The organism is Streptomyces sp. NPDC097640, from assembly GCF_040302705.1.
Classification (GTDB): domain Bacteria; phylum Actinomycetota; class Actinomycetes; order Streptomycetales; family Streptomycetaceae; genus Streptomyces.
Window position 1 is genome coordinate 1 of sequence record NZ_JBEOSB010000037.1, and the last position, 110,416, is coordinate 110,416.

Here is a 110,416-nt window from a genome sequence, read left to right on the forward strand (position 1 = left end):
ACGACCGTGTCGGTGAGGACCGGCGCGTCGTCCCGTTCCACGGCCGTGGCCAGCAACTGCACGGAGGCGGAGGCTGAGGCTGAGTCTGGGTCTGACCCACGTAGACGCGACGCAACGCCACCCCCCAGCGCGCCCAACGACCGGAAGGACACCCGTGTTCGAGTTCAGCGTGATCGGCGGCAAAACGGCCCGCGAGATCATCGGCCGCAGCCGGCGGGACATCGTGCGGGAGGTGAAGGACACCTATCTGACCCACGACGACGGCGACTCCGTCAACCCGGACAGCTACTTCCTGCGCTTCCCCGACAAGCCGGACAGCCGCATCATCGCGCTCCCGGCCTACCTGGGCGGCAAGCACGACGTCGCCGGGATCAAATGGATCGGCAGCTTCCCCGGCAATATCGAGAGCGGCATCCCGCGCGCCTCCGCCGCCCTGTTGCTCAATGACTACGCCACTGGCTACCCCTTCGCCCTCCTGGAGGCCTCGCAGATCAGCGCGGCCCGCACCGCGGCCTCCGCCGTCCTCGCCGCCGAGCAGCTGACCGGCGGGCGCACCGCCCGCCGGCTGGCCGTGATCGGCGCGGGCATCATCGCCCGCAACATCCTGGAGTTCTTCGCCGCCCAGGAGTGGGACATCGAGACCGTGGTCGTCCACGACCAGCACCCCGAGTACGGCCAGGCCCTGGCCGACCATGTGACCGGATCGCTCGGCTACCGCGCCGAGACCACCGACGACCTGCACACCGCCCTGGACGTGGCCGATGTGATCGTCTTCGCGACCACCGCGGGCGAGCCCTACGTCCTCGACCCGCGGGCCTTCGCCCCGGGCCAGACCGTCCTCAACATCTCGCTGCGCGACATCGGCCCCGAGATCATCCACGCCTCCTACAACATCGTCGACGACATCGACCACTGCCTCAAGGCCAACACCTCCCCGCACCTGGCCGAGCAGAAGTACGGCAACCGCGACTTCGTCACCGGCACCCTCGCCCAGCACATCCGCGGCGAGGTCACCACCGGCCCCGACAAGCCCGTGATCTTCTCGCCCTTCGGCCTCGGCGTCCTCGACCTGGCGGTCGGGGCACTCGTCTACCGCGTCGCCACCGAGGCCGGAGAGGCCGTCGCGATCGACGACTTCTTCGGCGAGACCACCCGCTGGTAGCCCTCCTGCGTTCGGGACACCGGCCGCCCCGTCGGCTCACCGCCACCCAGGAACAGCGGTGCCCGGGGCGGCCGGTGTCGCCGTATTGCCGGTCGGTGGGCCGGCGACCTCGTGTCATCAGGCGTCGGGTACCTCAGGGCATTGGCGGCCTCAGCTTGCGCTGCCCCCTGGGCGCCGCTCGGCCGTGCCCTGAACGGGTGCCCAGAGCCGGTCTGCGTCACCGGCGGCCAGGCTGCCCCGGTAGACGTCGATCTTGCGGTCGATGATTTTCAGGTTCTCCTGCGTCTCCGCCAGCTTGGCCAGCACATCGGCACGGTGGGCCTCCAGGAGGGCGAGCCGTTCCGCCTCGTTGCCCGGTCCAGCGGCGACTAGTTCGGCGTACTGGCGGATGCCCCTGATGGGCATGCCGGTGGCGCGCAGCTTCGTGCAGATGACGATCCACTTGAGATCGAGTTCCCGGTACCGGCGGCGGCCGCCGCTCGTGCGGTCAACGGGACTGATGACCAGGCCGGCGCGCTCGTAGTACCGGAGCGTGTGCACGCTCACCCCGGTGCGGCGGGCCCCCTCGGCGATGGACACACCTTCCGCGGGTACAGCGCTGGGTCGCGCCTTCGGCTCGGCGGCGTCGGAAGCTGGCTGCGACTTGATTTCGAGCACGCTCTAAATCCTAGCGTCGTGGCCATGAGTTCACCGGTGTTGTCCCCCGTCGCGGTTGCCGAACTGAGCCCGCGCCGCAAGTCCCTGGTACTCGCGATCTGCTGCGCCAGCATCATCGTCGTGGTGATGGACATTTCCATCGTCAACGTCGCCCTTCCCACCATGGGCCGCGACCTGCATGCCTCAGAGTCCGGCCTGCAGTGGACGGTCGACGCCTACACCCTCGTGCTGGCGGGGTTCCTCGTGCTGGCCGGGTCCACCGCCGACCGGGTCGGCCGACGGCGCGTCTTCCAGGCCGGTCTCGTGACCTTCGGCCTCGGGTCGCTGCTGTGCGGACTGGCGCCGGGCATCGGCTGGCTGATCGCGGCGCGCATGCTGCAAGCCGTCGGCGGGACCATGCTCAACCCAGTGGCCATGGCGATCGTCGCGAACACGTTCACAGGTGCCGCCGAGCGGGCACGGGCCATCGGGGTCTTCGCCTCGATGTCCGGGTTGGCGCTGGCGCTCGGCCCGATCCTCGGCGGCGGGTTGGTCGACGTCCTGGGCTGGCGGTCGGTGTTCTGGATCAACGTCCCGATCGTGGTCGTGGCGATCGTGTGCGCCAAGTTGTTCGTGCCTGAGTCCCGTGCCGCCCGGGCACGCCGGTTCGACCCTGTCGGGCAGGTGCTGATGGTCCTGGTCCTGGGCAGTGTCGTGTACGCGATCATCGAGTCCGGGTCGCTGGGCTGGGCCTCGCCGGTCATCGTCGGGCTGCTCGTTGTGGCCGGGCTTGGTGTGGCGGGGATCCTCGGCTGCGAATCGCGCCGCGCCGACCCGCTCCTGGAACTGCGACTCTTCCGCAGCGTGCCGTTCAGTTCGGCGATCGTGATGGCGCTGTTCGCCCTGTGCGGCTTCGGCGCGTTCTTGTTCGTGACCACCCAGTACTTGCAGGAGGTGCGCGGCCTGCCGCCAGTGATGTCGGGGTTGTGCCTGCTCCCAGTCGGGCTGCCGGTTCTGGTGGTATCGCCGCTCACCGGGCGCACGGTCGGCGAGCGCGGGCCCCTGCTGCCACTGGTGGTGGCAGGGACCGCCCTGGCTCTCGGCGGCGGCGTGTCGCTCTGGCTCGGGCCGGATACTCCCCTCCCGGCCGTGCTGGCGGTCTATCTGCTGTTCGGCGTCTTCCTCGGCACGGTCAACCCGCCCATCACCAACTCGGCGATCTCCGGGATGCCCCGCTCGATGGCCGGGCTGGCCGGCTCGCTGGCCTCCACCGGCCGCCAGGCCGGCACCACACTGGGCGTCGCGATCTCCGGGACGATCATCGGCCCGGAGACCGCCCATGGCGGGACGGCGTTCACCGGCGCGGCGCATGGCGTGTGGTGGATGGTGGTAGCACTCGGCGCGGGCATCGTGGCGCTCGGACTGGTGAGCACAAGACACTGGGCTTCCCGCACCGCCGCACGAGCGGCCGCGCTGTTCGAGCGGATGGACACGCCGACAGCGACCAAGTGACCGGGAGCGGCCATGAAAGAAGCACCCCAGCGGTGAGCGAGGGGCCGCTGGACTCGACATAGGCAATGGTCACCCCGTTGGCTTTGGTGACCAGTGTCAGGCTGCCCCCGAGGCGCGTACGCGACTGGCGTTAGGCCCGTAACGGACCACCCGTGACGGACCACTCCTCTGAGCGAAGGTTCCACATCAGCTCTACGTCGTCACGCCAACGCGTTCAGTCAGCCTCGCTCAGTCGGAGTAGCTTGGACGCATGGCAACGGACTATCTGGGGGACCGTGTCAGGCGCCTTCGTCGGTTGGCGGCGCTGACCCAAGAGGGGCTGGCCGAGCGGTCCGGTATCTCGCTCGACACCATTCGACGGCTGGAGCAAAAGCCGCAGAGTTCCGTTCAACTACCCACGCTGCACGCCCTGGCATCGGGACTGGGCGTAGAGCTGGCAAGCCTCTTGGGCGACCCTCCCGGCGCGCCCTCGTCGGGCGAATCGGACTCCCCTCAGCTCGTCGCGGTGCGACGTGCGATCATGCCCCCGCTCTTCGCCCCGCCAGCGCCGCCACGTGACCTGTCGACGCTGTCTCTGGATCGGATCCGTCGAGATCTCGCGCAGGGGTGGACGCTCTACCACGCAGCGGAGTTCGACGACCTGCTGAACTCCCTCCCGGGGCTTATCACCGACACCCGATTCGCCGCTGCCGTCGGTGACGCCGACCAGCGGGCCGCCGGTCAGGCTGCGCTGAGCAAGGCGCTCCAACTTGGCGGGCACCTGGCAATTCGTATGGGCAAGACGGATCTTGCGCTGTCATCGCTGGAGCGCGCCATGACAGCGGCCGAGGCATCATCGGATCCTTTGCTCGCCCCAATGATCTCCAACTCCGTGGCCTGGGCGTATCAGCGGCAAGCACGGCTGGACGACGCACGGAACCTGGCCGTCCATGCCGCCGATAAGGTCGAGAGGGAACATACCGAGACCTCAGAGGGGCTTCGTGTATGGGGCGGCCTGTTGATGTCGGCTGCCACAAGCCACGCCCGGAGCGGCGATTACCAGCGCGCCAGCGACATGATGGTGACGGCCGAAAAGGCCGCGGAGCGGCTCGCCAAGATGCCGACACCACAAGACGGCAAGCTACTGAGCGTCTTCAGCAAGTCCTCCGTTCGCATCGAACGAGTCCGTCTGGCTGTCCAGCACGAGAGGCCGACCGAGGCGTTGTCCCTCGCTCGTGGAATGCGTCTGTCCAAAGACACTCCGCCGTCGTGGCGGACCTGGCTGCTGCTGGATGTCGCTCGCGCACACACTGACCTGGGCAACGGGGCGGGGGCTGTCAAGGCGCTGGAGTCGCTGAGGCGCCATGCTCCCGCGTGGATGCGGCACCACACCCTTGCCGTGGCCATCGTGCGTGACCTGTGGAACTGGCCGTCACGTCCTGCCGGAGTCAGACCACTCGCCCAGTTCCTGGGCATCGTCGATTAGCGTTCTGAGACTACGTAACGCGTTCCCTGTTGGTCCTGCTCAAGTCTCGCCAGGCTCGGGCTAACAGGACCCCCGCGACCGTGCAGCCGGTCCGGGGGCATGGTCAACGCTGAAGAGGAGCGTCAACATGGAACACATTACTGCCCGGATCGTGGAGGGTCTGCGCCGGTTACTGTCTCCGGCCTCAGCATGTCATCGGTCCGTCAACGTCCCGACCGCCGTGCGATCCGTCGATACTCCCACCCTGGCGCTTCCGCGGATCTTTGTCGTGCCGATCGTCGACTACGACCCTGCTCCACCGTATGTGGACGCGTACCTGCGGACGTGCGAGGAAACCCGATGAGCGCGGGCACGCCATCGCACGAGCCTCACGAGGGTTCCAGCCCGCCGCACGTACATGTCGTGGGGGCGGGGCGATGACCGCGACGAGCCGCTTGCGGCTGCTGCCGTGGTCGAGCCCGGACGGTCGGCCGTGCTACCTGGCGGCGGCCAGCGGCAGCAGCAGGTTGAGCCGACGGGCGGACGAGATCGAGGCCGTCCAGCTGACCATGGGGGCCGAACTCCTGGGCCACGCCCGGTCGTTGCTCGGCAACCGGAAGGCGGACATCGGTGAAGTGCGCTTCCTGGCAGAGCGGCTGTGCGAATCGCTGAGCGATGTGCTTCGGGTTGCCGAGAGCAGAGGAGCGCGTCTGCCTGTGGACGGCGACAGCCAGACCGATCCAGAAGGCGGCGCGGACGACGGCAGCGCGTCAAGCAGTGGAAGGGAGACATCGTGACCCACTGGGAGATCAGCCCCGTTCCAGGTCGGGGTCTGCACCGTGCCGACGGTGGCGCCCTCGCGCTGCCGCTCCGGATCAGCGGCGGCGGCCAGCCCCTCACTGTGGCCGAACTGCGGCTGACTCCCGCCTCGGCGGAACAGTTGCACGCGGCCCTGTGCTACGCGCTGGGTGGGCAGCTCCCGCCCGATGGCGCGCCGGAGTGCCGTCAGCCGGTTCACTACCCGGGCGGCCGACAGCGGTACTGAAGACAAGTCGCCTGCCCTTGCCGTGCCTGTCCCGAGGAGGCAGGGGCAGGCGACTTTCCCTCCGGCAGCGGGTGTCACACCGGCCGCCCCGTCAGCTCACCGCCACCCAGGAACAGCGGTGCCCGGGGCGGCCGGTGGCCGGTCAGCCCAGCACACGCAGCACCAGCCGCACCACTCCCCTGAACCCTCGCACGATCCACCCGAGGAGTCCCGCCTCCACGGCCAGCTCCGCGGCACCCGCCGCCACGTCCGGCCGCTGCGAGCCATAACTGCACCGGGAGCAGGAGCGGGGCCAACGGCGCTTTGACGCACCGCACTTCTTGCACATCGCCATGGCCCCATTCTCCCCTGCCACCACAGCCCGCCCCGTCAGCTCACCGCCACCCAGGAATAGCGGTGCTCGGGGCGGCCGGTGTCGCCGTATTTGAGGGTGAGGCTGATCCGGCCCGCGTGTTCCAGGTACTTGAGATAGCGCTGGGCGGTGGAGCGGCTGATGCCGGTGCGCTCGGCGACCTCATGCGCGGACAGAGGGTGTTCCGCCTGGTCCAGGGCGCGGCGGATGAGGTCGACGGTCGGCGCGGAGTGGCCCTTGGGCAGTACGGAGCGGGCGGTGGCGTCGGCGGTCCGGAACGCGCCGAAGATGCGGTCCACCCGCTCCTGGCCCGTCTCACCGCGCCCGCCGACCCCTTCGAGGGTGTGGCGCAGCGTCGTATAGCCGTCGAGCTTGGCCCGCAGCCCGGCGAAGTTGAACGGCTTGACCAGGTACTGGAGCGCGCCGTACCGCATGGCGGCCTGGACGGTGGCGACGTCGCAGGCCGCCGTCACCATGATCACGTCCGCGTGGTGGCCGAGCTGCCGCATCCGCCGGACCAGGGTCAGCCCGGTCTCGTCGGGCAGGTAGTGGTCGAGCAGGACGAGGTCGACGTGGGCGCGCTCCAGGGTCGCCAGGGCCTGGGCGGCGGTATGGGCGCGGGCGGCGACCCGGAAGCCGGGCACCTGGGCCACATACGCGGAGTTGATCTCGGCGACGTGGAAGTCGTCGTCCACGACAAGGACGTCGATCATCGTGACTCTCCCGCTGCGGTGAGCTGCTGGATGGGCGTGTTGTCGGCGTGGCCGCCGTCGGTCGGTGTGGGGGATGGATCGGGTTGCGGTGCCGGGTCCGGGGCTCCGTCCGGGTCGACCGCCTCGGGCAGGATGACGGTGAACACCGCGCCCCCGCCCGCGCGGGCGGTAACGCGGGCCATTCCGCCGTACCGCTCGGCGAGCCGCCGCACCAGGGCCAGCCCGATGCCCCGGCCGCGCGGCCGAGGCGCGGGCTGTTTGGTGGACCAGCCCTGGGCGAAGATCTGTTCCCGCATCTCGGGCGGCACCCCCGGGCCGTTGTCGCTGACGCGCAGTACGGCGGTGGTGCCCTCGGCGCGCAGCTCGACCTCGATGAAGGAGTCGGGGCGTGGATGCGCGGCCACGGCGTCCAGGGCGTTGTCGATCAGGTTGCCGAGCACGGTCACCAGGTCGCGCGGGTCGACCACCCGCTCGGACAGCAGCGTCTGGGGGGAGACGCGCAGGGACACCCCGCGCTCCGCCACGATGGCGGCCTTCCCGACGAGCAGCGCCGACAGCAGCGGGTCGCGGACCCGCTCGGAGATCTGCTCGGCGGAGGCGCGGTGGGTGTCGGTGAGCCCGGCGATGAACTCGGCCGCCCGCTGGTGCAGACCGAGTTCCAGCAGCCCGAGCAGGGTGTGCAGCCGGTTGGCGTGTTCGTGGTCCTGGGCGCGCAGCGCGTCCAGCAGCCCGCGGGTGGAGTCCAGCTCCCGGCCCAGCAGCTCCAGTTCGGTGCGGTCGCGCAGGGTCGCCACGGCGCCGCCGTCCTTGGTCGGCATGCGGTTGGCGATCAGGACCCGGCCGCCGCTCACCGTCAGCAGATCGGCCCCGTCGGCCCGTCCCGCCAGCACCTCCGTGGTACGGCCGGCGGGCAGCGTCTCCTCCAGGGTGTGGCCGGCGGCGTCCGCGCCGACGCCGAGCAGCCGCCGCGCCTCGTCGTTGATCAGGCGGATCCGGCCCTCCCGGTCGAAGGCCACCACGCCCTCGCGGATGCCGTGCAGCATCGCCTCGCGCTCGTCGAGCAGCGCCGAGATATCGGCGAACGCGACCCCGTGGGTACGGCGGTGCAGGCTGCGCGAGACGGCGATCGCGGCCAGTACGCCCACGGCGAGCGCCATCCCCGCGTACAGCAGCAGCCGGGGCAGGGTGGCCAGCAGCTGGTCGCGGACGCTGCCGTAGCCGATGCCGACCGAGACCGCGCCGACGATCTTCCCGTCGTCGTCGCGCAGCGGGACCTTGGCGCGGGCCGAGCGGCCCAGCGTGCCGACGTCGATCTGCATGACCTGCTGTCCGGAGAGCGCCGCCTTCGGATCGGTCGAGACATGGTCGCCGATCCGGTCGGCGTTGGTGTGCGACCAGCGCACCCCGCGCCGGTCCAGCACCACCACGTACAGCGCCCCGGTGGCCCGGCGGATCCGCTCGGCCGTCTCCTGCACCGGCCCGCCCGGGCTCGGCTCGGTGGTCTGCAGATCGCGGGCGAGGCCGGGGTCGGCGGCGGTGGCCTGGGCGATGGAGAGCGCCTTGTGCATGGCCTGGTTGTCGATCTCGGAGCTGAGCGGGGCGAGAAAGAGGCCGGTGGCGAGCACCATCACCCCGACGGTGATGGTCAGCTGCACGGCCAGCACCTGGGCGGACACGCGCCTGGGCCAGCGGATCCGCATCTGGGTCACTCCCGTCTCCTGGCCCTCCCCGTGAAGCGGTAGGGACTATTCCGTTTACGGCGCTGTAAACGCACGGTAAGGGCGGTCTGCGGCGGTTGCCCAGGGTCCGTAGCGGATTCGTTGCCGTAGCGCGAGCTAAACGAGCAGAACGGGGCTTGTGGGCACAAGAACGGGTTGTGCCCACAAGGCTGCCGGTGTGGCCCGCGCCACTCCTAGCCTCCCGGCCATGAGCAGACAAACGAGCCCTGCCATCGAGTTGCGGGGCGCGAGCAAGGTGTTCCGGACTCCGTCCGGGGGCCTCCACACCGCCGTCAGGGATCTGGACCTGACGGTCGGGCGGGGCGAGTTCGTCGCCGTGGTCGGCCCCACCGGATGCGGGAAGTCCACGACCCTGACCCTGGTCAGCGGGTTGGAGGAGCCCACGGAGGGCGATGTCCTGGTGACCGGCGAGCCGGTCCGCGGCATCGGGTCCAAGGTCGGCTTCGTCTTCCAGCAGGACGCGGTCTTCCCCTGGCGCAGCGTGCTGTCCAACGTGATGGCCGGGCCCCGCTTCCGCGGCGTACCGAAGGCGGAGGCCAGGGAGCGGGCGCGGGAGTGGCTCGCCCGGGTCGGGCTGACGTCCTTCGAGGACCGCTACCCGCACCAGCTGTCCGGCGGCCAGCGCAAGCGCGTCGCGCTCGCGGCCACCTTCGTCAACGACCCCGAGATCCTGCTCATGGACGAGCCGTTCTCGGCGCTCGACGTGCAGACCCGGGCGCTGATGTCTGACGAACTGCTCGAGCTGTGGGCCGGGACCGGCGCCTCCGTCGTCTTCGTCACCCATGACCTGGAGGAGTCCATCGCCCTCGCCGACAAGGTCGTGGTCATGACCGCCGGCCCGGCCACCGTCAAGGAAGTGTTCGAGATCGATCTGCCACGGCCCCGCAAGGTCGAGTCGGTCCGGCTGGAGCCCCGGTTCATCGAGATCTACCGCGAGATCTGGTCCTCGCTCGGCGAAGAGGTGCGGATCACCCGCGAGAGAGGAGCCTCGCATGCCTGAGGCCACCACTGCCGCGCCCACCCCCGTCAAGAACGGGATCACCAAGGGCCCCGGCACAACCCGTACGACGGCCAGAGCACGGGCCGCCCGCAAACGCGCGATCCTCGTCCAGTCCACCCGCGCGCTGGTGCTGGTCGCGGTCATCGGGCTGTGGGAATGGCTCGCCCGGACCTCCGTCATCGACCCGTTCAACTTCTCGATGCCCTCGAAGATCTGGGACCAGCTGAAGGACTGGATGCTGCACGGCACCGCGCAGGGCCCCCTGTGGGAGCAGGTCTGGACGACGCTCCAGGAGGCCCTCATCGGATGGGCCATCGGCGTGGCCGCCGGCGTCATCCTGGGCATCGGCCTCGGCCGCGCCCCCTTCCTCGCCGACGTACTGGGCCCCTACATCAAGGTGCTCAACGCGCTGCCCCGGATCGTCCTCGCCCCGATCTTCCTCATCTGGTTCGGCCTTGGCCCGGCCTCGAAGATCGCCTCGGCGGTCGTGCTGGTCTTCTTCCCCGTCTTCTTCAACGCCTTCCAGGGCGCGCGGGAGGTCGACCGCAACCTGGTGGCCAACTCCCGGATCCTCGGCGCGAGCAACCGCCAGGTCACCCTTCAGGTCGTGATCCCCGCGGCCACCTCATGGATCTTCACCAGCCTCCATGTCAGCTTCGGCTTCGCGCTGATCGGCGCGATCGTCGGCGAGTACATCGGCGCCACGAAGGGGATCGGGCTGCTGGTCGCCACCTCGCAGTCCACGTTCAACGCGGCCGGGGTGTACGCGGCGATGGTGATCCTCGCCGTGGTCGCCCTGCTGGCCGAGGGCCTGCTGACCTTCCTGGAACGGCGGCTGTTCCGCTGGAAGCCGGCCCAGCCGGGCGCGGACCACTGAGGCCGAGCCTCCTTTCCCTCTCCTCCCCCTCTCCTCTGTTTTCCTCATCTCACAAGGACGTGACATGCGCAGCTATGCCAAGTTCTCCGCGGTGGCGATCGCCGCGGCGCTGTCCCTGACCACCCTCACCGCATGCGGCAGCGACTCCGGCGGGGACGGCAAGGACGGCAAGGTCAAGATCATGGTGGGTGGCCTGGACAAGGTCATCTACCTGCCCGCGATGCTCACCCAGCGGCTCGGCTACTTCAAGGACGAGGGCCTCGACGTCGAGCTCCTCACCGAGCCCGCCGGCGTGCAGGCCGAGACCTCACTGGTCTCCGGCGAGGTGCAGGGCGCGGTCGGCTTCTACGACCACACCCTGGACCTCCAGGTCAAGGGCAAGGAGGTGGAGTCCGTGGTGCAGTTCTCCCACGCACCCGGCGAGGTGGAGATCGTCTCCAACAAGGCGGCGGGGGAGATCACCTCGCCCAAGGACTTCAAGGGTAAGAAGCTCGGCGTCACCGGCCTCGGCTCCTCCACCGACTTCCTCACCAAGTACCTGGCCGTGAACAGCGGCGTGAAGACCAGCGAGTTCACCCCGGTCGCGGTCGGCGCGGGCCAGACCTTCATCGCCGCCCTGAAGCAGGGCGCGATCCAGGGCGGCATGACCACCGACCCCACCGTCGCGCAGGTCCTGGACCAGAAGCTCGGCAAGATCCTCATCGACATGCGCACCCCCGAAGGCTCCAAGGCCGCCCTCGGCGGCCCGTACCCCTCCTCCAGCCTCTACATGAACACGTCCTGGGTGAACGGCCACAAGGACACCGTCCAGAAGCTGGCCAACGCCTTCGTGAAGACCCTCAAGTGGATGTCCACCCACACCCCCGAGGAAATCGCCGCCAAGATGCCCGCCGACTACGCCCAGGGCGGCAAGGAGCTCTACGCCCAGGCGATCAAGTCCACCCTCCCCATGTTCACCAAGGACGGCGTCATGCCGGCGGACGGCCCGGCGACGGTCGAGCGCGTCCTGAAGTCCTTCAACCCGAACCTGAAGAACGCGACGGTGGACCTGAACAAGACCTACACCACGGAGTTCGTGAAGAAGGCGAGCTGAGCCAAGGGCCCGGCCGGTCGGAGAGCCGACCGGTCGGGCTGATCCGCGGGGGCGCGTCAGCTGACGTAGGCCTTCAGGATGTCCGTGTCGAGCGTGATGCCAACCGGCTCGGGGATCACGACCTGCTCCCCGAAGGGCGCCCGATGGATGTCGAGGTAGCAGCCGCTCTTCGGGTCGGGGTTGGTGTGGACGATGAGCGCGCAGGTGTCACGGTCCACGAGGAGATAGACGGGGATGCCCGCGGCCGCATAGGCAATGGGCTTCTCGACGCGGTCGCGGCGGTCGGTGTCATAGTCGTACGACGTGACCTCGACGGTCATCAGGACCCCGTCTGGGTCGGCCCACTCGCCGTGCCCTGCGAAGTGCGCGATGGGCGCCAGCGAGCCATCCGGACGAGCCCGGCCCTTGCGGTACTCTCCGACCTTCAGTCCCTGCGACGTATGCAGATCGAGCTCCGGACGACTCTGCATGCACTGCCTGAGCAGCCACATGATGATCGTCTCGTGATCCCCGTCGGCCACGCACTTTTCCCCGATCCGTCCGTTGATGAACTCCAACCTGACGGATTCGCGCGCGGTAGAGGCGAGCTCCTCGAAGGCCTCAAGCAGCGTGTAAGACGAGCGCTCGGTCATAACCGTCATGTTGCACCCCTTTCATGGAGGAGGCCAGTCTTTCCGGACGCATGCACGACTGAGGTGTGTTCCGCGGTAGATCACTCCTGCGAGTGATTGTTCGATATCAGGCGGTGACGTCTCCCGCGGACCGGACCCTCTGGCGGTCCGCGGCATCGAACAACGCCAGGGAGCGTGCCCCGGGCCGGACGGCCTGGTCCAAGCAGCGAAGGAGCGAGTCCTCCAGTCCCCCCACCGCTTCGGCGATCTCCTCCGCGACGTCCCGCGTGATCTCTTCCGCCACGTCGTCCACGGAAGCGTGAGACCCGAGCTTGCTCACCGCGGCGGCCGCGCGGGCTGGGGTCAGGAGCGCCGAGGCATGGACCAGGAGCCAGGCGGGAACCCCGGCCGCTCCCTGTGGCGGTGCCAGATAGGGGCGTGAGCCGTCGAAGCGCTCGTCCTCGGCGAAGGCCTTCTGCTTCACCTTGGCCACCGGACGCCCGTGAGCGCCCGATGGGTCCGACTCCCGCCACTCCCCGCCCGGCTTGAGGACGTAGCCCTCGGCGAGGTTGTCCGCCAGCTCGGGAAGTCCGAAGAGGGCAGGCACCCTGGTAGGAAAGGCGCAAGGCAAGTCCTGGAGCCTGTTCAGCGGGCCCTGCCCGAGAGCGGGAACGCAGGCGAGCCCCGCGGCAGCGGCGGCATTGCGCAGAGCGTGGTCGGAGATCCAGCAGCGGCCTTCCGCGGTTTCGACCGAGGCGTCGAACAGCAGCCAGTGCAGGCCCGGTGCGTACCACACGCCGGTCTGCACCGGCTCGACGCCAGGAACAGCGGGAACATCCGGGTGTGGATAGCACCCGCCGGCCAGCTCGCCGTAGACCGTCACCACCGCGGCGGTACCCCACACGCCCCGCAGCGCCGAGGCGAACCGGGCCGCCGCCACCGACAGTGCCGGCCAGACCCTGCTCACGCCGAAGAAACCGTCCAGCCCGTCATCTCCCAGCAGCTCACGCCGCTTCGCCGGACGTATACCCGTGCCGTCACAGACCACCGCGAAGTGCGCTCCGTGCACCTTCTCCACCGCGATCCAGTCCCGCACCCCGGGCACGCCGATCCGCCCCCTCGACGGGATCTTGGGATACGGCCTCAGCGCAGAGCCTTCAGACGCGATGTCGGACATGAACGGGCATCATCGCCGTGCCCCAGGCCTGAGGCAACAGAGATTCATGGCCGTGGCCGAAAACGCGACTGGGGTTTCTCGGAGAACCGAGAAACCCCAGGTCAGTGGCTTAAAAACCAAAGTGCGCCGCCAGGGACTCGAACCCCGGACCCGCTGATTAAGAGTCAGCTGCTCTAACCAACTGAGCTAGCGGCGCGTGCTGACGTCGTAAATACTACCCGGCCCGGAGGAGTGCTCCTGACCGACCGCCCGCCCTCAGATCGTGAGGGACAGCAGCACCGGAGCCGCCTCCCGGTTCAGGGTGTACGCGGCCTGACGTAGGCGGTGGGCGTGCTCCAGGGGGAGGGAGAGGGCCAGGCAGCCGGCTGCGCGGCCGGCGGTTATGGGGACGGCGGCGCAGACGGTGCCGACGGCGTATTCCTGGATGTCGAGGACGGGGACCGTGGCGGGCTGGCTTTCCAGCTTGCGGAAGAGGACCTTCTCGCTGGTGGTCGTGCGGGAGGTGAGCCGCACGGTCTTGTGGCGGGAGAAGTGGTCGCGGCGGCCGTCGTGGTCGAGCTGGGTCAGCAGGCACTTGCCGACGGCCATGGCGTGGGCCGCGGAGCGGAAGTCGACCCATTCGTTGACCTTGGGGGTGCGCGGGCTGTCGGCGTACTGGGTGATGCGGACCTCGCCGTCGATATAGCGGCTGAGGTAGATCGCCGCGCCGACCGAGTCGCGCAGGGCGGAGAGCGACTTCTGGAGCTTGTGCTCGACCGCGGTCTGGCGGTCGGCGCCGGAGGAGCCGAGCAGGGAGAGCGAGGTGCCGGCGACGTACGCGCCGTCCGTGACCTGCTCGATATAGCCCTCGCGGCGCAGCATCCGCAGCAGTTGGGCGAGGTGGGCCGGTGGCAGGCCGGTTTCGCGGGCGATGCCGGCGTCGGTCACGCCGTTGGTGTGGTGGGAGACGACTTCGAGGACCCGGAGGGCATGCCGCACCGAGTGGAACGGCGCGGTCGACTCGGGCTTGAGCGCCACGGTTTCCCCCTAGCAGGTTGTGACCGCTTGCGTCGGCGCCGTCGCCGCAGGTCATGGCCATGGGATTACCCAGCGGCAGTTTTTACCCGGCGCGGCTTCGTACCACGATAGCCGCCAAGCGGGCTATTCGGCGCGGGTGTTGGGCATATTGATGGCGGGCGGCGGGCCGCTCAGCAGCGGCGCGCCACCCTGGCATATGCCATAGGCATGTCCTGTGGCCGGTGGTCGACGGGAGCTCCCGCCGGCCACCGCGCCGTCCGCCGCTACAGCACCGCGCTCAGAAACTCGCGGGTACGCTCGTGTTCCGGCTCCGTGAAGATCTTCTCCGGCGGCCCGGCCTCGATCACCCGGCCCGAGTCGAACATCAACACCTCGTCCGAGATGTCCCGGGCGAAGTTCATCTCGTGGGTCACGCACAGCATCGTGATGTCCGTGGTGTGAGCTATGTCACGCAGCACGTCCAGCACCCCGGCCACCAGCTCCGGGTCCAGCGCCGAGGTCACCTCGTCCAGCAGCATCACCTGCGGCCGCATCGCCAGCGCCCGCGCGATCGCGACCCGCTGCTGCTGCCCGCCGGACAGCTGGGTCGGATACGCGTCGCACTTGTCGCCGAGCCCGACCAGGTCCAGCAGCTCGCGCGCCCGCTCCTCGGCCTCGTCCTTGCTCAGGCCCAGTACGTGCACCGGGGCCTCGGTGATGTTCCGCAGCACCCGCATGTTCGGGAAGAGGTTGAACTGCTGGAAGACCATGCCGATCTTTTTGCGCACCTCGCGGGTGTGCTTCTCGCTCGCCTCGACCATCTTCCCGCCGCGGTACTCATGGGTGAGACAGTCGCCGTCGACCTGGATCTTGCCCTGGTCCGGCTTGATCAGGGTCATCAGCAGCCGCAGGATCGTGGTCTTGCCGGACCCGGACGGGCCGATGAGGGTCACATGCTTCCCGGAGGACACCGAGAAGTCGAGGTCGTCGAGGACCGTGTTGTCGCCGAAGCGCTTGGTCACCCGGTCGAACCGGATCAGTTCGCTGCCGTCCACGGCAGGGTTCTTGTGCTCGGTTTCAGTGGCCAAGGCGACGCTCCAGGGCTCGCATGAGAAGGGATGCCGGATAGGCGATGAGGATGAAGGCGAGGCCGACCATCGTGTAGGGCTCGATGTACTCGAAGGACGTGGCGCCGTGCGCCCGTGCCTTCTGGAGCATGTCGACGACCCCGATGAGCGCGAGCATCGGCGAGTCCTTCAGCATCGCGATCACGTAGTTGCCGAGGGCGGGCACCACGCGGCGGATCGCCTGCGGCAGGATCACCGAGATCCAGGTGCGGCCGCGCGAGAGGCTGAGCGCGGTGCACGCCTCCCACTGGCCCTTGGGCACTCCGTCGATGCCGGCCCGGTACACCTCGGCGGTGTACGTCGAGTAGTGCAGGCCGAGCGCGATCACGCCGGTGGTCAGCGCGGAGAACTTGATGTCCCAGGTCGGCAGCACGTAGTAGAAGAAGAACAGCTGGACCAGCAGCGGGGTGTTGCGGATGAACTCCACCACCGCGGCCACCGGCCAGCGCACCCAGCGCGTCGGGGAGCGGAAGGCCAGCGCCCACACCAGCCCCAGGGCGAAGGACAGCACCGAGCCGAGGGCGGTGGCCTCCAGGGTGATCAGCAGTCCGTCGCCCAGCTCGGGGAGGAAGTCCTTGGCGACATCCCAGTCCCAGTTCACTTGGCACCTCCCGCCGTGATCAGGTTGGCGGGCTGCTCGGTCTCCTGCGAGGCGGACCGCTTCCTGGGCACCAGCGGGCCCTTGCCGCGCCGCTCCGGCGCCTGCCCGATGCCCGCCTTGGCGCGCCGCTCCAGCAGCCGCATCAGCCGGGTGAGGACGAAGGCCAGGACGAAGTAGAGGACGAGGATGATCGAGTAGATCTCCAGGCTGTCACCGGTCGCCAGCCGCGAGAGCTGGGCGGCGAAGGTGATGTCCGCGACGCTCACCGCGGAGACCAGCGCCGTCGCCTTCAGCAGCTCGATCAGCAGGTTGTTGAACGGCGGGATCATCTCGGGGATCGCCTGCGGCAGGATCACCCGCCGCATCCGCTGCGTGGGCGTGAAGCTGAGCGCGAGCGCCGCCTCGCGCTGCGCGGGGGCCACGGCGGCGATCGCGCCGCGCACGATCTCGGAGCCGTACGCGCCGTAGGTCAGGCCCAGGGCGAGCACCGCCGCCCACATCGGCAGCAGCTGGAACTGGAACCCCAGCGGCATCACGAAGAACAGCCAGAACATCAGCACCAGGGCCGAGGTGCCGCGGAAGATCTCGACGTAGAAGCCCGTGAGGAAGCGGACGATCCACAACCTGGAGGTACGGGCGATGCCGACCCCGAAGGCGACGACGGCGGCGAAGAGCGCGCTGTAGAGGGTGAGCTGGATGGTGATCCAGATCCCCGGAAGGAGCCATTTCTCCCACAGTCCGGCTGTCATCGGCACAGCTCCTTGGCGGTCAGATCCGTCATCTCGGCCTTGGTGAAGCCGAACGGCCCGACGATGCGCAGGAGTTCGCCGCTCTTCTTCATCTTGTGCAGCTCGACGTTGAAGGCGTCCCGGAGGTCGGTCTCCTCGGGGCGGAAGGCGAAGCCGCCCGCGCCGATGTCCGGCTTTCCGTCGAGCAGCGCCTGGAACGGCTCGGTCGCTTCGGCCCGGCGGCCCCCGCTCTGCCGGACCACGTTGCGTACCGTCACGGCCGTGCCCGCGAAGGCGTCGGCGCGGCCCTGCTCGACCGTCAGCAGCCCGGCCAGCTGGTCGGGGAGGACCATGATGTCGCCCTCCTTCACCCCGGCGTTGACCGCGTAGCCGATCTGGGCGTACGCGGAGCCGCTGGCGAGCTTCGCGCCCGACTTGACGATGTCCTCGTAGGTGTGGAGGTTCTTGGGGTTGCCCTTGCGCACGATGAACGAGTCACGGACGCGATAGTCGGGATCCGAGAAGATCACCTGCTGACAGCGATCCGGATTGATGTACATGCCGGCGGAGACCACGTCGAATTGCTGCGAGCGCAGCCCGGGTATCAGCGAGGCGAACTCGGTCGGGACCGGCTGGACATGTGCCACCCCCAGCCGCTTGAAGATCACCTTCGCGATTTCCGGCGCCTCGCCGGTGAAGTCTCCGTTCTTGTCGATGTATCCGAACGGGATCTCACCCGCGATGCCCAGACGTACCGTCCCCTGCGACCGCAGGCGCTTCAGCAGATTTCCCCCGTCCTTGGCTTCGGCGCTGGACACCCGGCTACAGGCCGTGGCGCCCAGCAGACCTATGGCCGCTCCGCCCGCCAGAAGCGCGCGGCGGTCCAGCCGTCTTCCGCTGTTGTCCTTGTGTGTCCGTCGTGGTGGAGCCATGGGCGCGCGGCTACCCGACCGCACGCGAAATATGCAGATCGTTTTCAGCCCTTGACGCTTGGTCGGGCTGGGTAGGCGCACTCGGCAACAGGTCCGCAAACGAGCGGGAGGAATGTCATGGCTGACCGGTTTATCGAGGTATCGCTCGCCAAGAGGGGCGTGAGCTGCACGGCGAAACTCCTCGACGACCGCGCGCCCATCACCTGCGAGGCGGTGTGGAACGCGCTGCCCCTGGGAGGCGACGTCTACCACGCGAAGTACGCGCGCAACGAGATCTACGCGCTGCTGCCCCCCTTCGCCCCCGAGGAGCCACCCCTGGAGAACCCGACCATCACCCCCATCCCCGGCGACCTGTGCTACTTCAGCTTCACCGACACCCAGCTGGGCACCGCCTCCTACGGCTATGAGCAGCAGGCCAAGCACCAGGGGCAGCAGCGGGTCGTCGACCTCGCCCTCTTCTACGAGCGCAACAACCTGCTGATCAACGGCGACGCCGGGTGGGTGCCTGGCATCGTCTGGGGCGCGGTCGTCGACGGGCTGGACGAGATGGCCGACGCCTGCCAGGACCTGTGGCGGGCCGGCGCACTGGGGGAGACGCTGAGCTTCCGCCGGGCGTAGGCGGGCGGTTCCGTCCCATCCGGGCTGTGCGGCCCGGGTGGGACGGGACGGTCCGTACGGGGCGCTCCCACGGGGTGGGGCGGTCCGTCGGGGCCGGGTTGTCCCCGTCCGTCCGTCAGGCGGCCTGGGCCGGCGGCCTGACGCCGTCCGCCAGGCCCGCCTCGTACAGCGCGTGCGCCGCCCGCAGCACCAGCGCGTCCGCGTGGCGGGCGCCAACCAGCTGCACCCCGATCGGCAGCCCCTCGGCGGAGAGGCCGCAGGGCACGCTCGCCGCGGGCTGCTGGGTCATGTTGAAGGGGTAGGTGAAGGGCGTCCAGCCGGTCCACCGGGTGTGGCCCGAACCCTTCGGCACCTCGACCCCCGCCTCGAAGGCGGTGATCGGCAGCGTCGGGGTGACCAGCAGGTCGTACGCGGAGTGGAACCGCCCCATGGCGTGTCCGAGCGCCATGCGCACATCGACGGCGGCGAGATAGTCCAGCGCGCTGTACGAGGCGCCCTGGGCGCAGATCTCGCGCAGCCCCGGGTCCAGCAGCTCCCACTTGTCCTGCCCCAGCGGCTGCACCACCCGCGCGGCGCCGCTGAACCACAGCGTGTGGAACGCCTCGACCGGGTCCTCGATCCCCGGGTCGATCTCCTCCACGGACGCGCCCAGCCCGGCCAGCAGATCCACTGCCCGCCGCACCGCCGCCGCCACCTCCGGGTCCACCGCCGCCGAGCCGCCGAGCGCCGGGCTGTAGGCGACGCGCAGTCCGTCCACGCCGCCCCCGCCGCCGCCCGCCGTGATCGCCTCTTGGAAGCCGCCCTCCGGGGGCGCGAGCTGGGACCAGTCGCGCCAGTCCGCGCCGGAGATGACATCCATCAGAAGCGCCGCGTCGGCCGCGTCCCGCGTCATCGGGCCCACATGGGCGAGCGTTCCGAACGCGCTCGCCGGATACAGCGGAACCCTCCCATAGGTGGGTTTCAACGCGAAGACGCCGCAGAAGGAGGCCGGAATGCGCACCGAACCGCCGCCGTCCGTCCCCAGACTCAGCGGACCCGCGCCCAGCGCCACCGCGGCCGCGCTGCCCCCACTGGAGCCGCCCGCGGTGCGGCGCGGGTCGTACGGATTGCCGGTCACCCCGTACACCGGGCTGTCCGTGACGCCCTTCCAGCCGAACTCGGGGGTCGTCGTCTTCCCCAGGAACACCGCGCCGTGCTCGCGCAGCCGGGCCACCGAGGGCGCGTCCTCGTCCCAGGCCCGGCCCTCGGCCTCGACGGTCAGCGAGCCGCGCAGCGTGGGGCCGCCGCGCTGGAGCAGGATGTCCTTGACCGACACCGGCACCCCGTCCACCAGACCGGCCGGTTCGCCGCGCCGCCACCGCTCGGCCGACTCCTCGGCCTGCCGCAGCGCGGCCTCCGCGTCGACCCGGCTGAACGCGTTGACCTCCGGCTGGATCTGCTCGATCCGCCCCAGCGCGGCGCGGGTCGCCTCGACGGGGGAGAGTTCGCCCGAGGCGTACCGTTCGAGGAGTTGAACAGCTGTCAGATCGTGGATGTCGGTCATCCACCGTCTCCTTTCAGTCGACCGGTACGTACCCCAGGCGCTTGTCGACGACGTTGAGCAGCGGCTCGCCCGCGGCCCAGCGGTCGTAGTTGTCCTGGAACTGCTCGGCGAGCTGGTCCCGCCAGCCGACCGTGTCGCCGCTCATATGGGGCGAGACGAACAGCCCCGGCACATCCCACAGCGGGTCGTCGGCGGCCAGCGGCTCATGCTCGAACACGTCCAGCGCCGCGCCGCCGATCCGCCGCGCGGTCAGCGCCGCCACCAGGTCGTCCGTCACGACCAGCGGGCCGCGCCCCACGTTGACGAACAGGGCGCCCGGCTTCATCCGGGCGAAGGCCTCCCGCCCGAACATGCCGCGCGTGCCGTCGGTCAGCGGCGCCGCGCACACCACCCAATCGGCCTCCGGCAGCAGGCCGTTCAGCTCGTCGCCCCCGCGCACGCCCTCACGCGCCGTACGCCCCACCAGGTCGACCGCGATGCCGAGCGCGCCCAGCGTACGGCCGATGGCCCGCCCGATCGGTCCGGCGCCGACGACGACCGCGCGGGACCCGGCCAGCCGCACCGTCTCGCGATGGCGCCAGCGGCGCTGCCGCTGAAGCTCCCAACTGCCGTGGAAGTCCTTGGCCATGGCGATGACGAGCCCCGCGACATACTCGGCGATCGGCTGCTCGAAGACGCCGCGGGCGTTGGTCACCACCGTGTCCGACGCGGTCAGTTCGGGGCTCATCAGCCGGTCCACGCCCGCGCTCGCGGTGTGGACCCAGCGCGGCCGGGGTCCGCCGCCGGGCCAGGCGGCGCGTACCGCGTCGGAGGCGAAGTCCCAGACGAGCAGGGCGTCGGCGGCGGGCAGCAGTTCGGGCAGCGAGGACTCGTCGCACACGAGGATCCTGGCCCGGCCGGCCAGGCGGTCGAGACGGACTGGAGGGTCGTCTCCGAAGACGACCAGAGTGCTTTCGGTCATGGGCGGGAAACCGTTTCGAAACGTAGGTGCGCTTGGCTGTCGAGTTGGCTGTCGTGGACGTTCGGGATGATCGGGAAGCCGCCTCGGAAGCAAGGATTGACCACGCTAGGCAGCGGAAACTACCGTCGTCAATAACGGCATCGTTCCGGCATCTGTCCCGACGTCCCGGCATTCAGGCCGGCTCATTCCCTCTGGCCAATGGTCCAGCCCTCCGTTGTGTATTGGGGCTCGATATGGACGTCTCTTTTCTGGGTGGCCCACAGCCGCAGCGCGGTGTGGGTGTCGTAGCACCATTCGATTTCGCTCTCGACCGTGAGCTGTGGCGCTGGGTGCCCGACGAGGTCTCCTTGCATCTGACCCGCACTCCGTTCGTTCCGGTCGAGGTGAGTCTCGATCTGGCGCGGCTCGTCAGCGAGCACGAGACCTTGCACGAGGCGGTGCGCGCCCTGTGCGCGATCGCGCCCGAGGTGGTGGCGTACGCCTGCACGTCGGGCAGCTTCGTCGGCGGCGTGGCCGGCGAGCGCGCGATGTGCGCGGCGATGACGCAGGCAGGCGAGATGCCGTCGCTCACCACGTCGGGGGCGCTGCTCGGCGCGCTGCGGGAGATCGGCGCGCGGCGTATCGCCGTGGTGACGCCCTATACGAAGTCGGTGACCGACTCCCTGGAGGAGTATCTGGGCGAGGCCGGGATCACCGTGACCGGGCGGGCGTACCTCGGGCTGACCAGGCACATCTGGAAGGTGCCGTACCGCGATGTGGTCGACATGGCGCGGCAGGCGGTGGTCGGCGCGGCCGACGCGCTCTTCATCAGCTGCACCAACCTCCCCACGTACGACGTGATCCCGCAGCTGGAGGCCGAGCTGCGGATGCCCGTCCTGTCGGCGAACCAGGTCACGATGTGGGCGGCGCTGCGGGCGATCGGCGAGCGGGCGGTGGGGCCGTATCAGGCCCTGCTCGACCCGGCGGCGCGGCGCGGCCCGGCCGGTATGGCGGGGATGGATCACCTCGTCGGGCCGGTGGGGCCCGTGGTGATCCCTTCCGCGCCGCTGGTCGACCCCGCGCCGTCCCTGCCCCTGCCGGAGCCCGAGGCGGCGCTGGCCGGGCCGCCGCAGGGGCCGGACGGTGATCCGGGCGAGGGGCTGGACCCGGCGTTCGGCTCCGGGACGGGGGACGGCCCGTACCTGGACGAGTCGGGAGGTGCTCCGCCGGCGATGTGAGGGAACGCGATGGGCGGCCGCGGTGTATGAGAAGTGACAGGCGACGGGGCGGCGCCCGCGGGGGCCGCCGGAGGGAGGCAGCCATGGTGGATCCGGTGATGGACGGAGCTGTGGACGCAGCTGTGGACGGGGCGGCGAGCGGCCCGGCCGGCGATGCGGTGGGCTTTCTGTATCCGGGATATTCCGCGGAGGACGAGTATCCGCGGCTCGAAGCCATCCTGGGCGCCGGGGTCCGGCTCCCGCTCGTCCATACCGACATCGGCGAGGACGCCCATCGTGTGGACGCCCTGCTGGAGATGGGGGCGGCCGCGCGCCTCGCCGCCGGGGTGGGGGAGCTGAAGGGGCGCGGCGCCCGGGCCGTGGTCTGGGCCTGCACGAGCGCCAGCTTCGTCTTCGGCTGGGAAGGCGCGCATGAGCAGGTGCGCGAGCTGTCGGAGACGGCGGGCCTGCCCGCCTCCAGCACCTCCTTCGCCTTCGCGCATGCCGTGCGGGCGCTGGGCGCCGAGCGGGTCGCGATCGCCGCGACCTATCCGGCGGATGTCGCGGATCACTTCAGGGCCTTCCTCAAGGAGGCGGGGGCGGAGGTCGTCGCGATGCGCGGCAGCGGCATCATCACCGCGGCCGAGGTCGGCACCTGGGGCCGGGAAGAGGTGCTGCACCTGGCCCACGCGGGCGATCACCCCGACGCCCAGGCGGTGCTGCTGCCGGACACCGCCCTGCACACCGCCGCCTGGATACCCGATCTGGAGGAGGCGCTGGGCAAGCCGGTGCTCACGGCGAACCAGGTCACGGTCTGGGAGGGGCTGCGGCTGCTCGGCCGGGAGGTGCCCTCGGACCGGCTCGGGGCGCTCTTCCGCCCCGCGGGAGTCGCGGGGGAGGAGAAGAAATGAAGCCGCGGGAATAAAGCGGAGCCATTCTCCGGTTGGCTGTGTCCGGTGCGGTGTGACGCACGCAGAGCAACGCGGACAGAGCGACCAGGGAGGCGGGCCACCGTGGCCGACCAGCAGGACGGGCAGGACCGGCAGAGCGAGCAGAATCGGCTCCACGGCGAACAGGGCGGGCAGACCGACCAGGCCGGGCAGGATGCCCGGCGTGAGCAGGGCGGGGCGGGGGATCACGGCGTCCACGCCGCTCCCCGGGGCAGTGCGCCCATCCCGCTGTCGGTGCTGGACCTGGCGACCGTCGGCAGCGGGCTGACCGCCACGCAGGCGCTGCGGAGCAGCGTCGAGCTCGTCAGGCTCGCCGAGCGGCGGGGCTTCCACCGGTTCTGGGTGGCCGAGCACCACTCCATGCCCGGGGTCGCCAGCTCCTCCCCGGCGGTGATCCTGGCCCATCTGGCCGCGCACACGGAGCGGATCAGGCTCGGCTCCGGCGGGGTCATGCTGCCCAACCACGCGCCGCTGGTCATCGCCGAGCAGTTCGGGACGCTGGAGGCCCTGGCGCCGGGGCGGGTGGACCTGGGCCTGGGGCGGGCGCCCGGGACCGACGGGGCCACGGCCGCCGCGCTGCGCCGCACCGACCGGCTGCACGAGGGCGCCGACGACTTCCCGCAGCAGCTCGCCGAGCTGCTCCGGTTCCTCGACGACGACTTCCCGGACGGCCACCGCTACGCGCGCATCCACGCGGTCCCCGGGCCGGTGCAGGGCACGGTGCCCGGCGGGGTGCAGTCCGCCGACCGGCCCGCGGTGTGGCTGCTGGGGTCCAGCGGCTTCAGCGCCCGGCTCGCCGGGGCGCTCGGCCTGCCGTTCTCCTTCGCCCACCACTTCTCCGCCGCGAACACCATCCCCGCGCTCGACCTCTACCGCGAGTCCTTCCGGCCGTCCGCGATCCTCGACCGGCCGTATGCCTCGATCGGGGTCTCGGCGTTCGCGGCCGAGGACGAGAAGGAGGCGCGCCGCCAGGTCCTCACCGGCGCGCTGTCGATGGTGCGGCTGCGCACCGGGCGGCCCGGCCTGGTGCCCACCCCCGAGGAGGCGGAGGCCTATGAGTTCAATGTCATCGAGGAGGACTTCGTCAACAGCTGGCTGACGAACGTGGTGTACGGCACCCCGGAGGCGGTGCGCGACGGACTCGACGGGCTGATCAAGCGGACCGGCGTGGACGAGATCAAGATCACCACCACGGCCCATGGCCCCGAGGCCAAGCTGCGCTCGTACGAGCTGATCGCCGACGCCTACGATCTGCCGACGGCGGCAGCCTGACCTGTACGGGCCCCACCGGGCCGGGGCCACCTGGCCGGGCCGGGGGCCCGGCCGCCCGTTACGGCGCGCCCGTGGCCGCCGGATGGCCGCCGATCATGGCGGAGATCTGTTCCGGCGGCACCGGGCGGGAGTAGAACCAGCCCTGCCCGGTGTCGCAGCCGATCCGCGCCAGCCGCTCCGCCTGCTCGGCGCTTTCCACACACTCGGCGGTCACCGTCAGGCCGAGCCGGTGCGCGAGCTCGACGAGCGCCTGGACGATCGTTTCATCGGCCGGGTTCGGGTGTTCCTCCGCCCGGAACCCCTGGACGAACGACCCGTCGAGCTTCAGCGTGGAGACCGGGAGCCGGCTGAGGTAGGCGAGGTTGGAGTAGCCCGTGCCGAAGTCGTCGATGGCGATGGCCACGCCCATCTCGCTGAGCCGCAGCAGCGCCTGCAACGGCCGCCCCGCCGAGCCCATCACCGCGGACTCGGTCAGCTCCAGCTCGAGCAGATGCGGCGGCAGTCCCGTCTCGGCGAGGATCGCGGCCACGTCCGCCACCAGGTCCGAGTCCCAGACCTGACGGACCGCCACATTGACGCTCACGATCAGCGGGTTGTGAGGGTGGGCCAACTGCCAGGCGCGGGCCTGCCGGCAGGCCGTCCGCAGCACCCACCGCCCCAGCGGGACGATCGCGCCGTTCTCCTCCGCGAGTGAGATGAACCGATTCGGCGACAGCCTGCCGAATCGCGGATGCTCCCACCGCACCAGCGCCTCCACGCCCTTCACCACACCGTCGACCAGCCCCACCAGCGGCTGGTAGTCGAGCACGAACTCCTCCCGCTCGACCGCCGGACGCAGCGTGCTGGACAGCGCCTGTCTGGTCATCCGGTGTGCGTTGCGCTCCGGGTCGAAGAGCGTCCAGCGCGCCTTGCCGTCCTCCTTGGCCCAGTACAGCGTGGTGTCCGCGGCCTGCATCAGCCAGGTGGTGTGCGTCCCGGCGGCGGGCCGCTCCACCACGCCGATGCTGGCCGACACCGACAGCCGCTGCCCGGCCACGTCGAACGGCCGCTGGAGCGCGGTCAGTACGGACCTGGCCAGCTCGCACAGCTGCTCCGTGCCGGTGGAGTCCCGCACCAGCAGGGCGAACTCGTCGCCGCCGAGCCGCGCCACCAGATGGCCGCCGGGCGCGGCACACTCGGTGAGCCGCTGGGCGACCGCGCCGAGGAGCCGGTCCCCGACCCGGTGGCCGAGCGTGTCGTTGATGTCCTTGAAGCCGTCGAGGTCGAGGTAGCAGAGCCCGATCCGCCCGGTGCCGCCCCGGTCGTACGCGGCGGCCTCCAGGGCGGAGGACAGCCGCTCGAAGAAGAGGTTGCGGTTGGGCAGCCGGGTCACCGGGTCGTGCATCTGAAGGTGGCGCAGCCGCCCCTGGAGATCGCGCCGGTCGCTGATGTCGGCCATCGACAGCAGCACGCTGCAACTGTCCGGCACCGGCTCCACGGTGATCTCGGCCCACAGGGCATGGCCGTCGGGGTGTTTCAGCCGACGGGTGCAGCACAGCCGCGAGCGGCGGCCGAGCAGCACATCGCGGTACTCGCCCCAGGTGCGCGGATCCTCGCGCAGATCCGCCAGGTCGGCGGCGCTGCGCGCGATCAGCCGGGACGGCTCGGCGCCCAGCAGCGAACCGAGCGCGGGGTTGGCGTCGAGCACCACGCCCTCGCGGTCGATGACGGCCATGGGGAGCCGCGCCGCGTTGAACGCGGCCCGGTAGTCGCTCGGCGCGGGGCCGGGCGCTGTGCTCCCGGGCGGTGTGGATCCGGCCGGTGCGGCCTTGGCCGGTGTGGCTCGCTCATCGCTGGGTACCGCGTTACGTTCCGTGATCGTCGGCAGAGTCGCGCCGGGCGCGCGGCCCTGGCCGTCAGGGGATCCGCTCACCGCTCGCTCCCGCGTGGCGCTCGTCTCGTACAGGTCTGTCGTACACATCTTGTGCATGTCTCACACCGGGTGCCGGACGAGCCGTGAATGCCCGCCCGAATAGGGAGTCCCCGCTGGAAATGTGCCGATCATAGAGGCTCGTGCTCCGACAGTTCCAACAATGCGACCGCGACCAACGAAGACTTGAACAACTGTTTGGTCAAATCTGTTCGACTCTGCACGGACCAACTGACCTCACGACCGACTGTGACCGTCTGTTACGTACCCGCATCGGGGCCGATTCACTCGACCGGGCCAGCCGAACAGGGCGTACCGCGCGAATCCGCCTGAGGGTGGACGGGGTGGTCCGACTCTGTCCGGGAGGTCGACATGGGGCGTCCTCAGCTGCCCGCGGGGGTGGGGTGCCCGCCTCGGTTGCGCCGCGCCGGGGCCATGCTCACCTCGCTGAGCGCCGTGATCGCGACCACCGTGGTGTCGGGCCCCGCCATCGCCGCCGGCGCGGGCGGCCCGTGCACCCTCGAGCGCACCGGCGCCCACCACTCCGAGGGCCTGGACACCTGGAACACCAGCTACCCCCGCCCCGCGCGCACGGTCCACGCGGCCATGGTCTTTCTCGCCTTCCCCGACGCCACACCCAAGGTGACCCCCCGCCGGCTGGCCGCCGACCACATCCCCGCGACCACCGACTTCTTCCGGCGGGCGTCATACGGGCAGTTCAGGCTGCGGGTGCACCTCGCGAAGCGGTGGATCACGATGCCCGAGGCATCCACCTCCTACGCCATAAAGCGCGACTGGAACCCCGGGCGGCGGGCCGCGTATCTGCGCGACGCCATCGCCGCCGCCGACCCCTCCGTCAACTTCGCCCGCTATGACGTGGTCTATCTGGTGGCCGATCCCGATGCCCCAGGCGTGGACGCCGATGCAACAAAAGTGGTCAACTTCGAGCAGCCGCTGCGCGCGGATGGTGTCGAGCTGCGCCGGCTCGTCACCGTCTTCGAGAACCACCCGCCGGACCGGAATGTGCTGGCCCATGAGACCGGCCATGTCTTCGATCTCCCCGACCTCTACCACCGGCCGAAGAACGACGACGGCGAAGGCGACTGGGACACCTATGTCGGGGACTGGGACCTGATGGGCAGCCAGTTCGGGCTGGCCCCCGACCCCTTCGGGTGGCACAAGTGGAAGCTCGGATGGCTGCGCCCGCGCCAGGTGCAGTGTGTGCGCGCCCCCGGCGCGACCCTGCACACCCTCGAACCCCTCGGCGCGCCCATGGCGCCCGGCGGCCCGGCCGCCGACAGCCGCACCCGCCTCCTCGTGGTGCGCACCGGCCCCACCACCGCGCTGGCCATCGAGGCACGCGGCTCGTACGGCAACGACGAGGACACCTGCACCGAGGGGGTGCTGGTCTACCGCGTGCGCAATGACGCCGCCTCGGGCGAAGGCCCGATCGAGGTGCTGGACGGACACCCCGGCACCGGAGCGTGCTGGAACGAGTCGGTCTACCCCGAGCTCGCCGACGCCACTCTGGGCGTCGGGGAGACCCTGTCCACGCGGCGGGACCATGTGCGCGTGACCGTCACCGGCCGCACCACGGATGGCGGCTGGACCGTCGAGGTCGACCGCGAGACGCGGCCGACCTGAGCCGACGCGAGCCGCGAGAGCGGGAGACACACCGCCTCACCTGGTGTGCGTACTCTTCCGGTACGCGGACGCCGCATAGGCGCCGAACGCCGCGAACCATCCCGCCAGGACCACCACCGCCCCGAGCGCCGGCAGCGCACCCTCGGACACATCCCACCCCAGCTGCGCGAAGCGGTTGGTGGGTGTCCACTCGGCGATCGAGCCGAACCAGTGCGGGAAGGCGCTCAGCGGAATCCACAGCCCGCCGATGATGGACAGCCCCATGCTGGCCGCCATGTTGACCATCCCCGTGCTCTGGGCGGACAGCCGATAGCCGTTGCCGAGGCCCAGCAGCGTGAACGGCAGCGTGCCCAGCCACAACACCACCACCAGGGCGAGCGCCCGCAGGACCGGCATCCGCACCCCGTTGACCAGGAAACCGGCCGCCAGCACTGCCACGATCGACGGCAGCACCACCAGCGAGCCGGTCACCGCCCGCGCCCCCACCACCTGGAGGGGTGTCAGCGGGGTGATCCGCAGCTGGCGCAGCCAGCCGCGCCCCCGGTCCTCCGCCACCCCCGTGCCGTTCGCCAGGGCCGCGCCGAGCGCACCGTACGCCGCCATCCCGATCATCGACGCGGTGTTCGAGGCGTCCCGGTCGCCGTCCCCACCGCCGACGTTGGTGAACAGCAGATACATCACCACAGGCAGGGCGACCCCGAAGATCAGGAACGCGAGGTCCCGGGTCGACCTGCGCAGCTCCAGCGCGATGGATGTCAGCATCAGACCATCGCCTCCTCTCGGTCCTCGTGGCCGTCCCGGCCGTCCATGTCATCTGCGCTGCCCACGCCGTCCGCGCCGTCCGCCCCGGTGGTGAGCGCGACGAAGGCGTCCTCCAGCCGGGACACCCGAACCTCCAGATTCCGCACATCACCGCGCTCGGCGAGCGCCAGCACCGTCGCGTCCGAATCGGCACTGCGCAGATACGCCCGGCTGCGCCGGATCTCGACGCTCGTCACCCCCGGCAGCTGCTCCAGCCCCTCGGAGGAGCGGTCCCCCAGATCGAAGGCGACCACATTGCCGCCCACCGTCCGCTTGATCTCCTCACCCGTGCCGTCCGCCACCTTGCGGCCCTTGTCGATCACCACGATCCGGTCGGCGTTCTCATCGGCCTCCTCCAGATAGTGGGTGGAGAACAGGACCGTGTTGCCCCGCGCCGCGTAGCCGCGCATCGCCGCCCAGAACTCCCGGCGGGCGCCCACGTCAAGCGCCGCCGTCGGCTCGTCGAGCACCACCAGCTCCGGGCCGCCCGCCATGGCGAGCGCGAACCGCAGCCGCTGCGCCTGCCCACCGGAGAGCCGGTCAGCGCGCCGCTCCGCGAGGTGGGTCAGCCCCGCCAGCTCCAGCGTCTCGGCCACGGGCAGCGGCCTCGGGTAGGTGCCGGCCACAAAGGCGACCAGCTCACGGACGGTCACCCGGGTGATCAGCGCACCCTCCTGAAGCATCGCCCCGATCCGCCCCGAGCGGACCGCCGCCTCCGGAGCGCCGCCGAACAGCCGCACCCGGCCCTCGCTCGGCGGCAGCAGGCCGAGCAGTATCCCGATCGAGGTGGACTTGCCCGCGCCATTGCGGCCCAGCAGGGCGATCGACTCGCCGCGCCGGATGGTCAGGTCGATGCCCTTCACCGCGCGCACCGCGCCGTAGTGCTTCGCCACCCCGGCGAACTCCACCACGGGCGTGTCCGCCGCTGTCATCGCTGTGCTCGTGCTCGTCATGACAGAGACGCTACGGAACGCCACCGTGCCCGCGGCAGTGTCGCCAGTCCGCAGTCTCACAGGACAAATGTCATGGCCGGAGGGGTGAACTGCTCAGCTTCTCCGCTTGTCCTATGACCTGTTGTCCTATCACCTGCCCAGGCTCGAGCAGGCTTCGAGCCGCCACCCCGAGACTCCCTGCGAGCCGCCGCCCCGCTGCCTCGACACCTCGATGCCCCCTACGCCGAGGCGGCGGGGCGGTGTCGGGCCGGTGGTCCCGTGCGGCGCTGGGGAGTTGAGAATGCACCATCCAACGGACAGGGCGAACAGGGCGAACATGGCCGAGGCCCTGATGGACCGGGCCATGCTGTGCGCCGCCGACGAGGCGCTGGCGCACCCGGTCGAAGGCGGCGGCGAACAACGGATCACCTACGCCGCGCTCGACGCCCGCGCCCGCGCCGTGGCCGCCCGGCTCCGGGACCGCGACGCGCCCGGCCGCCGGGTGCTGATCGCCCTCGACCCCGGACCGCACGCGGCGGCCGCGCTGCTCGGCTGCCTCTACGCGGGGGCCGTCGCCGTGCCCGTCCCCGCCCCGACCGCCTCGCGCACCGAGGCGGAGCGCTTCGCGGCCATCGCCAAGGACGCCGCCGTGGACCTGGCGCTGACCGAGACGGCACACGCCACGGAGACCTCCCGCAGGCTCTCGCTCGTCGGCCGCACCGGCATCACCTGCCTGGCCGTGGACGGCCTCCGGCCGGACGCCGCCACACACGACCACGACACCACAGGCGCCACCGCGCCCGACACCACGCCCGTGCGCATCACCCCCGACAGCCTCGCCCTCCTCGCGTACGACACCGGCCCGGCCACCGCCCCGCGCGGCGCGCTGATCACCCACGGCAACCTCCTCGCCGCCATGCCCGCGCTGCGCCGCGCGCTGGGCACCGGCCCCCGCTCCCGGATCGGCGGCTGGCTGCCGAGCCACCACACCTCCGGCCTCATCGGCCAGCTGCTGCACCCGCTGTGGCTCGGCGCCACCGCCGTACCGCTGCCCGTACGGCCGCACCTCGCCGACCCCGTCGCCTGGCTGTGGGCCCTCGCCCGCCACCGCATCACCGAGACCGTCGCCCCCGACACCTGCTACGCCCGCTGCGCCGCCGAGGCCACCGACGAGCAGCTCGCCGGGCTCGACCTCTCCCGCCTCCGTACGGCGCTCAACGCCGCCGAGCCGGTCTCGGCCGCGACCGCCGAGGCCTTCCAGCGCCGCTGCGCCGCCGCCGGGCTGCACCCCGGCACCCTGGTCGCCGGATACGCCCCGGCGCAGGCGGCGCCGCTGCTCACCGCGGAGGGCCGGGGCCCGGTCCCCGGCCTGGACCTCCGCGTCGTCGACCCGTCGAACCGCGCCCCGCAGCCCGACGGCGTGGTCGGCGAGATCTGGGTGCGCGGCCCCGCCGTGGGGACCGGCCACTGGGGCCACCCGCGCGACACCGACACCGCGATGGGCGGGTTTCTGCGCACCGGCGACCTCGGTCTCGCGCGGGACGGGGAGATCCGGATGACGGGCCGGACCCAGGACGGCCACCCGGCCGACAGCCTCATGGTGGACGGGAGGGCCCTGCACCCGCAGGACGTCGAGCGCGAACTGCTGCGCTGCGGCAGGCCCTTGGGTTCCGCCCGGGTGTTCTGTGCGGGGCCGGGTGCCGGGGCCCTGGTGGTGGTGCAGGAGGTCCGTACGGCGGGCGGCTCGCACGCCGTGCTCTCCCGGCTGGCCAGGCGGATCCGCGAGCGCGTGGCGGAGGAGTTCGGCGCCGCCACGGGCGCGGTGCTGCTCGTGCGCCCCGGCACGGTCCGCCGCGCCGGGTCCCACAAGGTGCCCCGCGCCACGCTCCGCGAGCTGTATCTGCGGGGGGAAGTCCGGCCGCTGTACCGCGACGTGGCGCCCCGGCGGCGCGAGGCCGTGTCCGGCGCCGCCGCACTCGCCGCATCCACCGAATCCGCCGGGGGCGCAGCGTGAGCGCGGACGGCGCACCCGCGCCGCCCCTGGCGCTTACTGGGCCCGACGGCCCCTGGCACCCGGTGCGCGAGGCCTTCGCCGCGCACGGCCGGGCCGTTGTCCACAGCCGGTGGCGGGAATGGCCTCCGGCCGGTCCCCAGGGCCTGGCGCTCGAAGCCCGCGACCGGCGGCGCCTGCGCACCCTGCCCCGCCCGGCGGCCCGGGGGCGCTTCGTGGCCTCGCGCCTGCTGCTGAAACACCTGGTCGCGGCGGTGTCGGACACCACGGCCGAGGCGGTGTGCCTGGCGTACGAGTCGGGCGGGCGGCCGTACGCGGTCCGCCCCGGGGGGTATCGCGTGGAGATCAGCCTCAGCCACACCGGGGACCTGCTCGTGGCGGGCGTCAGCCGGCGCGGCCGCATCGGCGTGGACGTCGAGGCGGCCGGGCGGCCGATGCGCTACGACGACGTGGGCCCGCGGCTGTGCGCCCCCGCCGAGCGCGCGGCACTGGCCGGACTCGCCGAGCCCGAGCGTGAGCGGGCGCTGCTGCGGCTGTGGACATTGAAGGAGGCCTATACAAAAGCGCTCGGGCGCGGAATGCGACTGGCATTCGCCGAATTCGAGTTCGAGGCGATGACGTCGCGCGGTGGATGGCGCTTCATGGTCTCCGAAGTGAGCGGCGGTGAAAAGGAAAACGGCCATCTGGTGAGTGCGGTATGGCGTCAGCACGCGTGTTCGGTGGGCGGATTCGGCCGAGAATTGGTGGAGCGGCCGGGAGGATTTGGGAATAATCGTATGCGGGCAGACGGCGGGGGATGAGCAAGCAGGGGCAGGGGCGACGTGGTCAGAGTGCTGATAGCCGAAGACATGCACATGCTGCGCAAGGCACTTGTCGCCCTGCTCGAATTCGAACCGGATATCGAGGTCGTCGCCGAGTTCTCGAGCGGTGCCGAAATCCTGCCGCGTGCGAAGGAGCTGCGCCCGGATGTCGCGGTCCTCGACATCGACCTCCCCGGCATGGACGGACTGACCGCCGCCGCCGAGTTGCACACCGCGGTGCCCGAGTGCCGGACGATGATGCTCACGAGCCTGGGCAGACCCGGCAATCTGCGCCGCGCCCTGGCCGCCCATGTCTCGGGCTTTCTGCTCAAGGACAGCACCCCGGACAAGCTGTGTGACGCCATCCGGGCGGTCGCGAAGGGCGAGCGGGTCATCGACCCGCAGCTCGTCCTCGCCGCCCTGGACGACAAGCCGCAGCCGCTGACCCCGCGCGAGCTGGAAGTGCTGCTGCTGGCCTCTCAGGGGGAGGGCTCCGCGCAGATCGCGGCCCGGCTCTATCTGTCGGTGGGGACGGTGCGCAACTATCTGACGTCTGTCGTCACCAAACTGAACGCGCGGAACCGGGTCGACGCCATCCGCATCGCCCGCGAGGCCGGCTGGCTGTAGCCGTCACGCCGTCACGCCGTCAAATGCGGTCATGCGACGTCGTACCGCTCACCGCCGCACCGTGCGGCCGTACTCGTCCTCCGTGCCCCGCTCACGCCCCTCCGGTGCCGCCTCCACGGGCAGTTCGAGCTCGGCCCGCAGCTCGAACCAGCCATCGTCGCGTACGCGCGCGCTCAGCCGCCCGCCCAGATGCTCCAGCCGGACCTTGAGGTTGCCGATCCCGCTGCCGCCGTCCGACCGGTCGGAGCTGTCGGCGCGCAGAATGGTCGAGGGCTTGCCCACCCCGTCGTTGGCGAGCGTCAGCCGGACGGTCCGGTCCGTGCGCCGCGCCTCGATCGTGCAGTGCTCCGCCTTGCTGTGGCGCAGCACGTTGGTCAGCCCCTCCCGCAACACGCTCGCCAGCACGGTGTCCACCAGACCGGGCAGCTCCCCGCAGTCGACCTCCGCGGTGGTGTCGATGCCGACGGCGGCCAGCATCGACTTGGCCGTGCCGGCCTCCGCGGACAGCGACATCTTGCGGTATCCGCTGGCCACGGCCCGCACGTCCGCGAGCGCCTGGCGCGAGGTCTGAAGGATCTCGGACAGCTCCTGCTGGGCGCGGGAGTTCTCCGGGGGCACCAGGCGGTGGACCAGCTCGCACTTGAGGGTGATGGTGGACAGGCTGTAGCCGAGCAGGTCGTGCAGATCGCGGGCGAACCGCAGCCGCTCCTGGGCCACCGCCAGGCGGGCCAGCTCGGCCCGCGACCGGGACACCTCGGCGACCAGCCCGGACAGCCGGGAGAGGCCGAAGACCACCAGCCCGGTCAGGGCGGTGGAGACGGTCGTGTACGCCACCTCGCCCCACCCGAACCCCACCTGGAACAGCAGCACATCGGTGCACCCCATGATGGCGGCGAAGGCCACCCAGGACAGCGGGGGCGGCAGCACCAGCAGCGAGGAGCCCGCCAGGAATCCCGGCATGCCGAGCCAGGCGTGTTTGAAGACCGCGAAGGGGAGGAAGGTCAGCAGCGCCTGGAGCCCCAGTGTCCAGTGCCGGGCCCCGCTGAGCCGGGGCGCGAGCCCGGGGAAGGAGTGCGTCAGCTGAAGCCCCAGCAGGGCGGCCAGCACGGGGAGCAGCGTCAGCATCAACAGCGCGGCGTCCACGGCCCGTCCGGACGGGCGCGCGTCGACCACGTAGGTGACCGCGACACAGAAGTAGCCCACGAGCACGACCGCCGTGATCACCACGGCCAGGCGCGGCGCGAGATCGTCGCGGTAACGAGCCGGGTCGTTCCCGGCTGCGTCGGGCAAGGGGGTCCCCTGCACTCGTCCTCCGGATGGTCGGGCCGGATTGGGTGGCTTGCCCGAGAGTATCCGAACTTTTCCAGGGGTGGAGAGACGGCGTAGGAGGCTGACGGTGCACAAAGGGTTACTGGAGCTCATGGCCGATCACAAGGGTTTACAGAAAGAGCGGGACGGGGTTGAGGTCGTGGTACGGGGTGGGTTCTTTCAGCCGCCCCAGGGTCACCGGCGTATGGAAGAGCCGGCCGGGCGCGAAGCGCGCCCAGTGCGGGCGCAGTCCGGGCACCAGCACCTTCGCCACGGGCAGCCCGACATCCGGCCGGGTCTGGTCGAGTACGAGCAGCTCCATGCCGAGCCCGCGGACCAACTCGGCTATGTGGCGCAGGGGATCGCGGGGCAGCGGGGACGGACCGGATATGCCCGCGCGCTCCGCCACCGCCCCTGACGGGGCCAGGTAGGGCTGGTTGGCGAGGGTCGCGGTGTGGAACCAGCGCAGCGCTTCGAGGTCGGCCGTCGCGCCGTACCCGCCGCCGTCGGCGCGGGCCTCGACCACGGGCGGCAGCATCTGGTTGAGCTCGGCCAGCGCGTGGCGCAGCGCGGTGTGCCGGTCGAAGTGGGCGCCGAAGCCCAGGGTGATGTCCTCGGCGGGCTTGTCGTGGCGGCGGGACACGGCCGCCACCACCGGGATGCCGAGGTCGGAGGTCAGGTCGAGCGCCCACACCTCGCGCCGCAGTCCGTCGTGGACGCGGCGCAGTTCGGCGATCCACGGGTCGTCGTAGGCGTCGAGGTCGAGCGCCGGCTGGCGGGTGCGGTTGTACCACCACAGGGCCACCGCGTCCCGCTCCACCAGCTCCAGGAAGCCGCGCAGCGCCGCGTCGGCCAGACCGCCCCCGGCGGCGGCGCCGTTGGAGTCGGCCCGGCAGTAGCGCCGCCCCGGCGGCTGGGGCGCGCCGTAATACAGCAGGGCGGTGGGCAGCAGCCGGTGGCGCTGTGCGGTGAGCGACCACATCGGCGTCCAGTCGAGCTCCGCCCCCTCGTCGAACGGATCGCAGACCCGGTGGCGCGCGGAGGTGCCCCGGTCGTGGAACTGTCTCGGGTCGAAGAGCTGCACCGCGTCGGGGTGCACGGCGTCCCCGGGGTCCAGATCGCGGTAGCGGGCGCGGCGGCGGGGCTCGTCCCCCTGGAAGTGGCCGCTGTAGTGCTCCAGGGCCTCGCACAGCGCGCTCGCCTGGGCCTGCTCGGTGGTCATGCCCTTGCCGTGGGCGGCGGTGTGCAGCCCGGCCCGTATGACGTCGAGGCCGGGGGGCGCGCCGGGGCCGGAGCGCGCGCCGGTCGCGTCGGTGGTGGTGGCGTCGGTGGCGTCGGTGGCGTGCACGTTGGCGTACGAAGGGTGTCTGGCGTGGAAGCAGTTGAGGAAGGCGGGCCCGCGCGGGTCCCGGCGGATGTCGCTCACCAGCCCGGTCACGGGGCTGATCAGATGCCCGTACGTCTCCATGATCCGCCGCGCGGGGATCTCGGCGAACTGCTCCGGGGGCGCGGCCGCGGGCGGTGGCATGGGCGTCCGTATCAGGGTCGCGACCAGCCGTGGGTCCCCGCAGGCGGGGCACTGCGGGCGGCGGCTCACGGCGTGGTGTTCCAGGGCGGAGGTGAGGGTGTCGAGGGTGCACAGCGCCCGCTGTCCCGGGTGGCGGTGCCCGGCCAGCCAGCCGGCCGCCTCCAGCGCGGCCAACTGGAGCGCGGCCGCGCGGCTGGCGGCCAGCGACGCGGGCGGGAGCGGCACCGGGCCCTGGCGGCCGAGTCTGCGCTGGACGTGCGCCTCCGCCTGTCTCCGCCGCCACAGCCGGTCGGCCAGGCAGGACCAGCACGGGTCGTCCGGTCCGCCCAGGAACGGGCCGATCCACGCCGTCGTGCCGACGGGCTTGACCGGCAGCCAGCGGCGGCCGGCAGCCCGGTGCTCGGCGTCGAGCGCCGAGAGGCGTTGATCGAGGTAGTCGTCGCACACCACAAGAGTGAGATGCGCGTCGCCGTGTTGACGCTTGCCGATTTGACATGACCCGTCCTCGTCCAGTGCGCGGATGCCGGCCGCCCGCAGCGCCTGGACGGCCTCGTCCCGGCCCGTGCAGCCGAGGGCCACGGGCGTCACGGCGGCGGCCCGCAGGGCGGCGGCGCAGGGCCTCCTCGGGAGGGCGAGGGGGGCCATGGCGGGGGTGGCGGTCACCCCCGCCAGCCCCCAGTACGCGTCCTCCGGGCGCGGGTGGCGCCCGCGCTCACACACCAGGCCCGCCTCGCACAGCCGGGCGATGACGCGCTCGACCTGTGCGGCGGCGGTCCGCACCGCGTTGTCGACGACGCCGGTGACACCGGTGACGCCGGTGACGCCTGTGGTGCCGGCGGTACCGATGACCTCCATGGCCCCGGCGGCGTCAGCGGCTTCCGTGACGCCGGCCGCGCCGGTGCGCACGGCGGCCTCGGCGAGGATGCGCTCCAGGTCCCTGGACCCGTCGAGCAGCGGCGCGAGCGTCTCGACCGTCCGCCCGTGCAGCGCCGTGACGCCGCGCTCCGAGACGAGATAGACGGCCTCTCCCGGGACCCGCTCGACCCGCAGATGCGGGGAGAAGCCCAATGTGCCCATCAGCAGACGCTGATGGTGCAGATGCAGATTCCCGGCGCGGGCGCCGGCCAGGGGTCGGCGAAGAGGTCCTCGATGACCAGATCGTCGGCGACGGGGAGCTGGCCGCCCGGGTCGGCGCTGCTCGGGCCCGTGGCGTACCGGGCCGGGGGGCTCGCGGGGAGCATGGATGTATGGGTCATTGGGGGCTCTCCTCGGGGTAAGAGGCGGTCCTGGCTAGGAGTCTGCGGTGACGGATCCATGGCTTGCCAGTGCTTATGTCATAACCAGGGTGTGAACTTGTCATGACCTCCGCCTCACAGGACTCATGGGCAGTTCGGGAGTCCGGCACTGGCCGTATCCAGGGCCCGCACGCGAGGCTTCTATGTGCCTCAATGGCAAGGCCGCGCGGCCAACGAGGCACCTGACGGACCGTCTGACGGAGGTGTACAGGACCATGGACATCAAGGTGTTGGGGCCACTGAGCGTCGAGGCCTGCGGTCAGTCGATCGTGCCCAGCGCGGGCAAGCCGCGGCAGATCCTTGCACTGCTTTCGGTCTACGCCAACCAGATGCTCCCGGTGCCCACACTTATGGAGGAAATCTGGGGCGCGCAGATGCCGCGCAGCGCGCTGACCACCTTGCAGACGTACATCCTCCAGCTGCGGCGGAGACTGGCCGCGGCGTACGGTCCCCAGGCGCCCGAGGCGTCGAAGAACGTGCTGGCCACGCGGTACGGCGGCTATGTGCTGGAGGCCCAGCCGGGTGCGGTCGACATCCATGAGTACGACCGGCTGGTCGCCGCCGGGCGGGACGCGCTCGACGCGGGCGACGACGTCGAGGCGTCGTTCCTGTTCCGCGAGGCGCTGGCGGTCTGGCGCGGTCCCGCCCTGGTGGATGTGCGCGTCGGCCCGATCCTGGAGATCGAGCTGGCCCGGCTGGAAGAGAGCCGGCTGGGCGTCCTGGAGCGGCGGATCGAGGCCGACCTCCGCCTCGGCCGCCATGCCGAACTCCTCACCGAGCTGACCGAGCTGACGGCCCGACATCCGCTCCACGAGGGGCTTCACGCGCAGTGCATGGCCGCCCTGTACCGGTCCGGCCGCCCGTGGCAGGCGCTGGAGGTGTACCAGGGGCTGCGCGGCAGGCTCGTCGAGGACCTGGGGCTCGAACCCTCGCCGCGGCTCCAGAAGCTGCAACAGGCGGTGCTCGCCTCGGACCCCGCGCTCGACCTGGAGCCGAGCGCCCACTGGCGCCGTCCCGTGCTCGACCTGTTCGCCGCGTAGGTCCGGGCCGGGCAGGGCCCGGCCGTACCTCCGCACCTCAGCCGTTCCACCCGTAACCCCCCGAACGCCCGGCGCCGCCCTTCTGCCGGGCCGGCTACGGCTCCGCTCCCCGACACCCCCCGCGCGGGAGAGCGGAGCCGTAGTGCTGTCCGGGCCCCGTACGCGCTGTCCGCGTCGGCCGGATCCAGCCGTATTCCAGGGCCTCCTGTCACGGTCCGGCGGTGAGACACACCACGAGCCAGAGGGGGCCCGCAATGCGCATCATCGACCTGTCGACACCGGTGGACGCCTCCGGCTGGGAGCCGGACCCGCTGATCCACGAGATCATGACGCCGGCCGAGGCGGCCCGCCACATGAGCGAGGAGATGCGCGAACACTTCGGCATCGAGTTCGACCCCGCCGAACTGCCGGGCCAGGAGCTGCTCTCCCTGGACACGCTCACCCTGACCAGCCACACCGGCACCCATGTCGACGCCCCCGCGCACTACGGCTCGACCGGCGCGTACGGGGTGCCCCGCACCATCGACCAGATGCCCCTGGAGTGGTTTCTGCGCCCCGCCCACGTCCTGGACATCACGGGCGTGGAGCCGGACACCCGCACCGTCGGGGTCCCGCACCTCGAGAAGGAGCTGGCCCGCATCGGCTGCCGGCCCCAGCCGCTGGACATCGTCCTGCTGCACACCGGCGCCTCCCGGCACGTCGGCACGCCCCGCTACTTCACGGAGTTCACCGGGCTCGACGGGCCCGCCACCGACTATCTGCTCGACCTCGGCGTCCGCGTCATCGGCACCGACGCGTTCAGCCTCGACGCCCCCTTCGGCGACATGATCCGCCGCTACCACGCCACCGGCGACCCCTCGGTGCTGTGGCCCGCCCACTTCGCGGGCCGCCGTCGCGAGTACTGCCAGATCGAGCGGCTGGCGGGGCTGGAGACCCTGCCGCCCACCGGATTCCGGGTCGCGTGCTTCCCCGTGAAGATCGCGGGTGCGGGCGCGGGCTGGACCCGGGCCGTGGCGCTGCTCGACGAGTGACGGACGCCTCGCCGCTCGCCGTCGGGGCGCTCCGTCCCGAGTCGAGCGGCGGTTGAGAGGCCGGCGGCACTGTCGCACGGACGGCACGGACGGCACGGACGGCATCGAGCAGGAAGGTCGAACCGACGTGAAGCATCAGCGCGTTACCGATCGACGGGGGAGGAGGCGGGTGGCGATCACCGGCATAGGCGTGGTGGCCCCGGGCGGCGTGGGGACCAAGGAGTTCTGGTCGCTGCTGACCGAGGGCCGCACCGCCACCCGCGCCATCTCCCTCTTCGACGCCACCCGCTTCCGCTCCCGGATCGCCGCCGAGGCCGACTTCGACCCGCACCACGAGGGCCTGACGCCGCAGCAGGTGCGCCGCATGGACCGCGCCTCGCAGTTCGCGGTGGTCGCGGCCCGGGAGGCGGTGTCCGACAGCGGCATCGAGGCCGCCGGGGTGCTGGGCGGCGCCGGGTTCGACCCGTACCGGGTGGGGGTCACCGTCGGCAGCGCGGTGGGCGCCACCACCAGCCTGGACACCGAATACCGTGTGGTCAGCGACGGCGGCGCGAAGTGGCTCGTCGACTACACCTACGCGGTGCCGCACCTCTTCGACCACTTCGTGCCCAGCTCCTTCGCCGCCGAGGTCGCCTGGGCCGTGGGCGCCCAGGGCCCGGCGTCGGTGATCTCCACCGGCTGCACCTCCGGCCTCGACGCGGTCGGCCACGCCGTCGAACTCATCCGGGAGGGCAGCGCCGACGTCATGGTCGCCGGGGCCACCGACGCGCCCATCTCCCCGATCACGGTCGCCTGCTTCGACGCCATCAAGGCCACCTCGCCCCGCAACGACGACCCCGAGCACGCCTCGCGCCCCTTCGACCGCACCCGCAACGGCTTCGTCCTGGGGGAGGGCTCGGCCCTCTTCGTCCTCGAGGAGCTGTCCCTGGCGCGCCGCCGGGGCGCCCATGTCTACGCCGAGATCGCCGGCTTCGCGTCCCGCTGCAACGCGTACCACATGACCGGGCTGCGCCCCGACGGCCGGGAGATGGCCGAGGCCATCCGCGTCGCCCTCGACGAGGCCCAACTGCCATCAACAAGCATCAACTACATCAACGCGCACGGCTCCGGCACCAAGCAGAACGACCGCCATGAGACCGCCGCCTTCAAACGCGCCCTCGGCGAGCACGCCCGGGCCACGCCCATCAGCTCCATCAAGTCGATGGTCGGCCACTCGCTGGGCGCCATCGGCTCCCTGGAGATCGCCGCCAGCGCCCTGGCCATCGAACACGGTGTCGTACCGCCCACCGCCAACCTCCATGAGCCGGACCCCGAGTGCGACCTCGACTACACCCCGCTGGTCGCCCGCGAGCAGCGCGTCGACACGGTGCTGAGCGTGGGGAGCGGCTTCGGCGGCTTTCAGAGCGCCATGGTGCTGGCCCGGGCGGACTCGGACCGGGCCGAGAGGGGAGCGTGGTGAGCGCCGCTGCCGTGTTCACCGGCATCGGCGTCGCCGCGCCCAACGGCCTGTCGACCCCGGAGTGGTGGAAGGCCACCCTGAACGGCGAGAGCGGCATCCGCCCGGTCAGCCGCTTCGACGCCTCCGGCTACCCGGCCCGGCTCGCGGGCGAGGTGCCCGGCTTCGACGCCGCCGAACACATCCCCAACCGCCTGCTGCCGCAGACCGACCACATGACCCGGCTCGCCCTGGCCGCCGCCCAGGAGGCGTTCGACGACGCGGGCACCGACCCCGCCCAGCTCCCCGAGTACTCCGCCGGGGTCGTCACCGCGAGCTCCGCGGGCGGCTTCGAGTTCGGTCAGCGCGAGCTGGAGGCGCTGTGGAGCAAGGGCGGGCAGTACGTCAGCGCGTATCAGTCCTTCGCCTGGTTCTACGCCGTCAACACCGGCCAGATCTCCATCCGGCACGGGCTGCGCGGGCCCAGCGGCGTCCTCGTCACCGAGCAGGCGGGCGGCCTCGACGCGGTGGCCCAGGCCCGCCGGCGGCTGCGCGGCGGCAGCCGGCTCATCGTCACCGGCGGCGTGGACGGGGCGATCTGCCCATGGGGCTGGACGGCACAGCTCGCGGGCGGCCGGCTGAGCCTCGCCGACGACCCCACGCGCGCCTATCTGCCCTTCGACGCCGCCGCCCGCGGCTATGTGCCGGGCGAGGGCGGGGCCATCCTGATCCTGGAGGAGGCCGCCGAGGCCCGCGCCCGCGGCGCCCGCGTCTACGGCGAACTGACGGGCTACGCCGCCACCTTCGACGCCAAGCCGGGCAGCGAGCGCGTCGGCGGCGTCCCCGCCCTGCGCCGCGCCGTCGAACTCGCCCTGGCCGACGCCCGCCTCGCCCCCGAGGACATCGATGTGGTCTTCGCCGACGCCGCGGGCCTGCCCGGCCTCGACCGGGCCGAGGCGGAGGCCGTCACCGCCGTCTTCGGGCCCCGCCGGGTGCCGGTCACCGCGCCCAAGACCATGACCGGACGGCTGTACGCGGGCGGGGCCGCCCTCGACCTCGCCGCCGCCCTGCTCGCGATCCGCGACGCCCTGATCCCGCCGACCGTCAACGTCACCCGGCTCGCCGAGGGCCTCGAGCTCGACCTGGTGACCGCGGAGCCGCGCCCCCGCCCCGTACGCACCGCCCTGGTGCTGGCCCGCGGCCGCGGCGGCTTCAACGCGGCGGCTGTGGTCGCCGCGGACCGCCCCCACTGATCGCGGCGCACCGTCAGCCCGCAGCCCTGAAAAGAGAGATGGACACGATGACACAGACGACCCGGATGACGCTGTCCGAGCTGACCGCCCTGCTGCGCGAGTGCGCGGGCGAGGACGAGACCGTCGACCTCGACGGAGACGTACTCGACACCCCCTTCACCGACCTCAACTACGACTCCCTCGCCGTGCTTCAGACCGTGGGCCGCATCGAGCGCGAGTACGGCGTCACGCTGGCCGACGACACGGTCGCCGAGGCCGTCACGCCCCGGCTGCTGCTCCAGTACGTCAACGCGGGCCTGACCGAGGCGCGCACCCGGCCCGCTCAGGCCTAGGGGGAGCCGCCGTGCGCGTACTCATCGTCGTCACCCCGATCAGCAGCCATCTGCTGCCGCTCGTCCCGCTGGCCTGGGCGCTCGCCGGGGCGGGCCATGAGGTGATCTGCGCGGGGGAGCCCGGGGCCGTGGAGGTGGCCCGCGCCGCCGGGCTGCACACCGTGGACATCGAGGCCGAGCCGCTGCCCGCCGACGCCCCGCCCCCCGCTCCGGCCCGCCGTACGGGAGGGGCGCCCGCGGCGGCGTGGGAACCCGACTGGGAGGCGCTCGCGGTCCGTTGGCGGTTCCGCGTCGGCCGGGTGATCGACGGGTATCTGAGATTCGCCCGGGAGTGGCGCCCCCACCTCGTCCTGTCGGACCCGGTCGAGTTCTGCGGGACGATCACCGCCGGAGCCCTGGGCGTGCCGTCGGTGGTCCACCGCTGGGGCACCGACGTCCTGACCACGCTGGCCCGCGGCCCCGCCCGCGCCGCGCTGCGGCCCGTGTGCGAGCGGGTGGGGACCCCGGGCGGGTTGCTGCCCGACCCCGACCTGCTGCTCGACCCGTGCCCGCCGCTGCTGCGCCACCCCCGCGCGGCCCCGGCCAGGCCGGTGCGGTTCGTGCCGTACAACGGCCCGGGCAGCTACCCCGTCCGGGGGCCGATGGCCTCGCCGGAGCGGCGGACCATATGCGTGTCGTTCAGCTCCCGGACCATCGACAAGGCGGGGACGGCGACTCTGGCGGCGGTGGCCCGGGCGTTCGACGGGCTGGAGGGGGCGCGGGGCGTGTTCACCCTGTCCCGGGCGTGCGCCGAGGAACTGGGGCCGCTGCCCGGCAACGTACAGGTGATCGAGCCCACGCCGCTCTCGCAGCTCCTGACGCGCTGCGCGGCCCTGATCCACCACGGCGGCTCCGGCACCGGGCTGACGGCTCTGCGCCACGGGCTGCCCCAGCTCGTCCTGGCCCCACCGCTGCCCAGCCTCGGCGTCTACGCCGAACGGATCGAGGCCTGTGGCGCCGGCCGGTCGCTCGACCCCGGCGAGCAGCTGGACCCCGAGGCGATCCGTACGGCGCTGCGCGAGGTGCTGGACGACCGGTCCTACCGGGCGGCGGCGGGCCGGGTGCGCGACGAGATGGCCGCGATGCCGGCGCCCGCGGAGGTGGTCGCCGAGCTGGAGGAACTGGCCGGGGCGCGCGCCGCGCCGGCGCGCGCCGCGGCCCCGCGCGCGGCCTGAGGCCGTGCCCGGGCCCGAGATATGCGAACAACTGTTTCAGGGATCACCGAGACGGATGGTCGCCGGGGAAGTGGCAGTCGTGTGTGCGGCTATCGCACTACGGTCCGATGTCATGAAGCTGGTGGTCCAGGTGAAACTGCTGCCGACGCCGGAGCAGGCGTCGGCGCTCGAGGCGACCCTGTGCGCCTGCAACCGGGCCGCCGACTACGCCGCGCAGGTTGCCTTCGCCAAGGGGCTGAAGGACCGCAACGGCCTGCAGAAGGAGGTGTACGCGGATCTTAAGGCGAAGTTCGGGCTGTCGGCGCAGCCGGTGGTGCGGGCGGTGAAGAAGGTCGTCGACGCCTATACGACGCTGAGGGCCAACCTGCGGGCTGGGAACCTGGGCTCGCCGATGTCCAAGCGGTACCGTGCGGCCGTCGGCACCCCCATCGGTTTCCGTCCGGAGGCGGCTCAGCCGTTCGATGACCGCTGCCTGTCGTGGCAGTACGACGCGCGCACGGTGTCGATCTGGACGGTGGCCGGGCGGATGCGCGGCGTCCGGTTCGCCTGCTCGCCTGACCAGTTCAAGACGCTCGTGGCCCATCGCCAGGGTGAGAGTGACCTGGTGCGGCGGGGCGGGAAGTGGTTCCTGATCGCCACCTGTGACCTGCCCGACCCGAAGGTGTACGAGCCGGTCGACTGGATCGGAGTCGACCGGGGCATCGTCAATCTGGCTACCACATCCGACGGCGCCAACTACCAGGGGCGGCGCCTGTCGCGCTACCGGCGCTGGCAGGCCCGCAAACGCGCTGAGCTCCAGGCCAGGCGGACCCGCTCCGCCACCCGCCGCCTCGCCCGCCGCGCGCACAGGGAGCGTCGCCATGCCACCTGCGTGAACCACCGCATCAGCAAGGAGATCGTGTCCGTCGCGCAACGCACCGGTCGCGGCATCGCCGTCGAGGCACTCGGCGGGATCCGCGAGCGGGTACGGCTACGCCGCGATCAGCGGGGCACCCTCTCCTCCTGGCCCTTCCACCAGCTCGGTCAGCACCTCGCCTACAAGGCCCGCAGGGCCGGGGTGCCGTTCCTCGAGGTGGATGCGGCCTACACCTCGCAGCGCTGCCCGCGCTGCGGGCATACCGAGCGGGCCAACCGGTCCGACCGGGATCATTTTCGCTGTCGTCGGTGCGGGCTCGCTGGCTCGGCCGATGTCGTCGCCGGGGTCAACATGCGCGATCGCGCACGCTCGGCGTGGGTGCTTGTCACCGCACCCGCACCCTCCCACTGACGTCAGCCGGGGGCTGGGTGGATGCGACCCGTGACCGTCCTGTCGTAGGGGGCAGTCGGGAGCGCGACGAGGTGTGAACGACCGAGCGCACAAGCTCGGCCGTTCGCGGCCGAGAAGGTGACCTTCGAGTTCGCGCACGGCCCGGCCGTCCCCCCGCCGTACAGCGAGGGCGCCCTGGCCGGGCGGCGGGCGCTGATCTCGGTGACGGTCGGGGCCCGGGAGTCGGCGTTCGCCGACCGGGGCATCCACGGTCGGCTGTCGGATGTCCTCTTCCCGGTCCAGCACGGCCTGTTCTGGTTCACGGGGATGGCGCCGCTGGAACCGTTCGCGGTGTACGACTCGCTGGATGTGGCGGAGGAGCGGTTCGCGGCGGTCAAGCGGGAGTACGGGCGGCGGCTCGACCGGCTCTTCACGGACGAGCCCGTCCCGTTCCGCACTCTCACCGGCGGCGACTACGGCCGCGACATGCGGTTGCTGCCGGGCGTCGAGGCGCCGGGCGCGAGCGGGCTGGACGTCCACGCCCGCGCGTGATCAGTCCAGGTCGTCGCGGTGGATCCGGCGGTCGAGCACCAGCCATCGGCCGTCCCGCCGCACCAGCAGATCCGCGCACGTAGTGGAAGCCCGCAGCGCGGACCGGCCGCCCCGCGCGGTCTCGATGACCTGGGCGTACGAGCGGACGAAGACGGTGTGCTCGTCCTTCGGTTCGAGGGAGAGCATGCCCAGCCAGTGGCGGCGCCGGATGCCGCGCGCGGCGAAGTCGTCGGTGGCCCGGCGGGCGCCGGCGGCGATGGCCGGCCGGCCGGTGAACGGCTCGGGGTGCGCGTTGGCGGCGAAGACGCCGTCCTCGGCGAAGGTCTCCGCCCAGGCCTCGGCCTCGCCGTCGTCGAGCAGCTGCATCTGGCGGGCGTAGAACTGCTGGATCTCCGCATACAGCTCGGCGAGGCCGGTGGGCCGGGTGGGGCCGGTGGGCCCGGCGGGGCTTGCCGGTGCGGTGGTGGCGGGGCGTGCCGCGACGGTCATGACGGTCCCTCTCTCGCGTCCTGTGTGTCGCGCGGCAGCGTCGCCGCGTGCCCTCGCACGCCCCTTGACGGGCGGTCGAACAGCCCGCTCGACCGCCGTGCGATCGAGGATCGAGAGCCCCCGGTCACTCTTCGGTGCAGACAACGCAACCAAGGATTCCGGGGAGGACGACGCGCATGGCGAGCGACGAGCGGCGAGTGGCGCTGGTCACGGGAGGCACGAGCGGAATCGGGCTCGCGGTGGCGCGGGGGCTGGCGGCGGCGGGCCTCGCGGTCTTCATCTGCGCCCGGACCGCCGAGTCCCTGGAGATGACCGTCAAGGAGCTGCGGGCCGCGGGCCACGAGGCCGACGGCGCCCGCGCCGATGTGAGCAAGCGGAAGGACGTGCGCGCCCTGCTGGCGGCCGTGACCGGGCGGTACGGCCGGATCGACGTCCTGGTCAACAACGCCGGGCGCAGCGGCGGCGGCGAGACCGCCGGGCTGGCCGACGAGCTGTGGTACGACGTGATCGACACCAACCTCAACAGCGTGTTCCTGACCACGCGCGAGGTGCTGGCCGAGGGCGGGATGCGGGACCGCGGCTGGGGCCGGATCGTCAACATCGCGTCCACCGGCGGCAAGCAGGGCGTCGTGCTCGGCGCCCCGTACTCGGCCTCCAAGCACGGCGTGATCGGCTTCACCAAGGCAGTCGGCCTGGAGCTGGCCAAGACCGGCATCACCGTCAACGCGGTCTGCCCCGGGTATGTCGAGACGCCGATGGCCGAGCGCGTCCGCCAGGGCTACGCGGCGGTGTACGACACCACCGAGCAGGCCATCCTCGAACGCTTCCAGGCCAAGATCCCGCTCGGCCGCTACTCGACCCCGCAGGAGGTGGCGGGCCTGGTCGGCTATCTGGTCACCGACACCGCCGCGTCCATCACCGCCCAGGCGCTCAACGTCTGTGGCGGGCTGGGAAATTACTGAGGGGAATGCGCGCCGTGACCACCACCGACTCGTATCTGACCACGCACGGCATCACCGTGCTGGCCCCGGCCCGCGCGGTGTACGACATCGTCGCCGAGGTCGCCGACTGGCCCCAGCGCTTCGCGCCCAATGTGCATGTCGAACACCTGGAGCGGACGCCCGACGGCGAGCGGATCCGGATCTGGGCCACCGCGGGCGAGGTGGTCAAGAGCTGGACCTCGCGCCGCGAGCTGGACCCGGACGGGCTGCGCGTCACCTTCCGGCAGGAGGTCTCCGCGCCGCCGGTGGCGGACATGGGCGGCGAGTGGATCATCACCGCGCACGGGGAGAACATCTCCCGGCTGGAGCTGCGCCATGACTTCCGTGCCGTCGACGACGACCCTTCGGGCGTCCGCTGGATCACCGCGGCGGTGGACCGCAACAGCGACTCCGAGCTGGCGGCGGTCAAGGCGCTCGCGGAACTCGGTGACCGTCTGGGGGAGTTGGAGTTCTCCTTCGAGGACACGGTGTTCACGACGGGCGACCCCGCGCTGGTGTACGACTATCTGTACCGCGCCGATCTGTGGCCCGAGCGGCTGCCGCATGTGTCCCGGCTCGACCTCAAGGAGGACCCGGCCGACGCCACCGAGCCGCGCGTCCAGGTGATGACGATGGACACCCGCACGGCCGACGGGTCGGTGCACACCACCGAGTCCGTACGGGTCTGCTTCGGGCCGGACCGCATCGTCTACAAACAGACCACCGTGCCCGCGCTGATGACCGCGCACACCGGCAGCTGGACGATCACCCCGGCGGGCGACGGCGTGGCCGTCACCTCCCGGCACACCGTGATCCTCAAGCCGGAGGCCGTGGAGCGGGTGCTCGGACCGGACAAGACCGTCGCCGACGCCCGCGCCTTCGTACAGCGCGCGCTGAGCACCAACAGCACCACGACGCTCCGCCACGCGCGGGCGTTCGCGGAGGCGGCCACTCGTGAGTGAGCCGAGCCATAGGGCTGAGCGGGGTGGCGGGGCCGGGAGGGGCGGCGGGGCCGTGCGGCTGGACGGGCTGCCGGCCGAGGCGGCCCGGGCCCACCCCACCCGGCCCGCGCTGGTGTGGGACGGAAACCCCGGGCAGACCCCGGCCCGCCGGGAGACGCTGGACTTCGCGGGGCTCGACCTGCGGGTGTCGCGCGCCGCGTACGCCCTGCGGCGGCTGCTGCCCCCGGGCCGGGAGGGCGGCTCGGTGGTGGCGGTCGCCTCCGTCCTGCACCCGGACTTCGCCGTGGCCTATTACGCGGCCGCGCGCGGCGGAAACGTGGTGGCGGTGGTCAATCCGCTGCTGCGCGAGGAGGCGCTGCTGCATACCCTGTCGGTGAGCGAGGCGCGGCTGGCGCTCGTGGACGCCGGGCTGTACGCGCGGCTCGCCGCCGTGCGCGACCGGCTGCCCGCGCTGCGGGAGGTGGTGCTGATCGGCCCGGCCGAGCCCGGGGCGACCGGGGCGACCGGGCCGGACGTGCCGGACGTGCCGCGCCTGGACGATGTGCTGGAGAAGCGGACGCTGGTGGGGCCGCCCGGCACGGTGGGCCCGGACGACGTGGTGTGCGTCCAGTTCACCAGCGGTACGACGGGACTGCCCAAGGCCGTCCGGCTCACCCACCGCAACCTGGTCGTCAACGCGGCGCAGATCGCCGAGGCCCATCGGGTCGACGGCGGCTCGGTCGCCCTCAACCACCTGCCGACCTACCACCCCATGCACCTCAACTCGGCCGTGTTCGCGGGCGCCACGCAGGTGCTGTGCGCCGCGCCCGACCCCCTCGACGCGGTGGCGGCGGCCAACCGCCACTCCGCCACCCACTTCTACAGCCTCCCGGTCCGGCTCGCCCGGCTCGCCACCCACCGCGCCCTCGACGGGCTGGAGCTGACGACCGTACGGCAGATCGCGTCGGGCGGCTCGGCGCTGCCGGTGCGGGACGCGGTGCGGCTGGCCGAGCGGTTCGGGGTGCCCGTGTTCCAGGGGTACGGGCTCGCCGAGACCTCCCCGCTGACCCACAGCGACGACCCGGCCCGCCCGGAGCCCGGCTCGGTGGGCCGCCCGGTGGCGGGCACCGAGTGCCGGGTCGTGGACGTCGAGCGCCGTACGGTGTCGGCGTCCGGCGAGGTGGGCGAGGTGCAGGTGCGCGGGCCGCAGGTGATGAAGGGCTACCTCGGCGGCCCGGACGGCACCGGCCTGGAGGACGACGGCTGGTTCTCCACCGGAGACGTCGGCCGGATCGACGAGGAGGGGCGGCTGTTCCTGGTCGACCGGCTCGGCGACACGTTCAAGTGCGACAACTTCCTCGTCGCGCCGGCCGAGGTCGAGCAGGTGCTGCTCGACCACGAACTGGTCCGGGAGGCCGTGGTCTTCGGCCTGCCGGATCCCGCGCGGGGCGCGCTCGCCGCCGCGCTGGTGGTGCTCCGGCCGGGCGCGGGCGGGCCGGAGGCCACCGCGGGGGCCATCGCGGCGGCCGTGGCCGAGCGGCTCCCGTACTACCAGCGGCCGCACCACATCGAGGTGGTGGAGGCCATCCCGCGCAACGCGAACGGAAAGGTGCGGCGCCGCGCCCTGCGCGACGCCCTCGTCCACACCCAGGAAGGCCATACCCCGATGTCGTCATGCGACGAGCTGGACCACCCGACCGGTCTGTTCACCGTCATCAACACCTTCACGCTGAAGGACCCGGGCCGGGCCGATGAGTTCGAGCGGCGCTTCCTCGACCATGTGGCGTGGATGCGCGCCCAGGAGGGCTTCGACTCGCACCAGGCGGTACGGCTGGTGGAGCGCCCGGGGGTGTACGTCAACCTCGGCCGCTGGCGCTCGCCCGAGTCCTTCCAGCGGGTGCGGGGGAGCGAGGTGTTCCAGGCGCACGCCGAGCAGTTCCACGAGCTGGTGGACGTGGACGCCGACCCGTCCCTCAATGTGCTGCGGGCGGGCGGCGATGTCGCCGAGGGCGCGCCGGTGGTGGTCGTCGAGCATCTGGGCGCCGAGGGCGCGGAGGGGGCCGAGGGGGCCGGGGTCGGCCTGGACGCCTTTGCCGACTCCTACCGGGCGTACGTCCGGGAGCTGGCGGCGCGGCCGGGCTTTCTGCACGCCGACCTCAGCCGGTCGCTGACGAGGCCCGGCAGCTACACCTTCGTCACCTGGTGGTCGGACGGGGGCGCCTGGCGCGCGTCCCGCGCTGGCGCCCCGGCCGCCGGTACGGCCGAGCGCGCCGTGCACCTGGCCGCTCACGCCGCGGACCGGAAAGCGGCGAACCATGTCGCCTGAACCAGCCGAGCCAGCCGAGCCAGCCGAGCCGGGTGAGCCGGGTGAGCCGGGTGACCCGGTCACGCTGGGGCTGGAGGGAAAGGTCGCGCTGGTGACGGGCGCGACCCGCGGGGTCGGGTTCGCGGTGGCCCGCAAGCTGGCCGCCGCGGGCGCGCAGGTGATCCTCGACTACGCGCACAGCGACGCGGACGCCGAACACGCGCTCCGCGAGCTGTCCGGACTCAAGGGTGGCGCGATCGCCCGCCGGGCGGATGTGACCAGCCCCGAGCAGCTGCGCGCGCTGCTGGCCGAGGTGCGCGAGCGGTACGGCCGGCTGGACATCTTCGTGCACAGCGTCGCCTCCTGGCACCCCATGCCCGCGGTGGGAGCACGCGCCGGGGACATACGGGCCGACCTCTCGGCCGCCCTGGACCCGCTGCTGTACGGGGCCTCCGCGATCGCTCAGCTGATGGCGGGCGGCCCCGGGCGGATCGTCGCGGTGTCCAGCAGCGGGGCCCACCGGGCCGTGCCGCGCTACGTCGGCCCCGGGATCGCCAAGGCGGCGCTGGAGAGCCTGGTGCGCTATCTCGCCGTGGAGCTGGCGGGCCGGCGGATCGCGGTCAACGCGGTGGCCACCGCGAAGCTCGACAAGGGGCCGGACACCCCCGACCCGGCCGCCGCCGCGGCGCTGGCCGCGCGCACCCCCGGCGGCCGGCTCACCACCCCGCGCGACGTCGCCGATGTGGTGGCCCTGCTGTGCACGGCGGAGGCCGGCTGGATCCAGGGCCAGGTGATCACCGCGGACGGCGGCCTGGGGCTGCGCGCGTGAGCGCGGCCCCGGCGGACCGGAGGGGAGTCGAGGTGGCGGAGGAGTTCGACACCGACGTGTGCGTGGTCGGCGGCGGACCGGCCGGGCTGGTCCTGGCCCTGCTGTTGCTGCGCTCGGGCGTCCGGGTGGCCGTGGTGGAGCGCGCCCGCGGCCACCACCGGGAGTTCCGCGGCGAGATCCTCCAGCCCGGTGCGATGGCGCTGCTGGACGAACTCGGCGTGCTGGCCGGGGCCCGGGCGCGCGGCGGTCACGAGCACGACCGGTTCCGGCTGGTCGAGGGGGACCGCGTGCTGCTGGAGGCCGACTACCGGCTGCTGCCCGCCCCGTACGACCACCTGCTGAGCATCCCCCAGGCGCATGTACTGGACGAACTCCTCGACCACTGCGCCAAGTTCGACGGCTTCCAGTGGCTGGACGGGCGCCGGGTCGGCGGTCTGGTGCGCCGGGAGGGGCGCGTCGCGGGCGTCACCGCCGCAGGGCCGGAGGGCCCGTGCACCGTACGGGCCCGGGTGGTCGTCGGCGCGGACGGGCGCTATTCGCGGATCCGGCGGCTGGCGGGCATCGGGGCGGGGCGCACCGAGGCGTTCGACCACGACGTGCTGTGGTTCAAGCTCACGGAGCACAAGAACACCGGCAAGAACACCGGCAAGAACACCGAGAAGAACAGCGGCAGGAGAGGGGCCGGGCAGGAGGGCCGGCGGGAGCGGGCGCGGGAGCGGGAGCGGCCGGGCGTCGAGCCCCCGCTCCGCGATGTGCGGGTGTTCCGCGCCGGCGGCAGCCCCGTGCTCGCCTACGCCTCGTGGCCCGACCGCATCCAGATCGGCTGGACCCTGCCGCACCAGGGGTACCGCGACATCGCCGGGCAGGGCCTGGACCACGTCAGGGAACAGCTCTGCCGCGCCGTGCCGCCGTACGCCCACCTCATCCGCGAACAGATCCGCTCCCCGCGCGACCTCAGCCTGCTGGACGTGTTCTCCTCACGGGCCGAGCGCTGGACCGACGACGGGCTGGTGCTGATCGGCGACGCCGCCCACACCCACAGCCCGATCGGCGCCCAGGGCATCAACCTGGCCGTCCAGGACGCGGTGGTGCTGCACCCGGTCCTGGTCGGCGCGCTGGCCGCGGGCGACACCGGCGCGGCCCGCCTCGGGGTCTTCGAAGAGCGCCGTGGCCCCGACATCGCGGCCGTGATGCGGCTCCAGACCCTCCAGAGCAAGGCGATGCTCTCGCAGGGCCCCATCGCCACCCGGGTCCGCCCCCGGCTCGCCCGCGTGCTGCGGCACACGCCGCTCTACCGCAAGGTCCTTCACCGCATCGCCTACGGCAATCCGTCGATCCGCATCTCGCACGGCTAGAGAGTGTCCGCAGGATTTTTTCCCGCCCCGCCCCTTCCCGACCCAGGGGCTCCGCCCCTGGACCCCAGGGCCTGGGGCGGAGCCCCGGTTGAGGGAAGGGGCGGGGCGGGGGCGCCGCGTCGATGTGCGGCTCCGCCGCGTGGCAGGGCTCCCGATGTGGCCCACGTCGGACCGGAAGTCCGGTGCACGGCAGGTCCGTGGCGAGGTTCACCGGTCTTCGAGGGGTCCTCGACCGGGCGCTCACATGCTCGCGCTGTCCGCTAAGGAGGACTTACATGAAGGCTCTCGTGCTGTCCGGTGGGTCGGGCACTCGCCTGCGCCCGTTCAGCTACTCGATGCCCAAGCAGCTCATCCCCATCGCCAACAAGCCGGTCCTCGAACACGTCCTGACGGCGATCCGCGACATCGGCGTCACGGACATCGGCATCGTCGTCGGCAACCAGCTCCGGGCGATCTCTGGGGCGCTGGGCGACGGTTCGGCCCTCGGCGTGCGGATCACCTACATCCAGCAGGCCGAGCCGCTGGGGCTGGCGCACTGCGTCGCCATCGCCCGCGACTTCCTGGGCGACGACGACTTCGTGATGTACCTCGGCGACAACATGCTCCCGGAAGGGGTGGCGGCCGTCGCGGCCGAGTTCCGCGCCAAGCGGCCCGCCGCGCAGGTGGTGGTGCACAAGGTCCCCGATCCGCAGGCGTTCGGGGTCGCCGAGGTGGGGGCGGACGGCTCGGTGCTGCGGCTGGTCGAGAAGCCCGCGCGGCCGCGCACGGATCTGGCCCTGATCGGCGTGTACTTCTTCACCCCCGCCATCCACGAGGCCGTCGCCGCGATCGAGCCGAGCGCGCGCGGCGAACTGGAGATCACCGACGCCATCCAGTGGCTGGTCGCCCGGGGCGAGACGGTACGGGCCAGCGAGTACTCGGGCTACTGGAAGGACACCGGGCGCGTCGAGGACGTCCTGGACTGCAACCGCGAGGTGCTGCGCACCCTCACCCGCTCGGTGGCGGCGGACGTCGACGAGGTCAGCGAGATCACCGGTCCGGTCGTGGTCGAGCCGGGCGCCCGGGTGGTGCGCTCCCGCATCGAGGGACCGGCGATCATCGGCGCGGGCACGCTGGTGGAGGACAGCCACGTGGGGCCGCACACCTCGGTCGGCAGCCACTGCGTGCTGCGCGACACCCGGCTGGACGACTCGATCGTGCTGGACGGCGCCTCCCTCTCCCGGGTGCGCGGGCTGTACGGCTCGGTCATCGGCCGCTCCGCCGCCATCGCCACCGTCCCGCCCCCGGAAGCAGCCCCGGAAGCAGCACCGGAAGCCGCCCCCGAAGCCGCCACGGGCGTCACCACCGGCCCGCGGATGGCCTCCAGCCGCCACCGCCTCGTCGTCGGCGATCACACCCGTATCGAGGTGGCCGCGTGAGGATCCTGGTCACCGGCGGCGCCGGCTTCATCGGCTCGACCTACGTCCGCACCCTGCTCGCCGACGGCTACCCCGGCTGCGCGGGCGCCCGGGTCACCGTCCTGGACAAGCTGACCTACGCCGGACACCGGGACAGCCTCCCGGCCGCCGATCCGCGCCTGACCTTCGTACGCGGCGACATCTGCGACCCCGCGCTGCTGAGCGACCTCCTGCCGGGGCACGACGCGGTGGTGCACTTCGCCGCCGAGTCGCATGTCGACCGCTCCCTGGAGGCCGCCGCCGACTTCGTGACCACCAACGCCTGCGGCACCCAGATCCTGCTCGACGCCTGTCTGCGCGCCCGCGTCCCCCGCGTGGTGCACGTGTCCACTGACGAGGTCTACGGCTCGATCGAGCACGGCTCGTGGACCGAGGAGTGGCCGCTCGCGCCCAACACCCCGTACGCGGCGTCCAAGGCGGCCTCCGACCTGATCGCCCGCGCCTGCTGGCGCACCCACGGCCTCGATGTGTCCATCACCAGGTGTTCCAACAACTACGGCCCCTACCAGCACCCCGAGAAGCTCATACCGCTGTTCGTCACCAACCTCCTGGACGGCAAGGAGGTCCCGCTCTACGGCGACGGCTCGAACATGCGCGAGTGGCTGCACGTGGAGGACCACTGCCGCGCGATCCACCTGGTGCTCAACCGAGGCCGGGCGGGCGAGATCTACAACGTGGGCGGGGGCAACGAGTACACCAACGCCGCCCTGACCCGGCGGCTGCTGGAGCTGTGCGGCGCCGACGAGCGCATGGTGCGCCACGTCGCGGACCGCAAGGGCCACGACCTGCGCTATTCCCTCGACGAGACGAAGATCCGGGAGGAGCTGGGCTACGCGCCGCGGGTGCCCTTCGACACCGGCCTGGCCGCCACCGTCGCCTGGTACCGCGACAACCCGGGCTGGTGGAAGGGGGAGACGCGCGGATGAGTCTCACGCAGCGGCACCAGCCGGGGGACGACCCGGGGCCGCGGGCCCACAAGGACCACGGGGGCCACAAGGACCACACGGACACGCAGGTGCTGGTGGTCGGCGCCGGGCCCGTGGGGCTCACCATGGCGCATGAACTGGCCCGCCACGGGGTGCGGGTGCGCCTGGTGGACGGCGCCCCGGGCCCGGCCACCACCAGCCGCGCCCTGGCCACCCACGCGCGCACCCTGGAGACCTACGACCAGATGGGCGTGGCCGCCGAGCTGCTGCCTCGCGGACAGCGGGTGGAACACTTCACCCTGCACCAGAACGGCCGCCGCCTCATCCGCCTCGACACCGACTACAGCCGGCTGCCCACCCGTTTCCCCTTCACCCTCATGGTCGACCAGGTGATCACCGAGGAGGTGCTGCGCACGGCCGCGTCCCGGCACGGGGTCGACGTGGAGTGGGGCATGCGGCTGACCGGGTTCGAGGACCTGGGCACCGCGGTGCGCGCCCGGCTGAGCCGCGCGGACGGCGGCGTGGCGGAGATCCGGGCCGGGTGGCTGGTCGGCTGCGACGGCGGGCACAGCACGGTGCGCAAGAAACTCGGGCTGCCGCTGCTCGGCGACTCCAGCGAGACCTGGCTGATCGCCGACGCGGTCGTGGAGTGCGATCTGCCGCGCGACAGCATCCACTGGATGCGCACCCCCGCCGGGACCGTGATGATGGTGCCCTTCCCGGAGCCCGGCAAGTGGCGGCTGCTGGACACCACGGACGTCGACTACGACAGCGGCGAGGGGCAGGACGCGGCGGTGGCGCGGCGGTTCGCCGCCAAGATCCGCGCGGGCACCGGCCGCCCGGCGCGGGTGGGGACACCCACCTGGGTGTCGGTGTTCTCCATCCAGCAGCGCATGGTGCCGCGCATGCGGGCGGGGCGGGTGTTCGTCGCGGGCGACGCGGCCCATGTGCACAGCCCCGCCTCCGGACAGGGCATGAACACCGGGGTCCAGGACGCCGCCAACCTCGCCTGGAAGCTCGCCGCCGTCATCCGCGGCGAGGCGAACACCCGGCTGCTCGACTCCTACGGCGTGGAGCGGGTGCCGGTCGGCGAGCGGCTGCTGCACTCCACGCGGTTCGCCACCGCGCTGGTGCAGCTCCGCAGCCGTACCGCCGCCTCGCTGCTGCGCGCGGCGTTCGGCGTCGTCCGCGCGCTGCCGCCGCTCAGGGCCCGTATCCAGCGCCGGATCATGGGCGGGATGACCGCGCTCGATCTGACGTACCGGGCCGGGTCCGCGGTCCTGGGGGAGACGGCCGGCACCCGGGTGGCCAAGGTCGGGCCGCGGCGGGCGGCGCGCAGCCCCGGGTGGCGGGAGCTGACCGCCGAACTGGCCCGGCCCGGCTGGACGCTGCTCGCCTTCGCCACCCCCGACCAGTACCCGTCGCTGTGCGCGCTCGCCGAGGCGTACGGCGGCTATCTGAGCGTCCGTACGGCCGTGCCCGGGTCCGTGCCCGGGACGGCCGTGGAAGGCGCGCCGGGGCCGCTGGCCGACCCGGGCGGCCGGCTGCGGGCCGACCTGGGCGCCGAGCCCGGCGGCTGGCTGCTGATCCGGCCGGACGGCTACTCGGCGGCCCGCGGCACCGCCGCCGACCGCCCGCGCGACGCGCTCGCCGCGCTGGGGCTGCGGCCGGTGCTGTACGTGGTCGGCCGCCCCGCCGCACCGCGGCCCGAGGTGCTGGGAGGCGAGTCCTGATGCGAGCCCTGATGCGCGTCCTGCGCGCGGTCTCCCACCGGCCGGCCCCCGGCACCGCCCCCTACGACACCGACTCTCACCTCAGGACGTGGCATGGAGATTGTGGGAAACGGGTTCCTCGCCCGGAGTCTTGAGCCGATCGCCCATCAGCACCCGGACACCGTGGTCCTCGCGGCCGGTGTGTCCTGGGCGAGCGGCACCTCGGACGCGGACTTCGCACGGGAGGCGGCCCTGCTGGCGGAGGTGGCGCGGGGGTGCCGGGCCACCGGACAGCGGCTGCTGTTCTTCTCCACCGCCTCCACCGGGATGTACGGCGCGGTGGACGGCCCCGGCCGGGAGGACGCCCCGGTCGTGCCCTGCACGCCGTACGGGGCGCACAAGCTGGGCCTGGAGCGGCAGTTGCACGCCTCCGGGGCCGAGTGGCTGGTGCTGCGCCTCGGCCATCTGGTCGGCCCCGGGCAGCCGCCGCACCAGCTGCTGCCCGCGCTGGTGCGGCAGATGCGGGAGGGCCGGGTGCGGATCCACCGGGGGGCGGCGCGGGATCTGATCGACGTGGTGGACGTGGTGCGCGTCATCGACCTGCTGCTGACCCAGGATCTGCGGGGCGAGACGGTCAACGTGGCCTCGGGGGAGGCGGTTCCGGTGGAGCGGATCGTCGACCACCTGGAGGGACGGCTGGGCCTGGTGGCGCACCGGGAGTACCGGGAGGCAGGCGCCCAGCACGTCATCTCCACCGAGAAGCTGCGGGCCCTGGTCCCGCAGACGGCCCGGATGGGCTTCGGCCCCGGCTACTACCGACGGGTCCTCGACGCCTTCGCCAAGACCTGCGCCACCGGCCCGGCCGTACCCGAAGCGCCCGGCTGCCGCTGATAGCGGGCGTGCGGTCGAGGGGCCGCCGCCCGACCGGGTGTCGAGGGCGCTTCGAGCCGATGACGGCAGGGTCCGGTCTGTACGGAACGGACGACGACGGCACAGGCGGCGGCACAGGCGGTGGCCAGCGGTGAGCGGTTATGGACAGGAAGGGCGTGGCGATGAGCGACCACAGGGCGCTGGTTCTCGATGAGGTCCGCAAGTACCACCAGGAGCGGGAGCAGGAGCGCGAGCCCCGCCGGGCGTTCGTCCCCGGAGTGACCGAGATCTGGCCGTCGGGCGCGGTGCTGGACGAGGACGACCGGGTGTCCCTGGTGGAGGCCGCCCTGGAGATGCGGATCGCCGCCGGGCGCAGCTCCCGGAAGTTCGAGTCGGAGTTCGCCCGCAAGCTGGGGCTGCGCAAGGCGCATCTGACGAACTCCGGCTCCTCGGCGAATCTGCTGGCCGTCGCGGCGCTGACGTCACCGCAGCTGGAGGACCGGCGGCTGCGCCCGGGGGACGAGGTGATCACCGTCGCGGCGGGGTTCCCCACCACCGTCAATCCGATCCTCCAGAACGGGCTGGTGCCGGTCTTCGTCGATGTCGACCTCGGTACGTACAACACCACCGCCGAGCGGGTCGCCGCCGCCATCGGCCCGCGCACCCGGGCCATCGTCGTCGCCCACGCGCTGGGCAATCCGTTTCCCGCGACCGAGCTGGCGGAACTCGCCGAGCGGCACGAGCTGTTCCTGATCGAGGACAACTGCGACGCGGTGGGCTCCCGCTACGACGGCCGGCTCACCGGCACCTTCGGCGATCTGACCACCGTCAGCTTCTACCCCGCGCACCACATCACGATGGGCGAGGGCGGCTGTGTGCTGACCTCGAACCTGGCGCTGGCGCGGATCGTGGAGTCACTGCGGGACTGGGGGCGGGACTGCTGGTGCGAGCCGGGCGAGTCCAACAAGTGCCTCAAGCGCTTCGACTACCAGATGGGGACGCTGCCCGCGGGCTACGACCACAAGTACATCTTCTCCCACGTCGGTTACAACCTGAAGACCACCGATCTCCAGGCGGCGCTCGGGCTGACCCAGCTGGCCAAGCTCGACGCCTTCGGCGCGGCGCGCCGCCGCAACTGGCGGCGGCTGCGCGAGGGCCTGGACGGGGTGCCGCATCTGCTGCTGCCCGAGGCCACCCCGCGCAGCGACCCCAGCTGGTTCGGGTTCGTCATCACCGTCGAGCCCGGGGCCCCGTTCGGCCGCGCCGAGCTGGTGGACTTCCTGGAGGGGCGGCGGATCGGCACCCGTCTGCTGTTCGCGGGCAACCTCACCCGCCACCCGGCGTACCGGGGGCTGACCCACCGGGTGTCCGGGGACCTCACCAACAGCGATGTGATCACCGAGCGGACCTTCTGGGTCGGGGTCTATCCCGGGCTGACCGAGGAGATGCTGGACTACGTCGTCTCGTCCATCCGCGAGTTCGTGGCGGCCCGCGGGGCCCGCGGCGCGCGGGGGACCGGCCGGGCGCGGGCACGGGCCGCGACCGGCCGGGGAGCCGAGGCGTGATGGACCTCGGCCTGGAGGGACGCACGGTCCTGGTCACCGGCGCCACCGGCGGCATCGGGCGGGCCACCGCCCGGGCCTTCGCCGAGCAGGGCGCGCGGGTGGCGGTGGCCTACCGCCACCAGCGCGAGGCGGCCGAGGCGTTCGCCGCGGAGCTCGCCGGGGAGGCCGGGGAGAAGCGGGCGTTCGCCGTGCCGTACGCGCTGGACGACCCCGCCTCGCCGCGGTGGGTGGTGGCGGCCGTGGAGCGGCGCTGGGGCGCACTGGACGTGCTGGTGGCGGGCGCCTGGCAGTGGGGGCGCCGCCGGGGGCCGCGCGAACGGTTCGAGGACGTACGGGAAGACGAGTGGCTGCCCGTCGTCTCGGACAACCTGGCCCCCGCGATCCGCACGGTCCAGTGCGCCGTGGCCGGGATGCGCGAGCGCGGCTGGGGCCGGATCGCCCTGGTGTCCTCGCACAACGCGCTGGACGGCGCGCGCGGCCAGGAGTTCTACGGCGCGGCGAAGGCCGGGCTGCACGGCCTGGCCCGGAGCCTGATGTGGGATCTGGGCGGCGACGGGGTGCTGGTCAACGTGGTGTGCCCGGGCCTGACCACGACCGACCGGGTGCTGGCCGGGCTGCCGGGCGCGGTCCGCGAGCGGGAGCTCGCCGCCACGCCCACCGGGCGGCTGAGCACCCCCGAGGACACCGCCCGCGCCCTGCTGTTCCTGTGCTCGGCGGCCAACGGCAACATCACCGGCGAGGTCCTGACGGTGTCCGGCGGGCGGTGAGCCTCTCGCTCTCTCGAACTTCCGGAGGAAGCCGTGCGTGTTCTGTTCACCACCTGGTCCTCGGGCGGGCACCTCGCCCCGATGGTGCCGCTCGCGCGGGCGTTCGTGGCGGCCGGACACCAGGTGCGGGTCGCGGTGCCGTCCGGCTGCGCCTCGGCCGTCGCCCACGCCGGTCTGATGTCCGTCCCGGTCGGCACCCTGCCCAGGGCGTCCGGGGCCGCCGCGGCGGCGCCCCGCCCCCACGGACACTGGCCCGCCGACTGGCCGTCGCGGCCCGAGTCGCTCGGCCCGGAGCAGCGTGGCATGCTCCGCGCGCTCGGCGACAAACAGGTGCGGATCGCCGAGGCGATGGCACAGGGCCTGGTGGCCTTCGCCCGCTGCTGGCAGCCCGGCCTGGTGGTGCACGACGCGAGCACCTACGCGGGCACGGTGGCCGCGGCCGCGCTGGGGGTGCCCGCGGTCGGCCAGATGTGGGGGAGCGCGGCCCTGCTCCGGCTCGACCGGCAGGATCTGCACGGCCCGCCGCTGCCCGGCTACGCCCGCCTGATGCGGCGTTACGGCGTGGAACCGGCGCGCGAGCCCGACCTGTGGCTGGACCCCTGCCCGCCCAGCCTGGCGCTGCCCTCGGCGGCGCGGCGGATGGCGGTGCGCTTCATCCCGTACGAACACGCGGGCACGCCCCAGCGGGGCGGTGGGCCTGGGTGGGGCGTTGCCGCCGCACCGCCCCGGGTCTGTGCCGCCTGGGACGACGCCGACGGCCCGCCCGAGGCCGTGCGCGACGCCCTGCGGCAGGCGGGGGCGCGGCGCGCCCCCGGGCCGCCGCACCGGCTGCCGGCGGGCTGCCGGGCCGTGCTCCACCAGGGCGGCGGCGCGGCCGTCGTGGCCGCCGCCGCGTCGGGGGTCCCGCAGCTGGTCGTCGCGCCGCGCCCGGAGCAGCAGCTCAACGGGGCACGGCTGGCGCTGGTGGGCGCCGGGCTCCTGCTGCCGCCCGACGCGCCCGCCGTCCGCGTCTCCGCCGCGCTGTCGGGCCTGCTGGAGCAGCCCTCGTACGCCTCCGCCGCGCGCGAACTGCGGGCCGAGGTCAGGTCGATGGCGGGGCCGGAAGAGGCGGTGACCTGGCTGACAAGCCCGGCACAAGCGCCCCGTGCACCATAGGCAGTCGCGACCCGAGCCCGCATCGGCAACCCCTGTTCACGTCCCACACCTGACGCACCTCGAGGAGCCGCCCCGTGCCGACCACCAGCCTGCCGACCCGCCCCGTCCTGCGGCCCCGGGAGGACCACGGGCTGTCCGCCCGCCTGGCCCGGTCGGCCGCCGCGGGCCAGGGGGTTCGCTTGCGTACCGAGGACTTCGCCGACTGGCTCGCCGCCCGCGGCAGGGCGCACGACTTCGGCGTGGACCGCATTCCGTTCGCCGAGCTGGACGGCTGGTCGTTCCACCCCGGGACCGGCGATCTGGTGCACCGCAGCGGGCGCTTCTTCACCGTGGAGGGGCTGTCCGCGGGCACCGACGAGGGCCCGTACCGCGACTGGCACCAGCCGATCATCGTCCAGCCCGAGGTGGGCATTCTGGGCATCCTGGCCAAGGAGTTCGACGGGGTCCTGCACTTCCTCATGCAGGCCAAGATGGAGCCCGGCAACCCCAATCTGCTCCAGCTGTCGCCCACCGTGCAGGCCACCCGCAGCAACTACACCAAAGTGCACAAGGGCCTGGACGTGAAGTACCTGGACTACTTCGTCCAGCCCGGGCGCGGCCGGGTCATCGCCGACGCCCTCCAGTCCGAGCACGGCTCGTGGTTCTACCGCAAGAGCAACCGCAACATGATCGTCGAGGCGCTGGACGACGTCCCGCCGGACGACGACTTCTGCTGGCTGACCCTGGGCCAGATCAACCAGCTGCTGCACCGGGACCTGGTCGTCAACATGGACGCGCGCACCGTGCTGTCCTGCATGCCGGAGTACGGGCGCGACACCGGGACCGAGCACGGCCCGAGCGCCGGGGACCGGGCGCTGCACAGCGACGCCGAACTTCGGTCCTGGTTCACCGGCGAGCGCTCCCGGCGCGAGCTGCGCGCCGAGCGGGTCCCGCTCGCCTCGGTGCCCGGCTGGGTGCGCGGGGAGATGTCCGTCGACCATGAAGAGGGCCGGTACTTCAAGGTCGTGGCGGTGTCGGTGCGGGCCGCCAGCCGCGAGGTGAGCAAGTGGACCCAGCCGCTGTTCGAGCCGGTGGGCGCCGGGGTCACGGCGTTCGTGGCGCGGCGGATCGGCGGCGTGCTGCACGTACTCGCCCACGCGCGCGTCGAGGGCGGCTTCCTCGACACGGTCGAGCTCGGCCCCACCGTCCAGTGCACCCCGGGGAACTGGGACCAGCTGCCCGCCGCGGACCGGCCGCCCTTCCTCGACCTGGTGCTCGACCCCCGCGGTGGCCGGGTGCGGTACGACGCGGTGCACTCGGAGGAGGGCGGGCGGTTCCTGAACGCGGAGAGCCACACTCTGGTCGTGGAGGCCGAGGACGCCCCGCTGGACCCGCCCCCCGGATACCGCTGGGTCACCCCGGCCCAGCTGCGCGGCCTGGTCCGGCACGGCCACTACGTCAACGTCCAGGCGCGTACGCTGCTGGCCTGTCTGGGAGCGATGGGAGAGGGAGGCCGATGAGCGACGCCGTGCTGCGGGTGGGGGTGCTGGGCTGCGCCGGCATCGCCCGCCGCCGGATGCTGCCGGCCATGACGGCCGCGCCCGGCATCGAGGTCGTGGCGGTCGCCAGCCGGGACGCGGCCAAGGCCGCGGAGACGGCGCGGACATACGGCTGCCGCCCGGTGACCGGCTACCCGGAGCTGCTGGCGCTGGACGAGGTGGACGCGGTGTACGTACCGCTGCCCGCCGCCCTGCACGAGCGCTGGGTGGCGGCCGCGCTGCGCGCGGGCAAGCACGTGCTGGCGGAGAAGCCGCTCACCACCGACCGGGCGCGCACCGCCGAGCTGCTGACCCTGGCCCACGGGCTCGGCCTGGTGCTGATGGAGAACGTGATGTTCGTCCACCACGGCCAGCACGAGGTCGTGCGCACGGCGCTCGCCGAGGGCGCGATCGGCGAACTGCGCGCGATGCACGCCGCGTTCGCCATCCCCCGGCTCCAGGACGCCGACATCCGCTACGACGCCGACCTCGGCGGCGGCGCACTGTGGGACGTCGGCGTGTATCCGGTGCGCGCGGCGCTGCACTTCCTGGGCCCGGAGCTGCGGGTCGCGGGCGCGGTGCTCACCGAGGGCGACGGCCGGCGGGTCGACACCTCCGGGGCCGCCGTGCTGCACACGCCCGAGGGCGTCACCGCCCAGCTGACCTTCGGCCTCGACCACCCGTATGTGGCCACCTACGAACTGTGGGGCACGGAGGGCCGGTTGACCGTGGAGCGCGCCTTCACCCCGCCCGCCGACTTCCGGCCCCAGGTCCGGCTGCGGCGCGCCGACGGCGCGCAGGAGCTGCCGCTGGCCTGCGACGACCAGGTGGCGAACACCCTCGCCGCCTTCGTACGCGCCGTCCGGGACGCCCAGGGCGGCGAGGAGGCACGGGACGGCCGGGCCGACGTGCTGCGCCAGGCGGAACTGCTGGAGGAGATCCGGGAGGCGGCGGGGTTGGCGGCCTCAGACCTGGGCGTCCGCCGCGAGGACGGTGAACGCTGACCAGGCTTCGCGAGACACCACGAGCGAGCCTATCTGTGTGTCCTTGGAGTCCCGGACGTGGACCACGTCGGGGCGGATGGCGACCTCGACGCAGTTGCCGCCCCCACCGCCGCTGTAGCTGCTCTTGAACCAGTCCAGTTCAGTGGTGCTCATAGCGCTCCTCGCATCTGCTCGATCAGGCTCGTGGTGGCCTGACGACCCAGAGCCTGTGAGCGCATCTTGCCATAGCGCTGAAGCATGGCACTGACGGATTTCGGGTCGGTGATCAGCATGCTGGCGTCGTGTGCTTCTACGTAGCCGACCCAACGGTTGTCCGCGGTTTCGGCAAGGTACATCGGCCCCTCGAAACCGGAATGGTCCTCCTGCCGCAGAGGCATGACCTGGATCTCCACGTTGCGGTGGCACCCCTGCTCCAGCAGGTGGTCGTACAGTGCCTCGGTGACGTCAACGCCGCCGAACCGGCGCTCCAGTAGGGCCTGTTCGATGATGAAGGAGAACGTTGTGTTCGGGCGCTCCGTAAGGAGTTGCTGCCTCGCCAGGCGAGCAGCCACCTGGTTCTCGAACTGCTCCTCTGTGAGTGGAGGAAGGCGACGTTCGAAGATCTCTCGGATGTACGGCTCGGGCTGCAACAGCCCCGGTACGACGCTCGATTCGTACGCATACAGCGACACCGCCTCCTCCTCGATGCCCGCCCACTGCTGGAACCACGACGCCAGCCCCGCCTTGCGCGTCAGGCTGCGTGCCGCAGCCGCCAGGACGCGGGCGGCCGTCGCGCCCAGCACCTCCTCCGAGCGATCGATGAGGTCCCTCGGCGGGAACCGCCTCCCCTGCTCGATCTTGGCGATGTAGGGCGCCGAGTACTGCACCTGTGGTGCGAACTCTTCCTGCGTCAGCCTCGCCTCCTCCCGCAACGCCTTCAAAACCGCGCCAAAGGTCTTGAGACTGTCCGACATCTCAGGTTCGCTGGTGTTGCCGCCGTTGTCCGCCGCCATCGCCGCGTCGCCTCCTGTGTACCCCCGCGCCGTTCCGATCAACTCCTCATACTCACAGAAAGTCACTGACCCAGTCCACGGAGTGAACTAATACAGACCGCTCTGGGTGGGTGTCATGCCTGTGTAGCGACGCCCCATTGCCACAACGCTTCCGCCATGACAGCTCCACAGGCCCAAGTGCCTGTCACCGTACGTACGTTCGCACAGCGTTTCTCCGCCACCCGCCGTGGCGCCCGGCTGGCCCGGCTCCTGGCCGCGCATCAGCTCGTTGCCTGGGGGATCCCCCGGGGCAGTAGCGGCTTCGAGGCTGCTGCCCTGGTCGTCGCAGAGCTGGCCGCCAACGCCGTGGTGCACGGCCTCGTCCCGGGGCGGGACTTCGCGCTGCTGCTCCGGTACGACGACGAGACCGGCGTCGTGCGGATCGAGGTGTCGGACACGCACGACAGGCAGCCCGCGCGGCTCGTGCCCGAGCGGGACGACGAGCACGGCAGGGGCCTGCTCCTGGTCGATGCGTTCGCCGACCGCTGGGGTGTGCGGGAACGCCAGGGGCCCGGGAAGACGGTGTGGGCCGAGGTAACCGCACCACGCCAGCGGGATGAGCCGACGACGCACGGCACCGGGGCGCTCGTGGAACGGTCAGGCTGAGCGGGGTTGCTCGCGCCGGGCTGACCTCGGTACGGCGACCAGCGATCTTCCCGGAACGTGTATCGCGGACGTATCGAATATCGCATACGCCACCGCAACAGTCTCCCGTCTTCAGTGGAGTCATGGACCACAGTGCATCAACGGTCCGTTCGTCCATCGGGAAAGGACTGTGATCATGGGCTCGGATTCCGTACGCGGCGTCAACCGGCGGCAGCTGCTCGGGTGGGGCGGGGTGGCGGCCGCCGGGGTGGTGGCAGGCGCGTCGCTGGTGGACGCCCAGCCCAGCCACGCCGACCAGGCCTCAACCGACCCGATCCCGCCAGACACCCGGCCTGGCGGAGCCTACGACCGGTATGTGGCGAAGTTGGCCGCCGAGGGCAAGTTCTCCGGCGTGGTGCTGTTGTCGCACCGGGGCCAGACGGTGCTGTCCCGCAGCTACGGCATGGCCGACAAGGAGAAGGGGATCGCCAACCACGAGGGCGTCGCGTTCAGCCTCAGTTCGGCGGGCAAGCCGTTCGGCGCGGTGGCCATCTTGCAGTTGGCGCAGCAGGGCAAGGTGAAGCTGTCGGACACGGTGGGCACCCATCTGAAGGGCTTCGCCAAGGAGATCGCCGAGCAGGTGACCATCCACCACGTGTTGTCCGGCACCTCCGGGCTCGACAGCCCGGATGACGACGTGAAACGTGTCTTCCAAAGCCGGGATGAGGTGCACGAGTACTACGAGCAGCGGGCCCGGCAGGCGAAACTGGTGGGCGCCCCGGGTTCTCCTGACGCCGCCCATGAGGAGGCGGAGGTCACCATTTCCGCGCTGATCGTGGAGGCCGTGACCGGCAAGACGTACTGGGACTACGTGCAGGAGAACATCTTCGGGCGCTGCAACATGACCGGCTCGGGGTTCTACACCAGGCCGCAGTGGCTCACCGACGGGCACATCGCGCACCCCTACATGGAACTGGCCGACGGCAGCGTGGTGGACGCCGTCCGCAACCTGGACAAGAGCAGCCCGGACCCGAACGTACTCGGCAAAAATCCGGGCCGCGCCTTCATCGATGCCCCCGGGGACGGTGGCTTCGCCACCGCGCCGGATCTGGTCCGGTTCGCGCGCGCCTTGGGCGACGGAACGGTGCTGGACCGGCCCTGGGCCGACGTGCTCACTGCCGCCAAGGTCCCCCATGGACCGGCGTCGTTCGGGGCGTACGGGATTCCGGTCTCCATCGTCAACGGCCAGTGGAACTACCAGCGCGCCGGCGGCAACCCCGGTGTCAGCGCCAACTGGGACATCTACCCGTACTCCGGCTGGGTCGGCGTCATCCTCAGCAACCGCGACGGCGTGCCGCTCCAGGAGATGATCGGGCAGGAGATGCAGGCCATCACCGGGGCCCCGGTCGGCGGGGGATCGGGTGGCTGAGCTACCGGGGGGTGCGAGCGCGTACGGTTCCTATCGAGGCGATGAACGTACAGTCCCCGAAAACGCGACTGGGGTTTCTCGGATAACCGAGAAACCCCAGGTCAGTGACTCTAGGAGCCAAGGTGCGCCGCCAGGGACTCGAACCCCGGACCCGCTGATTAAGAGTCAGCTGCTCTAACCAACTGAGCTAGCGGCGCCTGCTGACGTAGGAGACCTTAGCACCCGGATCCGGCGGAGAGAAAATCGATATCCCTCACCCCGGAAAAACGGCGGGTGTGCTGGTCACAGTGGTGCGGCCGAGCAACTGGGAGGCCGCGCGGGCCGCCCGAACGCACGCCCACAGCAGCGCCTCGGGGCCGGGTAGCCAGGGCCGCCGGACGTCGGGGGCGACCAGCCACCGGCCGGTGGCGGCGGCGGGCGTCTCCTCGGGGTAGGGCGGCGGGACGGTCACCGCGTCACCCCAGCCGTAGCAGAGCAGCGGCGGGGCGGACGCCGCCCACTCCTCCCAGCCGAGCAGCGCGGAGAGGCGCCGGGCCGCGCCCGGGGCGGCGAACAGCTGGACGCGGCCACGCCCGGTCGCGACCGGGCCGGTGCCCGGCCCGTCGGTCCATAACCGGCTCACCACCCGGCGGCCGAAGAGGGCGTCCATGCTGACCACGTCGAAGACGGTGCCGCACGGCAGCGTGACGGGCATGGTGGGGCGCTGCGCCCACAGCGCGTGCACGCTGCGGGGGCAGGCGCTGGCGGAGGCGAGCCAGTCCGCTCCGGCGGGGGTGACATAGGCGGCGGCGTGATGTGAGTCCCGAGGCCATGTGGTCATGTTTCTACACTTACCGGTGGAGGTGATTACTTAGGGGAATGAGGTAAAACCGGTACGTGACGATGAGGGGTGCGGTATCTTCCGCCCGCATATGCCAGCGGCCCCTTTATGGCCCCATGGCGGCCACGCGATGGCGGCCCTGCGTACGGCGAAAGATCGTCGCGGTCGGTCCGTCGCGAACACTGTCGCGATCAGTCCGTCGCGTCGCCGCCCCGCATCAGCTCGCGGCCGAATTCGACCATCTTCTTGGCGTAGTCCTCGGTCCACTCCGCGCGCTCGGCGATCACGGCCGGGGTGAGCCGGTCGAACCGCCGGGGATCGGCGAGCTGGGCCGCCGCCATCGCCTGGAACTCCATCGCGCGGTCGGCCGCCGCGCGGAAGGCGAGCACCAGCTCGGTGGAGCGGGACAGCAGCTCACGAGGGTCCTCTATCGACTCCAGATCGAAGAAGTGCGCCTCGTCCGTGGCGGCCGCGATGGGTTCGAACAGCAGGGGTGCGGGTTTCAGCCGCCGGGGCGCGGTGCCGTGCGGGCCTTGAGCCGAATGCGGCTCGGGCATGTGATCTCTCCTCGTGAGTCCTCGGACCCGTTGGGGCCTTATCGGCCGTGCTGTCTCGTTCTCTCCCCCCATTGTCTCGCGTTGGGCAAGAGCGCCTCAGGACATACCCGATGGCCGCCAGCTCACACGGTGTTCGGCCAGATGAGCCAGGACCGCGTGGTTGGCCTCCCAACCGTCAGGAAACTTCACCGTCACGCCCAGCTGCACCGGCTCCGTCGACGGGTGCTCGTCCAGCAGCTCGGCCACGCCCGCCCGGCACACCACGACGCACGCGTGCCGGTGGCGCGAGGCCAGCACGCACAGCCGGCCGGTCTCCAGATGGAACTCCGTGGCGTCCGGCCGCCCCGACAGCGGGTGCAGCACCACCGTCACATCGAACTCACGCCCCTGGAGGCGGTTGGCCGTGTCGACGGTGACCCCCGTCACCCCCAGGTCGGCCAGCGCCGCCCGGACCGCCGCCGCCTGGTCCCGGTGCGCGGTGCCCACCGCGATCCGGTCCGCCGTCAGCGGCACCGGGTCCGGTGAGCGCTCGCTGACCGCGGCCCCGCCCCGGTCCAGCAGCCGCCGCACCACCAGGGCCACGGCGCCCACCGCCTCCGGGTCGGTGCGCGGCGTCCGCCGGGCGGGCAGCTCCAGCAGCCCCCACCCGGACTCGGCGGCCTCGTCCAGCACCCGGTCCGGGCCCGAGCCGTCGGAGGGGACGCCGAAGCTCAGCCGCCGGTCGCCGTGGTCGGTGCCGCTGCGGAAGGGCGTGTACGGGTAGAACGCGTCCGAGACCAGCGGCGCGGCGGAGGCGGGCAGCCGCCAGGAGACCGGCAGCCGGTGCTGCGGCAGGTGGGGGTTGTGCGCGAGCAGCGTGGTCACCGCGCTCGCCGACGGGTCGTACGACAGGCCCGCCCACTGCTCAGAGCCCACCACGCTGAACGGGTCCAGCTGCCCGGGGTCGCCCACGAACAGCGCCCGCTCGAAGAGGCCCGCGACGGCCAGCAGCGCGTCCGACCGCATCTGGTACGCCTCGTCGACGATCGCGTGCCGCCAGGGCTCCACGTTCTTGACGTGCGCCCACTTCGCGGCCGTGGAGACCACGATGTCGAGCCCGGCGAGGTCCGCGACCTTGGCCGACATACGGACGGCCGGGTGCCCGTCGAGCACCGGGTCGTACGGGTGCGGCTCGCTGCTGTGCAGCCGCCCCACGGGCAGCTGAGGGTCCTCCCGGGCCAGCCGGTCCACCAGGTCGTCCACCTGGGCGTTGGTCTGCGCGACCACCATCAGCGGCCGCCCGGCCGCCGCGAGCTCACGGGCCGCGCGCACCACCAGCGTCGACTTGCCCGCGCCGGGCGGGGAGTCCACGACCACGCCCCGGTGGGGGCCGTGCAGCGTGTCGCGCAGGATCGCGTCCGTCGCGCGGGCGGCGGCCGCCCCCGGGTCGAAGGCCGGGGCGGCGCCCCCTGCGGCCGGGTTCGGGGCGGTCACAGGAGGTCCTCCTCGGTCACCGGGTCGGGGGCCTGCGCGGCGGCCGCGTCGGGCGGGCCGCCGTGGGTCCAGGGCGTGGCCTCCGGGTCGGGCAGCTCCGGGCCGCCGCGCGGCGCGTGCTCGAACAGGGTCCAGCACACCAGGTCGCCCGGCTCCGGAACCGACCCGGGCTCGGGGGTCTTGCCCCGCCCCATGCCGCCGGTCAGCCGCACCACCAGCCCGCCTTCAGCACCCTCATCAGGGTCGTCGGGCGGCTCCGCGTGGCCCGCGAACTCCCCGGTCTGCGTCCTGCCGTCGGCCGTCGCCCGGTACAGCTTCACGCCCACACCCAGGTAGGGCCGGTCCCCGGTGCGGACCGTGACCAGCGGGCGCGGGCGCGGGACCCTAGCCTCCGACCAGGCCATGACCACCTCGGTGACCTCACCGGCGAACGCCTCCCCGGCCAGCCGCCGCCCCGCCATCACCAGCGGGTCGTCCAGCGCCTCCTGCGCCTCCAGCTGCGCCTGCGCGGTCTCGCGGGCGGCCAGCTTCTGCGCGGCGGTCACCGCGTCGTCCCGCTTGGGCTGCGGCGGCTCCCCGGCGCGCACCCGGTCCCGGTGGCCGGTGTACGACCAGCGGTCCCGCTTCCAGCGGTCGGCCACCCGCGCCCCCTCCGGGAGGTCGCGCAGCAGGTCGAGGCCGTGCCACACCGCGTCCCAGGTGGGCCGCAGCTGTGCGGCGATCAGCTCCCGGATCTCGGCCTCGGCGCGGTGCAGCTCGGCTTGGTGCCGTTCCGCGCGGGCGCCGTCCACGGCGCCGGCGGCCGCCATGCGCGCCGCGTCGTAGCGGGCCATCGCGGGGGCCAGCAGCTTGTTGTCGAAGGCCGGGTCGGTGGCGGGGCCCGCGGGCGGGCACAACAGCTGTCCGGCCGCGTCCCGCTCCGACTCGGCGCGCAGCGCCGCCGCGTCCCCCCGCGCCCCGTCCGGCGGGTCGATCCAGGCCAGCAGCGCGCCCAGGTGCTGGTCCTCCAGATTGGACTGCCCGGTCGCCCAGTGGCGGGTCAGCAGGTCCGTCATCGACTGGAGCAGCGACGAGCCGGGCACCCGGGACCGCTCCCCGTAGTGCGTCAGCCACCGCCCGAGCAGCGGCACCCGCGCGGGCGCCGGGAAGGGCGTCTCCGGGTCCTGCTCGGCCGTCCGCCGGAACCGCATCGACCGGCCGAGCAGCCGTACGAACTCCACGCCCGGGCCGCTGGGCACCAGCAGCTGCGGGGCGTCCGCACACAGCTCGACCTGGACCGGCACCTTCTGCCCGGTCTCCGGGTCGGTCTCCTTGCGCTCCTCCAGATCGACGTCGTCCGCGTACGAGTCCAGATGCGGCAGCACCACCTCCGCCAGCTCGGCGAGGAACGCGAACCGCAGGTCGCGGTCGCGCGGCTGCGCCACGGCCAGCAGCCGCGGGGCGTCCCGCTCGGTCCCCACCAGCGCGCCCAGCGGGGCACCGGCCTCGCCCGCGGTGGTCAGCGGCACGAAGACCAGCGGCCGGTCGGACAGATGGCGGTGGCGGACCGTCGCGACGGGCCGCGCCCGCCCGTCCCGGACGGCCTCCATCCGGGCCAGGGTCGTGATCAGCGACACGCCGCCTCCCGGGCGGGCGGCGGCACGGCGCCGAGCGCCTCGGCGCGCAGGGCGGCCGCGCGGCGCAGCGCGTCGACCGCGGGGTCGCCGGTGGGCGGGGCGGGGCGGTCGGCGCCGGCGGCCTCGCCGAGGGCGGCCGCGAGCACCGCCTCGATGGTCGTCAGCCCGCCCAGCTCGCCCCGGACGCCACGGCCCAGCGACTCCACGCCGCCCGCCGCCCGGCACCGCGCCCGGCAGTGGACGGCCAGCTCGCACGCGGACAGGCACTCCGGGGCGTAGGCCGCGTCCACCGCCTCCACGGCGGCGGCCAGCTCCTCGGTCGGCCGGGTCACGGTGCGGCCGTCGTCCGCGAGCCGCAGATCGAAGGTGAGGCCCTCGGGGAGCGCTGCGGCGATCTCGTCGATCCGGGTGAGCCTGGTCAGCTGCCGCCGGGTGACGGCCAGCTGCTTGCGCACGTCCACCAGCTCCGCGGTGGGGAGGTTGGAGAAGTCCTTGGGGCACACCAGCAGCACCTCGTGCCGCACCCGGGCGCGCGCCCGGGCCGGTGCCGGGGCCTGCGGGGCCTCCGCGGCCTCGTCGGAGACGTCGGTGATCCGCGCGGCCACCCGCTCCAGGGCCAGCGCGTACACCGCGGCCTGCCGCGCCGCCGCGCCCACCTTGGCCGGGTCAGCCGAGCCGTCCACCATGGGGAAGGACTTGATCTCGACGACCGTCCAGGAGCCGTCGGGGTGCACCACGACCGCGTCCGGCTCCAGGAAGGCGGGGGAGCCGGCGATGTCCAGGCTCACCATCGGGTGGTCGAGCAGCGCCCAGCGCCCCGCGGCCGTGGCCTCCCGCAGGGCCAGCGCGGTGCGCGCGGTGCGCCCCTGCGGGCCGACCGCGGCCAGGTCGGGGACGTCGGTGGTGCCCGGCTCGGGCGCGGGCGAGCCGTCGCGCAGCCGCTCGTGGAGGAGGCGCAGCAGCGCCTCGCCGCCGTCCGTCTTGGCCCGGGCCTCGAAGGTGTTGCCCCGCTGGTGCGCGAACTGGGACTGCCCGAAGGAGCCGGGAGACCCCAGCGCCTGGGCGAGCGCGAGCTTGTCCACCCCCGCGCCGTCCAGCAGCGCGCGGCGGCGGCAGCCGGGGTTGGCGGCCAGCGCGGCCAGCGCGCGGGCGTCCAGGGGGTGCGGGGAGGCGGCCGGGCCGCGCAGCTCAGCGAGCCGCTGCCGCAGCGCTGTCCCCGGCAGTGGCGGTCTTGCCGCCGGTGCCGCTGCGGACGCCCGCCCCGGCCCCCCTGCCGCCGCCGTCGCCGCTCGCGCTTCCGTCCGCGTCCCTGCCCTGCTGTCGAGGGATCCGTTCCCGTTCACGCGCCGAAGTCTCGCACTTGTCACTGACATTCGAGGCGACATTGAGGTTTGAGGCGCCATTTGCGGCGGTAGCGACGCCGGTTGTTCCGGTGGCCGCGGCGGCCTTCTCGGGCAGGCGGTTCGCGCCGAGACGGGCCCGGATCAGGCCCGCGACGCGCAGCCCGGGCTTGGCCAGCAGCAGCCCGACGCCCATGACGGCCGCACCGGCGACCGCGTCGAGGAAGTAGTGGTTCGCGGTGCCCATCACCACGATGGCGATGGTCAGCGGATAGCCGATGGCCACGGCCTTGGCCCACACCGAACGCCCGTGCCGCCACAGCACCACCCCGCACCACAGCGCCCACCCCACATGGAGGCTGGGCATGGCCGCGTACTGGTTGGTGAGCCCGCCGAGCCCGCGCGGCGCGCTCGCCTCGCCGCCCCACCAGCCGTAGGAGCTGTACTGCGCCATGGTGTCGACGAAGCCGTGGCCCGCCTCCAGCAGCCGGGGCGGACAGGTCGGCATCAGCGTGAAGCCGACCAGCCCGATGAGCGTGGAGACCAGCAGCCAGGTGCGCATCAGCCGGTAGTCGGCGGCGCGGTGGCGCTTCCACAGCCAGACCAGGATCGCGGGGGTGACCACGTAGTGCAGCGAGGCGTACGCGAAGTCGGCGGGTATGCCTATCAGCTTGTGGGCGGTGAATATGTCGTTGAGCGGTGTCTCGAAGTCGATGTTCAACCGCTGCTCGAGGTGGAGTATCCCCAGGCCGTGGTCGACGGCGGTGGTCACGTCGCCCCGGGCCAGCAGCCGGCCGGCCGAGTACGCCGCGTACACCACGGCTATCAGGGGCAGTTCGGTCCACCAACGTGGCCGACTGCCCTGCCATGTTCCGGCACGGGGCGCGGTCTGGGGCATCCGGACGCTCTCCAAAAAATCAGGCGGCCACGAAATGGCGCGCGGTCAACCGTACGGTGTAGGCAAGGCGGCTTGCGCACCGCCCCCGGGATGCGTCCGGAAAGCGTGGGTCGCCGCAGATGGAGTCCCCCCGACCGTCAGGTGCGCGATCAGGAAGACGCCGAGATCGCCCCGGGGGTTGCATCCAGAACGCGTGAGCGATGATGGGGCTGTACGGCGCTACCCGTCCGGTGAGGCGCTCCCGATCCGGTGAAAGGCAATTCCCTCATGGCACCACGCATCCTCCTGGCCCGGCACGGACAGACGGAGTGGTCGCTGTCCGGGAAGCACACCGGCCGCACCGACATCCCGCTCCTGGAGGAGGGGCGGCGCGGCGCCAAGCTGCTCGGCGAGCGGCTGCACCACGGGTCGTGGGCGGGCCTGCCGGGCGTCGAGGTGCGCACCAGCCCGCTGGTGCGGGCCAAGGAGACCTGCGAGCTGGCGGGCTTCGGCGACCGGGCGCGGGACTGGGACGCGCTGCTGGAGTGGGACTACGGCGCGTACGAGGGCATGACCCCCGCCGAGATCCAGGCGATCCGGCCGGGCTGGCTGATATGGCGCGACGGCGTCCCGGAGGGCGAGACGCGGGCCGAGATCGCGGCGCGGGCGGACGCGGTGGTGGAGTGGGCGCGCTCGGCCGACCGGGACGTGCTGGTGTTCGCGCACGGTCACATCCTGCGCACGCTCGGCGCGCGCTGGCTGGGCCTCGACGTGTCCTTCGCGGCCCGGATCCGCCTGGAGCCGACCTCCCTGTCCGTCCTGGGCTGGGCGTACGGCGAACCGGCCATCGAGCGCTGGAACGACACGGGCCACCTGGGCTGACGATCACCAGAGGGGCTCAGACAGCTCCCGGGGCCGCCTCCCCTTTTCCCGGTTGGCTGGTCTCCGGGGCGCCTCAGCCCCTGTCGACGGTCGACCACGCGGCGGTGGTCGCATATTGATTGCAGCCTCGGCCCTCCGCCTCGTAGCGGGCGAGGAAGTCCGCCACCACCGCGTTGCGGGCGTGCGGGCGCAGCACCCGGGCGGTCTCGTCCAGCATCAGCCGGATGCGGGCGGATCTGACCTGGTCCATCAGCGCGAGGGCGCGGCCCGCCGCGACGGCCGCCGCGTCCGGCGCGCCGTCCGCGAGCAGATCGCTGGCCAGCTCCGTGGTGAACAGCGCGATATTGCGGGTGAAGTGCGGGTTCTGGAGGGCGACCGCGCGGCGGGCGTGCTCGACGGCCCGCCCCCACTCGCCGAGCGCCGACCAGCACTGCGCCTCCAGGCCCTCCAGCTCGGCCTCCCCGTAGAAGGACATCCACTCGGGGTCGGCGTCGGACGGGCCGCGGCAGAACAGCGCCTGGGCGCGCAGCAGGGCGCGCTCGCAGCCGGCCCGGTCGGTGAAGGCCCAGCCGCCCGCCTCGCGCAGCGCGATCAGCGACAGCAGCCGCGGCGAGGCGAGCCGGCCCGCGGCCCGCTGCGCCGCCTGGGCGGCCCGTACCGCCTCGCGGGGGCGGCCCGCGTCGCGGGCGAGGAAGGCGGTGTTGCAGAAGGCGTGCGCCTCCAGGGCCGGGTCGCCGGTGACGCGCGCGGTGGCCAGGGCCTCCGCGTAGTGCGCGCGGGCGTCGGCCAGCCGGCCCGAGTCGTGGGCCAGCCAGCCGACCGAGATGGCCAGCTCCCCGGCGCCCGCGTACAGCCGGTCGGCGATCGAGCGGCGCCGTACGCCCGCGTCGAGCAGGGCGTAGGCGGCGTTCAGCGGGCGGGCGGTGTGCGGGTAGATGCTGTCCGCGCCGTGCCGGTCGTCCAGCACCCGGATCCGGCGGACGGCCTCCTCGACGGACGCCGCCTCCGTCTCGCCGACCCGGCCGCCGGGGGCGCCGACCGGCTCGTGGATCACAAAGGCGCGGCGCAGCGGGTCGCCGCCGTCGGCGGGCGCCGTCCGCGGGCCGGTACCGGTGCCGGTGCCGGGGCAGGCGCCCGGTGCGGGGCGGGATCCCGATGCGGGGCGGGGGCGGGGGCGCGGCACCGGGCCCGGGGCGGGGCCCGGCGCGGCGGTGGGCCGGGCGCGGTGCCCGCGTACCGCCTCGCGGGGCGAGAAGCCCATGTCCGTCAGGGTGCGGCCGGGAAACATATGCAGGAAGACGCGCTCATACGCGTAGTTGGGGCAGCGGATCGCCCCGGACTCGACGCGGCCGATGTAGCGGGGGTCGCAGGAGACCTGTTCGCCGATCTCCCGCGCGGCTCTTCGTACGGCCGCGGCGAACTCGGACGGGGAAAGCTGCCCGCGCAGCCGTCGGAAGGCGGTGTTCGGCCGCGGTGACGGAGGCGGTGACGGCGAAGACGCTGGAAGCGGCGTCATAACGGCGCCTCCTTAACGGGGCTCCGTGTGGGCGAAGAGGAGAACCGTACCGGTTGGGGCACCATCGGCACCCGGACTTTATGAATAAACGGGGCATATCGCCCATGAATTGCCATGAACTGCCATCCTTTATGGCGGCATTCGGCCGTAGCCGTTGACACTGTCATGCGTTGAGCTCTTTGCAACCCGTTGGAGAGGGAGGCCGGAGTGGACATCAGTGGCTCGCGGACGGCTGCTCAGCATCTCCCGTGTCAGGACTGCGACCTCGTGACCGTGCCCGCCCGCCAGGGGCTGGAGGCGGTGGACCTCCTGCGCCGCGCACGCGACGGAGTCGGCCCCGTGCTGCACGACAACGCCTGTGAATCGCTCGGCTTCGTGGTGCCCGCCGGCACCGCGGCCGGCTGGGACATGCCGGGCAGCGAGTGCGCGGAGACGCCTGGGTGCGGGGTCCGTCTGAGTACGGGCGGCGCCGCCGAGGACGGCGTGGGGGAGGACGATGGCGTCGCGGACGGACCCGGCACGGTGTCACCACCGCTGACCGGCACCGGCTGGCTGGTGCCGCCGGCCGACGCGTACACCGGCACCACCGACCCCGCCGAGCTGCGGGCCGCGCTCGGCGAGGCCGCCCGCATGATCGAGGCCGTCGACCGCTGCCAGTGACCGCCCGCCGCCGGTGGCGCGTGGCGCTCACCGCATACTGGGCCCCATGGCGAAGGGCGTACGGAAGCGAGCGGTGGCGGTACGGGAGCGCGGCCCGGCGCGGGCGCGCGCCCTGGAGCCGGTCGCCGCGCCGGTGGACGGCGGGCTCGCCGAACTGGTGCCCGACCGGGACCGCCCGCGCGCGTGGACCCTGCTGGTGGACGGCAAGCCGCAGTCGCATGTGGACCTCGACGACCCGTCGTACCTGGACTTCGAGTACCAGCGCAGGCTCGGCCACATCGCCGACCTCGCCGCCCCGCCCGGCCGCCCGGTGCACGCCGTCCACCTCGGCGGCGGCGCCTTCACACTCGCCCGCTACATCGCGGCGACCCGGCCCCGCTCCACCCAGCAGGTGGTCGAGATCGACGCCCCGCTCGTCCAGTTCGTACGGCGCGAGGTGCCGCTGAACCCCGCCGACCGGATCCGGGTGCGCGGCGCGGACGCGCGGGCCGGGCTGGCCAAGGTGCCCGACGGCTGGGCCGATCTGATCATCGCCGACGTCTTCGGCGGGGCCCGCACCCCGGCCCATCTCACCAGCGTGGAGTTCCTGGCCGAGGTGCGCCGGGCGCTGCGCCCCGAGGGGCTGTACGCCGCCAACATCGCGGACGGCCCGCCGCTCGCCCATCTGCGTGCCCAGGTCGCCACCGCGCGAGCGGCGTTCGCCCAGGTGTCGCTGACCGCCGACCCCGCCGTGCTGCGCGGCCGCCGCTTCGGCAACGCCGTCCTGCTGGCCGCCGACCGTGAGCTGCCCGTCGCCGAGCTGACCCGCCGCGCCGCCGGGGACCCCCACCCGGCGCGGACGGAGCACGGCCGCGCCCTCGCCGACTTCACCGGCGGCGCCGCCCCGGTCACCGACGCGACCGCCGCGCCCTCCCCGGCGCCGCCGCCGAAGGTCTTCGACTGACGCCTCGGCAGCGCGCCCGCGACAGCGGTGATGTCGACCGACGGGGTGTCAGGCCAGGCCCAGCGACCTGACCAGGTCGAGCATTTCCGCGCGGTGCAGAGCGGCCGGGTTGCCCGCGACGGGGTGGATGTGGCCGTCGATCTCCAGGGCCACCAGACCGTGCATCCGGCCCCAGACGCGCAGTGCGAGCGCTGCCGCGGCGGGTGGCACGTCCGGGAGGTCTGCCTGGATCTTCGCGACGTAGTCCGGGTGGAGGTCGGACCAGGAGGTGTCCTCGGGCTGGTGGTGCCGCGCGTGGGGCCATGCGGCGGCCACCAGGCTGGTGAGCTCGCGGCACACTCGGCGTGCCGCCTGTTCCACCGGCCCGTTCTCAGGGGGCTGGTAGCCGGGGACGGGGTGGCCGTAGAAGAGCCGGAAGCTCTCCGGGTGGGCCAGCGCCCATTCCCGCAGGGCCTGGCCCCACGCCAGCAGCCGGCCGCCGGGGTCGGTGTCGGGCACGGCGTTGCTGGCGGTCGCCACCGCGTCCGCGAGTGAGGCGGCGATTTCGCTGATCAGCGCGGTGATCAGGTCGTCGCGGGTGGGGAAGTAGCTGTAGATCGCGCGAGCGGTCATTCCCATCTCGCGGGCGATGCCGCGCAGCGAGATCGCTCCGGGTCCGCCTTCCGCCATCTGCCGCAGCGCGATGGTCTTGATCTCCCGGCTCGTCGCCAGCCGCAGCCGCTCCCGGCGGCTCATCACCGCCGCGGCGCGTTCGCCCTCGTCGCTGCTCACCTTGAGCAGGTTACAGGGGTGCAATAGTCTCCGCCGTGACATAAGTACACGCCGTGTCCAAAGGGATGGGGAATCCCATGCCCGCTTACGTCATCGTCAACGTCGATGTGTTGGACGAGGAGGCCGGACTGGCCTACGCGCCCGTGGCCCAGAGATCCATCCTTGAACACGGCGGCCGTTACCTGGTCGCGGGCCCCACGCCCCAGGCCGTCGAAGGCGTCTGGGACTCCTCCCGGTTCGTGGTCCTCGAGTTTCCCGACATGGACCGGATCCGGGAGTGGTACGACTCCCCCGAGTACCGGCGGGCGCGGGAGATACGCGAGGGCGGGGTGCGGGTGGCGATGCTGTTCGCCGAGGGCGCGCCGCCCGAGGGCTTCTCGCTCCCGGCCTAGGGGGTGTCCGGCGCCGGCGGAATATTTCCCACCCCGCCCCTTCCCGCAGTGTCGACATGCGGCTCCGCCGCGTGGCATGGGCTTCGCCCCTGGACCCCGGGGCTGGGCGGAGCTCCCCCCGCGGCGGAGCCCCGCGCGGCGGAGCCGCATATCGACAGGGGCTCGGCAGGGGCCGGGAAGGGGCGGGGTGGGGGAGGGCCCGCCGCAGGCGCCGCGCCGGGCCGGCCGGTCAGTGGGTCCGCTCGGGCTCCTCGTGTTCCTCGTGGTGGTGCTCCCGGTACTCCTCCACCGTGGGCTTGGGCATCTGCCCCCGCGCGCCGAAGTAGCTGCGGGACAGCCTGGCGCGCAGCTTCTCCCGGCGGGTCACCTTCCGGGGGATCCCGGCCGCGTCGACCTCGGCGGGCGGCTCGATGGGGACCATCTGGTCGTGGGCCACCAGGGTGTACCGCTCGGCCTGGGTCAGCGGCTCGTGGATCTCGACGTACTCGCCGTGCGAGAGGCGCTTGATGATGCCGGTCTCGCGGCCGTGCAGCACCTTCTGCCGGTCGCGCCGCTGGAGGCCGATGCACCACCGCTTGGTCACGATGAACACCACCGTCGGCACCACGAAGAAGGCGATCCGGGCGGCCCAGGTCACCGCGTTGAGCGACACGTCGAAGTGGGTGGCGACGAGGTCGTTGCCCCCCTCGGCCAGCAGGACGATGTACAGGCCGATCCAGGCGGCGCCGAAGGCGGTGCGGGTCGGGGCGTTGCGGGGGCGCTCGTTGAGATGGTGCTCACGTCTGTCGCCGGTGACCCACGCCTCGATGAACGGATAGAGCCAGATGGCCAGCAGCACCATCGGAAAGATCACCAGGGGGATGAAGACCCCGAGGACCAGGGTGTGGCCCCACAGATTGATCTCCCAGCCCGGCATGATGCGGATCAGCCCCTCGGAGAAGCCCATGTACCAGTCGGGCTGGGCGTCGGTGGACACCTGGTCGGGGCGGTAGGGGCCGTAGAGCCAGACCGGGTTGACGCTCGCGATCGCGGACATGATGGCCGTGACGCCGAAGACGAGGAAGAAGAAACCGCCCGACTTGGCGACATAGATGGGCCACAGGGGCGGCCCGACGATGTTCGTGTCCCGTCTTCCCGGCCCGATGTTGTGGGTGTGCTTGTGGTAGACGAGCAGGATCATATGGAGCGCGAGCAGTCCGAGCATGATGCCGGGGATCAGCAGCACGTGGACGGTGAACAGCCGCGGAATGATGATGTTGCCGGGGAACTGCCCGCCGAAAATGAAGAACACCAGATAGGTGCCGATGATCGGCACCGACAGGACCGCGCCCTCCAGAAAGCGCATGCCCGTGCCCGAGAGCAGGTCGTCGGGCAGCGAGTAGCCGAGGAATCCGTCGAACATGCCGAGGATCAGCAGGCCGGCGCCCGACAGCCAGTTGAGTTCGCGCGGCTTGCGGAAGACGCCGTTGAAGAACGTGCGCATCATATGGACGAGCATGCTCGCCACGAAGAGGATGGCCGCCCAGTGGTGGATCTGCCGCATGAGCAGTCCGCCGCGCACATCGAAGCTGATGTTCAGGGTCGACGCGTACGCCTCCGACATCCGGATGCCGTTCAGCGGCCGGTAGGTGCCGCGATAGACGACCTCGTTCATGCTCGGCGTGAAGAACATGGTGAGGTAGACGCCGGTCAGAATGATGATGATGAAGGTGTAGAGGGCGATTTCGCCGATCAGATAGGACCAGTGGTCCGGAAAAACCTTCCTCAGATTGGCCTTGGCCATCTTGAAGAGGCCGACCCGCCCGTCGAACCAGTCGGCGAGAGCCTCCCCCTTGCCGACCCGTTCCGGTCGCCCTCCGGGTCGGCTGGGGCCGTTTTCGCGTGCGGTAGGTCGGCGCCCCGGTTCTGCTGTCATGCCTCACCCTCGTCACCGAGTCTGGATATGCCAGATTTACCAGGACATTCCAGTGGCCGACCACGCACGGCGGGCTCGCGTAGGCCGTTCGGAGGAAAGGCACGCCCGTATGTCGGTGACGGCTTGCGGTGAGAGGCCGGGGGAGGGCCGGGGAAGGAACGGGGGTGAGGCGGGCTCGACCCGGCCGCCTGATCGCGACCGGGTCTCCGTGGTCCTACGCGTCCGGCACTTCGCCCGTACGGGCCACCTGGCCGTACCAGTGGGCGCTGGACTTGGGGATGCGGGCCAGCGTCGAGTAGTCGACGTAGACCGCGCCGAACCGCTTGCTGTAGCCGTAAGCCCACTCGAAATTGTCCATCAGCGACCACAGGAAGTAGCCGCGCAGATCGGCGCCGTCCGCGATGGCGCGGTGGGCGGCGGCGAAGTGGGCGCGCAGATACTCGATCCGCTCCGGGTCGTGGACCGCGCCGTCCGCGTCCGGCTTGTCGTCGTAGGCGGCGCCGTTCTCGGTGATGTACAGCGGCACGCCCGGCGCCTCGCGGGTGTAGCGCATCAGCAGCTCGTGCAGGCCGGTCGGGTCGACCGTCCAGCCCATCTCGGTGCGCTCGCCCGGCGTCTGGTGGAAGGCCACCCGTTCGGAGCCGGGCCAGGGGGAGTGGTCGCTGGCGCCGTGACCGTCGTTACGGGGGCCGCGGTCGCCCTCACTGCCGGCCGACACCAGCGCGGGCGTGTAGTAGTTGATGCCCAGCGCGTCGAGCGGGTGCTTGATGGCGGCGAGGTCGCCGTCGCGCACGAAGGACCAGTCGGTGATGGCCGCGGTGTCCGCGATCAGGTCGCTCGGATACGCGCCGCGCAGCAGCGGGCCGGAGAAGACCCGGTTGGCGAGCGCGTCGATGCGCCGCTGGGCGTCCAGGTCCTGCGGCTGCTGGGTGAGCGGCCTGACCACCGACGGGTTGAGGCTGATGCCGATCTGGGCGCGGGCGGGCAGCGCCGCGCGCAGCGCCTGGGCGCCGAGGCCGTGGGCGAGGTTCAGGTGGTGGGCGGCGCGCAGCGGGGCGAGCCGCTCGGTGCGGCCCGGGGCGTGCACTCCGGAGCCATAGCCGAGGAACGCGCTGCACCACGGCTCGTTGAGGGTGATCCAGAACTCGACGCGGTCGCCGAGCGCCTCGGCCACGATCCCGGCGTACTCGGCGAACCGCTCGGCGGTCTCGCGCTCCGGCCAGCCGCCGGCGTTCTCCAGCTCCTGGGGCAGGTCCCAGTGGTAGAGGGTCAGCGCCGGCTGGATCCCGGCCCCGAGCAGTTCGTCGACCAGCGAGCGGTAGAAGTCGAGCCCGCGCTGCACGGCGGGCCCGCGGCCGGTGGGCTGGACGCGGGACCAGGAGACCGAGAAGCGGTACGCGCCCATGCCCAGCTCGGACATCAGGCCGACGTCGTCGCGGAAGCGGTGGTACTGGTCGATGGCGATGTCGCCGTTGTCGCCGCCGAGCGTCTTGCCTGGCGTATGGCTGAAGGTGTCCCAGATGGACGGGGTGCGGCCGTCCTCCTGTGCGGCGCCTTCGACCTGGTAGGCGGCGGCGGCCGTGCCCCACAGGAATCCGGGCGGGAAGGTCAGACTCATGGAAGCGCTCCCATTCGATGTTGTGGTGCGGGGCGGAAGGGAGGGGGGTGGCGAACGGTGGGTCACGGCGCGCCGGCCGGGCTGCGGCCGGCGCGCCGGGGTCGGTGTGCTGTGGCCGGTCAGCCCTTGACCGCGCCCTGCATGATGCCTCCGACGATCTGCTTGCCGAAGAGGACGAAGGCGATCAACAGGGGAAGGGTACCGAGCAGTGCTCCCGCCATGATCAGCGACTGGTCGACGGTGTAGCCGCGACCGAGCCCCGTCAGGGCCACCTGCACGGTCGGGTTGCCGGCCTGGGTGAGGGCGATGATGGGCCAGAAGAAGTCGTTCCACGCCTGGACGAAGGTGAGCATGCCCAGCACGGCCATCGCCGGACGCGCCACCGGGAAGACGATGTGCCAGATGACCCGCAGACTGCTGGCGCCGTCCACGCGCGCGGCCTCGATCAGCTCGCTCGGCAGCGCCTGGGTCAGATACTGCCGCATGAAGAACACCCCGAAGGCGCTGACCAGCGTGGGCAGGATGACCGCCTGCAACTGGTCGGTCCACTCCAGCTTGGCGATGGCCATGTACAGCGGGACCACGCTCAGCTGGGGCGGCACCATCATCGTCCCGATGGTCAGCATCAGCAGCAGGTTCTTGAACCGGAAGCGCAGCTTGGCGAACGCGAAGCCGGCGATGGTCGAGAACAGCACGGTGCCGGCCGCGATGGTCCCGGCCACCATGGTGGTGTTGAGCAGCGCGGAGCCCATGTTGACGTCGTTCCACGCCGTGTCCAGGTTCTTGAAGAGATTGCCGCCGAACCAGAAGGGCGGTGGCGTCTCGGCGAGCCGGGTGCTGGTGCGGGAGGCGGCGATCGCCGTCCACACCAGCGGGAAGAGCGAGCCGATGGTGAACAGGATCAGCACGGCATAGGTGATCTTGCCGCCGTGCAGCTGCCGGCCGGCGCCCTTGGCCCCCTTGTTCCCTCTTCTCGCCTTTCTGTCCGGGCTCCCCCCGCCCTCGGTGGCCTCGGCGGCCCTACCGGAAGAGATAACAGCGCTCATGGTTCTCCCTCGGGCAACTCACTGGCTCTTGCGCAGCCGACGGGCCACGATCGCGTTGACGGCGGCGATCAGCAGCAGGATCACGAACATCGTCCAGGCGATCGCGGAGGCCCGGCCGAGGTGGAGGTTCACCCAGCCCTGCTCGTACAGGTACAGGCCGAGCGTCTGGTACTGGTGGTCGGGGCCTCCGGAGGCTCCGGCGCCGCCGTTGAACAGCAGCGGCTCACCGAAGAGCTGGGTGGCCCCGATCGTCGAGACGACGACCGTGAAGAGGATCGTGGGCCGCAGCGAGGGGATGGTGACGTTGAGGAACTGCTGCCAGCGGGAGGCGCCGTCCAGCGCCGCCGACTCGTACAGATCGTTGGGCACGGCCTGCATGGCGGCCAGATAGATCAGCGCGTTGTAGCCGGTCCACCGCCAGATGACGATGGTGGACACCGCGAGCTGCGAGGTCCAGGTGCCGTTCTGCCAGTCGATGTTGTCGATCCCGAACATCCCGAGCGCCCAGTTGATCATGCCGTAGTCGCGCCCGAAGAGCAGCACGAACACCAGCGTCGCGGCGGCCACCGAGGTGGCGTACGGGGTGAGGATCGCCACCCGGAAGAACATCGAGCCGCGCAGCTTGTAGTTCAGCAGATGCGCGAGACCGAGGGCCATCAGGAGCTGCGGAACGGTCGAGATCACCCCGATGGTGAAGGTGTTCTGGAGCGCGTTCCAGAAGAAGTCGTCCTCCCACAGGCGGGAGTAGTTGTGCCACCCCGCCCACTCCATATGGGTGGGGTCGGTGAGCTCCACCCGGTGCAGCGAGGCCCATCCCGTGTAGAGCAGCGGGAAGAGCCCGAAGGCCGCGAAGAAGAGGAAGAACGGGGCGACGAAGGCGTACGGGGAGTACTTGAGGTCCCAGCGGTAGCGGCGGCTGCGCCGGGCGCGACGCCGCTCCTCGCCCGGGTCGGGGGCCTTGGCGGCCGTGGCGCGCGGGGCCGCGCCCCCCTGCCCTGTGGGGGGCGCGGCCGTACCAGCAGTGAAACCGGAAGGGGGTGTCATCCCGGGCTCACTGGTCCAGTGCGTTGTCGATCGTCTTGGTGGCGGCCTTCCAGGCGTCCTTGGGGGACTTGCCCTGCTGGTCCACCTGGAGCAGCCCGATGTCGGCGATGTTCGAGCCGATGATCTGGTCCTTCGGGCCCAGCACCTGGGTCGGGATGCCCTTGGCGGCCTCAGCGAAGATCTTGCCGATGGGCGCGTTGCCGAAGTACGGGTGCTTGGCGTCGCCCACCTGGGGCAGGCTGTACGCGGCCTGGGAGCTCGGCCAGCTGGCCTGCTTCTCGAAGACCTTGGCCTGCTGCTCGGGCGCGGTCAGCCAGGCGGCGAGCTTGATCGCCTCTTCCTGGTGCTTGGACGCCTTCGGCACGCCGATGAAGGAGCCGCCCCAGTTGCCGGGCCTGGGGGCGGCGGCCACGTCCCACTGGTCCTTGGCCTTGTCCCCGGCCTTCTCCTTGATGTGGCCGAGCATCCACGGCGGGCAGGAGACGGTGGCGAACTTGGCGTTCGAGAACGCCTGGTCCCAGGACTTCTGGAACTGCTGGAGCTTGGCGGTCAGCTTGTCCTGCGACGCGGTGGTCGCGAGGTCCCACGCCTCCTTGACGGCAGGGCTGTCCTTGTAGATGACCTTGCCGCTCTCGTCGTAGTAGCGCTTGGCGTTGCTGGAGATCACCGCGTTGTAGACACCGCCGGCGGAGTCCACGAAGGTGGTGTCGCCCGGCGCCTTCTTCATGTACTTCTTGCCGGTCTCGATGTACTTGTTCCAGTCGCCCGCCCACAGCTTGGCGACCTCGGTGCGGTCGGTGGGCAGCCCCGCCTCCTTGAACAGGTCCTTGCGGTAGCAGATGGCCATCGGGCCGATGTCGGTGCCCAGGCCGATCGTCTTGCCGTCCTCGGTGGTGCCCTGGGCCCACTTCCAGGAGAGCCAGTTGTCCTTCTTGACCCCGGGTGCCTTGGAGAGGTCGACGAACTTGTCGGCCTGGGTGGTCTTGATCTCCGTGATATTGGCGATCTCGACGGCCTGGATGTCGGCCAGGCCGCTGCCGGCGCCGAGGTGGGTCAGCAGCTGCGGATAGTAGTTCTCGTTCCGCTCGATCGACGTTTCCTCGATGTTGATATCGGGGTGGAGCTTCATGTAGTCGTCATAAAGCCCGGCCTGCTTGTAGCCGAAGACGCCGAAAGTGCCGACCGTGATGGTCGTGCCCCCCTTGTTGCCACCCTTGCCGCCGCCGGACGAGCCGGTCTCGTCATCGCTGTCGTTGGCGCAGCCCGCGAGGAGTCCGGCGCTGATGGCCGCCACGGCCGCGAGGGTTACCGCCCGGTGTCGGTACGTACCAGAACTTCTGAACATTCACGTCCTCCTTGACGCCCTGACGTACCGCTCCCGGCCAAAAGGTGGCGTTGCGTGGGGGTTTGTGGTGCATCGGCTCGGGCGGGGAACGTGCGGGTTATGTATGGCTCAGGTACTGTGGGAGCGCTCCCAGGTTGATGTGTTGAAGGGTTGCGGCTCCCCGACGGGGTGTCAAGGGAGCGTGCGGAAACTTTTCGGTCCCACTCCTGCTGTTGAATGGCCCAACAGCTCCCCACGCGGGGTGGTTCTGCTCGGTGTACCGGACGGCTGGAGGCGCGAAATGGCAGGAACCCGACGGCGCGGGGTGGGCCGGGGAAGGCCCACGCTCGAAGAGGTCGCGGCCCGCGCGGGGGTCGGCCGCGGCACCGTGTCCCGGGTGATCAACGGCTCCCCGAGGGTCAGCGACCGGACCCGCACCGCGGTCGAGCAGGCGGTCGCCGAGCTGGGGTACGTACCCAACCGGGTGGCCCGCGCGCTGGCGGCCAACCGCGCCGACGCGGTCGCACTGGTGATCCCCGAGCCCGAGACCCGGCTGTTCGCCGAGCCCTACTTCTCGGACATCATCCGCGGGGTGGGCGCCGAGCTCGCCGAGGCCGATCTCCAGCTGCTGCTGACCCTCCTGCGCACCCCCAAGGAGCGCCAGCGCTTCGCCGAGTACCTCTCGGCGCACCGGGTGGACGGGGTGCTGCTGGTGTCGGTGCACGCGGACGACCCGCTGCCCGACCTGCTGGAGCGCATAGAGATGCCCGCGGTGCTCAGCGGCCGCCGCTCCGCGCACGAGTCGGTGCCGTATGTCGACTGCGACAACACGGGCGGCGCCCGGTCCGCGGTCGAGCACCTCCTCGGGCGCGGCCGCTCCTCGGTCGCCACGATCACCGGCCCGCTGGACATGTACGTGGCGCAGTGCCGCCTCGACGGCTACCGCGAGGCGGTCCAGGCGGCCGGCCAGGAGGTGGACCCGGGGCTGATCGCGGCCGCCGACTTCACCGAGGAGGGCGGCCGCCGGGCGATGCGCGATCTGCTGGACCGCCGCCCCGGCCTGGACGCCGTCTTCGCGGCCTCCGACGTGATGGCCGCGGGCGCCCGCCAGGTGCTGCGCGAGAAGGGCCGCCGGGTGCCCGAGGACGTGGCGCTGGTCGGCTTCGAGGACTCGGCCGTCGCCCGCCACATGGAACCGCCGCTCACCAGCGTCCGGCAGACCACCGAGGAGATGGGGCGGGCCATGGTCCGGGTGCTGCTGGAGGAGATCGAGTCCCAGGGTGACCGCACGTCCAAGCGGCCGCAGCTGGTGCTGCCGACCGAGCTGGTGCGGCGGGGGTCGTCCTGAGGACACGTATGCCCGGACACGGGCTGGGCGCCGCTAGTTCTTCTGAAGGGTGCGGGTGACACCCGCGATGACGGCGGTCGTCAGCACCCAGCCGAAGGCGATCAGCAGGTAGGCCAGCCACTGGAGGTTGTCGTCCGTCCAGTACCAGGCCGTGCGCTGCCCCAGACCACCGATGGGGATCAAGAGGTCGAGCGTGTAGACGAGTGGCTGGAACGGGGCGCCTTCGCCTTCTTTGACCGGGACGGGGGAGTGGGCGCCGAAGAACAGCGTGCCCAGCGAGGTCAGCGTGAGGATCCAGACGCCGGCCAGCCAGGGGCGGTAGCCGTAACCGACGGTCACGTCCAGCAGGTGCCCCCACACGCGCTTGACCGGGGGCAGCGTGCGACGCCGATGGCGCTGTCTGGCCAGGAGCACGCGGCGGGCGTCGTCGTCGTGGCCGCCCTTCCGGTACCAGCTCGCCAACTGCTCATAGGGCTGCGGGTGGTAGCCCGGGCCGCGCCGTAGCCACGCCACACGGTGGGCCACGGAGTCCCGCTGCCCCGCTGATTCGTCCATCGTGACGGAGCCGTAGACGAAGCCGTCCAGCTCCACCGCGTCCGGCCAGCTGTGCTCGCCGTCGTGGAGGTAGGACACCTGCGCGCCCCGCAGGTCCACGGCGGCGGACGGTGGCCGGGCGAGGGTGAGGTCGACGTCGACGGCCTGCATCCGCAGCGCGACCAATGACGGGCCGTGGCCGTCGGGCGGCCCGTTCAGGACGGCTCCCGCGAAGGTCAGGTCGCCCGAGATCCGGGCACCCCGCAGCCGTACGGTCCCGTTCGCGGTGAACCCGTCGGAGAAGGCGAGTGTCGAGGCCACGGCGTTGTCCAGGGCGAGCGCCACCCCGCTCGGGCCGGGGCGTTCCAGCAGTGCACCCCGCATGTGCAGACCGCCGGGCAGCTGCGCCCCCATGAGGCGGACTTCACCGTGTGCGACGAAACCCTCCCCGCCGTAGACGCCGCCCTCCGCGACCAGCCCGCCGGCGGACACCGCCCATTCCCCGGGTGCGGTGATCTCGGCTCCGTTGAGGTTCACGGCACCGCTCACGTGGGCGTTGATGAGCGACAAGGCGGTGACCCTGCGATGCAAGGGCGAGGCGGAGCCGCTTTCCAGGCGAGAGCGCCGCAGGTCGAGGCGTCCCTCGATACGGATCATGCCGGCTTCCACGCCCGGCACTCGGCTGCCCACGATCGCGATCGACTGGGCCGACGCTCCGGAGAGGTCCACACCCTCCTCGAACCAGCAGTCCTCCAGCCAGAGGGCGTGAGCGAGCTGCGCGCCGGCCAGGTCGAGGCGCCCGGATATCCGCGCCCCGGCGAGCCTCAGGCACGCCACGGCGCCCGGTCGCGCGGTGTTCGCACCCAGGAGGAGCGCCGCGATCACGGCGGCCCGGACCGTCCGCCCGGGGCCCCACTGCCCACCCTCGGCGACACGGTCGTCCTCGGGCACACCCGTACGCAGGTCCACGCGGCGTCCCTCGGGGAACGCGTCCCACAGCTCACGCTCCGGTGATGTCAACTCGTCGTAGGAGAGCACCCATGCAGCGTAGTGATCTGCTTTCCCGCTCCGACCGGTGATGGCAAGCGTCATGCCTGGACGGTGGGGCGAACGTTGATCTCGCCGATCTCGACGTCGCCGGGTTGCTCGATGGCGAAGGCCACCGCGCGGGCAACCGCCGCCGGAGGGATGCCCATCGCGTCCATGTTCTTGCGCGTCGGCTCACGGATGCGCGGGTCTGCCATGGAGTCGGCGAGATCGGTGCGGACGTATCCCGGCGAGATGGCTGTCGTGCGCACCACGTGGACGGTGCGCACCGCGTTCTTGGTCGCGGCGTAGACGGCCATCGAAGGGGACACGGACAGGCCGGCCACGGAGACGACGCAGGTGGCGGCACGGCCCCCTCCTCCCGGATGTCCTGCGCTATGGCGTCGATGCGCTCGCCGCGGCGCGCTGCGAGGACGACCGTGGCGCCGCGCTGGGCGAGCAGCCGGGCCGCGGCCTCGCCGATGCCGCCACTTGCTCCGGTGATAGCGACGATCTTGCCCCGAAGACGACGACGCCGACGGGGCCGGCGGAGCGCGCGGGCGCGTCCACCGGCCCCGTCGGGTGCGGGTGCCTGGTGCGGTCTATCGGCTGCTGTCCGTGCGGATCACAGCGCGGGGTACGCGTTCTTCAGGAGCTCCTGGAACTGGGCCGAGAACCAGTGGCCCGACAGGGGCGAGTTCGCCAGCGCGCCGGACATGCTGTTGCCGTTGCGCGGGTTGCCCGTGTACGTCGGGTCGCACATGCGGTCGAAGCCCTTGCCCTCGTCGTTCGGGATGGAGGAGCTGGAGCCGTCGGACTCGCCCGGGGGCTTCATCCACACGTACGCGTCGATCCCGGCCGCGGGTGCCGCCTTGGGCCGCTCGCCGAGCCCGGCACCGGACTGGTTGCACCAGTTGCCGATGTGGATCCGGCGGTCGTAGCGCCCGCCGTTGACGTAGGTGTCCACGGTGGTCTGCGCGCCGGGGCCGGTCGGGCGGGCGGTGCCGCCCCAGCCGTTGCGGGAGGTGTCGATCAGCGCGCCGATGTTGCTCGGCAAGCCGACATTGACGAGCTCCTGGCGGAAGGCCTGGGCGAAGGACAGCTCGTCGACGTAGCGGTTCCAGTCCACCCACTTCGACTCGCGCACGGACTTGCCGGCGATGTTGTCGTTGATGGTGTAGTTGTTTTCCTTCAGGGCGCTGTAGTTGGCCGTGTTGACGATGATCCCGGCCACCTTGTCGACCGTGCTGCCCTCGGCGGTCGCGGCCTGCTTGATGACCTGGGCGGTGGCGTTGAAGTTGTCGTCCCAGCCGATCCAGCCGTGGTGGCCGGCGTCCACGTAGTTGTAGACGTTGCCGATGGCGCCCAGCTTGTTCAGGGCGTAGCCGACGCCCTTCACATAGTTGCCGTTGTTCTTCATGGTGTCGCACTGCGGGGTCGCGGTGGGACGGCCGTTGGTGTTGGTGACCAGGTTGGGCAGCGAGTCGATCTCGATCGTGGTGACGATCCGCAGACTGGAGTTGGCGTACTTGGACTCCGAGAGGATCGACGCGATCGGGTCGATGAACTGCGTCTTGTACTTGTCGATGTCGTTCGGGCCGAGCTCGCCGTTGGACGCCAGCGCGGCGCAGTCGCGGCCGGGGAGGTCGTAGACGACCAACTGGACGACCATGGGGCTGCCGCCCGACTGGGTCAGCGCGTTGTCCAACTGGGCGCGCAGACCCCGGGCGCCACTGGTGCCGTTGATGGCGGCGATGCGGTCCAGCCAGATGCCGGTCGGCTGGTTGGAGATCTTGCTGCCGCCGGACTCGGCGGCGGCCTTCGCGGACCAGTCGGGGTTCACGTACACCTTGGCGCCCGAGTACGGGTTGTCCACCTTGGCGGCGGCCGCGTTGCTGCCCTCCGCCTGGGCGGCCGCGGTGCCGCTCAGGGCCGAGACGGTCAGGGCGGTGGCGGCGAACAGCGCGGAGCCGGCCAGCGCGACGGTGCGCTTGCGACGGGGGGGTGAGGTTGTGCGGCTCATGACAATCCCTTCAAGTGGTCACGGAGTCCCACGCCGAAGCCGGTCGGCGTGCCGTTGAAATCGCTGATCAGGGAAGGGCCGGAGGAGCAGTCCCAGGTGTTCCAGGTCCAGCCCAGATACGAGGCGCCCTTGGCGTCGAGCCAGGCCATGACCCGGTCGATATAGCCGTGCGAGCAGGTGTTCTCACCGATCTCACCCGCCACGAAGGGCACCTGGCCGATGACCGGGGCCAGTTGCTCGTTCCAGCAGCTCTCGTTGTTGCAGGTGTTGAAGTTGTAGGTGTGCCAGGCGGCGGCGAGGTTGCCCGCCGGGTCGCTCGGCTTGTGTGCGAGCCATTGGCGCATGTCGTTCGAGTAGGCGACTCCAGGGATCAGGACGAGGTTCTTGGCTCCGGCGCCCCGCACCGCGTCCAGCAGGTCCTGCATCCCGGCGACCTCGAAGTCGATGCCGGGGCACTTCCCGCCGTCGCGCCAGCAGTTCCACGCCGCCGCGAGGTCACTGGTGGCGCGGTCCGGGAACGGCTCGTTGAACAGGTCGAACACCACGGCCTGGTCGTCCTTGAAGGTCTGGGCGACCGAGCTCCAGAAGGCCGGGGTGTACTGCGCGTCCGGCATCGGCTTCTGGCAGGTGGCGTACTCGGTGTCCGGGCAGTGGTTGTCGCCCCCCGTGTACTTGCCGTGGGTCCAGTGCAGCTCGACGATCGGGGTGATGCCATGGGCCTCCAGCCGGGATACGAGGCCCTTGACCGCCGAGATGTAGTTGGCGCCCCGGTAGGCGGCGTTGATGTGCGAAAGGCCCAGCCAGCACTCCTCGTTGAGCGGAATGCGGACGGCGTTCACCTTCCAGTCCGCGATGGCCTTGACGGACGCGTCGTCGACCGGCCCGTCGAAGATGCCGCGCCCTTGGACGCACATGAACTCACCGCCGGAGCGGTTGACGCCCAGCAGTCTTCGGGTGGTGCCGTTCTCGTCGACCAGCTTGTTGCCCGAGGCGTGCAGCTTTGGTGGTGCGGTGGCCGCGGCGGCCGCACCCGACGCCTGCGCGACGGGGAGCAGAGCGGCCGCGAGGGTCAGTGCCGCGGTGGCCGCCAAGGCATAAAGGCGCGGTGGTGCTCGCATGGAGCGACTCCTCGAAGTCCAGGCGCCTCCCGGGGGGACCCGAAGGTGGCGCTGACTGCTGGAACCGCTCCCACTGGTTGAAGTGACCGTAACGCCTGTGTCGCACATGTCAACAGAGGCGTTCACAGATTTATCGGTCGAACACGTTCGACAGGCGCATCTTGTTCAAAGACTTGACACCCCCTCAGGGCCCACGCATCTTGGGAGCGCTCCCACTGGTTCGCACCGCCCCCCACCCGCACGGACCCGCGAGGAGGACCTCCCAGATGCGTGTACAGCGAGGCTCGCCGTTGTCAGGGGCACGACCAACCCTGGCTCGATTAGGGCTGAGAAGGCCGAAGACGGGACTCCCGGGGACGAGGCGGCCGAGGACGAGACGGCTGGTGACCGCCCTGGCCGCCGCCCTCTCGCTGCCGATGGCCATGACCGCGGCCGGCGGGGCGGCCCCCGCCCACGCCGCCGCCGTCCAGTGCGGTGTCGACTACAAGACCAACGACTGGGGTTCGGGCTTCACCGCGGAGCTCACCATCTCCAACCCCGGCGCGGACGCCATCGACGGCTGGACCCTGTCGTACGGCTACACGGGCGACCAGAAGCTGTCCAACGGCTGGAACGGCACCTGGTCCCAGTCCGGCAAGACCGTGACCGTCAAGAACGCCGCCCACAACGCGAAGATCGCGGCGGGCGGCAATGTCACGACCGGCGCCCAGTTCACCTACAGCGGCACCAACACCGCGCCCACCACCTTCGCCGTCAACGGCATCAGCTGCACGGGCGCCCACCAGCCGCCCATCGCCGTGCTGAGCAGCCCGGCCCCCGGCGCCACGTTCAGCGCCGGCGGCACCGTCCCGATGGCCGCCACCGCCGCGGCCGCCGACGGCGCGACCGTCACCAAGGTGGAGTTCTACAGCGACACCAAGCTCCTCGGCACCGACACCGCCTCCCCGTTCACGTTCGACTACACCGATGTGCCCGCGGGCGACTACTCGCTCTACGCCAAGGCGTACGACAGCCAGGGCGCGTCCGCCGAGTCCACCCCCGTCGGCATCCGGGTGGCCGCCGGGCCCGCGCTCGTCGCCAGCCCCGGCCAGCTCGGGGTGCAGCAGGGCAAGACCGGCACGTTCGGCGTGAAGCTGTCCACCAAGCCGTCCGCGAACGTCACGGTGTCCGTGGCCCGCACCGCGGGCAACACCGGGCTGACCGTGTCCTCGGGCACCACCCTCACCTTCACGCCCACCAACTGGGACACCGCCCAGCAGGTGACCGTCACCGCCGCGAACAGCGGCACCGGCTCGGCGACCTTCACCGCCACCGCCACCGGCCACACCAAGGCCGAGGTCACCATCACCCAGCTGGCCGCCTCCAAGGCGTACGACGCCCGCTTCCTGGATCTCTACAACAAGATCACCGCACCGGCGGCGGGCTACTTCTCGCCCGAGGGCATCCCGTACCACTCGGTGGAGACCCTGATCGTCGAGGCCCCCGACCACGGCCATGAGACGACCTCCGAGGCGTACAGCTATCTGATCTGGCTCCAGGCGATGTACGGCAAGGTCACCGGCGACTGGTCGAAGTTCAACAACGCGTGGGACACCATGGAGAAGTACATGATCCCCACCCACGCCGACCAGCCGACCAACAGCTTCTACAACGCCTCCAAGCCGGCCACCTACGCGCCCGAGTGGGACCAGCCCTCCCAGTACCCCTCGCAGCTCAACGGCAATGTGTCGGTCGGCAACGACCCCATCGCCGCCGAGCTGAAGAGCGCGTACGGCACCGATGACATCTACGGCATGCACTGGATCGAGGACGTCGACAACGTCTACGGCTACGGCAACTCCCCCGGCAAGTGCGAGGCGGGGCCGAGCGACACCGGGCCGAGCTATGTCAACACCTTCCAGCGCGGCCCGCAGGAGTCGGTCTGGGAGACCGTGACCCAGCCCACCTGCGACAGCTTCAAGTACGGCGGCAAGAACGGCTATCTGGACCTGTTCACCGGCGACGCCTCGTACGCCAAGCAGTGGAAGTTCACCAACGCCCCGGACGCCGACGCCCGCGTGGTCCAGGCCGCCTACTGGGCCGCCGAGTGGGCCAAGGCGCAGGGCAAGGGCAGCCAGGTGTCGGCCAATGTGGCCAAGGCCGCCAAGATGGGCGACTACCTGCGCTACGCGATGTACGACAAGTACTTCAAGAAGGTCGGCAACTGCGTCGGTGAGACCGCGTGCGCGGCGGGCAGTGGCAAGAACAGCTCCCACTACCTGCTGTCCTGGTACTACGCCTGGGGCGGCGCCACCGACACCTCCGCCGGCTGGGCCTGGCGGATCGGCTCCAGCCACGCCCACGGCGGCTACCAGAACCCCATGGCGGCCTGGGCGCTGGCCAACTACGCCGACCTCAAGCCCAAGTCGGCCACCGGCGCTGCGGACTGGTCCACCAGCCTCAAGCGCCAGCTGGAGTTCTACCGCTGGCTCCAGTCCAGCGAGGGCGCCATCGCGGGCGGTGCCACCAACAGCTGGCAGGGCCGCTACGCCACGCCGCCGTCGGGCACCTCGACGTTCTACGGCATGTACTACGACGAGAAGCCGGTCTACCACGACCCGCCGTCCAACCAGTGGTTCGGCTTCCAGGCCTGGTCCATGGAGCGCGTCGCGGAGTACTACAACCGCACCGGTGACGCCTCCGCGAAGACCATCCTGGACAAGTGGGTGAAGTGGGCGCTGTCCAAGACCACGGTCAACGCCAACGGCACCTACCAGATCCCGTCCACCCTCCAGTGGTCCGGCCAGCCGGACACCTGGAACGCCTCCAGCCCCGGCGCCAACGCGAGCCTGCACGTCACCGTCGCCGACTACACCAACGATGTCGGCGTGACGGCCGCGTACGCCAAGACCCTGTCCTACTACGCCGCCAAGTCCGGCGACACCCAGGCCAGGGACACCGCGAAGGCGCTGCTTGACGGCATGTGGAACAACTACCAGGACGCGCTGGGCATCGCGGTCCCGGAGACCCGCGCCGACTACAACCGCTTCGACGACCCGGTCTATGTGCCCAGCGGCTGGACCGGCACCATGCCGAACGGTGACAAGGTCGACGCCGGCTCCACCTTCATGTCGATCCGGTCCTTCTACAAGAACGACCCGGCCTGGTCCAAGGTCGAGGCGTATCTGAAGGGCGGGGCGGTCCCGAGCTTCACGTACCACCGGTTCTGGGCCCAGGCCGACATCGCGCTCGCGATGGGGTCGTACGCCGACCTCTTCGAATAGCGACTAGCGGACCGGCACGCCGAGCGGACCGGCACGCCGAGCGGACCGGCACGCCGAGCGGGGCTCCACGGGGAGCCCCGCTCTCGCCGTGACACGCGGCGTTCAGACGGGCACCGGGATCTCGCGCTCGGCCAGGGCCGCCTCCAGCCGCCGGATGTGGCGGTGCTGGAGCCGCGCGGTGCGCTGGAGCCGCAGGACGACCCGCAGGAACTGGTCCATGTCGGCCGCCCGGGTGAGGATGTCGTCGGGCATCCGCTCGTCGGCCGGGCACTCCCGCTCGTCCTCGGCGAGCACGGCCTGCGCCCAGGCCCGGGTGACCGGCTTGAACATCCCGGGGTGGCCCGCCACGATCCTGGCCCGGACCGCCAGGTCGTTCTCGGCCGCCTCCACATGCAGCCCGTCGTCCTTGTTGCGCGCCCCGAACAGCGCTTCGTGGATGTGATGGGCCGTGAAGCCGTGTTCGGCGCACGCGATCCAGAAGTCCCAGTCCTCCCCGGCGCGCATGTCCTCGGCATAGCCGCCCACGGTCTGCCACACCTCGCGGCGGTAGAGCGAGCAGTAGAACATGATCAGCCGCCGGAGCAGCAGGTCCCGGTCGTAGGCCGGGAGCGCCAGCACCTGCGCGGGCAGGCCGTCGTCGGTGAAGACGGACACATCGGTGGAGACGATGGCGATGTCCGGGCGCCGCTCCAGCACCGCCACCGTGTGCTCCAGCATGGTGGGGGCGAGCACGTCGTCGGCGTCCAGCGGCAGGACATAGCGGCCGGTGGTGGCCGCGATGCCCGCGTTGCGGGCGGCCGAGACCCCGGCGTTGGCCTGCTCCAGCAGCCGGATGCGCCGCCCGGGGTGGTCGGCGATCAGCGACCGGGCCACCGCCGCGGTGTCGTCGCGGCTGCCGTCGTCGACCACGACCAGCTCCCAGTCCGCGTAGGTCTGCGCCAGCACGCTCGCCACGGCCTGCGGCAGATAGCGGGCGTAGTCGTGGCAGGGGATGACCACCGAGACCACGGGAGGCCCGCCGCGTTCTCCGGGCGGCGCGGCCGCGGCCCCCGGGAGGGTGCCGGCCTCCCGGGGGCCGCGTTCCGGGCCGGTCGGTGCCGAGGTCATCGGGGCCCGGCGCCGAACGCGCCGCGGTGGTCCATCTTGGACTTCGACGGCTTGGCGGAGACCGCGATGTTGGCGCACTCCGAGCCCATCTCGCCGCCGCCGACAGGGGCGAGGACGGTCACGTTGGCCGCGGCGCCGACGCTGGTGTCGCAGTCGTTCTGCTGCACCACGCCGTGCGGGTCGCCGAAGATCTCCGCGAAGTTGAGGCAGCTGGACTGGGCCGACGGCCCCGAGATGCTCACCCCGCTCGAGGAGTCGCAGTCGTTGACCTGTTGGGTGGGGTTGTCCCAGGCGAGCGCGCCGGACCCGCCGAAGACCACCGCGCCGGCCGCCGCCGTCACCAGGGCTGCCGTCTTGCCGATATTCATGTGATTCTCCTGATCTCCCTCTCCGCAGAGGCCTGCGGACAGCCCGCTAACGACGCCCGGCGTCATGGGCTTCGTGTCCGGCGGCGGCTTCACCTGTCCGGCCCAGCGCGCCATCGCCCAGGTGGCGGGGGTGCACCACCTCCACCCCCGGCAGCGCCCAGCACTCGACGCCCATGTCCCGGGCCAGCGCGGCCAGCCCCTCGGTCTCGATGAGCCGCCGGTGGGGAACGGCCGGGAACACCAGGCCGTCGCGGTGCAGATCCGCGTGGACCAGCAGGGCCGTACCGCCGACCGCGTCGACGCGGACCGTCTGGTGCGCGCGCAGCTCGTCGAGATAGCTCCGGCCGAACCCCTTGGGCGGCTGAAGGACCCCGTCCCGGACCCATCGGTCCCAGTCCAGGTCGGCCGCGTTCGGGTGCAGTACGAAGGTGTTGAGGTCGAAGCTGGGGCCGGCGGGCTCGGTGACGCAGTGCGGGACGACGATCTCCCCGCGCACGGCGAGCAGCCGCTGGACGAGGTCGGGCGGGTAGTCGGCCACATCCACGTCGAGCCACAGCACCCACTCCTCGTCGCCCAGCGCGCGCGACAGGAGGTGGTTGCGGGCCATGGCCAGCACCGACCGCCGCCGCCGCTGGACGGTCCGCGCCCAGCGCGGCCCGGCCGTCCGGAGGCCGAAGTGGGGCCGTACGAGGGTGACCCGCCGGAACTCCGCCTCCAGCGCGGGCAGGACGCCCTGGAGGGCCTGCCAGGTCCCGTCGCGGCTGTCGCCCTCCAGCAGGCCGAGGGAGACCGCGTCGCGGGGGTAGGCGAGGGCGCGCAGCCGGTCGAGGTAGCGGGGCAGGAAGGCGGTGGCGTCCTTGACGGGGGTGAGGACGAGGAGCGGGGGACGCCCGTCCGCGTCCGGGCGTACGCCCACGGGGGCGGGCCGCCGGGTGTGCGGGACCCGGGCCGACGGGCCGGCAGTGTTGTCGGCGGGGGCCTCCGCCGGGGCCTCCGCGCGGGCCTCCGCTTCCAGGACGTCCGCCGGTGCGACGGGCAGCCGCGCCGCCATCGCGTGGACCTGGTCCGCGTAGGCGTCGCCGGACGGCCACACCTGGGTCGCGGCGTCGAAGAGGCTCGCGAAGTGCGGCTCGTCGAAGGTGTTGGCCCCGTGGAACACATAGGTGTACAGCTCGGGCGCGTCCAGGGACACCGTCCGCCCGCCGCGTACCACGGCCTCCGCGACTGGTGAGTCCTCGCCGCGCCGCTGTTCCGGATAGCGGGGGAGCGCGTCCTTCGCGCAGAGCATGGAGCCCTCCCACACCCGCACCCCGGAGATGGCCAGCTTGCGGCGCGCGGGCCACCACAGCCGCTCCCGGGCCAGGAAACACGCCGTGGCGTCCAGTGCGAGGACCGCCGCGAGCTGCACCTCGAGCCGCTCCGGGTCGTACAGGTCGTCGTCGTCCCACTGGCACACATACGGCCCGGCGGCCAGGTCCACCGCGATGTTGCGCAGCTCGCCCAGCGTCCGCCGCTCGGGGGGCAGCCGGTGCAGACGGATCCTCGGGTCGGCGAGTTCGCGTACGCGGTCCTCGAGGGCGCCGTCCGCGCCGTCGTCCACCACGACCAGCTCCGCGCGGGTGTAGGTCTGGGCGAGGAAGCACCGGATCGCCCGCTCGGCCAGCGGCAGCCGGCCCTTGGTCACCATCAGACAGGACACCGTCGGCGCGGGTGACCCCGAGGCCCACCGCCTGCGCTGTGCGTCGAGGTCGACCACGCCCTGGGCGCAGGGCTGTAGCTCCTGGCTCGTCCAGAACCTGACCTGACGCCCCGTCGAGGCCCCCGGAGGGCCGGGGGTCTCCCGGATCCAGCTGCCCGCCCAGTGGTGCACCGCATGCGCCGGGTCCCGGTCGGTCTCGCGCTGCCCGAACAGCTCCGCGGCGGCCGGGCTCAGCCTGGGATACAGGGTGTCGGCCGCCAGGATGGCGGGGGAGCAGCCCTCGGGGGCGCTGTCGACGGCTCGCGTGAGGAAGAACGGGCCCGTCGCGTCCAGCGTGCCGGGCCGGGTGTGGGCGCCCACCAGCTGCCGGTGCACATGCGGCCAGAACGGATGGCCGGGCCGCGATGCCATGAACGCGTTGCAGACGATGCGCCGCATACCGCCGCGGCGGCTCAACGGCAGGTGGACATGGGCCTCCGGCTCCAGGCCGAGCACCAGCTCCTGCCCGGAGAGGAGCTCGGTCATCGGGCGCAGGCACTCGAAGTCCATGTCGACGTACAGCCCGCCGAAGTGGTCGAGGAGGAAGTAGCGGATCGCGTCGGCCCGTTTGATCGGCTCGCGATAGCCGTCGTAGACGGGGAGAAACCACGCGTAGTGTTCTTCGAGGAACGCGCGGTTGTCCGCGTCCGTCCACAGCCGGTACTCCCAGTCGGGGTGGTGCCGCCGCCAGGACTCGGACCACTCCCGCCACTCGGGCGGTACGTCGGTGTTCTTCCAGGTCTGGTGGATAAGATGTGGAATTCCTGGCTTCTTGGACATTCGCGCAGTATGTCCCGGCGGTGTGCCGGCCAGGCGGAGGGCGGCGGCGGAAATTCACCCGCCCGGTCCGGCGCGCGCGCCGGACCGGGCGGCAAAGCCCCTGCTGGTGGCCGTCGGCCGCGGTCAGTCGAGCGAGGACAACGGCACCGAGAACAGCACCCGTTCGGGGACCACCCGGTCCTGCCACCCGCTGGATGTCGGGTCCTGCCAGTTTCCCTTGGAGTCGGCGGCCCACTCGGTGACCGACCACACGGTCCTGGTGCTCCACCACAGCGACATGGACTCGGAGTGCTTGGCCCAGCAGGCGCCGGCCAGGTCGGTGCCAGAACAGCTCGTCGCGGACGCCTTGGCGGTGTCCTGGCGCCACAGGATGCCGTGCTGGCCGGGGCCGCCCCGGGCGCTGGGCACGTACCAGCGCTTGCCGCCCGCGTCGTCCTGGTAGGACAGCACGCCCTGCACACCCACGGCCTTGGTCTCGTACGCGTCGGCGGCCTTGGCCTTCCCGGTGCCGTCCACGGCCAGCGGCATGGCGCCGCCCGGCGCGGCGAGGTCGTACCGGAACAGCCGCGCGGGCTGGGTGCCGCCCGAGGAGAACCACTCGTTCGCCACCAGGCGGTCGGGGGTGGCGGAGCGGTCCAGCGAGATGGACCCGAAGCAGGGGACGCCGTCGTCGTTGGCCGAGGAGCACTTCCCGCTCAGGCCGTACGAGCCGATGGCGGGCATCAGGTACTGGTAGCCGTGGGCCGAGTAGCCGCCGCTCACCTTGCCGATGGCGGTGGAGTTCACCGTCGCCTGGAGGATGTGCTTCATCGAGAACACGTACAGGGCGTTCTGGCTGGCGTCGCCGTTGGACGCGGTGACGATGAGCTTGTCGCCGTACCAGACCATGCCGCCCAGGTGCGAGCCCAGCTTGGCGAAGTTGGCGCCGCCCTCGGTGGGCACGGTCAGCAGCACCCAGCGGTACTTGAAGGCGCCGGGCGTGTTCGCGTCGATGAAGGCGACCCGGGCCAGGCCCCGGTCGGCCGCCGGTTCCGCGCCCGGGTACTCGTCGTAGAGGTGGTCGTTGTGCGTCCAGCCGGAGAGGATGACCTTGTTCTCCCCCCAGGCGCCGTCGTCGTCCGCGTCCCCGGAGGAGGTGACCGACTGCGGCAGCCAGCTCTGCGTCAGCGCGTCACCGGTGGTGAAGCAGTACGCCGCGGTGGCCTTCGGCTTCACCGGCAGCGCGGCCTGCTCCGAGGCGCGGCAGGCCGGGCTGGAGGTGGGGGTGGGCATGGTGTGGTTGGCGCTCCCCAGCACGGTGTCCACGCCCACGTTGGGCAGCAGCCGGTCGAGTTCGGCGATCGTGGAGTCGGCCACCGTGCGCTCGGTGAGCGCGAGCTTCGATAACTCCGCCGAGGTGGTTAACGGTTTCAGCGCGCCGGGGTTGTCGGCCACGGCGGCCTGGGACGTGGCGTTGGTGAACAGCAGCGCGCCGGCCCCGAGCACCGCGGCCACCGCCGTGCTGATCCATGGCGCCCGGCGGCGCAGCGCGCCGTGCCGGGCCTTGTCCGTTCTCCGCATGGGAGCCTCCCGTTGTCATGTCCCGGGCACCATACGGGGGTTGGGGAGCGGGCCGAGGGCTTTCGGGGACAACGAGGGACAGCGGCCGTGCCTCACGCGCGCACGCGCGACGCGCCCGGATACACCTCGGCCACGTTGTCCTCGGGCTTCGGCCGGTGCTTCGCACAGGGGCCCGCCGCGAAGGCACGCAGCAGGTTCTCGGTGGTGCGCCGGACGAACGCGCCGGTCCGCGCGTCCATGCCGTGGTTGCGCCCGGCCTCGCGGGTCCCCGCCATCAGGCCCTCGACCCACCGCATCGTCCCGGTGGCGAACACCCCCGCCTTGCTCGGGACGGTGTAGTAGGCGGAGTCCGCGTGGCTGTGCCGGCCGTTGCACACCAGGGGGGAGTGGGCCACGATCTCCAGCGGCTCCGGGGTGGGCTCGCCGGGGGTCACCCGGTCGTACTCCACCCCGACCAGATGCGCGAAGGAGTCGCCGTGCCGCACCCCCGTGCCGGCGTACACCCAGTGGCCGGGGTTGTGCACGACATACGGGGCGTCGGTCGGGTAGCCCTCGTAGAAGACGCCGGTCAGGGACGACTCGGGGTCGGGGGCCGGCTGCTGCCGGAAGTCGGTGGTGACCAGGTCGCGGCGGTTCGCGAGATACGGGTCGTCGTGGTACGCGCTCTTGTAGCAGACCACCGTGCGGTCCGCGCCGCCCGGGCCGCGCTCCAGCCTGATCCGGCGGTAGCAGGTGTTGGCGCCGAGAAAGGCCACATTGGTCCCGGCGTCGCGGGCGCCGGTGACATAACGGCGCTGCTGCGGCGTCCAGTACTCGTCGTGGCCGAGCGAGAGCACCGCCGCGGCGCCCCGCAGCACCTTCGGATCGCGGTGTACGTCCACCCCCGTGGTGTAGGCCAGCGGTATGCCGAGCCGCTCCGCGAGCACGACCAGCGCCCGCTCGTAGACCAGGAACTTCACCGCGCCGTTGCCGTCGTACGGCCGGTCGAAGCCGACGGCCAGCGAGCGCGTCCCGTACGCCCCGTCCTGGCCCTGGTAGAGGCTGAAGCCGCCCCAGGTGTTGTACGCCTGCCAGGTGGCCACCGCGTGCATCAGCAGCGTCCGGCCCGCGGCCGCCTCGGAGCGGACGATCAGCGGGACGTAGCGCTGGTGGCCGCCTTCCGCGTCCAGCCGCAGCAGATACGCGCCCTCCGGCCAGTCTTCGGTGCCGACCCGGACCGTGCGCTGCCAGTCCGCCTGGACCGTACGGGTCTTGTCGATCAGGAAGGGAGGCTTCTGCCGGCGGCCGGGCACCCGGCCCGAGCGCCAGATCAGCCGCGCCTGCGCCCCGCCGTACCAGCCGATCCGGTACGCCGAGACGCGGAAGCCGGGCGAGGTGGTCGACACATACAGCCCGAACTCCTCCCCGGGCACCACGCTCACCTTGTCGGCATAGCCCTCCACGGCCTCCTGAGGGCCGACCGAGCGGATCCGCCAGTCGGCGTTGCCCCGCTTGGACCGCTCCGCGTCCACGGCCCGCATCGTCTCGGAGGGGCGGGCGGCCCGCTCGTGTCCCCCATGGCTCGCCGAGTCGCACCCGGCCACCGCCACCCCGGCGGCGGCCCCGACCGCCCCGAGGAAGCTCCGGCGCCCGAGGGCGGGCTGGTCGCCGTCCTGCGGCCGCACGTCCTCATGCTGCTGAACGTCGCAGTGTTCCGCCTGGTCGTCCATCGCACCCGTCCCAGCACCCGTCCCGGCCGCCGTGCTCCTGCGGCCATCCTGGGCCGGGCCCGGGGGCCGGGCGACCGGAGGGCGCCCGAACCGGCGATCGCCCGTCTGAGACGGCCGGGGTGCGAAGGGGCGGCGGCGGTCGCAGCGTGGACATATGACCGAGAGCGAGAGCCCGCGCGTCCACCTGCCGCCGATCGTGGTGCTCGGGGTGCAGCCGGACACCCCTCCGTTCCGCCTGGTCGAGGTCGCCGGGGAGGTGATCGGCAAGGCGCACTCGGTCCTTGACGTGATCGAGATCGCTCGCAGGATCGGCATGGAGGACGCCGACCTCGACGACCCGGACGTCGTCCGCTGGGTGGGCGGCGACAAGTTCACCTGGACGCCGTGGTGGCCGCCCCGGCGGGCGGGGCGCGGACACCACAGGGAGCACCACAGGGGACACCACTGGGGGAGGGCCGGAGGGCACACCGACCCCGACCACGACACCGGCCCGCCCGCCTCCTGACGGCGACCGCTTGACCTTCGAGCCGGGTCGAAGGTCTACCGTCGCGGGTATGCGCACCGTACGGATCTCCCAGCCGCGCCTCCACGAGCGCGGGGGCCGGTGCCCGTCCGTCGTCCCTCTTCACCGGAAAGCCCCCTCGCCGTGCTCGTCGCCCGCTCCATCGCCCTGTTCGTCGTCGCCGCCCTGTTCGAGATCGGAGGCGCCTGGCTGATCTGGCAGGGCGTACGAGAGCACCGCGGCTGGCTCTGGATCGGGGCGGGCGTCCTGGCCCTGGGCGCCTACGGCTTCGCCGCGACCTTCCAGCCCGACGCCGACTTCGGGCGCATCCTGGCCGCCTACGGAGGCATCTTCGTCGCCGGGTCGATCGCCTGGGGCATGGTCGCCGACGGCTACCGGCCCGACCGCTTCGACATCATCGGCGCGCTGGTCTGCCTCGCCGGGATGGCGGTCATCATGTACGCCCCGCGCGGCCACTGACCCGCCTCACCGGCCGGTCCGGCCCGTCGCACGAGGGCGGTGGCGGTCACCGGGGGATATCGACCAGGACCCGCCCGCGCCCGCCCGCGTCGACGCGGGCGTGGGCCCCGGCGATGTCGGCGAGCGGGTAGCGGTCGCCGACATCGACGGTGAGCGCGCCGACGGCGGCCGCGGCCGTCAGATCGCGGGCGGCCTGCCGCTTGGCCTCGGCGGGGAAGTCGTCGCTGCCCATCAGCCGCAGGGTGACGTTGTTGAACAGCAGCGTCCAGAAGGGGATCTCGGTGCGGTCGGCGCCCGTGGCGTACGCGGCGATGACCGCGCCGCCCGCGGCGACGGCGTTGTCCAGGTCGGCGTTGTCGGACAGGGAGACCTCGACGATCCGGTCCACGCCGCCGGGGGCGTACGAGCGGATCTCGGCGGCGGGGTCGGCGCCGTCCAGGGCGACGGCGTGGGAGACGACGGCCGGATCGACGCGGTCCAGATCGGCGCCGCGGCGGACGGTGCCGATGACGGTGGCCCCCGCCCAGCGGGCGAGCTGGGCGGCCGGCGAGCCGACCCCGCCGAGGACGCCGTTGACCAGCACGACTTTGCCGTCGACCGAGCCGTCCGCGAACACGGTGCGGTGCGCGGTGATGCCGGGGATGCCGAGGCTCGCCCCGAGGTCGTCGCCCAGGTGGCCGGGGAGCGGGACGGCGTGATCGGCGGGCACGACGGTGTACTGGGCGGCGGTGCCGAAGGGTCGGTACGACTGGGCGCCGTACACCCACACGCGCTGCCCCGCACGGCGGGCGTCGACGCCCTCGCCGACCGCGTCGACGACCCCGGCGGCGTCGCTGTGCGGGATCACCCGCGGAAAGGGCATCGCCGAGCCGGTCCAGCCGCGCCGCTTCTTGGTGTCGCCGGGGTTGACCCCCGAGACGGTGACCCGGACCCGGACCTCGCCGGGGCCGGGGACGGGGTCGGGCGCCTCACCGACGCGCAGCACCTCGGCGGCCGGACCTTGTTCGTCGTACCAGGACGCAAGCATGGGGATCTCCGTCGCGTGTCGGCTCGCGGGCGCTTCGAGCCTACGAGGGGGCGCGGCCGCCGCGCGTGTCGGGTCGCGGCGCGCGGTGCGCACAGGTGCCCGAAGCGTCGGACTTATGATCCAACGCGTGGACATCCCCGACAGACTCATCTCCCTCCAGCAGAACGCGGACGCCGAGCGGGCCAAGCTCTCCGGGCTCATCGGCGACGAGTGGGAGGCACAGTGGAAGCACTGGTACGAGGCCGCCGTCGAGAGCCAGGCGGCGCTGACCGCGCATGCCAAGGAGACGGACACGCCGCGCGGGAAGCTCGAGGCCGCGGTGAAGAAGGCCGTACGACATCCGGACCCGGGTGACTGACCATCCGCACCCGCATGGCGAAGGGCCGGACCTGCGCGCGCAGGTCAGGCCCCCCCACCGTTGCCCGGTGTCCGGCGGCCACGTGGCGGAGCCGCATATCGGCAGGGGCCGGGAAGGGGCGGGGTGGGGGAGCTGTATCGATGTGCGGCTCCGCCGCGTGGCCGCCGCAGGCGTCAAGATCCGTCGGACAGGGCCTAGGCGTCGCGTACGCGCAGCAGCAGGCCGCCGGCCAGGAGCGCCGCGGCGGCCCACCCGGTGGTCACGCCGAGACCGGCCCAGGGGCCGATGGGCAGGCTGCGGAGGTCGGTGGTGGCCTGGATGGCGAGCCCGGCGCTCATCGGCCCGATCTGCTGGAGCAGCCGCTGCCAGCGCGGATCGCCGATCATCTGGGAGAGGACGGGGACCAGGTAGAGCAGGCCGAGGACGATCCCGATACTGGTCGCGGAGTCCCGCACCGCGGTGGCGACGCCGAGGCTGAGCAGGGCGATCAGGGCCAGATAGAGGACCGACCCGAGGGCCGCGCGCAGCGTGGGCCCGTCGGCCAGGGACAGGGCCGGGTGGCCGCGGGCAGTCGTGAAGGCATGGCCGGGCAGGAGGAGCCGCCCGGCCACCAGCGACCCGAGCACCGCGATGGTCCCGGCCGCGGCCACGACCCCGGCGAGGGTGACGGCTTTGGCCGCGAGGACGGTGGCCCGGCGCGGCATCGCCGCCAGGGTGGTGCGGATCATGCCCGTGCCGTACTCGCCCGCGATGACCAGGACGGCCAGGATGACGACCAGCGCCTGGCCCAGCTGAACGCCGATGAGGCTGAGCTTGGTCATGTCGCCGCCGCAGCCGGTCGACGTGCATCTCACCACCGAGGTCGCCCCGGCGCTCAGGGCCACGGTCGCCGCGACGGTACCGAGCAGCAGCCAGAGAGGGCCGGCGACGGTCCGTAGCTTCGTCCATTCCGCGTGCAGCGCCGGTCTCATGCGTCCCTCCTGCGGAGAAGGAGGGCGGCCGCGGCCAGGCTTGCCACCGCGTAGCCGGCCAGGACGGCGAACCCGGCCCACGGCGCCAGCGGGTAATAGCCGTAGTACGGCGTGTAGTTGCTCGTGACCTGGTGATACGGCACCAGCGTCTGCTGGACGGCGAAGGCCGCGCCCGGGGTCACCCGGGCCAGCCAGTTCGACACGCTCGCGGGCATGAACGGGATGGCGATCAGGAGGTGGGGCAGCACGATGGCCACGAAGACGGTGGTGACCGCGCCGGCACTGTGCCGGAAAACGGTGCCGACGCAGAGGGCCAGGACCGAGGCGGTCGCGAGCAGCGCCGCGATCCCGAGCTCCACCCGCAGTTCGGCCGAAGACGCCACCGGGAAGATGTACACGCCGTTGGCCCGGGCGAGGCGCTCGCCGAGCGGAACCGCGACGGCCGCTCCCGCGAACCCGGCGGCGAAGGTGACGCCCCCCAGCACCAGCGCCTTGGCCACCAGCACCCGGCTCCGTCCCGGGCCGGCGGCCAGGGTGACGTGGATCAGGTTCTTCCGGTATTCCGTGGTGATGAACAGCGCCCCCACGACGATCACCACGATCAGCGCGGCGAACGTGCCGGTGAGGATTTCTCCGAGGGTGCCGCCGGTCGGCAGAGTGTCGCGAACGGCGGGCGCTATGTCGCCGGCGCCGGTCACGGTGAAGCTGCCGTCGGATCCCGCTCCCGTGAACGAACCCGACGTGTTCCGCGGGTAGCCGGAGAAGCTGGGGGATTCGGCTCCCACCTGGTCGCCTGTCCAGTCGCCACCGGCCCCGGCCCCGGCCCCGGCCCAGCGCCCCCGGATACGGAGATCCCCGAAGACGGCCGTGGACACACTGCCGCGCGTGCCCATGCCGTCCACGGAAGGCGGGGACGCGACGAACAGCCCGCCCTGCGCGGTCGGTCCGAGCCCGCGCACACGCACGGTGCCCACCTTGGTCCAGCGCGTGCCGTCGGCGGAGGCATAGCCGGTGATCACCTCGCCCGAGCGGTCCAGCCGCAGCCGGCGGACGGACGCGGCGGAGACCGGGCCGGGGAGGCCGGCCGTGTCGTTGACGTAGTTGTCCTGCATCCGTACGCCGTGGCTGCCGGTCACCATGATCGCCGCGTAGGGCGATCCCTGGCGGGTGCTCTCCTTGATGATGATCCCGGCCTTCGCCCACGGCACGGTGCCGGGCCGCAGGTCACCGGGGCGCTCGGGGATGGTGCTCCTGAGCGCGGAGACGGAGACGGTGATGCTGCCGTTTCCCGTCAGCGGCTGGTGCACGAAGTAGAAGCTGTCGGTCACCGGCTCACCGCCGGGTCCGATCGGCACGGGCGGTGAGCCCTTCTGATCGCTGCTGACCCCGACGAGCAGGGCGAACAGCACCGGCATCAGCGCCGCCACCACCATGCCGATCACCCAGCCGCGGACAGTCCGGAACTTGGTCCACTCCGCGTGCACCACGTGAGCGAGGGTGGCGGTCACCGCGAGACCTCCGTGGGCGTCGCGGCGTGGAACTCGACCGCCTCGCGGGTGAGTTCCAGGTAGACGTCCTCAAGGGTGGCGCGGTGTGCCGACACCTCGGAGAACGGCACCGCGCTGTCGTTGAGCAGCGTCACGATCCGTTCCGCGGGCAGGCCGGAGACGGCGACGGTGTCGCGGCCGGTGGCCGCCACGGTCGCGCCGGCACGCTCGAGCACCCTCATCGCGTGTGCCCCGGCCGTGGTCCGCAGGGCCACCCGGTTTCCGGAGGCGGCGGCGATCAGCTCGGCCACGCCGGCGTCGGCGATGGCCTTGCCGCGCCCGACCACGACGAGACGGTCGGCCGTGTCCTGCATCTCGCTCATCAGGTGGCTGGAGACCAGCACGGCGCGGCCCTGAGCGGCCAGCGACCGCAGGAAGCCGCGCATCCAGATGATGCCGTCCGGGTCCATGCCGTTGAACGGCTCGTCGAGCATGATGATCGGCGGGTCGCCCAGCAGGGCCGCGGCGATCCCGAGCCGCTGCCGCATGCCGAGCGAGTAGCCGCCGGCCTTGCGCCGGGCCGCCGGGGCCAGGCCGACCTGCTCGATCACCTGGTCCACCCGCCGCGCGGCCAGGCCCTGCGAATGCGCCAGCCACAGCAGGTGGTTGCGCCCGCTGCGGCCGGGGTGCGGTGCCGCCGCGTCCAGCAGCGAGCCGACATGGTTCAGCGGGTGCCGAAGACCGCGGTAGGGCTTCCCCCCGATGAGCGCGGTGCCCTCGTCGACCGCGTCCAGGCCGAGGATGACCCGCATGGTGGTGGACTTCCCGGCCCCGTTCGGCCCGACGAAGCCGGTCACCAGCCCCGGGCGGACGGTGAAGGACATGCCGTCGAGGGCCGGGGTCGCCCCGTACCGCTTGCGCAGTCCGGCGACGACGATCCCTGGGGCGCTCACCGCGGCGAGCTCACGGTTCGAAATGGACTCATGCCGACGGTTGTACGCGGCACCCGGTCCCGGCCCGGTCGCAGTGGCCGCGACCCGGCTGCGACCTGGGATCTGGCATCGTCGGGGCATGGCACCTCGACCCGGCGGCCGGTCCGGCCGCCCTGTCCGCCCTGTCTGCCCCGCCCGCGCGATGACCTGCGGTGAGCGGGGGTGAGGGTCCTCGTCGTCGAGGACTTCGAGGTCCTCGCCCGCTCCCTCGGAACCGGACTGCGCCGCGAGGGTATGGCCGTCGACGTCGTCCTGGACGGAACCGCCGCCCTCGACCGCCTGGCCGCCACCCGCTACGAGGTGGTGATCCTCGACCGCGACCTGCCCGGCGTCCACGGGGACGAGATCTGCCGACAACTCGCCCACGGCCGCTGCGAGACCCGCGTCCTGATGCTCACCGCCTCCGACACGATCGAGGACCGTGTCGACGGGCTCAGCCTCGGCGCCGACGACTACCTGCCCAAGCCGTTCGCGTTCGCCGAACTGGTCGCCCGCGTCCGCGCACTGGCCCGCCGCGCCACCCCGCCGCTGCCGCCCACCCTGGCCTGCGGGGACATCACCCTCGACCCGGCCCGCCGCACCGCGTTCCGGGCCGGCCGGCGCCTTGAGTTGAGCCCCAAGGAGTTCGCCCTCCTCGAATGCCTGCTCGCCGCACCCGGCCTGGTCATCTCCGCCGAGGAGTTGCTCGAACGCGCCTGGGACGAGGCCGCCGACCCCTTCAGCAGCGCCGTCAAGCACACCATGCACCGGCTGCGGGCCAAGCTCGGCGAGCCGCCCGTGATCGAGACCATCCGCGAAGGCGGATACCGGATCGGATCGTCATGACCTCCCCCCAGCAGCCCGCCAGAAGGTCCTTGCAGACGCGGCTCGCGCTCGCCTACGCGGCGGGCCTCTACGCCGCCGGGGTTTTCGTGCTCGTGTGCGTCGCCGTCCCGCTCGCCGGCGCCCAGTCGACCAAGCCCAAGGGCCGGCCGTCATCGGGCGCGATCACCGGAACCGGGAACGGGATCAGCCTGCCCCAACTCCTCACGGGGTCCGCCGTGGCGCTGGTCGTTCTGATACCCGTCGCCCTGGCTCTCGGCTGGTTCGTCGCCGGCCGGTTCCTGCACCCGCTGCGGTCCATCACCGCCACCGCCAAAATCATCTCCGCCGGCGACCTCCACCGGCGCCTCGACCTCGGCGAGCCCACGGACGAGCTGACCGAGCTCGGCCACACCCTCGACGACCTGTTCGCCCGCCTTCAGGCCTCCTTCGACGCCCAACGCCACTTCGTCGCCAACGCCTCCCATGAGCTGCGAACCCCCCTCGCCGGCCTGCGCACCCTCCTCGAAGTCGCCCTCGCCGACCCCGACGCCGACGCCGACACGCTGCGCTCGGCCTGCCAGGAAGCCCTCGCCCTCGGCGGACACCAGGAACGGCTCGTCAAGGCACTGCTCGTCCTCGCCACCAGCGAGCGCGGAATCTCCCGCCGGGACACCCTCGACCTCGCCCGCATCGTCGAAGGAGTGCTCGCCTCCCGCCGCGACCAGGCCACCGGGAGAGGCATCGACCTCGCCGAACACCTGACGCCCGCGGTGACGGCCGGGGACCCGAGACTGATCGAGAGCCTCGTGGCCAACCTCGTCGACAACGCCATCCGCCACAACCACCCGGACGGGTACGTAGAGATCACCACCGAGACCTCCGGCACGCGGGCGACCCTGACGATCACCAACAGCGGGCCGGCCATCCCCGACGACCAGGTCCAGCGCCTCTTCCAACCCTTCCAGAAGCTGGCGCCCGATCGTCACGGCCGCGGCGACGGCTACGGTCTCGGCCTCGCCATCGTCAACGCCGTCACCCAGGCTCACCACGCCACCCTGACCGCCGGCGCACGCCCCGAAGGCGGCCTGTCCATCGCGGTACGGTTCGAGCGCACGGCTCTTTGGACATGACAAGGGGCTGACCTGTTTACCCAGGCCAGCCCCTTGACTATTCAGGGTGAGTAACGGGACTCGAACCAGATCCTTGAACATACTGTGACCTGCGGTGATCCTCGAATTCGGGACAAACGGGCGAGATTCGATGTCGGTCGATGACGCTGAATGACGGCTGTGGGGAGCAATGTGAGGGAGGGCCGGTTGGGCGACCCGTGTGAGCGGGCGGGGTGCGCTGAGAGCTGCTGATACCTGCGTTTCTACCGACGGGTAGGTATTGCTGAAAATCTGCGGCAGACAAATGATCAGCGGCGCCCGAGCGTGGTCGGGTGCCGACCGATTCCCTCCCCGACTGGGTGCTCCAGCAGCGCCGCCGGGTAGGAGATCGCGTCCGGGTCCTCCGCGAGGAGGGGAAGCTCTCGCAAGAGCAGCTGGCAGAGCTCACGGGGCTCAGCCGCCACACGATCTACCGGATTGAGCTGGCGCAATACGGGACTTCCATCGACCATCTCGCTCTGATCGCCCGCGCACTTGGGGTCGAGATTGTTGCCCTATTCAGTTAGTTGTCGTCAACAGCGACTACCAAGCGGTAGCCGTTACGTCGTACAGGAGTTCAGCGGCTCGCGTACGTGTAATGAGTGCCACGGGGGCCACGCGCGGACGGGGCGCCGGTAAGAGTGATCACAGGGATAGCCGCAGCGTCCAGCCAGCTCGGTCGCGGCTATCGTCATGGCGCACCAGGCTCGGGGCGAAGTCCTCGGGAGCGGGCCGACCAGCCTTTTCCCAGTCCGTGAGCCAGCCGCGCAGGACGGCCAGGGAAGGGGAACCGGCCCGGTCGGCGATGATCCTGCCGTCCTGCTGAATGACGGCGGCTCCGCTCTCGGTGGAGTGGCCGATCGCCCACAGGTCCGGGCGAAGCCCTGCCATCGTGAGTTGCTGGCCACCGAAGGTGCCAGCGAAGGTCCGCCAGCTCGGCCAGTTGACCTCGGCGCCGGCGTACAGCTCGGTATGCACCCCGTTCAGGAGGTGCTCCAGGACGGCGCGTGCCCCCGTGTGCAGCTGGTCATCTTCCGCCCGCCATACGATGGAGATCCACGAGGGCGCCGGGATGCGGTTCTCCCAGTCCACCCACCTTCCCGGCAGGTCGAGGTCGCC

General features: G+C 72.0%; 97 protein-coding genes, 2 tRNA genes and 3 pseudogenes. 52 read left to right on the forward strand and 50 right to left on the reverse strand.

Annotated features, from left to right (window positions below; translation table 11 throughout):
* Window positions 1-154 precede the first annotated feature (154 nt).
* Window positions 155-1,162, forward strand: coding sequence for a 2,3-diaminopropionate biosynthesis protein SbnB (sbnB, locus tag ABTY62_RS40575; protein WP_352134395.1), 1,008 nt, complete (start codon window positions 155-157; stop codon window positions 1,160-1,162).
* A gap of 150 nt (window positions 1,163-1,312) precedes the next feature.
* Here the strand turns inward: sbnB and ABTY62_RS40580 are convergent, their stop codons facing one another.
* A complete protein-coding gene (locus tag ABTY62_RS40580) occupies window positions 1,313-1,819 on the reverse strand; it encodes a MerR family transcriptional regulator (RefSeq protein WP_352134396.1) in 507 nt (168 codons plus the stop codon).
* Window positions 1,820-1,843: 24 nt separating this feature from the next.
* Here ABTY62_RS40580 and ABTY62_RS40585 point away from each other — a divergent pair, with 24 nt between their 5' ends.
* From ABTY62_RS40585 to ABTY62_RS40600, 4 genes are all read left to right on the forward strand, one after another.
* On the forward strand, window positions 1,844-3,310 hold the full coding sequence (locus tag ABTY62_RS40585) for an MFS transporter (RefSeq protein WP_352134397.1): 1,467 nt from the start codon (window positions 1,844-1,846) through the stop codon (window positions 3,308-3,310).
* Window positions 3,311-3,560: 250 nt separating this feature from the next.
* Complete coding sequence (locus tag ABTY62_RS40590) at window positions 3,561-4,775, forward strand: helix-turn-helix domain-containing protein (protein WP_352134398.1); 1,215 nt, start codon at window positions 3,561-3,563, stop codon at window positions 4,773-4,775.
* A 416-nt stretch (window positions 4,776-5,191) separates the two neighbouring features.
* Complete coding sequence (locus tag ABTY62_RS40595) at window positions 5,192-5,551, forward strand: hypothetical protein (RefSeq protein ID WP_352134399.1); 360 nt, start codon at window positions 5,192-5,194, stop codon at window positions 5,549-5,551.
* Window positions 5,548-5,799: a hypothetical protein gene (locus ABTY62_RS40600; RefSeq protein ID WP_352134400.1), complete on the forward strand. Its 252-nt coding sequence runs from the start codon at window positions 5,548-5,550 to the stop codon at window positions 5,797-5,799. The genes ABTY62_RS40595 and ABTY62_RS40600 overlap by 4 nt, the downstream gene beginning before the upstream one ends.
* A gap of 369 nt (window positions 5,800-6,168) precedes the next feature.
* On the opposite strand, the gene ABTY62_RS40605 is transcribed toward ABTY62_RS40600, so the two are convergent.
* Window positions 6,169-6,864: a response regulator gene (locus tag ABTY62_RS40605; protein WP_352134401.1), complete on the reverse strand. Its 696-nt coding sequence runs from the start codon at window positions 6,862-6,864 to the stop codon at window positions 6,169-6,171.
* A complete protein-coding gene (locus ABTY62_RS40610) occupies window positions 6,861-8,564 on the reverse strand; it encodes an ATP-binding protein (protein ID WP_352134477.1) in 1,704 nt (567 codons plus the stop codon). The genes ABTY62_RS40605 and ABTY62_RS40610 overlap by 4 nt, the downstream gene beginning before the upstream one ends.
* Window positions 8,565-8,790: 226 nt before the next feature.
* Between ABTY62_RS40610 and ABTY62_RS40615 the strand changes: the two genes are divergently transcribed.
* The 3 genes from ABTY62_RS40615 to ABTY62_RS40625 all read left to right on the forward strand — a co-directional run bounded on the left by ABTY62_RS40615 (window position 8,791) and on the right by ABTY62_RS40625 (window position 11,573).
* Window positions 8,791-9,603 carry an ABC transporter ATP-binding protein gene (locus tag ABTY62_RS40615; RefSeq protein WP_352134402.1) on the forward strand — a complete coding sequence of 271 codons (813 nt, stop codon included), beginning with the start codon at window positions 8,791-8,793 and terminating at the stop codon, window positions 9,601-9,603.
* Window positions 9,596-10,480, forward strand: a complete 885-nt coding sequence (locus ABTY62_RS40620) for an ABC transporter permease (protein ID WP_352134403.1) — start codon at window positions 9,596-9,598, stop codon at window positions 10,478-10,480. The genes ABTY62_RS40615 and ABTY62_RS40620 overlap by 8 nt, the downstream gene beginning before the upstream one ends.
* Before the next feature lie 64 nt (window positions 10,481-10,544).
* Window positions 10,545-11,573, forward strand: coding sequence for an ABC transporter substrate-binding protein (locus ABTY62_RS40625; RefSeq protein WP_352134404.1), 1,029 nt, complete (start codon window positions 10,545-10,547; stop codon window positions 11,571-11,573).
* Window positions 11,574-11,629: 56 nt separating this feature from the next.
* Here the strand turns inward: ABTY62_RS40625 and ABTY62_RS40630 are convergent, their stop codons facing one another.
* The 8 genes from ABTY62_RS40630 to ehuB all read right to left on the reverse strand — a co-directional run bounded on the left by ABTY62_RS40630 (window position 11,630) and on the right by ehuB (window position 17,745).
* A complete protein-coding gene (locus ABTY62_RS40630; RefSeq protein ID WP_352134405.1) occupies window positions 11,630-12,214 on the reverse strand; it encodes a Uma2 family endonuclease in 585 nt (194 codons plus the stop codon).
* A gap of 97 nt (window positions 12,215-12,311) precedes the next feature.
* Window positions 12,312-13,361 (reverse strand): RNA ligase family protein, encoded by a 1,050-nt coding sequence (locus tag ABTY62_RS40635; RefSeq protein ID WP_352134406.1) that lies wholly within the window; start codon window positions 13,359-13,361, stop codon window positions 12,312-12,314.
* Between the two features lie 122 nt (window positions 13,362-13,483).
* Window positions 13,484-13,557: transfer RNA gene (locus ABTY62_RS40640), tRNA-Lys, on the reverse strand.
* Window positions 13,558-13,616: 59 nt separating this feature from the next.
* Window positions 13,617-14,378: an IclR family transcriptional regulator gene (locus ABTY62_RS40645; protein ID WP_352134407.1), complete on the reverse strand. Its 762-nt coding sequence runs from the start codon at window positions 14,376-14,378 to the stop codon at window positions 13,617-13,619.
* A gap of 263 nt (window positions 14,379-14,641) precedes the next feature.
* Window positions 14,642-15,412 carry an ectoine/hydroxyectoine ABC transporter ATP-binding protein EhuA gene (gene ehuA, locus ABTY62_RS40650; protein WP_311730475.1) on the reverse strand — a complete coding sequence of 257 codons (771 nt, stop codon included), beginning with the start codon at window positions 15,410-15,412 and terminating at the stop codon, window positions 14,642-14,644.
* 22 nt (window positions 15,413-15,434) lie between these two features.
* The gene (ehuD, locus tag ABTY62_RS40655; protein ID WP_352134408.1) at window positions 15,435-16,085 is read right to left on the reverse strand and encodes an ectoine/hydroxyectoine ABC transporter permease subunit EhuD; all 651 of its coding nucleotides are present in this window, start codon (window positions 16,083-16,085) and stop codon (window positions 15,435-15,437) included.
* Complete coding sequence (ehuC, locus tag ABTY62_RS40660; protein ID WP_352134409.1) at window positions 16,082-16,834, reverse strand: ectoine/hydroxyectoine ABC transporter permease subunit EhuC; 753 nt, start codon at window positions 16,832-16,834, stop codon at window positions 16,082-16,084. The genes ehuD and ehuC overlap by 4 nt, the downstream gene beginning before the upstream one ends.
* On the reverse strand, window positions 16,831-17,745 hold the full coding sequence (ehuB, locus tag ABTY62_RS40665) for an ectoine/hydroxyectoine ABC transporter substrate-binding protein EhuB (protein ID WP_352134410.1): 915 nt from the start codon (window positions 17,743-17,745) through the stop codon (window positions 16,831-16,833). Before ehuB ends, ehuC begins: the two co-directional genes overlap by 4 nt.
* Window positions 17,746-17,862: 117 nt before the next feature.
* Here ehuB and ABTY62_RS40670 point away from each other — a divergent pair, with 117 nt between their 5' ends.
* Entirely contained in the window at window positions 17,863-18,363 is a 501-nt protein-coding gene (locus ABTY62_RS40670) for a DUF3830 family protein (protein WP_352134411.1), read from the forward strand.
* Window positions 18,364-18,478: 115 nt separating this feature from the next.
* Here ABTY62_RS40670 and ABTY62_RS40675 read toward each other — a convergent pair whose 3' ends face one another.
* Entirely contained in the window at window positions 18,479-19,906 is a 1,428-nt protein-coding gene (locus ABTY62_RS40675; RefSeq protein WP_352134412.1) for an amidase, read from the reverse strand.
* Window positions 19,907-19,919: 13 nt separating this feature from the next.
* The gene (locus ABTY62_RS40680) at window positions 19,920-20,867 is read right to left on the reverse strand and encodes a D-2-hydroxyacid dehydrogenase (RefSeq protein WP_352134413.1); all 948 of its coding nucleotides are present in this window, start codon (window positions 20,865-20,867) and stop codon (window positions 19,920-19,922) included.
* 233 nt (window positions 20,868-21,100) lie between these two features.
* On the opposite strand from ABTY62_RS40680, the gene ABTY62_RS40685 reads away from it, so the two are divergent.
* The 3 genes from ABTY62_RS40685 (at window position 21,101) to ABTY62_RS40695 (ending at window position 24,285) form a co-directional block, all read left to right on the forward strand.
* Window positions 21,101-22,084 (forward strand): maleate cis-trans isomerase family protein, encoded by a 984-nt coding sequence (locus tag ABTY62_RS40685; protein ID WP_352134414.1) that lies wholly within the window; start codon window positions 21,101-21,103, stop codon window positions 22,082-22,084.
* A 98-nt stretch (window positions 22,085-22,182) separates the two neighbouring features.
* Window positions 22,183-22,974, forward strand: coding sequence for a maleate cis-trans isomerase family protein (locus ABTY62_RS40690; protein ID WP_352134478.1), 792 nt, complete (start codon window positions 22,183-22,185; stop codon window positions 22,972-22,974).
* 261 nt (window positions 22,975-23,235) lie between these two features.
* A complete protein-coding gene (locus ABTY62_RS40695; protein WP_352134479.1) occupies window positions 23,236-24,285 on the forward strand; it encodes an LLM class flavin-dependent oxidoreductase in 1,050 nt (349 codons plus the stop codon).
* 58 nt (window positions 24,286-24,343) lie between these two features.
* Here the strand turns inward: ABTY62_RS40695 and ABTY62_RS40700 are convergent, their stop codons facing one another.
* Window positions 24,344-26,254: a putative bifunctional diguanylate cyclase/phosphodiesterase gene (locus ABTY62_RS40700; RefSeq protein WP_352134415.1), complete on the reverse strand. Its 1,911-nt coding sequence runs from the start codon at window positions 26,252-26,254 to the stop codon at window positions 24,344-24,346.
* A 312-nt stretch (window positions 26,255-26,566) separates the two neighbouring features.
* On the opposite strand from ABTY62_RS40700, the gene ABTY62_RS40705 reads away from it, so the two are divergent.
* Window positions 26,567-27,838 carry a M6 family metalloprotease domain-containing protein gene (locus tag ABTY62_RS40705; protein ID WP_352134416.1) on the forward strand — a complete coding sequence of 424 codons (1,272 nt, stop codon included), beginning with the start codon at window positions 26,567-26,569 and terminating at the stop codon, window positions 27,836-27,838.
* A 36-nt stretch (window positions 27,839-27,874) separates the two neighbouring features.
* On the opposite strand, the gene ABTY62_RS40710 is transcribed toward ABTY62_RS40705, so the two are convergent.
* Both ABTY62_RS40710 and ABTY62_RS40715 read right to left on the reverse strand, forming a co-directional pair.
* Window positions 27,875-28,600, reverse strand: a complete 726-nt coding sequence (locus ABTY62_RS40710) for an ABC transporter permease (protein ID WP_352134417.1) — start codon at window positions 28,598-28,600, stop codon at window positions 27,875-27,877.
* On the reverse strand, window positions 28,600-29,571 hold the full coding sequence (locus ABTY62_RS40715) for an ABC transporter ATP-binding protein (RefSeq protein WP_352134480.1): 972 nt from the start codon (window positions 29,569-29,571) through the stop codon (window positions 28,600-28,602). Before ABTY62_RS40715 ends, ABTY62_RS40710 begins: the two co-directional genes overlap by 1 nt.
* A gap of 301 nt (window positions 29,572-29,872) precedes the next feature.
* Between ABTY62_RS40715 and ABTY62_RS40720 the strand changes: the two genes are divergently transcribed.
* From ABTY62_RS40720 to ABTY62_RS40730, 3 genes are read left to right on the forward strand one after another with little or no spacing between them, the layout of a single operon-like run.
* Window positions 29,873-31,585 (forward strand): AMP-binding protein, encoded by a 1,713-nt coding sequence (locus tag ABTY62_RS40720; RefSeq protein WP_352134418.1) that lies wholly within the window; start codon window positions 29,873-29,875, stop codon window positions 31,583-31,585.
* Window positions 31,582-32,382, forward strand: coding sequence for a 4'-phosphopantetheinyl transferase family protein (locus ABTY62_RS40725; protein WP_352134419.1), 801 nt, complete (start codon window positions 31,582-31,584; stop codon window positions 32,380-32,382). Before ABTY62_RS40720 ends, ABTY62_RS40725 begins: the two co-directional genes overlap by 4 nt.
* Before the next feature lie 21 nt (window positions 32,383-32,403).
* Window positions 32,404-33,009, forward strand: coding sequence for a response regulator transcription factor (locus tag ABTY62_RS40730; protein ID WP_311730444.1), 606 nt, complete (start codon window positions 32,404-32,406; stop codon window positions 33,007-33,009).
* Between the two features lie 48 nt (window positions 33,010-33,057).
* Here the strand turns inward: ABTY62_RS40730 and ABTY62_RS40735 are convergent, their stop codons facing one another.
* From ABTY62_RS40735 to ABTY62_RS40745, 3 genes are all read right to left on the reverse strand, one after another.
* Window positions 33,058-34,299: a sensor histidine kinase gene (locus ABTY62_RS40735; RefSeq protein WP_352134420.1), complete on the reverse strand. Its 1,242-nt coding sequence runs from the start codon at window positions 34,297-34,299 to the stop codon at window positions 33,058-33,060.
* A gap of 148 nt (window positions 34,300-34,447) precedes the next feature.
* Window positions 34,448-36,922, reverse strand: coding sequence for a TOMM precursor leader peptide-binding protein (locus ABTY62_RS40740; RefSeq protein ID WP_352134421.1), 2,475 nt, complete (start codon window positions 36,920-36,922; stop codon window positions 34,448-34,450).
* The gene (locus ABTY62_RS40745; protein ID WP_352134422.1) at window positions 36,922-37,101 is read right to left on the reverse strand and encodes a hypothetical protein; all 180 of its coding nucleotides are present in this window, start codon (window positions 37,099-37,101) and stop codon (window positions 36,922-36,924) included. The genes ABTY62_RS40740 and ABTY62_RS40745 overlap by 1 nt, the downstream gene beginning before the upstream one ends.
* Window positions 37,102-37,355: 254 nt before the next feature.
* Between ABTY62_RS40745 and ABTY62_RS40750 the strand changes: the two genes are divergently transcribed.
* From ABTY62_RS40750 to ABTY62_RS40785, 8 genes are all read left to right on the forward strand, one after another.
* A complete protein-coding gene (locus tag ABTY62_RS40750; protein WP_311730440.1) occupies window positions 37,356-38,180 on the forward strand; it encodes an AfsR/SARP family transcriptional regulator in 825 nt (274 codons plus the stop codon).
* A 254-nt stretch (window positions 38,181-38,434) separates the two neighbouring features.
* Complete coding sequence (locus ABTY62_RS40755) at window positions 38,435-39,211, forward strand: cyclase family protein (protein ID WP_311730439.1); 777 nt, start codon at window positions 38,435-38,437, stop codon at window positions 39,209-39,211.
* A 169-nt stretch (window positions 39,212-39,380) separates the two neighbouring features.
* The gene (locus ABTY62_RS40760; protein WP_352134423.1) at window positions 39,381-40,670 is read left to right on the forward strand and encodes a beta-ketoacyl-[acyl-carrier-protein] synthase family protein; all 1,290 of its coding nucleotides are present in this window, start codon (window positions 39,381-39,383) and stop codon (window positions 40,668-40,670) included.
* Window positions 40,664-41,899: a ketosynthase chain-length factor gene (locus ABTY62_RS40765; RefSeq protein WP_502997617.1), complete on the forward strand. Its 1,236-nt coding sequence runs from the start codon at window positions 40,664-40,666 to the stop codon at window positions 41,897-41,899. Before ABTY62_RS40760 ends, ABTY62_RS40765 begins: the two co-directional genes overlap by 7 nt.
* Window positions 41,900-41,946: 47 nt before the next feature.
* Window positions 41,947-42,231, forward strand: a complete 285-nt coding sequence (locus ABTY62_RS40770) for an acyl carrier protein (RefSeq protein ID WP_352134425.1) — start codon at window positions 41,947-41,949, stop codon at window positions 42,229-42,231.
* A gap of 11 nt (window positions 42,232-42,242) precedes the next feature.
* Entirely contained in the window at window positions 42,243-43,445 is a 1,203-nt protein-coding gene (locus ABTY62_RS40775) for a nucleotide disphospho-sugar-binding domain-containing protein (RefSeq protein WP_352134426.1), read from the forward strand.
* A 112-nt stretch (window positions 43,446-43,557) separates the two neighbouring features.
* On the forward strand, window positions 43,558-44,712 hold the full coding sequence (locus ABTY62_RS40780; protein WP_352134427.1) for an RNA-guided endonuclease InsQ/TnpB family protein: 1,155 nt from the start codon (window positions 43,558-43,560) through the stop codon (window positions 44,710-44,712).
* Window positions 44,713-44,829: 117 nt separating this feature from the next.
* Window positions 44,830-45,243, forward strand: coding sequence for an NAD(P)H-dependent oxidoreductase (locus tag ABTY62_RS40785; RefSeq protein WP_352134428.1), 414 nt, complete (start codon window positions 44,830-44,832; stop codon window positions 45,241-45,243).
* Here the strand turns inward: ABTY62_RS40785 and ABTY62_RS40790 are convergent, their stop codons facing one another.
* Window positions 45,244-45,732: a nuclear transport factor 2 family protein gene (locus ABTY62_RS40790; protein WP_352134429.1), complete on the reverse strand. Its 489-nt coding sequence runs from the start codon at window positions 45,730-45,732 to the stop codon at window positions 45,244-45,246.
* A gap of 176 nt (window positions 45,733-45,908) precedes the next feature.
* On the opposite strand from ABTY62_RS40790, the gene ABTY62_RS40795 reads away from it, so the two are divergent.
* From ABTY62_RS40795 to ABTY62_RS40860, 14 genes are all read left to right on the forward strand, one after another.
* The gene (locus ABTY62_RS40795; protein WP_352134430.1) at window positions 45,909-46,694 is read left to right on the forward strand and encodes an SDR family NAD(P)-dependent oxidoreductase; all 786 of its coding nucleotides are present in this window, start codon (window positions 45,909-45,911) and stop codon (window positions 46,692-46,694) included.
* Between the two features lie 5 nt (window positions 46,695-46,699).
* Complete coding sequence (locus ABTY62_RS40800; protein WP_352134431.1) at window positions 46,700-47,674, forward strand: aromatase/cyclase; 975 nt, start codon at window positions 46,700-46,702, stop codon at window positions 47,672-47,674.
* Between the two features lie 52 nt (window positions 47,675-47,726).
* Entirely contained in the window at window positions 47,727-49,979 is a 2,253-nt protein-coding gene (locus ABTY62_RS40805) for an AMP-binding protein (protein WP_352134432.1), read from the forward strand.
* Window positions 49,969-50,787, forward strand: coding sequence for an SDR family oxidoreductase (locus ABTY62_RS40810; protein WP_352134433.1), 819 nt, complete (start codon window positions 49,969-49,971; stop codon window positions 50,785-50,787). Before ABTY62_RS40805 ends, ABTY62_RS40810 begins: the two co-directional genes overlap by 11 nt.
* Window positions 50,784-52,142: an FAD-dependent monooxygenase gene (locus tag ABTY62_RS40815; RefSeq protein ID WP_352134434.1), complete on the forward strand. Its 1,359-nt coding sequence runs from the start codon at window positions 50,784-50,786 to the stop codon at window positions 52,140-52,142. Before ABTY62_RS40810 ends, ABTY62_RS40815 begins: the two co-directional genes overlap by 4 nt.
* Before the next feature lie 275 nt (window positions 52,143-52,417).
* Complete coding sequence (locus tag ABTY62_RS40820) at window positions 52,418-53,560, forward strand: glucose-1-phosphate thymidylyltransferase (RefSeq protein ID WP_352134435.1); 1,143 nt, start codon at window positions 52,418-52,420, stop codon at window positions 53,558-53,560.
* Entirely contained in the window at window positions 53,557-54,525 is a 969-nt protein-coding gene (gene rfbB, locus ABTY62_RS40825; RefSeq protein ID WP_352134436.1) for a dTDP-glucose 4,6-dehydratase, read from the forward strand. Before ABTY62_RS40820 ends, rfbB begins: the two co-directional genes overlap by 4 nt.
* Window positions 54,522-56,258, forward strand: a complete 1,737-nt coding sequence (locus ABTY62_RS40830) for an FAD-dependent oxidoreductase (protein ID WP_352134437.1) — start codon at window positions 54,522-54,524, stop codon at window positions 56,256-56,258. Before rfbB ends, ABTY62_RS40830 begins: the two co-directional genes overlap by 4 nt.
* A gap of 93 nt (window positions 56,259-56,351) precedes the next feature.
* Complete coding sequence (locus ABTY62_RS40835) at window positions 56,352-57,128, forward strand: NAD-dependent epimerase/dehydratase family protein (protein ID WP_352134438.1); 777 nt, start codon at window positions 56,352-56,354, stop codon at window positions 57,126-57,128.
* Between the two features lie 161 nt (window positions 57,129-57,289).
* Entirely contained in the window at window positions 57,290-58,672 is a 1,383-nt protein-coding gene (gene rfbH / locus ABTY62_RS40840; RefSeq protein ID WP_352134439.1) for a lipopolysaccharide biosynthesis protein RfbH, read from the forward strand.
* A complete protein-coding gene (locus ABTY62_RS40845) occupies window positions 58,672-59,439 on the forward strand; it encodes an SDR family NAD(P)-dependent oxidoreductase (protein WP_352134481.1) in 768 nt (255 codons plus the stop codon). The genes rfbH and ABTY62_RS40845 overlap by 1 nt, the downstream gene beginning before the upstream one ends.
* A gap of 33 nt (window positions 59,440-59,472) precedes the next feature.
* Window positions 59,473-60,594 (forward strand): nucleotide disphospho-sugar-binding domain-containing protein, encoded by a 1,122-nt coding sequence (locus tag ABTY62_RS40850; RefSeq protein WP_352134440.1) that lies wholly within the window; start codon window positions 59,473-59,475, stop codon window positions 60,592-60,594.
* Between the two features lie 74 nt (window positions 60,595-60,668).
* Window positions 60,669-62,093, forward strand: coding sequence for an NDP-hexose 2,3-dehydratase family protein (locus tag ABTY62_RS40855; RefSeq protein ID WP_352134441.1), 1,425 nt, complete (start codon window positions 60,669-60,671; stop codon window positions 62,091-62,093).
* Complete coding sequence (locus ABTY62_RS40860) at window positions 62,090-63,115, forward strand: Gfo/Idh/MocA family protein (protein ID WP_352134442.1); 1,026 nt, start codon at window positions 62,090-62,092, stop codon at window positions 63,113-63,115. Before ABTY62_RS40855 ends, ABTY62_RS40860 begins: the two co-directional genes overlap by 4 nt.
* Here the strand turns inward: ABTY62_RS40860 and ABTY62_RS40865 are convergent.
* Together ABTY62_RS40865 and ABTY62_RS40870 are read right to left on the reverse strand one after the other, a co-directional pair.
* Complete coding sequence (locus ABTY62_RS40865; protein WP_089512974.1) at window positions 63,077-63,268, reverse strand: DUF397 domain-containing protein; 192 nt, start codon at window positions 63,266-63,268, stop codon at window positions 63,077-63,079. The two genes, ABTY62_RS40860 and ABTY62_RS40865, sit on opposite strands and share 39 nt — an antisense overlap.
* A complete protein-coding gene (locus tag ABTY62_RS40870) occupies window positions 63,265-64,107 on the reverse strand; it encodes a helix-turn-helix domain-containing protein (RefSeq protein ID WP_352134443.1) in 843 nt (280 codons plus the stop codon). The genes ABTY62_RS40865 and ABTY62_RS40870 overlap by 4 nt, the downstream gene beginning before the upstream one ends.
* A gap of 156 nt (window positions 64,108-64,263) precedes the next feature.
* Between ABTY62_RS40870 and ABTY62_RS40875 the strand changes: the two genes are divergently transcribed.
* Window positions 64,264-64,752 carry an ATP-binding protein gene (locus ABTY62_RS40875; RefSeq protein ID WP_352134444.1) on the forward strand — a complete coding sequence of 163 codons (489 nt, stop codon included), beginning with the start codon at window positions 64,264-64,266 and terminating at the stop codon, window positions 64,750-64,752.
* Between the two features lie 175 nt (window positions 64,753-64,927).
* Window positions 64,928-66,160, forward strand: coding sequence for a serine hydrolase domain-containing protein (locus ABTY62_RS40880; protein ID WP_352134445.1), 1,233 nt, complete (start codon window positions 64,928-64,930; stop codon window positions 66,158-66,160).
* 123 nt (window positions 66,161-66,283) lie between these two features.
* Here ABTY62_RS40880 and ABTY62_RS40885 read toward each other — a convergent pair.
* The 7 genes from ABTY62_RS40885 to ABTY62_RS40915 form a co-directional block, all read right to left on the reverse strand.
* Window positions 66,284-66,357 (reverse strand) — tRNA-Lys (locus ABTY62_RS40885).
* Window positions 66,358-66,413: 56 nt separating this feature from the next.
* Window positions 66,414-66,980 (reverse strand): bifunctional DNA primase/polymerase, encoded by a 567-nt coding sequence (locus ABTY62_RS40890; protein ID WP_352134446.1) that lies wholly within the window; start codon window positions 66,978-66,980, stop codon window positions 66,414-66,416.
* A gap of 191 nt (window positions 66,981-67,171) precedes the next feature.
* A complete protein-coding gene (locus ABTY62_RS40895) occupies window positions 67,172-67,537 on the reverse strand; it encodes a DUF8844 domain-containing protein (protein WP_352134447.1) in 366 nt (121 codons plus the stop codon).
* A 96-nt stretch (window positions 67,538-67,633) separates the two neighbouring features.
* Window positions 67,634-69,010 (reverse strand): AAA domain-containing protein, encoded by a 1,377-nt coding sequence (locus ABTY62_RS40900; protein ID WP_352134448.1) that lies wholly within the window; start codon window positions 69,008-69,010, stop codon window positions 67,634-67,636.
* The gene (locus ABTY62_RS40905; protein WP_352134449.1) at window positions 69,007-70,626 is read right to left on the reverse strand and encodes a hypothetical protein; all 1,620 of its coding nucleotides are present in this window, start codon (window positions 70,624-70,626) and stop codon (window positions 69,007-69,009) included. The genes ABTY62_RS40900 and ABTY62_RS40905 overlap by 4 nt, the downstream gene beginning before the upstream one ends.
* The gene (locus tag ABTY62_RS40910) at window positions 70,617-71,849 is read right to left on the reverse strand and encodes a hypothetical protein (RefSeq protein WP_352134482.1); all 1,233 of its coding nucleotides are present in this window, start codon (window positions 71,847-71,849) and stop codon (window positions 70,617-70,619) included. Before ABTY62_RS40910 ends, ABTY62_RS40905 begins: the two co-directional genes overlap by 10 nt.
* Window positions 71,815-72,864 (reverse strand): phosphatase PAP2 family protein, encoded by a 1,050-nt coding sequence (locus ABTY62_RS40915; protein ID WP_352134450.1) that lies wholly within the window; start codon window positions 72,862-72,864, stop codon window positions 71,815-71,817. Before ABTY62_RS40915 ends, ABTY62_RS40910 begins: the two co-directional genes overlap by 35 nt.
* A 267-nt stretch (window positions 72,865-73,131) precedes the next feature.
* Between ABTY62_RS40915 and ABTY62_RS40920 the strand changes: the two genes are divergently transcribed.
* Window positions 73,132-73,725 carry a histidine phosphatase family protein gene (locus ABTY62_RS40920; RefSeq protein WP_352134451.1) on the forward strand — a complete coding sequence of 198 codons (594 nt, stop codon included), beginning with the start codon at window positions 73,132-73,134 and terminating at the stop codon, window positions 73,723-73,725.
* Window positions 73,726-73,798: 73 nt separating this feature from the next.
* On the opposite strand, the gene ABTY62_RS40925 is transcribed toward ABTY62_RS40920, so the two are convergent.
* Window positions 73,799-75,241, reverse strand: a complete 1,443-nt coding sequence (locus tag ABTY62_RS40925) for an NsdA family TPR-like regulatory protein (RefSeq protein WP_352134452.1) — start codon at window positions 75,239-75,241, stop codon at window positions 73,799-73,801.
* A gap of 267 nt (window positions 75,242-75,508) precedes the next feature.
* On the opposite strand from ABTY62_RS40925, the gene ABTY62_RS40930 reads away from it, so the two are divergent.
* Both ABTY62_RS40930 and ABTY62_RS40935 read left to right on the forward strand, forming a co-directional pair.
* The gene (locus ABTY62_RS40930; protein ID WP_502997618.1) at window positions 75,509-75,901 is read left to right on the forward strand and encodes a hypothetical protein; all 393 of its coding nucleotides are present in this window, start codon (window positions 75,509-75,511) and stop codon (window positions 75,899-75,901) included.
* Between the two features lie 46 nt (window positions 75,902-75,947).
* Window positions 75,948-76,844, forward strand: a complete 897-nt coding sequence (locus tag ABTY62_RS40935) for a spermidine synthase (protein WP_352134454.1) — start codon at window positions 75,948-75,950, stop codon at window positions 76,842-76,844.
* A gap of 48 nt (window positions 76,845-76,892) precedes the next feature.
* Here the strand turns inward: ABTY62_RS40935 and ABTY62_RS40940 are convergent, their stop codons facing one another.
* Window positions 76,893-77,615: a TetR/AcrR family transcriptional regulator gene (locus tag ABTY62_RS40940; protein WP_352134455.1), complete on the reverse strand. Its 723-nt coding sequence runs from the start codon at window positions 77,613-77,615 to the stop codon at window positions 76,893-76,895.
* A 77-nt stretch (window positions 77,616-77,692) separates the two neighbouring features.
* Between ABTY62_RS40940 and ABTY62_RS40945 the strand changes: the two genes are divergently transcribed.
* Window positions 77,693-78,007, forward strand: coding sequence for a DUF1330 domain-containing protein (locus ABTY62_RS40945; RefSeq protein WP_352134456.1), 315 nt, complete (start codon window positions 77,693-77,695; stop codon window positions 78,005-78,007).
* Window positions 78,008-78,236: 229 nt separating this feature from the next.
* On the opposite strand, the gene qcrB is transcribed toward ABTY62_RS40945, so the two are convergent.
* The 5 genes from qcrB to ABTY62_RS40970 form a co-directional block, all read right to left on the reverse strand.
* Window positions 78,237-79,922: a cytochrome bc1 complex cytochrome b subunit gene (gene qcrB / locus ABTY62_RS40950; protein WP_352134457.1), complete on the reverse strand. Its 1,686-nt coding sequence runs from the start codon at window positions 79,920-79,922 to the stop codon at window positions 78,237-78,239.
* Between the two features lie 214 nt (window positions 79,923-80,136).
* Window positions 80,137-81,540, reverse strand: a complete 1,404-nt coding sequence (locus tag ABTY62_RS40955) for a GH1 family beta-glucosidase (protein WP_352134458.1) — start codon at window positions 81,538-81,540, stop codon at window positions 80,137-80,139.
* Window positions 81,541-81,659: 119 nt separating this feature from the next.
* Complete coding sequence (locus ABTY62_RS40960; protein ID WP_352134459.1) at window positions 81,660-82,586, reverse strand: carbohydrate ABC transporter permease; 927 nt, start codon at window positions 82,584-82,586, stop codon at window positions 81,660-81,662.
* 18 nt (window positions 82,587-82,604) lie between these two features.
* Window positions 82,605-83,630 carry a carbohydrate ABC transporter permease gene (locus tag ABTY62_RS40965; protein WP_311730400.1) on the reverse strand — a complete coding sequence of 342 codons (1,026 nt, stop codon included), beginning with the start codon at window positions 83,628-83,630 and terminating at the stop codon, window positions 82,605-82,607.
* Between the two features lie 7 nt (window positions 83,631-83,637).
* Window positions 83,638-84,975: an ABC transporter substrate-binding protein gene (locus tag ABTY62_RS40970; protein WP_352134460.1), complete on the reverse strand. Its 1,338-nt coding sequence runs from the start codon at window positions 84,973-84,975 to the stop codon at window positions 83,638-83,640.
* Window positions 84,976-85,255: 280 nt separating this feature from the next.
* Here ABTY62_RS40970 and ABTY62_RS40975 point away from each other — a divergent pair, with 280 nt between their 5' ends.
* On the forward strand, window positions 85,256-86,302 hold the full coding sequence (locus ABTY62_RS40975) for a LacI family DNA-binding transcriptional regulator (RefSeq protein WP_352134461.1): 1,047 nt from the start codon (window positions 85,256-85,258) through the stop codon (window positions 86,300-86,302).
* A gap of 33 nt (window positions 86,303-86,335) precedes the next feature.
* On the opposite strand, the gene ABTY62_RS40980 is transcribed toward ABTY62_RS40975, so the two are convergent.
* The 4 genes and pseudogenes from ABTY62_RS40980 to ABTY62_RS40995 form a co-directional block, all read right to left on the reverse strand.
* The gene (locus tag ABTY62_RS40980; RefSeq protein ID WP_352134462.1) at window positions 86,336-87,874 is read right to left on the reverse strand and encodes an oxidoreductase; all 1,539 of its coding nucleotides are present in this window, start codon (window positions 87,872-87,874) and stop codon (window positions 86,336-86,338) included.
* Window positions 87,875-87,924: 50 nt separating this feature from the next.
* Window positions 87,925-88,376 (reverse strand): annotated as a pseudogene (locus ABTY62_RS40985) (SDR family oxidoreductase).
* A 111-nt stretch (window positions 88,377-88,487) separates the two neighbouring features.
* A complete protein-coding gene (locus ABTY62_RS40990) occupies window positions 88,488-89,885 on the reverse strand; it encodes a glycoside hydrolase family 6 protein (protein WP_352134463.1) in 1,398 nt (465 codons plus the stop codon).
* On the reverse strand, window positions 89,882-91,003 hold the full coding sequence (locus tag ABTY62_RS40995; RefSeq protein WP_502997619.1) for a glycoside hydrolase family 5 protein: 1,122 nt from the start codon (window positions 91,001-91,003) through the stop codon (window positions 89,882-89,884). The genes ABTY62_RS40990 and ABTY62_RS40995 overlap by 4 nt, the downstream gene beginning before the upstream one ends.
* Window positions 91,004-91,419: 416 nt before the next feature.
* On the opposite strand from ABTY62_RS40995, the gene ABTY62_RS41000 reads away from it, so the two are divergent.
* Window positions 91,420-94,266, forward strand: coding sequence for a glycoside hydrolase family 48 protein (locus ABTY62_RS41000; RefSeq protein ID WP_352134483.1), 2,847 nt, complete (start codon window positions 91,420-91,422; stop codon window positions 94,264-94,266).
* Between the two features lie 102 nt (window positions 94,267-94,368).
* Here ABTY62_RS41000 and ABTY62_RS41005 read toward each other — a convergent pair whose 3' ends face one another.
* The 5 genes from ABTY62_RS41005 to ABTY62_RS41025 form a co-directional block, all read right to left on the reverse strand.
* Window positions 94,369-95,373 (reverse strand): glycosyltransferase family 2 protein, encoded by a 1,005-nt coding sequence (locus ABTY62_RS41005; protein ID WP_352134465.1) that lies wholly within the window; start codon window positions 95,371-95,373, stop codon window positions 94,369-94,371.
* Entirely contained in the window at window positions 95,370-95,741 is a 372-nt protein-coding gene (locus ABTY62_RS41010; RefSeq protein WP_352134466.1) for a hypothetical protein, read from the reverse strand. Before ABTY62_RS41010 ends, ABTY62_RS41005 begins: the two co-directional genes overlap by 4 nt.
* A 46-nt stretch (window positions 95,742-95,787) precedes the next feature.
* Window positions 95,788-98,259, reverse strand: coding sequence for a glycosyltransferase (locus ABTY62_RS41015; protein ID WP_352134467.1), 2,472 nt, complete (start codon window positions 98,257-98,259; stop codon window positions 95,788-95,790).
* A gap of 123 nt (window positions 98,260-98,382) precedes the next feature.
* A complete protein-coding gene (locus tag ABTY62_RS41020) occupies window positions 98,383-99,819 on the reverse strand; it encodes a hypothetical protein (protein WP_352134468.1) in 1,437 nt (478 codons plus the stop codon).
* Between the two features lie 92 nt (window positions 99,820-99,911).
* Window positions 99,912-101,528, reverse strand: a complete 1,617-nt coding sequence (locus ABTY62_RS41025; RefSeq protein WP_352134469.1) for a N,N-dimethylformamidase beta subunit family domain-containing protein — start codon at window positions 101,526-101,528, stop codon at window positions 99,912-99,914.
* Between the two features lie 154 nt (window positions 101,529-101,682).
* Between ABTY62_RS41025 and ABTY62_RS41030 the strand changes: the two are divergent.
* Both ABTY62_RS41030 and ABTY62_RS41035 read left to right on the forward strand, forming a co-directional pair.
* Window positions 101,683-101,910 (forward strand): annotated as a pseudogene (locus ABTY62_RS41030) (hypothetical protein); the annotation flags it as partial.
* Between the two features lie 264 nt (window positions 101,911-102,174).
* The gene (locus tag ABTY62_RS41035) at window positions 102,175-102,510 is read left to right on the forward strand and encodes a YnfA family protein (protein WP_311729717.1); all 336 of its coding nucleotides are present in this window, start codon (window positions 102,175-102,177) and stop codon (window positions 102,508-102,510) included.
* A 46-nt stretch (window positions 102,511-102,556) separates the two neighbouring features.
* On the opposite strand, the gene ABTY62_RS41040 is transcribed toward ABTY62_RS41035, so the two are convergent.
* Window positions 102,557-103,537, reverse strand: a complete 981-nt coding sequence (locus ABTY62_RS41040) for an NADPH:quinone reductase (RefSeq protein WP_352134470.1) — start codon at window positions 103,535-103,537, stop codon at window positions 102,557-102,559.
* A gap of 127 nt (window positions 103,538-103,664) precedes the next feature.
* On the opposite strand from ABTY62_RS41040, the gene ABTY62_RS41045 reads away from it, so the two are divergent.
* Window positions 103,665-103,895 (forward strand): hypothetical protein, encoded by a 231-nt coding sequence (locus ABTY62_RS41045; protein WP_352134471.1) that lies wholly within the window; start codon window positions 103,665-103,667, stop codon window positions 103,893-103,895.
* Window positions 103,896-104,089: 194 nt separating this feature from the next.
* Here the strand turns inward: ABTY62_RS41045 and ABTY62_RS41050 are convergent, their stop codons facing one another.
* Genes ABTY62_RS41050 through ABTY62_RS41060 form a run of 3 tightly spaced genes read right to left on the reverse strand, consistent with a single transcriptional unit; the run spans window position 104,090 to window position 107,306 of the window.
* Entirely contained in the window at window positions 104,090-104,866 is a 777-nt protein-coding gene (locus ABTY62_RS41050) for an ABC-2 transporter permease family protein (RefSeq protein ID WP_352134472.1), read from the reverse strand.
* Window positions 104,863-106,374: a DUF1349 domain-containing protein gene (locus tag ABTY62_RS41055; RefSeq protein WP_352134473.1), complete on the reverse strand. Its 1,512-nt coding sequence runs from the start codon at window positions 106,372-106,374 to the stop codon at window positions 104,863-104,865. Before ABTY62_RS41055 ends, ABTY62_RS41050 begins: the two co-directional genes overlap by 4 nt.
* Window positions 106,371-107,306, reverse strand: a complete 936-nt coding sequence (locus ABTY62_RS41060; RefSeq protein ID WP_502997620.1) for an ABC transporter ATP-binding protein — start codon at window positions 107,304-107,306, stop codon at window positions 106,371-106,373. Before ABTY62_RS41060 ends, ABTY62_RS41055 begins: the two co-directional genes overlap by 4 nt.
* A 201-nt stretch (window positions 107,307-107,507) precedes the next feature.
* On the opposite strand from ABTY62_RS41060, the gene ABTY62_RS41065 reads away from it, so the two are divergent.
* The 3 genes from ABTY62_RS41065 to ABTY62_RS41075 all read left to right on the forward strand — a co-directional run bounded on the left by ABTY62_RS41065 (window position 107,508) and on the right by ABTY62_RS41075 (window position 109,824).
* Window positions 107,508-108,170, forward strand: a complete 663-nt coding sequence (locus tag ABTY62_RS41065) for a response regulator transcription factor (protein WP_352134474.1) — start codon at window positions 107,508-107,510, stop codon at window positions 108,168-108,170.
* Window positions 108,167-109,279 (forward strand): sensor histidine kinase, encoded by a 1,113-nt coding sequence (locus ABTY62_RS41070; protein ID WP_352134475.1) that lies wholly within the window; start codon window positions 108,167-108,169, stop codon window positions 109,277-109,279. Before ABTY62_RS41065 ends, ABTY62_RS41070 begins: the two co-directional genes overlap by 4 nt.
* Window positions 109,280-109,590: 311 nt before the next feature.
* On the forward strand, window positions 109,591-109,824 hold the full coding sequence (locus ABTY62_RS41075) for a helix-turn-helix transcriptional regulator (RefSeq protein ID WP_352134476.1): 234 nt from the start codon (window positions 109,591-109,593) through the stop codon (window positions 109,822-109,824).
* Between the two features lie 118 nt (window positions 109,825-109,942).
* Here ABTY62_RS41075 and ABTY62_RS41080 read toward each other — a convergent pair.
* A pseudogene (locus ABTY62_RS41080) lies at window positions 109,943-110,416 on the reverse strand (protein-L-isoaspartate O-methyltransferase family protein); the annotation flags it as partial.

Bases quoted from the DNA above. Each gene is read 5' to 3' on its own strand.
- ABTY62_RS40585 (WP_352134397.1), top strand. From the start codon at position 1,844: ATGAGTTCACCGGTGTTGTCCCCCGTCGCGGTTGCCGAACTGAGCCCG.
- ABTY62_RS40590 (WP_352134398.1), top strand. From the start codon at position 3,561: ATGGCAACGGACTATCTGGGGGACCGTGTCAGGCGCCTTCGTCGGTTG.
- ABTY62_RS40595 (WP_352134399.1), top strand. From the start codon at position 5,192: ATGACCGCGACGAGCCGCTTGCGGCTGCTGCCGTGGTCGAGCCCGGAC.
- ABTY62_RS40605 (WP_352134401.1), bottom strand. From the start codon at position 6,864: ATGATCGACGTCCTTGTCGTGGACGACGACTTCCACGTCGCCGAGATC.
- ABTY62_RS40610 (WP_352134477.1), bottom strand. From the start codon at position 8,564: ATGCGGATCCGCTGGCCCAGGCGCGTGTCCGCCCAGGTGCTGGCCGTG.
- ABTY62_RS40615 (WP_352134402.1), top strand. From the start codon at position 8,791: ATGAGCAGACAAACGAGCCCTGCCATCGAGTTGCGGGGCGCGAGCAAG.
- ABTY62_RS40620 (WP_352134403.1), top strand. From the start codon at position 9,596: ATGCCTGAGGCCACCACTGCCGCGCCCACCCCCGTCAAGAACGGGATC.
- ABTY62_RS40625 (WP_352134404.1), top strand. From the start codon at position 10,545: ATGCGCAGCTATGCCAAGTTCTCCGCGGTGGCGATCGCCGCGGCGCTG.
- ABTY62_RS40630 (WP_352134405.1), bottom strand. From the start codon at position 12,214: ATGACGGTTATGACCGAGCGCTCGTCTTACACGCTGCTTGAGGCCTTC.
- ABTY62_RS40635 (WP_352134406.1), bottom strand. From the start codon at position 13,361: ATGTCCGACATCGCGTCTGAAGGCTCTGCGCTGAGGCCGTATCCCAAG.
- ehuC (WP_352134409.1), bottom strand. From the start codon at position 16,834: ATGACAGCCGGACTGTGGGAGAAATGGCTCCTTCCGGGGATCTGGATC.
- ehuB (WP_352134410.1), bottom strand. From the start codon at position 17,745: ATGGCTCCACCACGACGGACACACAAGGACAACAGCGGAAGACGGCTG.
- ABTY62_RS40670 (WP_352134411.1), top strand. From the start codon at position 17,863: ATGGCTGACCGGTTTATCGAGGTATCGCTCGCCAAGAGGGGCGTGAGC.
- ABTY62_RS40675 (WP_352134412.1), bottom strand. From the start codon at position 19,906: ATGACCGACATCCACGATCTGACAGCTGTTCAACTCCTCGAACGGTAC.
- ABTY62_RS40680 (WP_352134413.1), bottom strand. From the start codon at position 20,867: ATGACCGAAAGCACTCTGGTCGTCTTCGGAGACGACCCTCCAGTCCGT.
- ABTY62_RS40685 (WP_352134414.1), top strand. From the start codon at position 21,101: ATGGACGTCTCTTTTCTGGGTGGCCCACAGCCGCAGCGCGGTGTGGGT.
- ABTY62_RS40690 (WP_352134478.1), top strand. From the start codon at position 22,183: ATGGACGGAGCTGTGGACGCAGCTGTGGACGGGGCGGCGAGCGGCCCG.
- ABTY62_RS40700 (WP_352134415.1), bottom strand. From the start codon at position 26,254: ATGCACAAGATGTGTACGACAGACCTGTACGAGACGAGCGCCACGCGG.
- ABTY62_RS40705 (WP_352134416.1), top strand. From the start codon at position 26,567: ATGGGGCGTCCTCAGCTGCCCGCGGGGGTGGGGTGCCCGCCTCGGTTG.
- ABTY62_RS40710 (WP_352134417.1), bottom strand. From the start codon at position 28,600: ATGCTGACATCCATCGCGCTGGAGCTGCGCAGGTCGACCCGGGACCTC.
- ABTY62_RS40715 (WP_352134480.1), bottom strand. From the start codon at position 29,571: ATGACAGCGGCGGACACGCCCGTGGTGGAGTTCGCCGGGGTGGCGAAG.
- ABTY62_RS40720 (WP_352134418.1), top strand. From the start codon at position 29,873: ATGCACCATCCAACGGACAGGGCGAACAGGGCGAACATGGCCGAGGCC.
- ABTY62_RS40740 (WP_352134421.1), bottom strand. From the start codon at position 36,922: ATGGGCACATTGGGCTTCTCCCCGCATCTGCGGGTCGAGCGGGTCCCG.
- ABTY62_RS40745 (WP_352134422.1), bottom strand. From the start codon at position 37,101: ATGACCCATACATCCATGCTCCCCGCGAGCCCCCCGGCCCGGTACGCC.
- ABTY62_RS40750 (WP_311730440.1), top strand. From the start codon at position 37,356: ATGGACATCAAGGTGTTGGGGCCACTGAGCGTCGAGGCCTGCGGTCAG.
- ABTY62_RS40755 (WP_311730439.1), top strand. From the start codon at position 38,435: ATGCGCATCATCGACCTGTCGACACCGGTGGACGCCTCCGGCTGGGAG.
- ABTY62_RS40770 (WP_352134425.1), top strand. From the start codon at position 41,947: ATGACACAGACGACCCGGATGACGCTGTCCGAGCTGACCGCCCTGCTG.
- ABTY62_RS40780 (WP_352134427.1), top strand. From the start codon at position 43,558: ATGAAGCTGGTGGTCCAGGTGAAACTGCTGCCGACGCCGGAGCAGGCG.
- ABTY62_RS40790 (WP_352134429.1), bottom strand. From the start codon at position 45,732: ATGACCGTCGCGGCACGCCCCGCCACCACCGCACCGGCAAGCCCCGCC.
- ABTY62_RS40795 (WP_352134430.1), top strand. From the start codon at position 45,909: ATGGCGAGCGACGAGCGGCGAGTGGCGCTGGTCACGGGAGGCACGAGC.
- ABTY62_RS40800 (WP_352134431.1), top strand. From the start codon at position 46,700: ATGCGCGCCGTGACCACCACCGACTCGTATCTGACCACGCACGGCATC.
- ABTY62_RS40810 (WP_352134433.1), top strand. From the start codon at position 49,969: ATGTCGCCTGAACCAGCCGAGCCAGCCGAGCCAGCCGAGCCGGGTGAG.
- ABTY62_RS40820 (WP_352134435.1), top strand. From the start codon at position 52,418: ATGAAGGCTCTCGTGCTGTCCGGTGGGTCGGGCACTCGCCTGCGCCCG.
- ABTY62_RS40830 (WP_352134437.1), top strand. From the start codon at position 54,522: ATGAGTCTCACGCAGCGGCACCAGCCGGGGGACGACCCGGGGCCGCGG.
- ABTY62_RS40835 (WP_352134438.1), top strand. From the start codon at position 56,352: ATGGAGATTGTGGGAAACGGGTTCCTCGCCCGGAGTCTTGAGCCGATC.
- rfbH (WP_352134439.1), top strand. From the start codon at position 57,290: ATGAGCGACCACAGGGCGCTGGTTCTCGATGAGGTCCGCAAGTACCAC.
- ABTY62_RS40845 (WP_352134481.1), top strand. From the start codon at position 58,672: ATGGACCTCGGCCTGGAGGGACGCACGGTCCTGGTCACCGGCGCCACC.
- ABTY62_RS40860 (WP_352134442.1), top strand. From the start codon at position 62,090: ATGAGCGACGCCGTGCTGCGGGTGGGGGTGCTGGGCTGCGCCGGCATC.
- ABTY62_RS40865 (WP_089512974.1), bottom strand. From the start codon at position 63,268: ATGAGCACCACTGAACTGGACTGGTTCAAGAGCAGCTACAGCGGCGGT.
- ABTY62_RS40870 (WP_352134443.1), bottom strand. From the start codon at position 64,107: ATGGCGGCGGACAACGGCGGCAACACCAGCGAACCTGAGATGTCGGAC.
- ABTY62_RS40875 (WP_352134444.1), top strand. From the start codon at position 64,264: ATGACAGCTCCACAGGCCCAAGTGCCTGTCACCGTACGTACGTTCGCA.
- ABTY62_RS40880 (WP_352134445.1), top strand. From the start codon at position 64,928: ATGGGCTCGGATTCCGTACGCGGCGTCAACCGGCGGCAGCTGCTCGGG.
- ABTY62_RS40890 (WP_352134446.1), bottom strand. From the start codon at position 66,980: ATGACCACATGGCCTCGGGACTCACATCACGCCGCCGCCTATGTCACC.
- ABTY62_RS40895 (WP_352134447.1), bottom strand. From the start codon at position 67,537: ATGCCCGAGCCGCATTCGGCTCAAGGCCCGCACGGCACCGCGCCCCGG.
- ABTY62_RS40915 (WP_352134450.1), bottom strand. From the start codon at position 72,864: ATGCCCCAGACCGCGCCCCGTGCCGGAACATGGCAGGGCAGTCGGCCA.
- ABTY62_RS40920 (WP_352134451.1), top strand. From the start codon at position 73,132: ATGGCACCACGCATCCTCCTGGCCCGGCACGGACAGACGGAGTGGTCG.
- ABTY62_RS40925 (WP_352134452.1), bottom strand. From the start codon at position 75,241: ATGACGCCGCTTCCAGCGTCTTCGCCGTCACCGCCTCCGTCACCGCGG.
- ABTY62_RS40935 (WP_352134454.1), top strand. From the start codon at position 75,948: ATGGCGAAGGGCGTACGGAAGCGAGCGGTGGCGGTACGGGAGCGCGGC.
- ABTY62_RS40945 (WP_352134456.1), top strand. From the start codon at position 77,693: ATGCCCGCTTACGTCATCGTCAACGTCGATGTGTTGGACGAGGAGGCC.
- qcrB (WP_352134457.1), bottom strand. From the start codon at position 79,922: ATGACAGCAGAACCGGGGCGCCGACCTACCGCACGCGAAAACGGCCCC.
- ABTY62_RS40955 (WP_352134458.1), bottom strand. From the start codon at position 81,540: ATGAGTCTGACCTTCCCGCCCGGATTCCTGTGGGGCACGGCCGCCGCC.
- ABTY62_RS40960 (WP_352134459.1), bottom strand. From the start codon at position 82,586: ATGAGCGCTGTTATCTCTTCCGGTAGGGCCGCCGAGGCCACCGAGGGC.
- ABTY62_RS40965 (WP_311730400.1), bottom strand. From the start codon at position 83,630: ATGACACCCCCTTCCGGTTTCACTGCTGGTACGGCCGCGCCCCCCACA.
- ABTY62_RS40970 (WP_352134460.1), bottom strand. From the start codon at position 84,975: ATGTTCAGAAGTTCTGGTACGTACCGACACCGGGCGGTAACCCTCGCG.
- ABTY62_RS40975 (WP_352134461.1), top strand. From the start codon at position 85,256: ATGGCAGGAACCCGACGGCGCGGGGTGGGCCGGGGAAGGCCCACGCTC.
- ABTY62_RS40990 (WP_352134463.1), bottom strand. From the start codon at position 89,885: ATGAGCCGCACAACCTCACCCCCCCGTCGCAAGCGCACCGTCGCGCTG.
- ABTY62_RS40995 (WP_502997619.1), bottom strand. From the start codon at position 91,003: ATGCGAGCACCACCGCGCCTTTATGCCTTGGCGGCCACCGCGGCACTG.
- ABTY62_RS41000 (WP_352134483.1), top strand. From the start codon at position 91,420: ATGGCCATGACCGCGGCCGGCGGGGCGGCCCCCGCCCACGCCGCCGCC.
- ABTY62_RS41005 (WP_352134465.1), bottom strand. From the start codon at position 95,373: ATGACCTCGGCACCGACCGGCCCGGAACGCGGCCCCCGGGAGGCCGGC.
- ABTY62_RS41010 (WP_352134466.1), bottom strand. From the start codon at position 95,741: ATGAATATCGGCAAGACGGCAGCCCTGGTGACGGCGGCGGCCGGCGCG.
- ABTY62_RS41015 (WP_352134467.1), bottom strand. From the start codon at position 98,259: ATGTCCAAGAAGCCAGGAATTCCACATCTTATCCACCAGACCTGGAAG.
- ABTY62_RS41020 (WP_352134468.1), bottom strand. From the start codon at position 99,819: ATGCGGAGAACGGACAAGGCCCGGCACGGCGCGCTGCGCCGCCGGGCG.
- ABTY62_RS41025 (WP_352134469.1), bottom strand. From the start codon at position 101,528: ATGGACGACCAGGCGGAACACTGCGACGTTCAGCAGCATGAGGACGTG.
- ABTY62_RS41040 (WP_352134470.1), bottom strand. From the start codon at position 103,537: ATGCTTGCGTCCTGGTACGACGAACAAGGTCCGGCCGCCGAGGTGCTG.
- ABTY62_RS41050 (WP_352134472.1), bottom strand. From the start codon at position 104,866: ATGAGACCGGCGCTGCACGCGGAATGGACGAAGCTACGGACCGTCGCC.
- ABTY62_RS41070 (WP_352134475.1), top strand. From the start codon at position 108,167: ATGACCTCCCCCCAGCAGCCCGCCAGAAGGTCCTTGCAGACGCGGCTC.